A 108,462-nucleotide genomic window follows, 5' to 3' on the forward strand; every position below is an offset into this window, starting at 1 on the left:
TCCCCCACCACGCAGGCGTCGAGCCGCTCGCCGCGCTGCTTCAGCCAGTCCAGCACCTTCTTCGTGCCGTTGATCGCCACCCCTTCCTCGTCGCCGGTGATGAGGAGGCTGATCGAGCCGCCGGGCCGGCCCTTCTCCGCGAGGTGGCGGGCGGTGGCGGCGACGAAGCAGGCGATGGCGCCCTTCATGTCGACCGCGCCCCGGCCGTAGAGCCGGCCGTTCCGGATCTCGCCGGCGAAGGGATCGATCGACCAGCCCTTCAGCTCGCCCGGCGGCACCACGTCGGTGTGGCCGGCGAAGCAGAAGTTCGGCCCCCCGGTCCCCAGCCGGGCATAGAGGTTGTCGACCGGCGCCGTGCCCTCCTGCTCGAAGCGCAGGCGGTGGCAGGTGAAGCCCAGCGGCGCCAGCGCCGCCTCCAGGACGTCGAGCGCGCCGTCGTCGCGCGGCGTCACGCTGGGGCAGCGGATCAGGTCGCGGGCCAGGGTGACGGCGAGGTCGGCGGGCGGGGAGGCGGCGTCGGTCGTCATGGAGGGGCGTCCGGTCAGTCGCGCAGCAGGTCGTTGATCGAGGTCTTGGAGCGGGTCTGCTCGTCCACCCGCTTGACGATGACGCAGCAGTAGAGGCCCGGGCCCGGAGTGCCGTCGGGCAGCGGCTTGCCCGGCAGGGTGCCGGGGACGACCACCGAATAGGCCGGGACGCGGCCGATGAAGACCTCGCCGGTGTTGCGGTCGACGATCTTGGTCGAGGCGCCGATGTAGCAGCCCATGGAGAGCACGGCCCCGCGCTCCACCACCACGCCTTCCACCACCTCGGAGCGGGCGCCGATGAAGCAGTCGTCCTCGATGATGACCGGGCCGGCCTGCAGCGGCTCCAGCACGCCGCCGATGCCGACGCCGCCCGACAGGTGCACGTTCCGGCCGATCTGGGCGCAGGAGCCGACGGTCACCCAGGTGTCGACCATGGTGCCGCCGTCGACGTAGGCGCCGAGGTTGACGAAGCTGGGCATCAGGATGACGCCCGGCGCGATGTAGGCGGAGCGGCGCACGATGGCGCCCGGCACGGCGCGGAAGCCGGCGGCCTGGAACTGCTGCTCGCTCCACCCCTCGAACTTCGGGGCGACCTTGTCGAACCAGGAGGCGCCGCCGGGGGCGCCGGGGATCGCCTCGTTCCCGTTCAGGCGGAAGGACAGCAGCACCGCCTTCTTGAGCCACTGGTTGACGACCCAGGCGTCGCCCTTCTTCTCCGCCACGCGGAGGTCGCCGGCGTCGAGGCCGTCCAGCGCCTCGTTGACGGCGTTGCGGATGGGTCCCTGCGTCGCGGTGGTCACCGTGTCGCGGTTCTCCCAGGCGTCGTTGATGGCGGCTTCGAGGGTGGCGTGGCTCATGGCGCGGTCGTCCGTCTGTGACGCCGGCCGGTGGACCGGCGTCGGTTGGCGGGTGAAAAGGAAAGGGACCGCACCATGGAGCGGCCCAGGACGGCTGTCAACGGGTGCGCCCGCCAACCACTGCACCGGCCGACCGATGCCCCTGCCAACCAAGGCCGCCGCCAGCCGGGCCGGCCGGCCGCGGCCTCAGCCCGCCAGCCCCGCCACGGCGGCGAGCCAGGAGGGCAGGTCGTCGACCGTGTGGTCGATCTGCAGGCCGGCGCCGACGCCGGCGCGCTCGTAATCCTGTTCGCCGCGGACCCAGACGGTGGTCATGCCCAGCGCATGGGCGGGGGCGAGGTTGCGGGCGATGTCCTCCACCATGCAGGCGCGCGCCGGGGCGATGCCGAACCGCTCCACCAGCGTGGCGTAGGGCCGCGGGTCGGGCTTCGGCACATAGTCGGCGGCGGCGATGTCGAAGACCGCCTCGAACCGGTCGGCGATGCCGAGCCGTCCGGCGACGTTGGCGGCATGCTTCACCGACCCGTTGGTGAAGATGATCTTGCGGCCGGGAAGCCGGTCCAGCGCCTCGGTCAGCAGCGGCGACGGCGCGACGCCCGTCACGTCGATGTCGTGGACGAAGTCCATGTAGGCGACGGGATCGACGTCGTGCTCCACCATCAGCCCGCGCAGCGTGGTGCCGTAATCGCGGAAGAACTGCTTCTGGCGGGTGCGCGCCTCGTCGAAGGGGATGCCGAAATGACCGGCGATGAACTCGCTGATGCGGCGGTCCACCTGGGCGAACAGGTTGCAGGAGGCCGGATAGAGCGTGTTGTCGAGGTCGAAGACCCACACCTCCGTCTCGCGCAGGGCGGCGAGGCCGGCGTCCCGGCCATCGGGGCCGCGGGCCGCGGAGAGGGCGGGGGAGAGGGGAGTCGTCCGGGGCGGGTTCGTCTGGCTCATGCGGCGGAGAATGGGGTGCCGCACGGCGTCCGGCAAGCCGCGACATTGCCGGGACACTGGAAGATGGTCGCATGCAGCATCCGACCGCGAGGCCTGCTGGTTGATTGCGGTCGGACCGGCGAACCGGTAGCATGTCGCCTTCCGATCGGACGATCGCATCCGTAAGTTTTGCCCGTGGCCGACATTTCGCCTGACCGTTCCGGGGCCGGCTCGCCCCCGGTTCCCTTCGCCGACGCCGGTCGTGCCGCGTCCCCCTCGGCCGTCGTGGCGGCCTATCCGGGGCCGGCGCTGCGGCTGGCGCCCGACGGCTCGGTGGCCGAGGCGAACGCCGAGGCGGAGCATATGGTGGAGAGCGATCCGCGCTGGCTGGCCGACGTGCGGTCGTGGCTGGCCGGCTCCAGCGTCGCGCCGGGGCTGCGCTCCGTCCCGGTGGAGACGGTCCGCGGCATCATGATCGTGGAATGGGCCGGCGTGCCGCTGCCCGACGGCGGCGCCCTGCTGCTGGGCCGCGACGACACGCTGGAGCGCCAGCTCCGCCACACGCTGACCGAGTCGCGCCGCCGCTACAAGGATCTGGTGGAGGTCTCCTCGGACTTCGCGTGGGAGACCGGGCCGGACGGCCGGTTCGTCTTCGTGACGCCCAAGGGGGCGCTCGGCTACACCGCCGAGTCGCTGATCGGCCGCGACCCGCGCAGCCTGGCGATCGACGAATGGGGCGACCTGCCGCTGCCCTTCGACAGCCACCGCCCGGTGGACCAGAGCGAGCTGTGGCTGAAGACGGCGGAGGGGACGCCGGCCTGCCTCGTCGCCTCCGCCCTGCCGCTCTACGACACGGACGGGACATGGCTCGGCGCGCGCGGGGTCTGCCGCGAGGTGACCGACCAGGTGCTGCGCTCGGCCGAGCTGGCGCGGGTGCGGAACCGCGAGAAGCTGCTGGCCCACATCGTCCACACGCTGCGCGACCGGCTGGACGCCGCGGAGGCGCTGGCGGTCGCCGCGGCGGAGACGGCCCGCGCGCTGGGCGCCGACGGCTGCCGCATCTACCGCGCCACCGACGGCGCGCCGCTGCTGCTGGCGGCGGAGTTCGGCGGCGAGATTCCCGCCGGCGTGGCGGAGGAGGCCCTGCGCCCGCTGCTGGCCGGCGGCCAGCCGGACCCGAGGGCGGAGGAGGGGGCCGAGTCGGTGGTCGCGCGCCGCTTCGACGTGGCGCACACGCTGGCCGCACGTACCGAATACCGCGAGGGCATGACCGGCGCCGTGCTGGTGTGGCGCGGCGAGGATGCCGAGCCGTGGGACGAGGAGGACCGGACCCTGCTGTCCGGCGTGGCCGACCATATCGGCATCGCGCACGCCCACCTCGCCTACCAGGAGCGGCTGCGCCGCCTGTCGGAGCGCGACGGGCTGACCGGCCTGTTCAACCGCCGCACCTTCTTCGAGCGGCTGGAGGAGGCACTGTCCCGGCCGGAGAGCGGCCCGTCGGCCCTGCTCTACGTCGACCTCGACAATTTCAAGGCGGTCAACGACCTGCACGGCCACCAGCAGGGCGACGTGGTGCTGAAGTCGATCGGCACGCTGTTGTCGACCGGCGTGCGGCCGGGCGACCTGCCGGGCCGGCTGGGCGGCGACGAGTTCGTGCTGTGGCTCGGCCGCACCGACGAGGAGCGGGCGAAGATCGTCGCCGACCGGCTGCTGACCGGCATCGCGGCGCTGCGCCACCTGTCGGCCAGCCCGGACAAGCCGCTGGGCCTGTCGATCGGCATCGCCGTGCATGTGCCCGGCCACGGCGAGTCGGTGCAGGAGCTGACCGACCGCGCCGACGCCGCGATGTACGACGCCAAGAAGCACGGCAAGGGCCATTACGCCCTGGCCCCCGCCCATTCCGGGACCCCGCGCCCGCAGGGGGCGGAGACTGTTGCGGAGACGGCACCGTGAGCCAGCGTCCCGATACGCTCGATCCGACCGATTACGAAGCCGCCAAGCAGATGGCGCGCAGCGCCGACCCGGCGGTGCGCCGTCGGGTCGCCGAACACCCGCGGACCCGGCCGGAGCTGCTGTATTTCCTGGCCGCCGACACGGCGGCCGAGGTGCGCAAGGCCATTGCCACCAACCACGGCACGCCGCGGCAGGCCGACCTGCTGCTGGCCAAGGACCGCGAGCTGTCGGTGCGCAGCGCCGTCGCCAAGAAGGTCGCCCGGCTGCTGCCCGACCTGTCGGCCGACCAGGCGGCGCAGATCGAGCGCTTCACCGTGGAATGCCTGGAGACGCTGGCGCGCGATCAGGCGAGCGAGGTGCGCGGCATCCTGTCGGAAGCGCTGAAGGACCTGCCGAACGCGCCGCACGGCGTCATCAACACGCTGGCCCGCGACGTCGAGCTGTCGGTCTGCGCCCCGGTGCTGCAGCATTCGCCGATCCTCACCGAAGAGGATCTGGTCGACATCATCATGAAGGGGCCGGTGGCCGGCGCCATGTCGGCCATCGCCAGCCGGCGCGAGGTCTCGGCCTCGGTCGCCGACGCCATCGCCCGCTCCGACGACGAGGCGGCGGTCACCGCCCTGCTCGCCAACCCCTCGGCCCAGATCCGCGAGGAGACGCTGGACCGCATCCTGGACCAGGCGCCGCAGCACGAACCCTGGCACGCCCCGCTGGTGCGCCGGCCGCGCCTGCCGGCCCGCGCCGTCGCCCGGCTCGCCAGCTTCGTCGCCGACAATCTGCTGAAGGCCCTGCAGGAGCGCAGCGACCTTGCCCCCGACGCCGCCCGCGCCCTGGCCGAGGCGGTGCGGGTGCGGGTGGGCAAGGCGGCCTCCGGCCAGGGGCCGGGCCGCCCGCTCGGACCCGTCGATTTCGGCGAGGAGCTGGCGGCGGAGGAGAAGCCGGCGGAACGGCCGTCCGACCGCGCCGCCCGGCTGAACAAGGAAGGCAAGCTGACCGAGGCGTTGCTGGAAGGATCGCTGACCGAGGGCGACCGCGCCTTCGTGCTGGCCGGGCTGGCCGAGCTGGCGCAGATCGGCCTTCCCATCGTCGACCGCATCATCGGCACCCACGCGCCGCGCGCGGTCACCGCGCTGGTGTGGCGGGCCGGGCTGAGCATGCGATTCGCCCGGCAGGTGCAGCTCCGCATCGCCCAGATCCCGCCGAAGACCGCGCTCAACGCCCGCGACGGCGTCCATTACCCGATGACCGACGAGGAGATGCGCTGGCAGCTCGAATTCTTCGGGATCGAGGCGAAGGGCTGACGGCCGGGGAGCGGCGGACCCGGTGCGGAGGACGGCCCGTCTCCCTGGATATGCCTGGTGCCTGATATGCCCGGTGCTCCTCCCCGGCTGCCGGGGCGGGGAAAATTCCGGATGAAAGCGGTCGTCCCGGCTGTTGATGGCGGGGTGACCGGTATTGAATGGAACGGTTCATGCGCTCGCTGTTCGCCGCCGTCTGTCTCGCCCTGTTGTCCGTCCCGCTGTCCGCGCCCCTGTCCGTGGTCCCCGCCAGCGCCGCGCCACCGCGGGCGACGGCGGAGGAGCGTGAGGTCGCGGCCGTCTTCGAGTCGGCCCGTTCGGCGCTGGCCGCCCATCGCGGCGGCGACGTGGTCCCCTTGCTCTCCCGCGCCTCGGTCCGCTCGCTGGAGTCGGTGCGGACGGCGGCGCGCACGCCCGGCGACGGTGCCGTGGAGAAGCTGGAGCCGGCCGAGCGCTTCGCCGCCATGGGGCTGCGCCGCTACGTCAACCCGGCCGAGCTGCGCCGCATGTCGCTCGGCGATCTGGCCGACCATGGGCTGAAGCAGGGCTGGCTCGGTCCCAACATCATCGCCGGCAGCAGCCTGGGTCCCGTGCGGGTGAAGGGCGACCGCGCCTCCGGCCTGCTGATGGTCGACAACCGGCCGGCGCTGGTTCCCGCCGACTTCGTGCGCGAGGGCGGCCAGTGGCGCATCGACCTGGCCGGCGTCTTCGCCTTCGGCAGCCAGATGCTGAAGGGCTTCGCCGCGATGTCGGGCAAGGACGAGACCGCCTATATCGCCGATCTGCTCGACAAGCTGCCGCCGCCCAAGCCGGCCGTGCTGCGGCGCTGAGGCGCCGGGCGGCGGCCATCCGGGGCAAGTCGGTGGGGCGGTTGCGATTATCCTATCGGTTGGGGTACACTCGCGCCGCACACACAAGCTGTTGGCGCTTCCCATGACCGCTCCGGATGGCTCTCCTCACCAGGGGATGGACGACGGGTTCGACCTGCCCGGCCGGTCGGCGCCGGCTCCGCGCTGCCATCTGCTGCGCTGCTGCCCCCGGCTGAAGGCGGCGGTCCTCAGGCTTGCCGCCGCGCGCGGCTGCGACCCGTCGGACATCGCCGGCGCCGCCCTGTTGCTGGCGCCGGCCGCGCTGCCCGATCCGGGCTTTCCCGAGGCGTTCGAGACGCTGGTCCTGCGCCTGCCCGCCGGGCTGGAGGAGGGGGCGGCCCGCCGGGCGCTGGCCGCCGCGGTGGCGCTGGCCGACCCGTCCTGGCGGCTGGTGCCGCGGGCGGAGCTCGACCGGCTGGAGGGGGCGGCCGAGTCGCTGGCCTACCGCAACAAGGCGCTGACCCAGGCGCTGGAGCGGGTGTCCTTCCGGCCGCTCGACGGGCAGGTGACGCAGGTGCGCGACGCCGCCCAGCTCTTCGGCTTCGTCAACGAATGGTGCTTCGACGAGGACCGGGTGGTGAAGCGGTTCCGCGAGCTGGCGCCGGTCTACCATCCCGACACCGGGGTGGTCGCCTGCCGCGAGCGGATGGCGCAGCTGATCGAGGCGCGCAACCTGCTGATCCGCCATGTGCGGACGGCCTACAGCTCCGGCGCCTGGGTGGGACGCCGCCCCCCGTCGCGCGAGGGATCGCGGGAGGGTTGAGGGGGCCGTCAGGCCACCGCCAGTCCGATGGCGTCGCCCGACTTGGCATCGTCGAGAATGGCACCGTCCATCGACGCCCCGGTCAGGTCGGCGCCGGTCAGGTCCGCCTCGCTGAGGTTGGCGCCGCGCAGGTCGGATCCGGCGAGGTTGGCGCCGGCAAGGTTCGCCTTGCGCAGGTCGGCGTTGCGCAGCTGAGCCATGCCCAGCCGGGCGCGCTGCAGGTTGGCGCGCCAGACGTGGTTGCTCATCGACTGGATGTGCACCGGGCCGAGCTGGGCGCCGGACAGGTTGGCGCCGGTCAGGGTCGCCCGCTCCAGGTTGGCGCCGCGCAGGTCGGCGCCGGTGAAGTCGACGTTGCGCAGATCCGACAGCGACATGTCGGCGATCGCCAGCGTGGCGCCGGGCAGCGAGGCGTTGCGCAGCGTGATGCATTGCAGGATCGCCGCCGACAGGTTGATCCCGTCCAGCACGCGGCCCGACAGGTCGATGGCGGAGAGGTCGGCGCGCTTGCCGTTGCGCCCGCCGCTGTCGATCCAGGTGGCGTGCAGCAGCAGGATCTCCCGCAGATCGTCCTCCGGGTTCTCCAGCACCTTGGCCATCACCGCGGCCTGCAGGTTGGGTGAGCGGAGCTGGGCGGCGTCGAGGATGGCGCCGATCAGGGTGGCGCCGGCGAAGTTGGTGCGGTTGATGGCGCAGCCGGTCATCACCGCGCCGGACAGGCGGGCGCCGGTGAGGTTGGCCTCCGTCAGGTCGGCGTCGCTGAGGTCGCAGCCGGTCATGTTGGCGTTGGTCAGGTTCGCCCGCATGAACTTGGTGCCGCGCATGATGGCGTCGGTCAGGTCGGCCTGCATGACGAAGGCGTTGGCGACCTTGGCGCGCGACAGGTCGGCGTTGCGCATGCTGGCCGCCGTCAGCTCCGACGTCAGGACCGAGTTCTCGAACTCGTGCGGGTTGATCTCGCCGCCGGCGCCGTAATGCAGGAGCGTGCCGTCGCGCAGGTCCACCTCGACCATCGAGGCCTCGCTGAGCACGGCCCCGCGCAGGCAGGCGCCGCGCAGGTCGGCGCGCCGCAGGTCCGCCCGCTCCAGGTTGGCGAGCCTGAGGTCGGCGGCATAGAGGTTGGCGTTGGACAGGTTGGCGCCGCTGAGCCGGGCGCTGAACAGCTTGGCCCCCGACAGGTCGGCATCCGACAGGTCGATGCCCGAGAGGTCGAGGTGGGACAGGTCGCGCAGCTTCAGGTTCGCCCGGACGCCGCCCGGCTGACTCTTCCGGAAGGCCTGATGCCGCATCAGGATGGCGTTGAGCTGGCCTTGCGTCAGCTTCGTGCGCGGCATGTTCGACCCGAAGCCTTGCGCGGACGACATTACCCTCGAACCTTCATAATGGTGGTTGCCCAGTCTATCGCGAATACGCCAAAATTTCGTTAACTCCGGGTAAGAACCTGCTTAGGACGGTCACATTTTGTGACATCTCGACCCTTGGTTCCGGTGCCGGACGCGCGGCGGTCGCCGGCTGTTGACTCCGGCCGCCGGCTTGCCTATCTTCCGCCGACCTGTCTTCCGCCAAGCCGATAGACCGGGTACCCCGGCCCGACGCCGGGTTATCTCCGCCAGTCCGCGAGTGTCGCGCACTGGCGCTTTTGGCTTTGTGCGGACGACGGACCCGTATGTGAGGATCACTGGCCCATGTTCGAAGGTCTGACCGGACGCCTCGGCGACATCTTCGACAAGCTGCGCCGCCGCGGCGCGCTGAGCGAGGAGGACGTCAATGCAGCGCTGCGCGAAGTCCGCGTCGCTCTGCTGGAGGCCGACGTCGCCCTGCCGGTGGTCAAGCAGTTCGTCAGCCAGGTCAAGGAGCGGTCGGTCGGCCAGGAGGTCCTGCGCTCCATCACCCCCGGCCAGCAGGTCATCAAGATCGTCCACGACAACCTCGTGGAGATGCTGGGCGAAGGCTCCGACATCAACCTGAACTCCGCCCCGCCGGTGCCGGTCCTGATGGTCGGCCTGCAGGGCTCGGGCAAGACGACCTCCACCGCCAAGATCGCGCTGCGGCTGAAGACCAAGGACCGCAAGAAGGTCCTGATGGCCTCGCTCGACGTGCGCCGCCCGGCGGCGCAGGAGCAGCTCAAGGTGCTGGGCGAGCAGGTGGGCGTCGCCACCCTGCCGATCGTCCCCGGCCAGGATCCCGTCGCGATCGCCCGGCGCGCGCTGGAGACGGCGCGGCTGGAAGGCTACGACGTGGTCATGCTCGACACCGCCGGCCGCCTCGCCATCGACGAGGAGCTGATGGCCGAGGTCGCGGCGGTGCGCGACGCGACCCGGCCGGCGGAGACGCTGCTGGTCGCCGACGCGATGACCGGCCAGGACGCGGTGACGGTCGCCACCAACTTCAACGACCGGGTCGGCATCACCGGCATCGTGCTGACCCGCGTGGACGGCGACGCCCGCGGCGGTGCGGCGCTGTCGATGCGCCGGATCACCGGCAAGCCGATCAAGCTGCTGGGCGTCGGCGAGAAGGTCGACGCGCTGGAGCCCTTCCACCCCGACCGCATCGCCGGCCGCATCCTCGGCATGGGCGACGTGGTGTCCCTGGTCGAGAAGGCCATGGACACCATCGACAAGGACGAGGCCGAGAAGCTCGCCCGCAAGATGGAGAAGGGCCAGGGCTTCGACCTGGACGACATGGCCTCCCAGCTCAAGCAGCTGCGCAAGATGGGCGGCATGTCCGGGCTGATGGGGATGCTGCCGGGCATCGGCAAGATCAAGAACCAGCTCAAGGACGCCAACATCGACGACAAGATGATCAAGCGCCAGGAGGCGATCATCTCGTCGATGACCAGGAAGGAACGCAAGAACCCCGACATCATCAAGGCCTCGCGCCGCCGGCGCATCGCCGAGGGCTCCGGCACGAGCGTGCAGGAGGTCAACAAGCTGCTCAAGCAGTTCGAGACGATGCGCGGGATGATGAAGCAGGTGCAGAAGCTGGGCCAGAAGGGCCTGATGCGCCACGGGCTGCAGAGCCTTCTGCCCAAGAATTTCCGCGGTCCCTCGTAAGGCCGCGGCGAACCGTTCAACCAACGTCTTTCAACATCAGCGAAGAAAGAGTTCCAACCAATGTCCCTGAAGATCCGTCTGGCTCGCGGCGGCGCCAAGAAGCGCCCGTTCTACTCGATCGTCATCGCCGATGCCCGCAGCCCGCGTGACGGCCGCTTCATCGAGAAGATCGGCACCTACAACCCGATGCTGCCGCGCGAGCACGAGCAGCGCGTGGTTCTGGACGCCGAGCGCGCCAAGCACTGGCTGGGCGTCGGCGCGCAGCCGACCGACCGCGTCGTGCTGTTCCTGGCGAACGCCGGCCTGGTCGAGAAGCCGGCCGTCCGCGAGACCCCGAAGAAGTCGGCTCCGAAGGCCAAGGCGCAGGAGCGCCTGAAGGCCGAGGCCGCCGCCAAGGCCGCCGCGGAGGGTTGAGCCTGATCCCCTCCCCCGCATGGGGAGGGGACCCGGTTCGAAACCATCGCCGTCCGGAAGACCACAGCCATGTCCGCCCCTGTCCCTTCCCGGAAGGTCTGCGTCGGCCAGTTCGCGGGATCGCACGGCGTGCGGGGTCTGGTGAAGCTGCGCAGCTTCACCGGAGACCCGGCGTCGGTGACCGCCTACGGCCCGCTGACCGACGAGGAGGGCCGGCGCAGCTTCCGCATCACCCTGCAGGGCACCGTCAAGGACCAGTTCCTGGCGCGGGTCGACGGGGTGAGCAGCCGGGAGGAGGCGCAGGCCCTGGCGGGGCTGAGGCTCTATGTCGACCGCTCCGCCCTGCCGGAGACGGAGGACGAGGACGAGTTCTACCACGCCGACCTGATCGGCCTGCGTGCCGAGCTCGCCGACGGAACCCGTTTCGGCATCGTGAAGGCGGTCTATGACTTCGGCGCCGGCGACGTTCTGGAGATCCGCACGGAAAGCGGGGCCCTGGAGATGCTTCCCTTCTCCAAGGCCTGCGTTCCGCTGGTGGATGTCCGGGGCGGCCGGCTGGTCGTCGACCTCCCCGCCGTGATCGAAGCCCGCCCGGACGACCGGGACGGCGACGGCGACGGCAGGGAGGAGGGCGGGGCAGGCCCTGAAACCGGTGAAGGCGGGGAGGGGGAGCCGTGAATCACGGCGCCGCCGGCCCGCTTGCCTGGACCGTCAAGGTTCTGACGCTGTTCCCGGAAATGTTTCCGGGGCCGCTCGGCCACAGCCTGGCCGGCAAGGCGTTGGAAAATGGAGTCTGGGCGCTGGAATCAGTGGACATTCGCTCGTTCGCGCGCGATAAACACCGCTCCGTCGACGACACCCCCTTCGGCGGAGGGGCAGGCATGGTCATGCGGCCCGACGTGCTGGACGCGGCTCTCACCGCGACGGCAGGGCCTGCGGGGGCGGCGGGGCGCGGTCGGCTGATCTATCTGTCGCCGCGCGGACGCGTGCTGGACCAGGCCCTGGTCAAGGAGCTGGCGGCGACCCCGACGGTCACGCTGCTCTGCGGCCGGTACGAGGGGGTGGACGAGCGGGTGCTGGATGCGCACGGTCTCGAGGAGGTCAGCCTCGGGGACTTCGTGCTGTCCGGCGGCGAGCCTGCCGCGCTGTGCCTGATCGACGCCGTGGTGCGCTTGCTCCCCGGCGTCATGGGCAATGAGGCGACGGCGGGCGAAGAGAGTTTCGAACGGGGATTGCTCGAATATCCCCACTACACCCGGCCGGCCGTCTGGGCGGACGGGCAGGGTGTGGAACGCGCGGTGCCGGACGTCCTCTTGTCCGGGCACCACGAAAGGGTTCGCGCCTGGCGGCTCGCCGAGGCGGAGCGCATCACGCGGGACCGTCGTCCCGACCTGTGGGCGCGCTACGAGGCGGGCAGGACGGCCGAGGATCGGAAGAAGTCGAACAAGGGTCGCAGGGCGGCGCGCCGCCCCGGCCCGGAACCGGAGTGACGGTCCGCCGCGAGGCGCACCGATTAGAAAGGGCAGTGCTATGAACCTGTTGCAGAAGCTCGAGCAGGAGCAGATCGAGAAGGTCCTCGGCGACAAGACCATTCCGGAGTTCTCGCCGGGCGACACCGTCCGCGTGAACGTGAAGGTGGTCGAAGGTTCGCGCGAGCGCGTCCAGGCCTACGAGGGCGTCGTGATCGCCCGCCGCAACGCCGGGCTGAACTCCTCCTTCACCGTGCGCAAGATCAGCTACGGCGAGGGCGTGGAGCGTGTGTTCCCGCTGTACTCCCCGCGCATCGACTCGGTGGAGCTGGTCCGCAAGGGTGACGTCCGCCGCGCCAAGCTGTACTACCTGCGCGACCGCCGCGGCAAGTCGGCCCGTATCGCCGAGCGCACGACCGGCCGCGGCATGAACGACAAGGCCGCCGCCGAGTAATCTCGGGGCCGTCCCTCCGTTCGCCCAACAGGTTCGTAAGAAGGGCGCCCGCAGCCGTCAGGCCGGCGGGCGCCGGTGTTCAACAGTCCAGTTCAGGAGTCAGGTGCCGTGAAGCGCACGTACCAGCCGTCCAAGATCGTCCGCAAGCGCCGTCACGGGTTCCGCGCCCGCATGGCCACCGTCGGCGGCCGCAAGGTCATCGCCCGCCGCCGCGCCCGCGGCCGCAAGGTCCTCAGCGCCTGATCCCGCGATGGCGGCGCCGGACCGAGCGGTCGGGCGCCTGAAGCGGCGGCCGGAATTTCTGGCCGTGGCCGGGACCAGGCGAAAGCATGTGGCCCCCGGCCTGATCCTGCAGGTGCGCCGACACGACGAACGGCAGCGGCCCGCCCCCGGCGAGCCGCTGATTCGTCTTGGCCTGACCGCGAGCCGCAAGGTCGGCAACGCGGTCGTGCGCAACCGGTCGCGCCGCCGCCTGCGCGAGGCCGCCCGCCTGCTGCTCCCCAGCCACGCCGCCCCCGGTCACGACCTCGTGCTGGTGGCGCGGGCCGGAACGGCGGAGCGGCCCTGGGCCGAGCTGCTGGGCGACCTGCGCGCCGCGCTGAAGCGCCTCGGCCTCTGGCGGGACGCCGGCAGCGGAGGCGGGAGCGGGGAGGGCGCGATGCAGGACCCGCCGCGGCAGGCCCCGGCCGGAGAGACGTCATCATGAGCCCGCTTGCCCACGGCTTGCGGGCTCTTGTCGTTCTCTACCGCTGGACGCTGTCGCCCTTCGTCGGCTGGCATTGCCGCTTCCAGCCCACCTGTTCGTCCTATGCGCTGGAGGCGCTGGAACGGCACGGCGCCATCCGCGGCGGCTGGCTGACCGTCCGCCGCCTTCTGCGCTGCCACCCGTGGGGCGGCTGGGGCTATGATCCGGTGCCGTCCGCGGACGGATCGCCGCAGACCTCGCAGCAGACCTCTGGAAACGGGCAGGGGGGCATCCCCACCTGCTGCGGGCACCACTCCACCCACCAGGACCATGCCGGGGTTGCCGTGCATGGCCAAAACCGATAAGCAAGGCCGCGTTTCGCCGACCTTCGTGTAAGGCCTGACGCCATCCGGGACGCCATGACCGATCAACGCAACCTCATCCTCGCGATCGCCCTGTCGATCGCCATCCTTCTGGGCTTCCAGTTCTTCTACGAGAAGCCGCGGATCGAGCAGCAGAAGCAGCTCGCCGCCCAGCAGGCCGCCCAGACGGAACAGACGGTCCCCGCCCCCGGCACGGCGCCCGGCGCTGCGAACCCGCAGATCCCCGGCCTCGCGACGGCGGAGTCGGCCAAGGACCGCGCCGCCCTGCTGGCCGAGCAGCTCGCCGCCGGCAGCCGCGTCAAGATCGACACCCCGTCGCTGCACGGCTCGGTCAACCTCGTCGGCGGCCGCATCGACGACCTGACGCTGGCCACCTACCACGAGACCCCGGATCCCAAGAGCCCGGAGATCGTGCTGCTGGCCCCGGCCGGCACGCCCGCCGCCTACTATGCCGAGTTCGGCTGGGTGCCGGAGGACCGTTCGGTCGCCGCCCCGGGCGCCGACACCCGCTGGACCGCCAACGGCACCGCGCTGACGCCGGACAAGCCGCTGCTGCTGACCTGGGACAACGGCAGCGGCCTCGTCTTCGAGCGCAAGGTCGAGGTCGACAAGGACTACATGTTCACCGTCACCCAGACGGTGCGCAACGCCGGCTCGCAGCCGGTCCGCCTGCTGCCCTACAGCCTGGTGACCCGCAGCGGCACGCCGCTCACCTCCGGCTACTACATCCTGCACGAGGGTCCGCTCGGCGTCTTCGACGGCAAGCTGTCGGAGAAGTCCTATGACGACCTGAGGAAGGCCGGCAAGCCGCTGACGCAGGAGACCACCGGCGGCTGGATCGGCATCACCGACAAGTACTGGCTCGTCTCCCTGGTCCCCGACCAGAAGGACAAGGTCACCGCCCGCTACGTCTATTCCAGCCCGGGCAACAGCGACCGCTATCAGGTCGACCTGCTGGGCACGGCGATCGAGGTCGCGCCGGGCGCCACCGCGACGCAGACCGGCCGCCTGTTCGCCGGCGCCAAGCAGGTGAAGCTGCTCGACGCCTATGCCGACAAGCTGGGCATCACCAACTTCGACCTGGCGATCGACTTCGGCTGGTTCTACTTCCTGACCAAGCCCTTCTTCTACGCGCTCGACTTCCTGGGCCGCGTGCTGGGCAACTTCGGCCTCGCCATCCTGGTCTTCACCGTCATCGTCAAGGCCGCCTTCTTCCCGCTTGCCAACAAGTCCTATCAGGCGATGAGCAAGATGAAGAAGCTGCAGCCGCAGATGCAGTCGCTGCGCGAGCGCTTCGCCGACGACCCGCAGCGGATGAACCAGGAGCTGATGGGCCTCTACAAGCGCGAGAAGGTCTCGCCGGTGTCGGGCTGCCTGCCGATCCTGATCCAGATCCCGGTGTTCTTCGCGCTCTACAAGGTGCTGTTCGTCACCATCGAGATGCGGCACGCGCCCTTCTTCGGCTGGATCCACGACCTGTCGGCGCCCGATCCCACCACCATCTTCAACCTGTTCGGCCTGATCCCGTGGGACCCGCCGGCCATGCTGCATCTCGGCGCCTGGCCGCTGATCATGGGCGTCACCATGTGGCTGCAGCAGCGCCTGAACCCGGCGCCGCCCGACCCGGTGCAGCAGAAGGTCTTCGCGTTCCTGCCGATCATCTTCACCTTCATGCTCGCCGGCTTCCCGGCCGGTCTGGTGATCTACTGGGCCTGGAACAACCTGCTGTCGGTCGCGCAGCAGTGGACGATCATGCACCGCATGGGCGTCAAGGCCTGACGCGACGGGCCGTCCGCCGCTTCCCGCCGCCCGCTCCCGCCCTTGCGGCAGGGGCGGGCGGCTCCATTTCCGGCACCATGTGCAACAGACGAGACGGAAGACCCTGACCATGAGCACCCCGACCGGGCCCGGCGTGATCTCCGGCTTCGACGAGGCCGCCATCGAGGCCGGCCGGCTGCTGTTCGCCAAGGAATGCGACTTCGTCTGGGGGGCGGCGACGCTCGACCAGCTTCCCGAGGCGACGCTGACCGAGGTGGCCTTCGCCGGCCGCTCCAACGTCGGCAAGTCCAGCCTCGTCAACGCCCTGACCGGCCGCAAGACGCTCGCCCGCACCTCCAACACGCCGGGCCGCACGCAGCAGCTCAACTTCTTCAACCTCGGCAACCGGCTGATGCTGGTCGACATGCCCGGCTACGGCTATGCCAAGGAATCGAAGGAGAAGGTGGAGGCGTGGAACGACATGGTCCGCCGCTACCTGAAGGGCCGCGTCACGCTGCGCCGCGCCCTGGTCCTGGTCGATTCGCGCCACGGGCTGAAGCCCAGCGACCAGGAGATCATGACCATGCTGGATCAGGCGGCGGTGCCCTACGTCGTCGTGCTGACCAAGGCCGACAAGGTGAAGCCCAACGCGCTGGACGCCATCCGCCGCGCCACCGAGGGCGCGCTGAAGAAGCATCCCGCCGCCTTCCCCGGCGTGCATGTGACCAGCTCCGAGAAGGGGGTGGGCATCGCGGAGCTCCGCGCCAGCCTCACCCAGCTCGCGGCGCTCGGCTGACGGGGCGGGGCCGACGGCCGTCATGAGCCTGCCGCCGACCCTGCTGTTCCTGATCCAGGCGATCGTGCTGATCGCCGGCCCGTTCTTCCTGTGGCGGCTGACCGGGGTGAAGCGGCTGGCCCCCATGGTGGTCGTGCAGATCCTCTTCGGGATCGCGCTCGGCCCCTCGCTCTTCGGCAGGCTGGCGCCCGACCTGTGGGCCGCCCTGTTCGCCCCGGCCACGCTGGCCCCGCTGTCGGGCCTCGCCCTGCTGGCGGTGCTGTTCTTCGCCTTCCTGACCGGTCTGCATCTCGACCTGGCGGAGTTCCGCGGGCGGGGGCGCTCCTTCGTCGCCGTCAGCCTGACGAGCATGCTGCTGCCGACCCTGCTGGGCGTCGGGCTGGGGCTGTGGATCGCCGAACGCTTTCCGTCCATGGCCGGGCCGAAGGCCGATCCCTGGCTGTTCGCCGCCGGCTTCGGCGTCTGCGTCGGGGTGACGGCCCTGCCGGTGCTGGGCGCCATCCTGCGCGAGATGGGGTTGCTGGAGCGGCGGGTGGGGCGGCTGGCGCTGGGCTATGCCGCGGTCAACGACGCGCTGCTCTGGGTGCTGATCACCGGCCTGCTCGCCTGGGCTGCCGGAGGTGGGGCTGCCGGAGGTGGGGCTGCCGGAGGTGGGGCTGCCGGAGGTGGGGAGGGCAGTGCGGCCGGACTCGGCGAGGTGGCCAGGGTGGCCCTGCTGGGCTTCGCCTATATCGGCGTGACCGAGCTGGTGGTGCGCCCGCTGCTCGACCGGCTGATGGAGCGGGTGGCGCCGGACGGGCAGGTGGGCGATACGGCGGTGGTGGTGACCTGCACCGCGCTGCTCGGCTCCGCCGCGGTGACGGAGCTGATCGGGCTGCACTACATCCTCGGCGCCTTCGTCGCCGGGACCGCCATGCCGCGCCGCCTCGCCGCCGCGATCCTGGCGCGGCTGGAGCATTTCGCGACCCTTGTGCTGCTGCCCTTCTTCTTCACGCTGACCGGGCTGAAGGTGTCGCTGGATTTCGGTGCCCCGGCGCAATGGGCGGTCTTCCTGCTGGCGACCGGGGCGACGCTGGCCGGCAAGCTGGCGGGCACCACGTTCCCCGCCCGGCTGGCCGGGGAGCGCTGGGGCGACGCGCTGCAGCTCGGCGCGCTGATGCCCTGCAAGGGGCTGATGGAGGTCATCGTGCTGACCATCCTGCTGGAGGCGGGCGTGCTGTCGCCCGGCTGCTTCTCCGCGCTGGTTCTGATGGCGGTGGTGGTGACGGCGCTGACCCAGCCGATGACGCGGCTGGCCGGCCGGCTGGCGGGGTAGGCGCGCTACAGCGGCCTGCGGACGTTCGCCGCGCTGCCGGGATCGGCCGGCGGCTCCCGGGAGTCGTCCGGGATCCGGCGGTTGGCGTCGGTCACGCTCTGCCGGTCGGGGGAGTCGTAGAGGCGGCGGGCCTTTTCGGCGTTCTCCTTGGGGTCGCTCTTCAGCGCCTCGGTGAAGGGGCTCTTCGGAGTCGGCATGCGGCGGTCGTCCATGGGGGCCTCCGTCGGTCGGGGACGGAGGGAAAACCGCCCGGCGGACCAAGGGGTTCCCGGTGCGGGGCAGGGTACGAAAAAGTCCCCTAGGCACCCCCGGAGCTTTCCGTTAAAGACATGACCGACGCACCATCTCCAGCGACGGACACAGCCGTGCAGAACACCACCCGCGACGAGTGGCTCTCCAAAGCCCGCACCCTGTCCGAGGCCCTGCCCTACATGCGCCGCTACGCGGGGCGCACCTTCGTCATCAAGTACGGCGGCCACGCCATGGGCGACGCCAGCCTGGCGGAGAAGTTCGCCCGCGACATCGTGCTGCTGAAGCAGGTCGGCATCAATCCGGTGGTGGTGCATGGCGGCGGGCCGCAGATCGGCCAGATGCTGGAGCGGCTGAAGATCAAGTCCAGCTTCGTCGACGGCCTGCGCGTCACCGACAAGGAGACGGTCGAGGTGGTCGAGATGGTGCTGGCCGGCTCCATCAACAAGCAGATCGTCGCCGCCATCAACGCGGCCGGCGGCCGGGCGGTGGGCCTGTCGGGCAAGGACAGCAACCTGATCACCGCGCGCAAGCTGCGCCGCGTCCAGCGCGATCCCGACAGCAACATCGAGAAGGTTCTGGACCTCGGCTTCGTCGGGGAGCCCTACCAGGTCAACCCGCAGATCCTGCACGCGCTCGCCCAGTCCGACATCATCCCGGTGATCGCGCCGGTCGGCTTCGACCGCCAGGGCGACACCTACAACATCAACGCCGACACGGCGGCGGGCGCGGTGGCGGCGGCGTTGGGCGCCACCCGCTTCTTCCTGCTGACCGACGTCGCGGGCGTGCTGGACAAGAACAAGCAGCTCATCGAGAAGATGACGCTGGACCAGGCGCGCGCGGCGATCGCCGACGGCACGGCGTCGGGCGGCATGATCCCGAAGATCGAGACCTGCGTCGACGCGGTGGAGCAGGGGGTGGACGCCGCCGTCATCCTCGATGGCCGGGTGCCGCACGCCCTGCTTCTGGAGATCTTCACCGAGGGTGGGGCCGGCACCCTGATCGGGCGCGAGTAGAGCGCCCATATCAGAGGGCGGACGTCTCGGCAAAGGAGGACGCCAATGTCCGATCCCCGCGGTTCCGATCCGCGCAAGGACCTGCTCCGCCAGATCAGGGCCATCCGCGAAGAGCTGGACCCCAAGCTGGTCGAGCGGGCGAAGCTCGCGGTGTTCGGCAAGGTGCCGTACGACCGCGACAACGCCCGCGCGGCGGTGGCCCATTTCCTGGCCGGCCGCAAGGACGGCGAGGAGCTGCGCGCCGAGCTGGAGCGGACGCTGGGCGAGGAGCTGCCGGACGTCGGCGCCTCCGGCCCCGAGCCGATCAGGTCCGAGCCGGTCAAGCCCGACTCCGCGGCCAGGCATCCGCTGAAGCCGCGCCGCATCGGGCGCATCGTCTGACCCCGGCCGGCGGCCGGCCCCTGGCCGCCATTCCTCAACCGTCGCCAAACCGGAGAGCCGACGCCCGTGCTGCATGCCTTCGTCCGGGACGAGGGGCTTCTCCGCTGGGCCAGGGAGCTTGACGGAGCGGCCGACCCGCTGCCCGACAGCACCGTCTGGATCGACCTGCTGTCCCCCACGCCGGAGGAGCTGGCGCGGGTGGAGGCGCTGGTCGGCACCCCGCTGCCGACGCGCGAGCAGATGGCGGAGATCGAGGAGTCGAGCCGGCTGCGGCTGGTCGGCGGCGCGGTGCACATGACGGTGATGGTCCTGGTCTGGGCCGACACCGATCGGCCGCGCATCGCCGAGGTCAGCTTCGTGCTGGTCGGCGGCCGGCTGGTGACGATCCACCACATCGACCCGCAGCCCTTCCTGGCCTTCCGGCGCACCCTGTCTCACCGCAGCATCCCCTGCACGGGGGCCGAGGCGGTGCTGGCCTATCTGGTGGACGCGGTGGTGGAGCGGACGGCCGGGGTGCTGCGCCGCGTCGGGCTGGAGCTGGACACCATGAGCAGCCGCGCCTTCCGAGGCCGGACGCTGCGCCCGCGGGGCGAGACGCGCGGCGACAGCCGCTCGCTCCGCCGCATCGGCCACACCGGCCACCTGATCGGCAAGGCCCATGTCAGCCTGGCAAGCCTGCAGCGCATGCTGGACTTCCTGTCGCGCAACGACGGCCGCATGGGCGGCTGGAGCGGCAGCAAGGCGACGCGGCGCTGGGCGCGGGCGACCCTGCAGGACGTCACCGGCCTCGACGAATACGCCACCTTCCTGTCGAGCAAGGTCAGCCTGCTGCTCGACACCACGCTCGGCCGGATCAACGTCGAGCAGAACGAGATCGTGAAGATCGTCTCGGTGATCACCGTCCTGCTGTTCCCGCCGACCCTGGTCGCCACCATCTACGGCATGAACTTCACCGACATGCCGGAGAAGGACTGGATGTACGGCTACCCGATGGCGTTGCTGCTGATGGCGCTGTCGGCGGTGCTGCCGATGATCTTCGTGAAGCTGCGGCGCTGGCTCTGACCGGCCGTCCTACTTCGCCCGCGCGGTCAGCAGGATGCCGGCGCAGATCAGCGCGACGCTGATGGCGACGCCGACCGTCAGCGGCTCGCCCATGAAGGCGGCGCTGAGCAGCAGGGCGACCACCGGCACGAGACAGACGAACTGGCCGGCCTGGCTCGCCGGCATCACCGCCAGCGCCTTGCTCCACCACCAATAGCAGAGGCTGGTGGCGATCAGCACGTTGTAGGCGATGACGAGCAGCAGCGGCTGCGTCAGGTGGATGGGGCGGTGGCCCTCCATCGCCAGGGCGAAGGGGATCATGGCGAGGCTGCTGAGCGCGATCTGCCAGAAGGTCTGCGTCCAGAAGGGGGTGTGCCAGACCCGGCGGCGGTAGAGCGTCGCCCCCAGCGCCCAGGTGGCGGCGCAGGCCAGCAGAAGCCCGTTGCCGAGCAGGGCGCGCCCGTCGCTCCAGTCGACCAGCAGCGGGTTGAAGAACACCACCACTCCGGCGAAGGCCAGCAGCGCCCCGGCCAGCCGCCGGGCGGAGACCCGTTCGCCCAGGATCAGGACCCCCAGCGGCAGGGCCCACATCTGCATGGTATAGACCAGCACCGCCGCGCGGCCCGGCGCCACATACTGCAGCCCGACGTTGCTCAGCGCCATCATCAGCCCGACCTGCATCAGGCCGATGGCGGCCAGCGGCAGCCGGTCGCCGCGGGCCGGCAGCAGGGGAAAGCGCAGCAGCGGCGCCAGCGCCATCACGCCGATGGCGGCCCCGAACAGCCGCACCGCGCAGAAGGTCAGCGGCCCCATGTCCGCAAGCGCGATCTTCATGAAGGGCCAGTTGGAGCTCCAGAACAGCACGATGCCGGCGAGCTGGGCATAGACCGTCAGCCCGGGACCCGGCTGTGCGGCGCTGCTCTGGACGGCGGACGACTGGTTGCTCATGACCCCTCCGGTTTGGTGGGCGCATCTTATGGTGTCCAAACGGAAGACAGTCCTGCTTTCCTTTGACAGCAGCCGCGCGCTCCGCCACCATCGGCGCGTTTCCAGGGGGGTCCCGTAGGGGGCTGAGATACCACCGGCCGTTCGCCCGAAAGGGCGACCGGCAACGTGGTGACCCTTCGAACCTGATCCGGGTCATACCGGCGAAGGGAGGATTTTGCAGACCGGGCCTTGCCGCATCGACCGCGGCCGCCTGCCTGCCCGCCGCATCACGCGGCCTGCAATCCGTCACCTCCGTCCGCAGTCCCGGGTTTGTCCGGCAACCTCGTTCGTGACGGAGAAACCCAGTGCCCAAGGACTTCGACCAAGCCGCCATCCGCATTTCGACCGGCCCGCTGCCCGCCTCGCGCAAGGTGCATGTGCCGGGGACGCGCTTTCCCGACCTGCGCGTCGCCCTGCGCGAGATCGAGCTGAGCGGCGGGGAGCCGCCGCTGCGCGTCTACGACTCCTCCGGCCCCTACACCGACGACGCCGTCGCCATCGACGTCCGCCGGGGGCTGCCGGCGCTGAGGCGCGACTGGATCCTGGCCCGCGGCGACGTGGAGGCGACCGCCGGCGGCGCGCTGCGCGCCAGGGGCGGCGCCGCGGTGACGCAGATGGCCTACGCCCGCGCCGGCATCGTCACGCCGGAGATGGAGTATATCGCCGTGCGCGAGACTCTCGGCCGGGCCGCGGCGCTTGAGGCGGCCGGCGGGGCGGCCAATGGGGCGGCCGATGGAACGGGGCGCGACGGCGAGGATTTCGGCGCCAGCATCCCCGATGTCGTGACGCCGGAGTTCGTGCGGGACGAGGTGGCGCGCGGCCGGGCGATCATCCCGTCCAACATCAACCACCCCGAGTCGGAGCCGATGATCATCGGCCGCAACTTCCTCACCAAGATCAACGCCAACATCGGCAACTCCGCCGTCACCTCCTCGATCGAGGAGGAGGTGGAGAAGATGGTCTGGGCGATCCGCTGGGGCGCCGACACGGTGATGGATCTCTCGACCGGCAAGGACATCCACCAGACCGCGAGTGGATCCTGCGCAACGCGCCGGTGCCCATCGGGACGGTGCCGATCTACCAGGCGCTGGAGAAGGTCGGCGGCAGGGCCGAGGACCTGACCTGGGAGCTGTTCCGCGACACGCTGATCGAGCAGGCCGAGCAGGGCGTCGACTACTTCACCATCCATGCCGGGCTGCGGCTGGCCCACATCCCGCTGACGGCCAGGCGGGTCACCGGCATCGTGTCGCGCGGCGGCTCGATCATCGCCAAATGGTGCCTGGCGCACCACCGCGAGAGCTTCCTCTACGAGCGTTTCCCGGAGATCGTCGAGATCTGCCGGGCCTATGACGTGGCGCTGTCGATGGGCGACGGGCTGCGGCCGGGCAGCCAGGCCGACGCCAACGACGCCGCCCAGTTCGCCGAGCTGGAGACGCTGGGCGAGCTGACGAAGGTCGCCTGGGCGCGCGACGTGCAGGTGATGATCGAAGGGCCGGGCCATGTCCCGATGCACAAGATCAAGCACAACGTCGACAAGCAGCTCGCGCTGTGCGGCGAGGCGCCCTTCTACACGCTGGGGCCGCTCGTCACCGACATCGCGCCGGGCTACGATCACATCACCAGCGCCATCGGCGCGGCGATGATCGGCTGGTTCGGCACCGCCATGCTCTGCTACGTCACGCCGAAGGAGCATCTCGGCCTGCCCGACCGCGACGACGTCAAGGCCGGCGTGATCGCCTACAAGATCGCCGCCCATGCCGCCGACCTCGCCAAGGGGCATCCGGCCGCCCGGCTGCGCGACGACGCCATGTCGCGGGCGCGCTTCTCCTTCCGCTGGCGCGACCAGTTCGCCCTGTCGCTCGACCCCGACACCGCCCAGGCCTTCCATGACGAGACCCTGCCGGCCGAGGGGGCGAAGACGGCGCATTTCTGCTCGATGTGCGGACCGAAATTCTGCTCGATGAAGATCACCCAGGACATCCGCGACGCCGCGCAGTCGGGGAGATCGCGGCCGGACTGGACGAGATGGCGCAGAAGTTCCGCGAGTCGGGCGGGGAGATCTACCAGCCCCTGGCCTGACGCGCCGCGGCCGCTAGGCGGCGCCGCTCTCCAGCGGCGCCAGCCCGGCGGTGAGCATGCGGAAGCGTTCGAGGAAGCGCGCCCGCTCCTCCTCCCGCAGGTCGAAGGTCAGGTGGAGGCGGCCGGCGCGGCCGGCATCGACCGACCGCACCTGCGCCGGCACCGCATCCAGGCCGGGCAGGGCGACCTGCACGGCGGCGCCGGCGGCCAGGGTGGACAGGACCTCCGGCGGGACGGCGCTGACCTGGGCACCGCCTTCCGAGGCGTTGTCCAGCGTCACCGCCAGCTCGCGCCCGCCGACGGCCAGCCGGCCCGGACGGTTCAGCACGTAACGGCTGGCGGAGCGGCGGTTGACCTCCGGCGTCGCGGTGCGGATCGCCTGGATCAGCACATGGCGCAGGTCCGCCACGCTGTGCGCCACCTGGGAGGACAGGCCGTTGACCTGCACCGCCCGCTCGCCGGTCGTCGTCGCCTCGCCGGAGACGCGGGCGATGCGGGTCGCCACCTCCTGCGCGGCGCCCGAGGTCTGGATCACGTTGCGGGCGATCTCGCCGGTCGCCGCCTCCTGCTCCTCGATGGCGGCGGCGATGGTGGCGGAGACCCGCTCGACGCTGCGCACCATGCCGGCGATGCCGCGCACCGCCTCCACCGCCTGTCCGGTGGTGTGCTGGATCTCGGCGATCTGCGCCGCGATCTCCTCCGTCGCGCGGGAGGTCTGGTTGGCGAGGCTCTTCACCTCGCCGGCCACCACGGCGAAGCCCTTGCCGGCCTCTCCGGCGCGGGCGGCCTCGATGGTGGCGTTGAGCGCCAGCAGGTTGGTCTGGCCGGCGACGTCGTTGATCAGGGTGGTGACCTCGCCGATGCGGGTGACGGCATCGGCGAGGCGCTGGATCGTCTCTTCCGCGCGGGTCGAGGCGCCGGCGGCCTCCGCCGTCATGCTGCTGGCGGTGCCGACCTGCCCGGCGATCTCGCGGATCGAGGCGCTGAGCTGTTCGGAGGCGGCGGCGACGGTCTGGGCGTTCGACAGGGCCTGGGTGGCGGCGGCGGCGACGCTCTGGCTGTTGTCGCCCACGGCGCGGGCGGACTCCGCCATCCGCGTGGCGTTGTCGGCCATCGCCTGGGTCTGCCGCGCCACCGCGTCCACCGCCTGGGCGGCCTCGCGCTCCACCGTCTCGGCCATGCGCTGCAGGGCGGCCTGCTTCTCCCGCTCGGCGCGGCGCCGCTCCTCCTCCTGCTGGCGGCGCAGCCGGTCGGCTTCGGCGGCGTTGAGCTTGAACACCTGCAGGGCGGCGGCCATCGCCCCGACCTCGTCCTGGCGCCGCACCGCCGGCACCTCCACCGTCAGGTCGCCCTCGGCCAGCCGCTTCATCGCCGCGGTCAGCGCCACCACCGGCTTCACCACCCAGCGCAGCATGCCGAGCACGCCGGCCACCACGACCGCCAGCACCAGGGCGGAAACGCCCCACACCGCCGCCATGAACAGCGTCTTGCGGTCGGCGGCATAGACCTCGGTCTCGGCATTGTAGCGGTTGGTCGCGGCGACGATGCCGTCGACCACCGCCCGATGGGCGGCATAGGCCTCGGCGATGCGCCTGTAGGCGCTGGCGGCGGCGGCGGAGTCGCCGCGGGCCAGCGCCGGCAGGAAGCTGCCCTCCACCTCCGTCCAGAAGCGCTGGACATGGGCGTGGGAATCGCGGGTCAGCCGGTCGCGGATCGCCGGTTCGAAACTCTCCTTCTTCCAGTAATCGTGGCGCTCGTCATAGTCCTTGCGGAGCTGCGCCAGCCGGTCGCGGCGGGCGGGCAGGGAGGACGGGTCGTTGAGCGCCAGCGTGGTTTCCAGATAGGCCTCGATGACATATTCCGGCGGAGGCAGGATGTCGGCGATCAGGTCCTTGCCCAGGATGATCCGGTCATAGATCGGGCCGCCGACCTTCAGTTCGCGGATCGCGAGGTAGCCGGCCGCCACCGTGACCACGAGCCCCAGCGTGATGACCATCCCGAACAGGTGGGTCAGCGCGGCGATCCTCAAGCGCGACAACATGCTGCAACCTCCCGGGGTTCACGGAAATGTCATACCCCGAAAGATATTGAGTGGAAGAATAAAAGAAAAGTGTCTCTTCCGCTAATGTTATTGAAATGATGTTTCTTTAAGCAGGCTGCTTCAGCTTTGGGCAAGGTTTGGGCGAAGAGTGGTCAACCCTTGCCCGCCCCCCTTACATGAAGAAGCTGCCGCCGATCCAGCCGACCACGGTCAACAGAATCAGCATCACCATCGTCGTCATGATGAGGATGTTGGTCTTGCGAATCGCGCGGCAGTTCGGACAGCCGGGCATGTCCGCCGGGTAGGGGCGGTGGCAGCGCTCGCAGCGGATGGTATCGTCCGCGGGATCCTGGGTCGGCATGGCGGTCGCTCGTTCCTCTGGTGGCTACGACGGGAGCGGCCGGACGCTACCACAGGGCCGCCGGGCGGCCAAACCGGTGCGGCATCGCGTCCGTCCCGCGTCGTCAGTCGGCGGCGCGCAGCTCCGGCGCCTGCAGCCGGCGCGGCGCATGGTCGAGCGGGTCGAGCAGGGGGATGTCGCTGCCGGGCGGGGCGGCCTCCAGGTCGCGGAAGCGGCGGGCGCTGACCAGGACGCGCGACTCCAGCGTGCCGACGGCGGCGTTGTAGCAGCCGACCGCCTTGTCGAGCTGGCCGCCCAGCTTTTCCATATGGCCGCCGAGGTCGCACAGCCGCTTGTAGAGCTCCGCCCCCAGCGCGCTGATGGCGCGGGCGTTGTCGGCCATGCGTTCCTGCCGCCAGCCATAGGCCACGGCGCGCAGCAGGGCGATCAGGGTGGTCGGGGTCGCCAGGATCACCCGGTGGTCGATGCCCGCCTCGATCAGCGCCGGATCCTGCTCCAGCGCCGCGGAGAAGAAGTTCTCGCCGGGCAGGAACAGCACGACGAATTCCGGCGTATCGTCGAACTGGTCCCAATAGGCCTTGGCGCCGAGCTGGCGCATATGCTCGCGGACATGGCGGACATGGCGCGCCAGCCCCTCGGCCCGCTGCCCGTCGCCGTCCGCCTGGATGGCGTCGAGATAGCCTTCCAGCGGGGTCTTGGCGTCCACCACGATGGTCTTGCCGCCGGGCAGCCGGACGATCAGGTCGGGGCGCAGTTTCCCGCCGGGGCCGTCCACGCTCGCCTGTTCATGGAAGTCGCAGTGGTCGAGCATGCCCGCCATCTCGCAGACGCGGCGGAGCTGCATCTCGCCCCAGCGGCCGCGGGCGGCGGGGGTGCGCAGGGCGCGCACGAGGTTGCCCGTCTCCGTCCGCAGCAGGGCCTGCGTCTCCACCAGCGAGAGCACCTGCTGCCGCAGCCCCTCATAGGCGCCGGCGCGCGTCGTCTCCATCTCGCGGATCTGGCGGTCCATCGCCTCCAGCGTCTGGCGCACCGGGGCGACGATCTCGCCGATGGCGGTCTGCCGCTTGTCGAGGTCGCCCTTCGCCTGCTCCTGGAAGCTCGCCAGCGTCTCGCGGGCGAGGTCGAGGAAGCTGCGGTTGTTGGCGCGCAGCGCCTCGGCCGACAGGGCCTTGAAGCTGTCGGACAGGGCCGCCTGCGCCTGTTCGAGGATCGCCAGCTTCTCCGCCGCGGCGGAGCGTTCCTTGGCCAGCGTGGTCGCCAGCTCCGCCTGGCGTTCGCGGGCGGCGGCGACCTCGCCCTGCAGCCGGGCGATCTGGTGGTCGCGCGCCTCGATCCCCTCGCGAAGCTCCTCTTCCATCCGGTCGGCGAAGTCGAGGCGGGTGGCGAGTTCCGCCTGGATGGCGGCGGCCTCCGCCTCGGCCTGGGCGGCGGCGGAGCGCAGGATGACCCAGGCGAGCCCGACCCCGAGCAGCAGCCCGCCGATCAGCCCCAGCACCAGCGACGTCCCGTCCACCGCGACCTGTATCCCGCCCATCACCGCACCGGCATCTTCAAACGCAGGATGCAGCCTAGCGGAACGAATCGCGAATTGGAACAGGCGGAGAACGGAGGAGGGGACCTGTCGGAACAACGCAGCCCGGAGTAACGCCGCCAGTCCTCAGGCCCGTTCTGGCGGGCGACGGGCATGGGAGGCGGGTTTCGTGTAGCTGGTCCAGCGTTTCGCGGAGGTCTTCCAGCAGGACGGATTGGCTGCCGGCAAGCGTGGTCGCGGCCGGCCGCGAAATTCGTCCGCCCTCCAAGCGGTCCCGCTTGCGCCCCGGCGGCAACCGCGCCATATCGGACCCATGCCGAACGACACTCCCCCCAGCAGCGGTTCCCCCAGCAGCGGTCCGAGGGTGATGACGATCCCGCCCGGCGAGGACCGCGAGCGGCTGACCTGTCCCGACTGCGGCTACATCGCCTACAGGAACCCGCTGATCGTGGTGGGGGCGGTGGCGGTCTGGGAGGACGGGCGCATCCTGCTGTGCCGCCGCGCCATCGAGCCGCGCAAGGGCTACTGGACCCTGCCGGCCGGCTTCATGGAGGAGCGGGAGAGCACCATGGAGGGGGCCGCCCGCGAGGCCTGGGAGGAGGCGCGGGCGCGGATCGAGATCGATGCGCTGCTCGCCGTCTACGACATCCCGCGGATCAGCCAGGTGCAGATGATCTTCCGTGCCAGGCTGCTGTCGCCCGACGTCGAGGCCGGGCCGGAAAGCCAGGAGGTCGGGCTGTTCCGCTGGCAGGAGATCCCGTGGGACGAACTGGCCTTCCCGACCGTGACCTGGGCCCTGCGCGAGCACCATGACCGGCTGGGGCGCCACGACTTCGCCCCCGCCCTCAACCCGACGCCGGACACGCTCGCCCGCTGGGACCGGATGCTGTAGGGCGTCCGCCTCACTCCGCCGGGAATTTCGCCAGCAGCTCGACCCGGTCGCCGCCGCGCCGCACGGTGAGGGGGAGCCAGGTGCCCGGCGCCTGGCGCTGCACGGCCGAGGTCAGGTCGGAGACGCTGCGCACCGCCTTGCCCGCCGCCTCGGTGACGAGGTCGCCGGCGGTCAGGCCGGCGGCGGCGGCGACGCTGCGGTCGCTGACCGAGGCGATGCGCACCCCGTCGCCGGCCGGTTCCAGCATCACGCCCAGCCGTGGCTTCGGCGGCTCGGCGGCCTCCTCCGGCGGGGCGAGGCCGAAGACGGCGTCGGCGATGCGGCCGTCGAGATCGGCGCAGTCGCGCTCGCCGTCCCAGGGCAGCAGGACCACCGGATCGGCCATGCCCAGCGCCTGGAGCTGGTGGGGGACGCCGCCGCGCCATTCGACATGGCCCTGGCCGAGGATGGCGACGACCATGCGGCCGGTGTCGCGGCGGGTGTCGGCGATGCGCTCGGCCATGGCGCGGTCCCAGACGGTCTGCGCCTCGACGAAGCGCTGAAGCCCCTGGGCGGCGGGACGCTCGCCCGGGCCGTGGGCGGCCATCGCCTTGTCCAGCCGGTCGCGGTACTCGTCGGTCGCCGGGGCCGGGTCGCCCACCCCCTCGCGCTCGGCCTTGGGGATCGCTGCCCAGCCGTCGCGGGCGGTGCGCGAGATCAGCTTGCGCTCGACGTTCAGCGCCACCACCGGCAGCCGGTTCATCCGGGCGAAATGCAGGATCGGCAGGTAGAGCTGCGGGTCGAAGCCCCACAGCGTGCGCCACTCGCTGGCCTTGAGGAATTCGGCCTCCGTCAGCTCCCCGGCCGACCAGCGGTCGAGCACCGGCTGGACCCGGCGCGGCAGCATCTCCAGCCCGACGGCGATGTCGGGGTTGAGCGCGTGCAGGGCGGCCAGCGTGTGGAGCTGCCAGCGGTGATGCTCCGCCTGGTCGTGCCGCTCGCCGAGCAGCACGGCGGGCGCCTCGGCGATCCGGCGCAGCGTCGGCACCGGCTCGGCCGGCTTGCCGGCCCCGTCGGCCCACACCCCGGGCGGCACGCAGGCGCTGCCCGACCGGGCGGGCGAGCCGGCCGGCGCCGCGGCGGGAGTCGCCGTGGCGGACGGGGCGGGAGACGCCGTGGCGGCGGCAGCCAGGGCGGCGGGACCGGTGACGGCGCAGCCGGCGCAGATCAGCGCGGCGAACAGACGGGACAGCACGGGTACGGGTTCCCCTTCCGGAGGACGGTATCGCTGAAGGTTGGGCGCGGCGGCTGTCCAGTCAACAGGCGGGATCCGCGGACAGGCGATTGCCGTGCCGGTTGCCGACGCGCGCTGGCGCGGGCCGGTGAAGCGCGCTAGCATGGCGCCATGTCGCACCGCAAGACCGTCATCCTGACCGGCGCCAGCCGGGGCATCGGCCACGCCACCGTCCAGCGCTTCAGCGCCGAGGGATGGCGCGTCATCTCCTGTTCGCGCGAGGACGTGCCGGAGCACTGCCGCCGCGACCCGAACTGGACCCACCACATCCCCGCCGACCTGTCGGACCCGGAGAGCCGCGCCCGCTTCGTCGAAGAGGCCAACATGGCGCTGGACGGCGCGCCGCTGCATGCGCTGGTCAACAACGCCGGCATCTCGCCGAAGACCCCGATCAAGGAGCGGCTGGGCTGCCTGAACGGCGCCATCGAAGGATGGCACCGGGTGTTCGAGTTGAACTTCTTCGCCCCGCTGGTGCTGTCGCGCGGCTTCGCCGCCCCGCTGTCGCGCGGCAAGGGGGCGATCGTCAACGTCACCTCCATCGCCGGCCATGCGGTGCATCCCTTCGCCGGATCGGCCTATTCGACCTCCAAGGCGGCGCTGTCCGGCCTGACGCGCGAGATGGCGGTGGAGTTCGCCGAGATCGGCGTGCGCGTCAACGCGGTCGCCCCCGGCGAGATCGAGACGGCGATGACCGGTCCGGAATACGACGTGCTGATCCCGCGCATTCCGCTGAAGCGCATGGGCACGCCGGAAGACGTGGCCGCGGTGATCTTCACGCTCTGCGGTCCCGATTCGGGCTATGTGACGGGGACGGAGGTGTTCGTCACCGGCGGCCAGCACCTGTTCTGACCGCCGGCGGACGGGGCATCCCCGAAGGCGGGCTGCCCAAGATCCTGCTTATCCCAGATTGTGCCTATCCCAGATTATGCTTGGCGACCACGGCGGCGAAGTCGTCGCCGAAATGCTCGCCGACCCGGATGACGGAGACGCCCTGCGGGATCTCCTTGAGCGCCGGGTTGTCGAGGTCGAGCGAGGTGAGCAGCGCCATCGGCACGCCGTGCGTCACGCTCATGGCGCGCAGGCCGCGGATCAGGTCCAGGCCCGACAGCCCGTCCATGACCATCGAGGCGATCAGCATGTCCGGCGGCACGCGCACGGCAAGGCTGATCGACTCGATCGGATCGCTGACCGTCACCGTGCGGAAGCCGCAGGCCGCCAGCTCCGCCCCGACCTTCTTGGCGACGACCTTGGACGGCGTGACCAGCATGATTTCCACATTGTGGACCTCGATGTCGGTCACGTTGAACTCGTAGCGCACCGGCAGGGCGCGGATGATGCGGTTGGTCTCCGCGATGTGCGGCTGTTCGGCCCGGTCGACCAGCTCGGCGATGCGGTCGACGAAGACCTGCGCGTCGGAATATTCGCGCGCCTCCATCCGCTTCAGGCCGCTGAGGTAATCCTCCATGCGGTGGGCGATCAGGCTGACGGTGGGGAAGCCGAAGGTGGTTCCCATGCCGCGGAAGTTGTGCGCCTCCAGCCGCAGGACGCCGATCACCTCGCTGTCCGTGCGCTGGCCCTTCTGGCCGGCGGCCAGGGCCTGGTTCATCACGTCCAGCCGGTCACGGGCGTCGTCGATGAACTCTAGGCGCAGACGGTCTTCGAGGTCGTCGGGCGACAGGTGGGCGGCCATGCAGGAATTCCCGTTGGAGTCGGTTGGTCTGGTGCCATCCCAAGGTACACCATCGGGGTTACCGCGAACAGACATTCGCAGGGCCCGCACACGCCGGCATGACACGCAGACGCGAACGGCGGCACGAAGACGTGCCGCCGCCGGATAATCGGGGGCCGGGTCCGGCCGGGACGGGGGTCAGAGGCGGGCCAGCAGGTCCTGGTACCAAGCGAGGCGCTCTTGCGTCTGGGCGATGTCATGGTCGAGCCAGTCGGCGAAATGGCCGTCGGTGCCGATGCTGGCCTTCTTCAGGTCGCCCAGCCGCGCCAGCTCGGTCTCGCACAGCGAGACGAGGTGGTCGATCTGGTCCTTCTGCGACTCGCCGTCGAGCAGGTGCAGGAAGCGCAGCTTCAGCGCGATGACCAGCTTGTTCAGCCCGTCGGAGGAGGGGGCGCGGACATTGGCGCGGATCAGCGTGTCGAACTCCGCCCGGCCGGCCGCGGTCGGGCCGAGCAGCGCATTGTCCTCCATCCCCGTGCCGTCCAGCGCCTCGATCAGCCCCTCGTAGCGCAGCATCTCCAGCGAGGTGCCCATGAGGTCGAGCGACGGGCCGGCGATGCGGTCGAGGAAATGACGGAGCGACCCGGCCAGATCGGCATAGCGGGTCGGTCCCCCCTGGATCAGCGTGCCCAGGACGGCGAGGCGCACGGCCTCCTTCGGCATCAGCGAGTTGTCACGGTACATGGCAAACCCCCTGGGGCAGGCGACGGTTGGGAAACGGACGGTCGAACGAACGGGTCGGGCGCTGTCGCGACTCTTACCTATCGTTCAAGGTAAGGCCGCACAGCGCCCGAGTCCAGAGGGCAGTTGCGAATCGCCCTCAGGTCGTCCGATCCGTCCGCGTCGCCGAAGGGGGTATCCGTCAGGCGGCGAGCCGCAGGTCGAGCCGGCTCCACACGTCCAGCATGGCGTCGACCAGCGCCGCCATCTGCGCGTCGGTGTGCAGCGGGGTGGGGGTGAAGCGCAGCCGCTCCGTCCCGCGCGGGACGGTCGGGTAGTTGATCGGCTGCACGTAGATGCCGTGCCGGTCCATCAGCTCGTCCGAGGCGCGCTTGCAGCGGTGGGCGTCGCCGACCATCACCGGGACGATGTGGCTGACCGACGGCATCACCGGCAGGCCGGCGTCGGCGAACAGGCGCTTCAGCGTCGCCGCGCGCTCCTGGTGGCGGTCGCGCTCGCCCTGGCTGCGCTTCAGGTAGCGGATGCTGGCCAGCGCGCCGGCCGCCAGCACGGGCGACAGCGAGGTGGAGAAGATGAAGCCGGCGGCGAAGCTGCGGATGCAGTCGACCAGCGCGGTGGAGCCGGTGATGTAGCCGCCCTGCACGCCGAAGGCCTTGCCCAGCGTGCCCTCGATGATGGTCAGGCGCTGGGCGGCGCCGTCGCGCTCCGACACGCCGCCGCCATGGGCGCCGTACATGCCGACCGCATGGACCTCGTCCAGGTAGGTCATGGCGCCGTGCTTGTCGGCGACGTCGCACAGGTCATGGATGGGGGCGATGTCGCCGTCCATCGAATAGACGCTCTCGAACGCCACCACCTTGGGCCGGCCCGGCGCGATGCCGGACAGCAGCTCGTCCAGGTGCTTGGGATCGTTGTGGCGGAAGATGTGCTTCTCCGCACCCGAGTTGCGGATGCCGGTGATCATCGAGTTGTGGTTCAGCGCGTCCGACAGGATCACGCAGTTCGGCAGGATCTTGCCCAGCGTGGTCAGCGTGGCGTCGTTCGACACGTAGCCCGAGGTGAAGAGCAGGGCGGCTTCCTTGCCGTGCAGGTCGGCCAGCTCGCGCTCCAGCAGCACATGGTACTTGTTGGTGCCGGAGATGTTGCGGGTGCCGCCGGCCCCGGCCCCCACCTCGTCGATGGCGGTATGCATGGCCTGCAGGACGTCCGGGTGCTGCCCCATGCCGAGATAGTCGTTGGAGCACCAGACGGTGACCTCGCGCTCCTTTCCGGAGTCGTCCCGGAAGGTGGCCCGCGGGAAGTTGCCGGCGTGGCGCGCCAGATTGGCGAAGACCCGATAGCGGCCGTCCTGCTTCAGGGTCGCGATCTGGTTGCGGAAGAAGTTCTCGTAGTCCATCGCACGGGTTCCGTTTGCGGTCGTCCTGACGTCCTGCCACCTTGGTCCGACCGGCGGGTACAAAGGCATGAACCCGCAACAACCGTCCCAACGCAACATGAGGATGGCATGATTGTTATCCCCGTGCCATCCGGCATTGATCGGCGTCAAGTGGGCGACGTATAACTTTCGATATATTCAACCTCAGGAGGTCTCACCGCGACCGGAGCGGGCGCACCGGCCCCGTCGCGGGGACCTGCGGAGAAACTGGCGGGAATATGGCACCACGAAGGGGCCGGTCCAAGAGCGGTAGCCGCCGCGAATGGCTGGTACACGAATAAGGCGGGCCGGCAGCCGCCCCCCGACCGGGAGAGCGGTAGCCGGCCCGTGATGCCGTGGCGCCGTAAGGGAATGAGCCCCGCCGTCAGCCGCGCAGGACCGGCACCGCCTGGTCGAGCGAGCGGGTCAGGCGGTCGAACAGCAGGTCGATGTCGGACTCCCCGATGACCAGCGGCGGGCAGAGCGCCACCGAGTCGCCCATGGCGCGGATGATGAGGCCGTTGTCCTGGGCGAAGCCGTTGACCACCGCGCCGGCGCGGCCGACCGGGTCGAACGGGGCCTTCGTCGCCTTGTCGGCCACCAGCTCGATGGCGCCGATCAGGCCGGTGCCGCGCGCCTCGCCCACCAGCGGATGGTCGGCCAGCGCCTTCAGGCGGCTCTGGAAGCGCGGAGCGATCGACCGGACATGGCCGAGGATGTCGCGCTCCTCGTAGATCGCCAGCGTCTCCAGCGCCACCGCCGCGGCGACCGGATGGGCCGAGTAGGTGTAGCCGTGGCCGAAGGTGCCGATCTTCTTGCTCTCCTCGACGCAGGCCCGGTAGACCGGCTCGGACACCATGACGGCGGAGATCGGCAGATAGCCGGACGAGAGCTGCTTGGCGCAGGTCAGGATGTCCGGCTGCATGCCCATGGTCTGGCTGCCCCAGAAATTCCCGGTCCGGCCGAAGCCGCAGATGACCTCGTCCGCCACCAGCAGGATGTCGTATTTCCTCAACACCGGCTGGATCTTGGCGAAATAGGTGGCGGGCGGCACGATGACGCCGCCGGCGCCCATCACCGGCTCCGCGAACATGGCGGCGATGGTGTCCGGCCCCTCGGCCAGGATCAGCGCCTCGAGCTGCTCGGCGAGCCGGGTGGCGAAGGCCTCCTCGCTCTCGCCGTCATGGGCGAAGCGGTAATGGTGCGGGCAATCGGCGTGCAGGATGCGGGCGATCGGCAGGTCGAAGTCGCGGTGGTTGTTGGGCAGGCCGGTCAGGCTGGCGGTGGCGACCGTCACCCCGTGATAGGCCTTCACGCGCGAGATGATCTTCTTCTTCTCCGGCCGGCCGAGCGCGTTGTTGTAGTACCACAGCAGCTTGATGACCGTGTCGTTGGCTTCCGAGCCGGAATTGGCGAAGAAGACCTTGGACATCGGCACCGGGGCGAGGCCGATCAGCTTTTCCGCCAGGTCGATGCCCGGCTCGTGCGACTTGTGGCCGAAGACGTGGTAGGTCGGCAGCTTGCGCATCTGGCGGGCGGCGGCCTCGACCAGACGGTTCTCGCCCCAGCCCAGCGACACGCACCACAGGCTGGCCAGCCCCTCGATGTACTCCTTGCCGCTGTCGTCGAAGACGCGCACGCCCTCGCCGCGCTCGACGATCAGCGGACCCTGCGTCTCGTGGGCGTGAAGGTTGGTGTAGGGGTGGAGGAAATACGCCTTGTCGCGGCTCGCTGCGGAGTTGCCGATCCCGGTCATGTTGCCTTTCCTGTGCCGAAGTTCCCCGAAGGGTGTTTGATATGTTAAACGGCTTGACCGATCATATGCACAGTTGGGTCAACCGATAAACCACTCTCTTGGGGTTTTCCGGCGCCGGCGTCTTCTGGCGGTATTCCGGCAGCGCATGGCTCCGGCGGCCGTGTCCGGCCAGGGGAGGGTGGACCGGCGTCCGGTTGCGCGGCTATTCCGCTGGGATCGCGGCGCGTGCCGCCGCACACCGGACAGGAGGACCCCGCCCGTGATCACGCTCTACGGCATGCCCAGCACCGCCGCCATGATCCCGCACATCCTGCTGCGGGAGATCGGCGTGCCGTTCGACCTGACGCTGCTCGACCGCGAGGCGGGGGAGAACCGGCAGCCCGGCTATCTGGCGCTCAACCCGCAGGGCCGCGTGCCGACCCTGGTCGACGGCGATCTGGTGGTCACCGAGACGGCGGCGATCTGCCTGCATCTGGTGGACCGGCATCCCGAAGCCGGCCTCGCCCCCGCCGTGGGCAGCGCGGAGCGGGCGGTCTTCTACAAGTGGATCGCCTACCTGACCAACACGATCCAGGCGGACATGCTGGTCTACTTCTATCCCGGCCGCTACGTGCAGGGGGCCGAGGCGGAGGCGGCGCTGAAGGCCGTGGTGGAGGCCCGTCTGTTCGAGCAGTTCAGCCTGCTGGACAAGGAGATGGAGGGCCGGCGCTGGCTGCTGGGCGACCGCTACGGCGCGCTCGACCCCTACCTGTTCACGCTGGCGCGCTGGAGCCGCTTCATGACGCGCCCGGCGCGCAGCCTGCCGAACCTCGGCCCCTGGCTGGCGCGCGTGCTGGAGCGCCCGGCGGTGCAGGCGGCCTTCGCGGCGGAGGGGCTGTCGGCGCCCTATTTCTGAGCGGCGGTGCGGACGGGGGGCGGGGGCGGCCCCGGACCCCGGACGCGAAAAAGGCCAGTCCGCCATGCTGCGACCGGCCTTTTCACGCTGGTTCCGCTACCAGTGAAACTGGAGCGGGCGAAGGGATTCGAACCCTCGACCCCAACCTTGGCAAGGTTGTGCTCTACCCCTGAGCTACGCCCGCGTTCGTTCGGGAGCGGCTTTTTACGAGAACGGACCCCCCGGCGCAAGCGGAAAATTCGACCGGATGCAAAAAACCTTTCCCGGCCGAGCCGCCGCTTGCCGGCTCCCGTCCGGCGGCGCCTTCACCCCGGCGCCTTCACCACGGCGCCTGCCAGGGCAGCTCGCCGCCCAGCAGCTTCTCGGCGTCGGCCGGCGGCAGCGGGCGGGCGAAGTGGTAGCCCTGGCCATAGTCGCAGGCCAGCGCCCGCAGCAGGTTGGCGTCGGCGCTGGTCTCGATCCCCTCGGCGATCACGTCGAAGCCGAGAAGCCGGGCGAGGTCCATGATGATGCGGACGATGGCCCGGTTCTCCTCCGAATGGTGCATGGCCGAGACGAAGGAGCGGTCGACCTTCAGGCTGTCGATCGGCAGCTTGTGCAGGTAGGACAGCGACGAATAGCCGGTTCCGAAATCGTCGATCGACAGCTTGATGCCCAGCGTGCGCAGGTCCTGCAGCAGGCGGATCGACTGTTCCGCCTTGTCCATCACCGCACTCTCGGTCAGCTCCAGCTTCAGCCAGGCGGGCTCCACCTTCGTCTCGCGCAGCACCTCGCGCACCACCTCGACGAAGCCGGGGTCGGAGAGCTGGCGGGCGGACAGGTTGACGCTCATGAACAGCGGGGCGGAGCCCGGCGCGCGCTTGTCCTGCCAGTCGGCGATCTGGCGGCAGGCCTCGCGCAGCACCCAGCTTCCCAGCGCCACGACCAGACCGGTGCTCTCGGCGATCGGGATGAAGACGCCGGGCGGGATGTTGCCGCGCTCCGGATGGGTCCAGCGCACCAGCGCCTCGAACCCGGCGAGGCCGCCGGTGACCATCTCGACGATCGGCTGGTAGGCGACCCACAGCCCCTCGCCGCGCGACAGGGCGCCGCGCAGGTCGTGCTCCAGCCGGATCTGCTCCACCACATGGGCGTGCATCGCCGGATCGAACCAGGACTGGCGCCCGCCGCCCAGTTCGCGCGACCGGCCGGTGGCGATCTCCGCGTCGCGCAGCACGTCCTCCGGCCGCTCGTGGCTGGGCTCGGCCGTCGCGACGCCGATGCTGGCCGACATGAAGACCGCGGCGCCGGAGCTGGAGCGGGCGGAGCGCACCACCGCCGCCAGCTCCTCCAGCGCGCGCTCCACCGCCGGGCGGTCGCAGGGGCCGGCCACCAGCAGGGCGAAGGCGTGGTCGCTGACGCGGGCGATCAGGTCGAAGGCGCCGCCCTGTTCCCCCAGCCGGGAGGCGAGGTCGCCCAGCAGCTCGTTGGCGAAGGCCTGGCCCAGGCTGGTGCGGATGTCGGCGAAGCGGTCGATGTCGACGATCACCAGCGTGAAGGGTTCCTTCTCCGCGCAATAGTCAGCCATGTGCTTCAGCAGCATCAGCCGGTTCGCCAGCCCCGTCACCGGGTCGTAGTAGGCGAGGCGGAACAGGTCGTCCTGCGATTGCCGGCGGTCCGTCACGTCCTGCAGGATGACGAAATATCCGACGACCGCCCCGTCGGCGCCGCGGTAGGGGGCGTAGACGCGGTGGATGCAGCGCTGCTCGCCGTTCGGCTGCTGGACCCACCCCTCGGACTCGGCGATGTGGCCGGCCAGGGCGCGCTTCACATGGCCCGCCATGTTGCGCATCGCCTTGTCGCCCATCAGGTCGCCCAGCGTCCTGCCGACGAGCTGGTCCAGGCTGCGGTCCACCATCTCCAGATAGGGCCGGTTGCCGTAGATGTGCCTGCGGTCGCGGTCGAGGACGGCGACCCTGACCGGCACCGCATCGAGAATCTGGCGAAGCGTCTCAAGCGCGAGGCCGCCGGCGGCCCCGCTTCCGGATAAGGCTTCGACGAGAGCGGTGGCGTTGGGGTCCGGCTGCATGGCGAGGAGAGGGCGAGGTACCCATCAGGAAATCATCCACCAACACTTACGCGATGGGTCGCCCTTACGTCAAAACCAAAGCAACCCCACATGGCGGCTTTTCTGGTGTTCGGGCGAAAAGGGCAAAGAAAACCAACCCGCATACCCCAGTATTCACGCAAGTTCGGGTTGCGTTGTTGATCGGCCTGCATCCGGAGTTCGTTGCGGGACTGCCGGGGCGGCGCCACGAACCCCGGGGATACCGGGCAAAGGAATACAGTCCAAGGTTGCTTCATGCGTTGTCATTGATCTGGAACAGAGAGAGCGGTGCCGCGCCGGCATGCCTGCTTTGGAAACTGTCCCTGTCGCCACGCCGCGTAGCGGCCGGCTATAGTGTGGTCCATAGGGGGGCGGCCTGTCCGCAGCGACCGCCCCGTCCGTCAGGGAAAAGGCTGGGAGGAAGCCCATGGCACTCAAGGATTTGCTGGTGGTGGTGGACGATTCGGCGGCGTCGGCCGCCCGTCTCGACGTCGCGGCGCAGATCGCGGCGCGCAACGACGCCCACCTCACCGGTCTCTACGTGATCGTCGACCATGTCCTTCCCGGCTATATCGAGGCGGAGCTGCCGGACGAGGTGCGCGCCTCGCGCCGCCGCTTCCTGCAGGAGCAGGCCGACAAGGCCGCCGGGCGTTTCGCCGAGGCGATGCGCCGCCACGGCCTGACCGACCGGTCGGAATGGCGGGCGGTGTCCGGTGACCCGACCACGGTCGCCGCCGTCCACGGCCGCTATGCCGACCTGATCGTCGTCGGGCAGATCGACCCGGCCCGCGACCGCGACCTGCCGGTGCTGCTGCCGCAGGATCTGCTGTTCGAGGCCGGCCGGCCGCTGCTGGTGGTTCCCTATGCCGGCCGCTTCGCCAGCGTGGGCGAGCGCGTGCTGATCGGCTGGAACGGCAGCCGCGAGGCGGCGCGGGCCGTCGGCGACGCCATGCCGATGCTGAACCGGGCCAAGCGGGTGGTCGTGCTGGCCGCCAATCCCAAGCCGGGGATGAGCGGGCTGGGCGACGAGCCCTGCGCCGACATCGCCAAGCATCTGTCGCGCCACGGCTGCCCGGTGGAGGCGACGCATGTGATCACCGACGTGGTGGAGCCGGGCGACACCATGCTGAACACGGCGGCCGACGAGGGCTGCGACCTGCTGGTGATGGGCGCCTACGGCCGGTCCCGCCTGCGGGAGCTGGTGCTGGGCGGCATGACCCGCTACATCCTGCAGCACATGACCCTGCCGGTGCTGATGAGCCACTGAGCGCACCCTGGCGGCCGCGCCGCCGGCCGCCTCACTCCGCCGCGACACGCGCCGGCCCATCGGGCTGGCGCGTCGTCGTTTCGGCCTCGTCCCGCATCAGCATCCAGAGCAGCCAGCGCTCCGTCGCGATCAGGAGGCGGCGGGTCTCCAGGTCATGGCAACTGCGGCTGTGGGTCCGCAGGCGATGCACGGCACGGCCTATGGCCTCCGCGAAGGAGGTGCGACGGATCGGCATGATCGACCTCGAACATCCTGATGGAGCCGCAGTCCCGCAAAGTCGCCTCACCGCGGTATAACGAACAGCATATGCCTTTGGTTCCGGAAAAAAAACCGGAGATTATGACCTTGAGTCAGGCTGCGACCCTGTGTTGCCGGCAGGCCGCCTGCGGGCGCCGGGGATTCGTCTGCCTAAATCGATAGCAGTAGAGGGGGCTGACTGTTTTTGCGTCGCCGTGTGGCCGGGCCCATAAAAAAACCGCCGCTAAGTCGTTGACTTAGCGGCGAGTTGAACAGGGAGGCTTCACGTCTGGGAGACGCTGGGTCCGGAGACCCAACCCCAGGGGAGACCCTGGGACGAAACATCGGTTGCTGCGTCGCAGCATCCAACGACCAAAATTTGACCACTTGGGTGCCGAGTTTCCAGGCATAAAAGAAACAGTCTACCATGCGTCGCTTGCATGGCTTGATAAGTACAGGAAATAAAAAGGAAAACGACCGGCCCCGGGGTCCGGCGCCCTTTTGGCGCCAGTCCCGGCCGGTCGTTCACGTTCGTCTTGGGAACTATCCGTGGAAGAGACGAAAAGGCGGTCAGAACGGCGTCTCTGCGACCTTCTTGACCAGGAAGTCGCGGAAGACGGCGATGCGCTTGGAATGGCGCAGCTCCTCCGCATAGACGAAGTAGGCGTCGACCTTGGGGCCGTCCACGTCCGGCAGGACGCGCACCAGCTCCTTGTTGCCGTCCACCAGGAAGTCCGGCAGGGCGGCGATGCCCAGCCCGCTCTCCACCGCGCGGTAGATGGCGTACATGCTGTTGACCTGCAGGATCGGCCGCCGCACCACCCCTTCGCCCAGCTCCAGGATCCAGTTCACGTTGGGGATCGGCGCGCGGGAATCCGGCGGGTAGATGATGATGTCGTGCTGCTCCAGCTCCGCCACCGTCTTGGGGATGCCCCGCTTCTTCAGGTAGCTGGTGTGGCCGTAGAGGTGGAAGCGGATCGACATCAGGTGCCGCTGGATCAGGTCCGGCTGGCGCGGCGTATTCATGCGGATGGCGATGTCCGCCTCCCGCATGGCGAGGTCGAGCTCGTTGTCGTCGATCAGCAGCGTGAGCTGGATGTCGGGGTAGATCGACAGGAACTCGTTGATGCGCGGCGTCAGCCAGGTCGACCCGAAGGCGACGGTCGTCGTCACGCGCAGCGGTCCCTTGGGATGCTCCCGGCTTTCGGTCAGCATCGCCTCGGTCATCGACAGCTTGGCGAAGACGTCGCGGGCGGTCCGGTGCAGCAGCTCGCCCTGCTCGGTCAGGATCAGGCCGCGCGCATGGCGGTGGAAGAGGGGAACGCCCAGGCTCTCCTCCAGCGCGCTGATCTGGCGGCTGACGGCCGACTGGCTGAGGTTCAAGGTCTCTCCGGCATGCGTGAAGCTGCCGGCTTCGGCCACCGCGTGGAAAACCCGAAGCTTGTCCCAATCCATCATGCTTGTCCCGCTCCGCGCCGGACGGCGGGGAGCCTCCCATTCTTCTTTGAGGCCGGCGCATGGCCGCCATGCATCTTTATACCGGGAACGTGAGCGCAACGCACGCCTTACCCGAGGTGCCCGCACGAAAATTAATCATGTATGGGATGATGCTTCCTCATCCGTGGGACGACCGGTCCGTCTTGCGGGCGGGGCGGGTCGTCCGTTCGTCCTGGTCCCTGCCCCCAATGATGCGACGCTTGGCCCGTTGCATCGGCCGGGCCGAGGCGCAATCTGAAGGACCGGCCGGCCCGGCCGGCCGGGGATGACCGGACAGGGGAGGATCGAATGACAGACCCGCGTCACGCGTCCGATACCGCCAGCGCACCCGTCACCCGCGCTCAAGTCATCGAAATCTGCGGGCGGCTCGACGACATGCGCATCGCCTCGATCATCGCCACCGGCGCCACGCCGGCCGAGCTGATGGAGGCCCGCACCTGGACCGCCGCCGACGATTACATGGGAGAGGCGACCCGCCACCCGCCGGCCGGGCGCGTCGCCCAGCTCGTCGACATCCTGAAGGCCGATGAGCCGGACTGGGAGGACGGCTGAGCGGGGCCGGCCCGCGGCCGCCCGCCCGGTTGCCTCCTCAGTCGGCGGCGTCGCGCGTCTCGGCCGCGACGGCATGGGTCGCCGCGTGGACCTTCTGCAGCGGGATGCGGTGGCCGCTGATCTCCGACCCGGCATCGGGCGGCAACCGCAGGAAGAACAGGCCCGACGCGCAGGCCAGCAGCCCCACCGTCAGGAAGGCCGGGATGAAGGAGTGGGCGGTCAGCGGGCCGCCCGTCCAGCCCTGGGTCAGATGCAGCGCCGTGGCGCCGACCGCCACGCCCATGCTGAGGGAGAGCTGCTGCATCACGCTGGCCAGCGTATTGGCCCGGCTGGTGCGGTCCTTCGGCACCTCGGCATAGGCGAGGCTGTTGAGGCCGGTGAACTGCAGCGAGCGGAAGAAGCCGCCGGCCAGCAGGGCGGCGAGGATCACCAGATGCGGCGTCTCCGGCCGGAACAGGCCGTAGGCGGCGAGGATCGCGCCGCTCAGCAGCGCATTGCCCAGCAGCACCCGGCGGAAGCCCAGCCGGCGCAGGATCGGGCCGGCCAGCGCCTTCATGGTCAGCGCGCCGGCCGCCCCGGCGAAGGTCAGGCTGCCCGACTCGAAGGGCGTCAGGCCGAAGCCGACCTGCAGCATCACCGGCACCAGGAAGGGCACGGCCCCGATGCCGATGCGGAACAGCGTGCCGCCGAGCACCGAGGCGGCATAGGTCGGCAGCCGGAACAGCGAGGGGTCGAGCACCGGCCGCGCCACCCGCCGGGCATGGCGCAGGTAGAGCCACGCCGCCGTCACTCCGGCCGCCAGGATGCCGGCGACCAGGGCCGGCGGCAGCAGATCGCGCCCGACATTCTCCAGCCCGAACATCAGCGCGGCCAGAGCCGCGGCGCTGAGCAGGAAGCCCGGGAGGTCGAAGGGATCGCGGTCCTTCTCCCGCACGTTGGGGATCAGCGTCACGACCAGCGCCATGCCGAGCAGCCCGATCGGCACGTTGATCAGGAAGATCCAGCGCCAGGAGGCGTAGGTCGCGATGGCGCCGCCGACCAGCGGCCCCAGGGCGGGGCCGATCAGGGCCGGCAGGGTCATCTGCGCCATCGCCCGCACCAGCTCGCTCCGCGGAACCGTCTTCAGCAGGACGAGCCGGCCGACCGGCACCATCATGGCGCCGCCGATGCCCTGCACGACCCGCGCGGCCACCAGCTCGGCCAGACCGTTCGACAGGCCGCACAAGACGGAGCCCGCCGTGAAGACCGCGATGGCCGACGCGAAGACCGTGCGCGCCCCGAACCGGTCGGCCGCCCAACCGCTGACCGGCAGGAACACCGCCAGCGCCAGCATGTAGGAGGTCATCGCCATGCTGAGATGCAGGGGATCCTCGTTCAGCGAGCGGGCGATCTCCGGCAGGGCGGTGGAGATCACCGTCGCGTCCAGATTCTCCATGAACAGGGCGCAGGCGACGATCCAGGGGATGGAACGGGACATCGGGGAAACCGGCGGCGGGGGGACTGGTCCAACAGGTCAATCATGTGGACCGCCGCCCAAGCGGCACCATCGCCGATGGCTCGACCCTGTCATGCGTCCGTCCGCCGCGGGAGCCCGCCCGCCTGCCGCCCCCTATCGTCCGCGGAACGCCGGCTTGCGCTTTTCCAGGAAGGCCCGGTAGCCCTCGCGGAAATCCTCGGTGCCGAAGCAGTGGTAGCATTCGGCGATCTCCGCCTCGCTGAGCGGGGCCGGGTCGGCGAGGCGGCGGACGAACTGCTTGTGCAGCCGGGCGGCCAGCGGGGCGCCGGCGGCGATGCGCTCGCAGGTCGCCGTGATCTCCGCCTCGAAGCCCTCCTCGGGCACGACGCGATGGACCAGCCGCTTGTCCTTGGCCTCCGCCGCGCCGAAGACGCGGCCTTCCAGCAGGATTTCCAGCGCCGCCGGGCCGCCGGCGATGTCGTAGACCAGCTTCAGTTCGGGCAGCGCCATCGAGATGCCGAGCCGGCTGACCGGCACGCCGAACCGGCTGCCCTCGGTGCAGACCCGCAGGTCGCAGGCCAGCGCGACGGCCAGCCCGATGCCGCAGCAGGGGCCGGTGATGGCGGCGAGCGTCGGGTGGCGCAGGCCGCGCAGCAGGTTCAGCCCCTCGTCCATCAGGACGCCGTAGGCGGCACCCTGCTCGGGGCTGTTGCGCTCCTGCGCGAACTCCGAGATGTCGGCGCCGGGGCTGAAGGACCGGCCGCCGTCCCCGCGCAGCACCACGGCCCGCACCGACTCGTCGGCCTCCAGCGCCGTCAGGTGGCCGATCAGGTCGTGCCACATCGGCTTGTCGAAGGCGTTCAGCTTGTCGGGGTTGCTCAGCGTCAGGGTCGCGACCACGCCCTCGCGCCCCAGGGTCACGGTGCCGGCCATCGCAGTCTCCTCCATTCCTTGCCGTATGGAGTGTGGACAAGCATGCTCCCGGCCACCGCGTCAAGTGCGGTCGGCCATTCCGCAGGCGGCTGCGGCGTCCTACCGCCTGCGGCTCTCGCCCAGCAGGGCGGCGCCGACATAGCCCAGCACCTTGCCCTTGCGGCCCACCCGGTACCACGAGCCGCCGCCGTCCAGAATGGTGACCGTACCGCCCGCGTCGAGAACATCCAGCACCTTGGCGTCGCAGGCCGGGGCGACGCGCAGGTTGGCGTCGGCCAGCACGCGGGCGACCGTCCCGGCCGGCAGCATCGGCCGGCGCGCCGCGGACGACGGCAGGCTGCCGGGCAGGGCGCAGCCATTGTCCTCGCGCGAGGCCTTGGCATAGCGCTTGGGCGGTTCCGTCTTCGAAACGTCCGTCCTGGCGGGCTCGGCCTTCGCGCTGCGGTCGGTGACGAAGTCGGCGGCGACGAAGCCGAGGGGCCGGCCGTTGCGTCCGACCTTCAGCCAGCCGCCGGAGAGGGTGTCCAGAACCTCCAGCCGCGCGCCGGGGTCCAGCTCGTCCAGCACGCGGGCGCCGCGGTCGGGGGCGGCGCGCAGGCGGACGGTGGCGGCAGTCCAGACAGTCTTCGGCGCCGCGCCCTGTCCCGGGTGCGGGGCGGTGGGGGAGGGCGGTCCCGAGGGCGGCGGGGACGCCGGCGCCGGCGGGGTGGCAGCGGCGGTGGCAGCCGCAGCGGAGGGAGGCGACAGGGGCGGGGCGACGGTCGGCCATGGCTGGAACAGCACCTGCGGGTTGGGGCCGCCGTCCGCCGCCGGCCTCGCCGGGGTCAGCCGGGGCAGCTCCACCCGGGGGGAGGGCAGGGGCGTCACCGTGTCGGGCTTCTGCGCCGCGGCGATCCCCGGCCAGATCAGCGCGGCGAGCAGGAGCGGCCGGAGGAGCGGTGCGGCGGGACGGCGGGGCGGGCGCGGCATCGCCGGCATCAGTCCAGCGTGACCCGTGCGATCAGGGTCGGCAGGGTCTGGCAGCGCAGCAGCCCGTCGAGCGTCGCATGCTCGGTCAGCCGCAGCGCCAGGGTGCAGCCGTAGGAGTTGAGGATCAGCTCCGTCTGGGCGAGCGAGCCGATGGCGCCGGAGGGTCTGGCGATGCTGTAGCCGGGGGCGCCCATGCGGGCGGCGACCGCGCCGGTGATCGGGGTGAAGGACTCGATCTCCACCGTCAGCGGCCCGAGATTCTGCACCACCTGATCGGAGCTGGGGTCCTCCTTCGTCGCGAAGAGCTGGATGGGGATCGAGCGGCGGCGGGCCAGCCAGTCCTTCAGCGCCAGGTTGGCCAGCACCGGGTCGCGGCTGCGCACCGCCGCCTCGAAGGCGATCTGGCGCAGCGTGGCGTCGTTGCCGCCCATCGCCGCCTCATAGGCGGCAATCCGCGCCGGCCGGTCGGCGCCGGTCAGCTTCGCCCGCAGATCGGTGATGCGGGCGGTCCGCGCCTCCACCGCCCGGCGCTCCGCCTCCATGCGCTCCGCCTCGGCGCGGGCGGCGGCGGCGACCTGGGACAGCAGGGCGCCTTCGTGCGTCTGGCGCTCCTGCTCCTCGGCCATGCGGCGGCGCGCGGTCTCCTCCCGCTCGTCCTGCAGGCGGCGGGCCTCGTCGCTGCCGGCGATCACGGTGAGGCCGGGCAGCGCGGAGGCCGGCTGTCCCAGCCCCTGCATCACCTCGGGGTTCTTCAGGTCGATGCGGGTTTCGACGCCGGTCTTGCCGCGCGTCACCGTGGCGACGGCATTCAGCGTCTTTTCCAGCGGCGGCGCCGCCACCGGCCGGATGAAGGTCAGCGGGCCGTCGCGCCCTTCGACCGTGAAGGTCGGCTCGCCCAGGCTCAGCCGGACGACGACCCGGGCGGTCGCGGTGCTGGTGGCGGAAGAGGAGGACGAAGAGGAGGCGGCGGGGCCGCCGCGGCCCGGCTGGGGGGTGACGGTCACCTCCTCGACCCTCCAGGGCGGCGGGACGAGGCGGGTCACCTCCGTCCGGATCCGCGCCTCGGGCAGGGCGGGATCGGCCGCATGGGCCGGCAGCGCCACTCCCGGCCCCGCCGCGCCGAGCGCCGCCGCCAGCAGCATCACGACCTTCCATCCCACAGGACGTGCCCCCGTTGGACGTCCCATCGCCGTCCACTCCCCCGTCAAGTCCGTCGATCTCGTCCGCGGCCGGCCTTCCGCCGGCGCCGGACCGCACTGGTATAGCGCAGGATTCAGGAAAGGAAGCCTGTTTTCCACCCCGCCGGCGTTTCATCGCGCCGAGGGCAAATCCCACCCCATCCCACGCGCTGCGTTGTATTTTGTGGCCGGCCATCGCGACCAGCGGTCGAAAACAGCTTGGACGGCACACGCCGCTTGCAATATCCTCATACAAGTGGATGTATATCTGCCACGTCTGATAGCGGACTCTCAACGGGTGGAGATCAGGGACTCAGATGGCTCGCACAAGCGGAGGAAAGGAAGGGCCGCTCCTGGTCTGCAGGAATGTGAAGGTCAGCGGCCGGCGCACAAGCCTGCGCATGGAACCGTATATTTGGGAATCGCTGAAGGAAATCTGCGAACGGGAGGGGATGACCCTCAACGAGATTTGTACACAAATAGATCAGCGGAAGGGGGAGGCGAATCTGACCGCCTCCATCCGCGTCTTCATCGTCAGCTATTACCGCACGGCCATCGGTGTCCGCGGCTTTTCGGAAAACGGTCCCTCCTCCATCCTGCGCAAGGCGATGGACGATGCCGTTCCGCTCGACGACTGACTCAGGGACGCCCGAACCGGGGACGCCCGAACCGGCGCCCGCCTACCAGCGCAGGCTGGGCAGGCTGTAGGTCGGGATATGGCCGGCGGCCTCCGCCACCTGCGCCAGCCGGACCGGATCGACCGCCTCGCCCCAGGCGGCCCCGCCCAGCTCCTCCTGGTGGATGCCGGCGGTGACCAGCGCCACGTCGAGCCCGGCGGCGTTCGCGCCGGCCACGTCGGTGCGGAAGCTGTCGCCCACCGCCAGGATGCGCCGCGGGTCGGCGATGCCCAGCAGGTCGCGGCAGCGGCCGTAGACCGGGGCGAAGGGCTTGCCGTGCTGGCGCACCTCGCCCCCCATCTCCTCGTAGCGGGCGGCCAGCGTGCCGGCGCAGATCACCATCTGCGGCCCGACCATCACCACCAGGTCGGGGTTGGCGCAGATCATCGGCAGCCCGGCCCGCAGGCAGGCGTCGAGCTGCGGCTGGTAGTCCTCCAGCGTCTCGCCGAACACGACGATGCCGGTGTTGACGACGAAGTCGGCCTCCTCCGGCCGCTCCGCCAGCACGTAGCCGAGCCCGTCATAGACGTCGCGGTCGCGGTCCGGACCGATATGGTAGAGCCGGCGGCCCAGCGCGGCGTGCCAGGGATCGTCGCGCAGCCGCAGCGCGTCGTAGGTCGCCTCGCCCGACGTCATGACATGGTGGTAGCGTTCGCGTCCGATCCCCATGCCCTGCAGCTTGGCGATGACGCCGCCGGTGCGGCGCGGCGCGTTGGACAGCAGGCAGATGGTCTTGCCGGCCGCCCGCAGTCGGTCGAGACAGTCGGGAACGCCGGGGTAGGGCTGCTCCCCGTCGTGGATCACCCCCCACAGGTCGAGGATCACGCCGTCGTAGCGGTCGATGACGGTGGAGATGCCGGGAAGCTGCTGGATGTCGGCCATGGTGTCCGGAGGCTTGGGGTCGCGAAAGGGGTGCGGGAGGGGATGATATGGGCTCAGCGCCGCCGCCCGGCCATCAGTTCGGCATAGACGGCGAGCGTGTCGCCGCACATCCGCTGCCTGGTGTAGCGGTCGGCGACGAAGGCGCGGGCGCGGGCGCCGATGGCGTCGCGCTGCTCCGGGGTCAGGGACAGCGCCTCGTCCAGCGCCTTGGCGAGCGCCTTGGCATCGGCCGGCGGCACCACCCAGGCGGTCTCGCCGGGGATGACGGTCTCCTGGTAGGCGCCGATGGCCGAGACGATCACCGGCTTGCCCATCGCCTGCGCCTCCACGATGACTCGGCCGAAGGCCTCCGGCTCCTGCGAGGCGGAGACGACGACGTCCGACAGCAGGTAGGCGGCGGCCATGTCGCTGCAATGGTCGGTCATGCGCACCACCCCGTCGAGCCCGGCGCGGCGCACCCGCTCCACCAGCTCCTGCCGGTAGCCGCTGCGCCCCTGGTCGGAGCCGACCAGCAGGGCCAGCACGTCCTTGCGCCCCAGCTCGGCCAGCGCGTCGATCAGGACGGTCTGGCCTTTCCAGCGGGTCAGCCGGCCGGGCAGCAGGATCACCGCGCGGTCGTCGGGCAGCCGCCATTCCTTGGCCAGCGTCACCAGCCGGGCCGGGCTGACCTGCTCCGGCGAGAAGACGGCCGGGTCGATGCCGCGGTGGATGGTGCGGATGCGTGCCGGGTCGGTGTCGTAATTCTCCAGGATGTGGCGGCGCACGAAGTCGGAGATGGCGATCACCCGCTCGCCGCGCGCCATCACGGAGTTGTAGCGCCGCTTCAGCGCCCCGGAGATGTTGTAGGGCGCATGGAAGGTGGTCATGTAGGCTGCCCCGGTCTCCCGGCAGGCCAGCCAGGCGCTCCAGGCCGGCGCGCGGGAGCGGGCGTGGACGATGTCCACCCGGCTCTCGACGATGATCCGCGCCAGCTTCTTCGCGTTGCGCCGGATGGTCAGCGGGTTCTTCGAGGCGAGCGGCAGGGTGATGTGGCGGATGCCGGCGCGGTCCAGCTCGCGCACCATCGGCCCGCCCTGGGAGGCGACCAGCGGCAGTCCGCCGGCCTCCTGCAGCGCCAGCGCCATGTCGATGCAGCCGCGCTCCGCCCCGCCGGTCACCAGCTCCGGCACCACCTGCAGCACCGTCGGCGCCCGTCCGCCGGGCCAGCCGCCCCCGTCCTGCGGCAGGGCTGCCGGGTTGCGCGGGGCGTCGTCGGTGTTAAGGTGGCTGGAGAGTTCCATGGGACCGGGTTTCCGTCAGGGCTGGTCCCGATCGTGACAGGGAAGCCAACCGCAATGACCGGATCCGCTGCCGTTTCGGGCGGCGCGCACCATAGCCTACCGCGCGGCGCCGCCACCATAGCCTATCGTCACACCCCAGCCGCCCGCCCGGGGGATGGCCGGCCGGGGGTGATGTTCCTCAGCGGCTTCATGTCCGACATGACCGGCACCAAGGCCGTGGCGCTGGAGGAGTGGGCGGTCGGCCAGGGGCTGGCCTATACCCGCTTCGACTACCAGGGCCACGGCGCGTCCAGCGGACGCTTCGCCGACGGCACCATCGGGCTGTGGGCCGACGACGCGCTGGCGGTGCTGGACGCGGTGACCAGCGGGCCGCAGATCCTCGTGGGTTCCTCGATGGGCGGCTGGATGATGCTGCTGACGGCGCTGCGCCGCCCGGAACGGGTGGCCGGGCTGCTCGGCATCGCCCCGGCGCCGGACTTCACCGACGACCTGATGTGGGACCTCTTCGACGAGGACATCCGCCGCGCCATCCGCGAGGAGGGCGTGTGGCTGCGCCCGTCGGAGTACGGGCCGGAGCCGCAGCCGATCACCCGCGCCCTGATCGAGGACGGCCGCGACCACCTGCTGCTGCGCGGGCCGATCGGCGTGACGGTACCGGTTCGCGTCCTGCACGGCATGTGCGACCCGGACGTGCCGTGGCAGCGCAGCCTGACCCTGGCAGAGAGGCTGGCGACCGACGATGTCCGTCTGACCTTCGTGAAGGACGGCGACCACCGCCTGTCCCGCCCGCAGGACATCGCGCTGCTGTGCCGCACGGTCGCCGATCTGGTGGCCGAACTGGCGGGACGGACGGCTGCGTAAAAATGCTGCGGAGGTGCAATCTGACGCTTGCATGACGAAGCCGACCCCATTATAAACCGGCCTCCACGGAGGGGTGGCCGAGTGGTCGAAGGCGCACGCCTGGAAAGTGTGTATACCCCAAAAGGGTATCGAGGGTTCGAATCCCTCTCCCTCCGCCATTGAGTTTTTCGGGGCTCCAACCCGACGAGAAGGCCCGGCGATTACGCCGGGCCTTTTCGTTTGCCGGCGATACCGGGTGAGCCTGCGCGGCCATCTCCAGCTTTGCCGCCTGACGCGAAAACGTCATGAAACCGTCGGGCCGTTGTAGCAAAGCTCCGTCACACACAGCCCCCTAACGATAAGTTGGGGATGACCTAATGCATAACTCCTTCGGGGGCGGGCGGCTGCGGGCGCTGCTGCTGTCCGCGACCGGCCTGCTCGCGCTGGCGGTTCAGGGGCCGATGGCCCAGGGGGCTGCCGCCCAGGTGGCCGACAGCGTGACGTTGGGCGGGGCGGCCTTCGTCAATCAGGGGCTGGTCGGCGTCGGGCGGATCGATTCCGCGGCGCGCGACAGGTTCGGGGAGACCTTCGGGTCGATGTCGGGGCTGACGTTCGATGCACGGTCCTGGCGCCGCACCGGCGACAGCTATTCCGGCATCATGTTCGCCCTGCCGGACCGCGGCTACAACGCCGCCGGGACGACCGACTACCGCCCGCGCCTCAATACGCTCGCCATCACGCTCACGCCCTATTACGGCTCGGCGGCGCCGCCGGCGGGGCGCGGCCAGCAATCCCAGCTCTCCTTGAGCCTGCTGGACACGACGCTGCTGACCGAGGCCAGCGGGGCGGTCACCACCGGCCTCGATCCGCAGCCGCGCACCGGGGTGCGCGCGGCGTCGGGCGGCTTCCCGGTGCTGCCGCAGGCCTTCAACGGCAAGATCAGCCTGGACACCGAGGCCGTCGTGCGCATGCCGGACGGCAGCTTCTACATCAGCGACGAATACGGCCCCTACATCTACCGCTTCTCGGCGTCCGGCCGGATGATGTCGGCGATCCAGCCGCCGGCGGCGCTGCTGCCCGTCCGCAACGGGACGCTGGACTTCTCGTCGAACAATCCCGGCCCCAACCAGCCGGCCCCGAGCCCGCTCGACCCGACCGCCGGGCGCCAGAACAACCAGGGGCTGGAAGGGCTGGCGCTGACGCCGGACCGCGGCAAGCTGGTCGCCCTGCTGCAGAGCGCCACCCGCCAGGACGGCGGAACCGGCGGCAGCAGCGCCACCCGGCGCAACACCCGGATGCTGGTCTATGACGTCGCCTCCAACCCCGACAACCCGCGGCTGATCGGTCACTATGTCGTGCCGCTGCCGACCTACCAGAGCGGCGGCCGCACCCAGGTCGCGGCGCAGAGCGAGATGCTGGCGCTGAACGACAAGCAGTTCCTGGTGCTGTCGCGCGACAGCAACAACGGCCAGGGCCTGAGCGGGACCAACTCGCTCTACCGCAGCATCGACATCGTCGACATCTCCGGCGCCACCAACCTCGTCGGCACCGCCTACGAGGGGGCGACGCCGGTGGCGCCGGGCGGGTCGCTGGTGGCGTCGGTCACCCCGGTCGCCTACACCAGCTTCCTCAACATCAACAACAACGGGCAGCTCGGCCGGTTCGGGCTGCACAATGGCGGGGCGCAGGACGCCAACCTGCTGTCGGAGAAGTGGGAGGCCATGGGCATCCTGCCGGCGCTCGACCCGGCGCGCCCCGACGACGTGTTCCTGTTCGTCGGGAACGACAACGACTTCCTGACCCGCAACGGCCATCAGGTCGGCGCGGCCTACGACGCCGGCGCCAAAGTCGACACGATGGTGCTGGTCTACCGGCTGACGCTGCCCACCTATGTCGATCCGCTGGCCATCGAGTCGCTGCGGGAAACCGCGCTGCCGCTCGCCCGCGGGCTCGGCAACGCCTCGCTGTCGATGTCCGAGGCGGCGACGCGCGCCGTCCGCAGCCATCTGGGCGCGCTCCAGCTCTTCGCCGGCCGCGACCAGGCGATGGGCGCCGCGTCCTCCGGCCCGGCCCTGACCGGCTGGGTCGCCGGCACCCTCGACTTCAACCGGATGAACGGCTCCGGCGCGTCGGGTGCGGGCGAAGGCGATGCCCGCACCGCGACGGTCGGCGCCGACCTGCGCCTCTCGGAGACCCTGACCGTCGGCCTCGCGGTCGGCGCCGGGCGCAACACCCTCTCCTTCAAGGAGATCGGCGGCGCCAAGCAGCGCTCCTGGTCGGTCAGCCCCTATGTCGCGGCGGCCTGGCAGGGCTTCTTCGGCTCGCTGTCGGGTACCTGGGCCTTCGACCGCTACGACCGGATCAGCCGCGAGACCGGCGCCTACGGCCTGACCGCCCGCGGCGACACCAACGGGCGGAGCTGGTCGGTCGGCGGCGAGGCCGGCTACGACCTGGGCGGCGGCGACTGGTCCTTCGGCCCGGTGGCGGGGGCGCGCTACACCCGCGCCACCGTCGACGGCTACACGGAGTCCGAGGCGATTCACCTGAACGGCGTCCTCCCCGACCAGACGCGGAAGGGCTGGAGCTGGGATCTGGGCGCCCAGGTCGCCCACCGCTTCACGGCCGAGAGCCTGTCGATCATCCCGCAGGCCCGCGTCAGCTATGAATGGAACCGCGTCCGCGGGGCCGAGACGCTGAGCGCCACCCTGGCGAACCGCAGCTTCAGCAGCCTCGGCACGGTCAGCCGCGGCTTCGACCGGCCGGACCGCGACGGCCTGCGGGTGGGGGCGGCGGTGACTCTGGCCTCCGGGCCGGTCTCCTGGCAGGTCGGCTATGACGGGAAGTTCGGACAGGACGTGAGGGACCACAACGTCTTCACGTCCCTGGGCTACCGGTTCTGAGTCCGGCGGAGCGGGGCGGGCGGGCCATATGCCGCCCGTCCCGCGCCCCGCGCCCCTTATCCATCACTTGCCCATTGCGCCCGTGACGGTATGTTCGCGCGGGTGGCCGGCTGGGCCGGTGAAATCGGGATGAAGCGGGACGGACATGCTGAACGACGACGACGTCTTCGATGCGGCGGAGACGCGGCAGCCGACCATCGTTGCGGTCTACAACCAGAAGGGCGGCGTCGGCAAGACGACCACCGCCGTCAATCTGGCGATCAGCCTTGCCGCCCTCGGCAAGTCGGTGGTGCTGATCGACTTCGACCCGCAGAGCAGCGCGTCGGGCAACTTCCTCCTCAAGGAAAAGGCCAAGGTCGGCATCAACGACCTGCTGAACCAGGAGGTCTTCGTCGAGGACGCCCTGACCCCAACCAGCTTTCCCGGCCTGTCGATGATCGTCGGCGCGCGCAAGCTCTATTCGCTGGAGCACGCGCTGGACGGGCGCGGCGGGTCGCAGCGCGGGCTGCGGCGGGCGCTGCGCTTCTCCGACAACGCGCCGGACTATGTGGTGATCGACTGCCCGCCGGCGCTGGGCCATCTCGCGGCCGGCGCGCTGGCCGCGTCGGACCGGCTGGTCGTCCCGGTCTTCCCCGGCCGCTATGCCCTGGACGGGCTGCGGCGCACCCTGTCGGTGGTCGAGCATATCCAGGGCGGCCTGAACCCGGGCCTGTCGGTGGCCGGCGTCCTGATGCTGTCGGTCGCCAACGACGAGGTCGGGCGCGAGACGCTGAAGCAGCTCCGCGCCGACTACGGCGACCTGCTGTTCCGCACCGCCATCCCCTACGACATCGACGTGGTCAAGGCCACCTACCGGCGGATGCCCGCCATCATCTTCAGCCCCGACGGCCGGACCACCGGCCGCTTCCTGGCGCTGGCCTGGGAGATCGTGCACGGCCGCGACCGGTCGCCGACCGATGCCGACCTCGCCCAGGCGCAGGCGCGGGTCCGGGAATGGAACTCGGCCGTCGCCGCCGACTACAGCGGCTCCATGCGTCCGTCGCAGGGCGGGGGCGAGGCCGATGCAACCGAAGAGCGTGGCGGCTCCGCGGCCATGGGCACCCGGCGGGAGCGCCGGTCGGGCGGGGCGCTGGTCGCCGGCCTGATCGGCCTGCTGGCCGGCTTGGTGATCGGCACCTTCGCCGGTCCGGCGCTGCTCGAGTCGGTGCGCGGGCTGCTCGGCGGCTGACGGATCGGTCGGCGGCCCTGCAGCGTTCGGTTGCTGGTCAAGGCAATCGAGACTTGTCCAGTCGTTACATTCGCGTGTAGATCGCAAGGAAGCTCTGGCGCACATCCTACGATCTTATATACTCCCGCCGCCCGTTACAGGACCTTTGGGGAACAGCGGTAAACAGGGGGGATAGCCATCATGGTTGACAGCCGAGCACTGGATCTCATCAAGCGCCTCGCCACCGACGTCGAGTTCCGCACCCAGCTCAACAGCCTGGACGCCGCGGGCAAGCAGGCTCTGCTGCAGGCCAACGGTTTCGCGGGAGTGAGCGCGGAGGATGTCCGCGCCACCGCCGCCGACGCGCTGCGCAGCCTGAGCGGCGTGAAGGGCGCCGAGCAGGGCGTGATCGCCGAGTCGATCGCCAGCGCCGCTGCCGCCAGCACCCCGGCGACCGCCCTGCCGGCCTCGGCCACCCCGGCCACGGCCAACCCCGCCGCGGCGATGCCGGCCACCGCCCTGCCGGCGTCCGCCATGCCCGCCACGGCCAACCCCGCCACGGCGACCCCGGCGACGGCGATGCCCGCCACCGCGACCCCTGCCACCGCGATGCCCGCCGCCGCCACTCCGGCGACGGCGATGCCGGCCTCGGCCACCCCCGCCGCGGCCACTCCTGCAACGGCGATGCCGGCCAGCGCAACTCCCGCCACCGCCATGCCGGCCTCGGCGACCCCCGCGACCGCCATGCCGGCCAGCGCCACCCCGGCGACGGCGATGCCTGCGACGGCCACTCCGGCCACGGCTACTCCGGCGACGGCCTTCCCGGCCACCGGCTTCCCGGCTGCGGCCACCCCGGCCGCTGCGACTCCGGCGACCGCGATGCCGGCCACGGCCACCCCCGCCACGGCGATGCCGGCGGCCGCGACCCCGGCGACGGCCATGCCGGCCACGGCGATGCCGGCGGCAGCGACTCCGGCGACCGCCACCCCGGCTACGGCGATGCCCGCTGCCGCCACCCCGGCCACGGCGATGCCGGCGACCGCCTTCCCGGCGGCCTCGACTCCGGCGACGGCCACTCCGGCGACCGCCTTCCCGGCCACCGGGTTCCCGGCTGCGGCCACCCCGGCCACGGCGATGCCGGCCGCCGCCACTCCGGCAACGGCCATGCCTGCGACGGCCATGCCTGCGACGGCGATGCCGGCTGCGGCCACCCCGGCGACGGCGATGCCCGCCACGGCGATGCCCGCCGCGGCCACGCCGGCCATCGGCACGCCGGCCGCTCCGTCGGTGGACGAGGGCGACGGGACGGAAAATGCCTGATCCCGGGCGGCCGGAAGCGGCTGGTTCCGTCAGCGGCGCCGGGCCGGGCATCCGGCTCGGCGATCGCGTCCACCACGCCCGCAAGCGCTTTTTCCTCGGCACCCACCGGACAGCCACTCCGGAGGAGACGCTGGAGCGCATCCGGCCGCACCTGCTGGCCTGCGGCATCACCCGGCTGGCCGACGTCACCGGGCTGGACCGCATCGGCATCCATACGGTGCTCGGCCACCGGCCCAACAGCCCGACCCTGTCCAACAGCGCCGGGAAGGGCTTCAGCCTCGCCGCGGCCACCGTCTCGGCGGCGATGGAGGGGATCGAGCTGTTCCATGCCGAGACGGTCGGCCTGCCGCCCGTCGAATGCGCCTGGAACGACCTGCCGGCCGACGGCCACATCCCGGTGGAGCGGCTGGCCGGCACCCGCCACGGCGCCTTCCGCACCGACCTGGCCGAGCATTGGGTGTGGGGTTGGGACCTGATCGGCGGCCGTCCGGCCGCCGCCCCCTGGACCGCGGTCGCCATGCTCGGCCCGCCGGGCGGGCGCGGCCTGCGCAACCTGTTCGCCATGGGCACCAACGGGCTGGCCAGCGGCAACCACATCCTGGAGGCGGTGGCCGCCGCGCTGTACGAGGTGATCGAGCGCGACGCCGTCGCCTGCTGGCGCTATGCCGGCAACCGCCACGGCATCCTGACGCCGCGCGTGGCGCTGGAGACGGTGGACAGCCCGGCGGTCCAGGACCTCGTCCGCCGCTTCGCCGCCGCCGGAATCGTGCCGCTGCTCTACGACGTGACGGCGGACACCGGGGTGCCGACCTACATGGCCATCGTCTACGACAAGGACTTCCGCCATGGCGGCATGTATCGCGGCTACGGCACCCATCTGGAGCCGGCGGTCGCCATGTGCCGCGCCTTGACCGAGGCGGTGCAGTCGCGGCTGGTGCTGATCGCCGGCTCGCGCGATGACCATTTCCGCCGCGACGTGCTGCGCAACCAGGGCGCCGACACGCCGGCCCAGGTGGCGGGGCTGGAGGCGGCGCCGGCCACCGTCCACGGCCGGGCTCACCCCGACCGCTCCACCCCCACCTTCGAAGGCGACATCGCGGTGCTGCTGGGCTGCCTGCGCCGGGTGGGGATCGAGCAGGCCATCGCCTTCGACCTGACCAAGCCGGAGATGGGGATCCCCGTCGCGCGCGTGGTGGTGCCGGGGCTGGAGGGCTACAACTTCGACTTCTACACGCCGGGCGCCCGCCCGGTGGCGTTCGCCGAGGCGTTGCGGGCGGGGGCGGCCTGATGAAGATCGTCGTCTTTCTCGGGCCGACCATGCCGGTCGAGGACGCCCGCACCCTGCTGCCCGACGCAGTCTATCTGCCTCCGGCGGGCCAGGCCGACGTGCTCAGCGCCATGACCATCCACCGGCCGGACGTCATCGCCCTGATCGACGGGGTGTTCGGCCAGTCGCTGGCGGTCTGGCACAAGGAACTGCTCTACGCCCTGCACTGCGGCGTCGCCGTCTTCGGCAGCTCCAGCATGGGAGCGCTGCGGGCGGTGGAGTGCGCGCATTTCGGCATGGTCGGCGTCGGCACGGTGGTCGGCTGGTACCAGGACGGCACGGTCACCGGCGACGACGAGGTGGCGCTGGCCCATGCCGGGGCGGAGGACGGCTATTTCCCGCTGTCCGAGCCGCTGGTGAACCTGCGCGCCGGCCTTGCGGCGGCGCAGGAGGCCGGCGTCATCGACGGGGCGCTGCGCGACCGGGTGGTGGATGCCGCCAAGCGGCTGTTCTTCCCCGAGCGCACCCGCGACCGCATCTGGGCCGAGGCGGGGCTGAGCGCGGAGGAGGCCGGGCGGCTCGACGCCTTCCTGGCGACCGGCGCCGTCGACGTGAAGCGGCAGGATGCCGAGGCGCTGCTGCGCCATCTCGCCGGGCTGACGCCGGACCGGCTGCCGCCGCGCGTCCCCTTCGCCTTCAACCGCTCCCACTTCTTCGACGTGCTGTACGACCGCGACCGGCGGGTGGAGAAGGGCGGCCACACCGTGCCGCTGTCGGCCATCGCCAGCCACGCCGCCCTGCACCGGACCGACTTCGCCGAGATCAACGCCGCGGCGCTGGGCCGGCTGCTGGCGGTGCAACTCGCCGACGTGGTCGGGGTGGTGGCGGACGGGCAGGCGGTGGCGGAGGAGGTCCAGCGCTTCTGCGTCCGTCATGGCCTCGCCGATCCCGCGGCGCTGGCCGGCTGGTGCCGCCGCAACGACCTGACCGACGCCGAATTCGCCGAGCTGATGCGGGAGCTCGCGACCGAGCGGGCGATGCGCCGCTGGCTGATCGACCGCCGCTTCCTCGCCCGCACCACCAGGCCGGTGCTGAACGAGCTGCGCCTGCGCGGCCTCTATGAGACGGTCGCCGCCGATGCCGCCCTGGTGGAGCGGGTGTCGGAGCTGCAGTTCGCCGACGTCGCCCAGCAGCCGACGGAAAGCCTGGACCAGCTCGTGCTCGACCATCTCGCCTCCACCGACGCGCGGATGGACAGCCATTACGAGGGCTGGTCCTATGAGGCGGGATTCAAGGACCCGCTGGACCTGCGCATCGATCTGGTGAAGGCCCGGCAGGTGCGCGGGTTCCTGGCCGACCTCGCCCGCGAGGCGGAGGAGGCCGTGCGGCAGGCGGCGTCCGGCGGGGCGGATGCGCGGACCGGTTCCGAGGCCGGGCCGGAGACAGGTAAGGAGGACGTTGCATGAGCGAGGTCACCGTTCGCATCCCGACGCCGCTGCGCGGCTTCATCGGCGGGCGCGACCGCGTGACGGTCGGCGGGACCACGGTGCGCGAGGCACTGGCCGCCCTGACCGATGGGCGGGAGACGTTGCGCGACCGGCTGTTCAACGCCGACGGCGAACTGCACCGCTTCGTGAACGTCTATCTCGGGCAGGAGGACGTGCGCCGGCTGGGCGGGCTGGACGCCGCGGTGCCGGCAGGGGCGACGCTGACCGTCCTGGTCGCGCTGGCCGGTGGCTGATGGCAAGCGGGTGACGAGAGTGCCGGCGCCTCAGGCGGCCTGCGAGCCGGACACGACGGTGTTCACCAGCTTCTTCAGCGCGGCGAAGTCGACCGGCTTGGTGACGAGGTCGGTGGCGCCGCCGGCCATGGCGCGGCGCTGGTTCTCGTCGTCGCCATAGGCGGTGACGATGACGACCGGGATGTTGGGCATCTCCATCCGCAGACGGCCGAGCAGCTCCAGCCCGCTCATCCCCGGCATGTTGATGTCGCTGAGGACGAGGACGGCCTCCGGCTGCAGCCCGGTATGGATGCGCTCCAGCGCCTCCTCGGCCGAACTGGCGAAGTGCAGCGCGACCTGCCCGTTGCGCAGCTCCGTGCGGAAGCGCTGACGGAACAGGTCTTCCATATCGGGTTCATCGTCTACGACCAGGATCCCGACGGTCATGGCTTGCGGCGCTCCCCTAGCGACACCGGCGGAACGACCCGTGGCAGCGTGATCGTGAACTCGGCGTATTCGTTCTCGACGCTGCTGACGTCGAATCGGCCCCTGTGTTGATGTACCACGATGTCGTAGCTGAGAGAAAGACCCAAACCGGTACCTTCACCCGTAGGTTTCGTGGTGAAGAAGGGCGTAAACAATTTATCAATCACCGGTTTGGACATGCCGGCGCCGTTGTCGTGTACCTTGATCTGGACCTTGTCGTTACAGTCGATTGTGGTGATGGTCAGTTGCGGACGGTAGTCATTTTCACCACCGTCCCGCTGACGCCGCCGGACCGAGTAGAAGGCGTTGGTGAACAGGTTGACCAGCACCCGCGACATGTCCTGCGGGACGAGGTCCAGCGTGCCGGCCGCCGGATCGTAATGCCGGTTGAAGGAGACGTTGAATTCGCGGTCCTGGGCGCGGGCGGCGTGATAGGCCAGCGCCAGGCTCTCCTCGATCAGGACGTTCAGCTCGGTGTTGCGCCATTCGCCGCTGCCGCCGCGGGAATGGGCCAGCATGCTCTTCACGATGCCGTCGGCCCGCCGGCCATGCTCGGCGATCTTGCGCAGGTTGCTGTGCAGGCTGCCCACCAGCTCGTCGAAATCGGCCTTCTGGTCGGGATCGAGCTGGGCGGACAGCGGGCTGATCAGCGCGCACAGCTCGTCCAGCAGCTCGCCCGACAGCTCGGCGAAGTTGTTGACGAAGTTCAGCGGGTTCTTCAGCTCGTGCGCGATGCCGGCGGTGAGCTGGCCGAGCGAGGCCATCTTCTCCTGCACGACGAGCTGCTGCTGCGCCTCGCGCAGCTCGCGGGCGGCGGCCTCGGCCCGCTCCTTGGCCTGGCGGAGCTCGTCCTCGATGCGGATGCGGTCGGTGATGTCGAGGTGGGTGACGACGAAGCCGCCGTCGGCGCGCGGCGCGGTGCGGATGTCGATCACCCGGCCGTTCGGAACGCGCCGCTCGGCGTTGATGACCCCGCGCACCTCGAACCGCTTCATCAGCATGGCGATGGTGGCGTCGGGGTCGACGTCGCCGAAGTCGCCGCGCTCGTAGTTGTAGCGCAGCATGACGTCCATCGGCGTGCCCGGCGGGAACAGGCCGGGGGGATAGTCGAACAGCCGCAGGAACTCGCTGTTCATCCCTCCATGCACAGGTCGCCGGCCAGCATCAGCACGCCGTTCGGCATGGCGTCGATGGCCGCCTGCAGCAGCTGCCACTGTTCCGGCATCTCGGTGAAGCCGGCCGGCGGGCGAACCCGGGCCAGCATCTCCAGCACGGCGGGCTCGCCACCCCAGTCGATCGGCTCCAGCAGCTGGTCGAACCATTGCACCGACCGGTCGGCGCGCCGCCGCTTGGTCCGGCGCAGGTCGCTGCGGGTGACGCCGGCCAGACACTCGGCATAGGCGCTGCGCTCGGCCACCAGCGCGTCTTCCGGAACGAGGTCGAGCACGCTCGGCAGCACCAGCACGTCGTCCGGCGCCTGGTAGCCCAGCAGCCGGGCCAGCCCCTCGTTGCAATGAACGATGTGGTCGCCGCGGTGGATGATCAGGCCGGGCAGGTCGGCCAGCACCTTGTCGCGGTAGCGGCGGGCGCTGGCGATGGTGCTTTCCACAGAGTCCGGGGCGCCGCCGGCGGTGACCGTCTCCATCTCGTCTTCCATCGCGCAGGAATCCTGTCGATCAAGGCGCGTCCAGCGGCAGCCGGAGCAGCAGGGTGGTGCCCTTGCCCGGCTCGCTTTCCGCATGGATTTCCCCGCTCAGCCTGCCGGTGACGAGGTTGAAGGTGGCATAGAGCCCCAACCCCATGCTGCCCGACCCGCGGCGGGTGGTGGTGAAGGGTTCGAACAGGCGCGGCAGGATCTCCGCCGGGATGCCGCGGCCGTTGTCGCAGACCCGCAGTTCCACCCGGTCGTCCGGCAGCGGCCGGGCCGACACCAGCACCCTGCCGCCCTGGCCGGGGGCGAAGGCGTGGTGGAAGGCGTTGTTCAGCAGGTTGATCAGGACCTCGGTCAGGGCGCCGGGATAGCTGTCGAGGATCAGCCCCTCGGCGCAGTCCAGCACCAGCTCGTGCCCGGCGGCGACCGGCTGCACCCGCACGGCCAGCACGATGTCCTGCAGATACTCCCTGAGGTCGAAGCGGCTGCGCGGGGTGGAGCTCTGCCCCTCCGTCACCAGCTTCAGGCTCTGGATCAGGGCGGCGGCCCGCTCGATGCTGGTGACCAGCAGGGAGGAGACCTCCTGCGCCGTCCCGATATAGTCCTGGAAGTCGCTCTTGCGCAGCTGCCCGTCCTGGAAGCTGCCGACGACCCGTTCCGACGCGGTGGACAGGTGGGTGGCGGCGGTCAGGGCGATGCCCACGGGCGTGTTGATCTCGTGCGCCACGGCGGCGATGAGCTGGCCGATGACCGCCATCTTCTCCGCCCGCACCAGATCGGACTGCATGCGCTCCAGGTCGGCGAGCGCCTGTTCGGCGGCCTCCTTGGCGCGGCGCAGCGCCTCCGCCTGGACCTTGCGCTCGGTGATGTCGTAGAGCCAGACGATGGTCGCCGTCCGTCCCTCGTACACCGTCTGGTCGAAGGACAGGATGGTCCAGATCGTGCTGCCGTCGGCATGGACGAAGGTGAACTCCTCGTCCCGCACGGTCAGCCCGGCGCGCAGCCGGTCGAGCAGCCGGTCGCCGTCCTCGGCGCACTGGTGCAGGGCGGCGGTGCCGCGCCGCTGCAGCTCCGCCGTCGTCAGGCCCAGCAGGTCGGCGCAGCGCTGGTTGCAATAGAGGATCTCGCCGTCCGGCGCGGCGATGGTGACGCCGACCGGGCTGGCGTCCAGCATGCGGCGCAGCCGGGCGGCCTGGGCGCGCGACGCCGCCTCCGCCGTGCGCGTCTCCTCCAGCGCCTCGCGCAGCCGGCGCTCGGCGGCGCAGACCGACAGCGTCTTGCGGATGGTCGCTTCCAGGTCGGCGAAGTCGATCGGCTTGGTGATGAAGTCGAAGGCGCCGCGGTTCATCGCCGCGCGCACGTTGCCGAGGTCGCCGTAGGCCGACACCATCACGGCGCGGACATCGGCATTCACCTTGGGCAGATGGTCGAGGAGCGTCAGCCCGTCCATGCCGGGCATGTTGATGTCGCTCAGCACCATGTCGATATCGGGGTTGGAGCGCAGGGTCGCCAGCGCCTCCTCCCCGTCATGGGCGAACAGGAATTCCAGCTCTCCGTTGCGGACGGCCCGGCGAAAGCGCTGGGTGATCAGCACTTCGACGTCGCGCTCGTCGTCAACAACCAGGATACGTCCCATCCGCTCTTCCAAAGCCGTTCCGTCGGCCTATCCCGTTCGGCCCACCATAGGGGGTGAAAGACGGTACGGGAAGTAGTCCTTTGGAATTCTTTGCACCGTTGTGCCGGACCGTTGCCGAAAAACCCCCGTCAACCGTGTCCAAGGTCAGGTTGTGGTGCCGCGGGCACGGTGAACCAGAAGACCGCGCCGCACCCCGGCCGGCTGTCCACCCCGATGCGCCCCCCGAGATGCTCGACGATTCGCTTGCATATGGCAAGGCCGAGCCCGGTGCCCTGCGGCTTGTCGGTCATGGTGTCGCCGACCTGGCGGAAGCGCTCGAAGATCGGGCCGTGATGCTCCGGCGCGATGCCGGGGCCGCTGTCGGCGACGGTGACGAGAACCCGCCCGTCACCGGGCTTCGCCGCCAGCGTCACCCGGCCGCCGGGCGGCGTGAACTTGGCGGCGTTGGACAGCAGGTTGACCACGACCTGGATCAGCCGGTCGGGGTCGCCGGTGACCGGGGGAAGCCCGTCCGGCACCTCCACCGCCAGATCGATGCCGCGGTCGCGGAAGAGCTGGCCGGTGGCGGCCACCGCCTGGTCCAGGGCCGGCCCCAGCGCCATCGGGCCGATGTGCCAGTCGATCTCGCCGGCCTCGATCTTCGCCATGTCCAGCACCTGGTTGATCAGGCGGGTCAGCCGCTCGCTCTCGCTGATGATCAGGCCGAGGAATTCCTGCCGCTGCTCCCCCTCGATGTCCGGGTTGTCGTGCAGGATCTCGGCCAGCGCGCGGATGGAGGTCAGCGGGGTGCGCAGCTCGTGCGTCACGGTGGAGAGGAACTCGTCCTTCAGCCGGTCCAGCTCCTTCAGCCGGTCGTTGGCGGCGCGCAGCGCCTCGCTCGCCCGTTCCAGCTCCGCCGTCTTGTGTTCGAGCCGGCGGCTGTACTCGATGACGTGGCTGGTCTCGTCGAGCATGCGCAGCAGTTCCGGCGCGCTGACCGCGCCGCCGGGGACCGAGGAGGCGAGCGCCACCCGCGCCGAGGCCGACCCGATGGCCCCGGCCAGCATCCGCTCGGCCAGGCGGACCAGCTCCGGCCCGGCCGGCGCGTCCGGCGGATGGTCGGCGAAGGAGGCGGCGGCGCGCTGCGCGCCGAGGAAGCGGCCGACCACGCGGGTCAGGTCGGCGACGGTGGCGTCGCCCCGCCATTGCCGGCCGGCCGGCGGCGCCCCCGCCTCGCCATGGCCGCTCCCGTCATGGCCGCCCTCCTCATAGGTGCCGACGAAGGCGGCGGCCTGCACCCGCTCCCCCGGCGACGGGCGGTCGAGCAGCGAGACGCCGACATAGAGGCCGATGTTGGCGAGCGCGCTCCAGAACAGGGAGTGGGTCAGCGGGTCCATCCCCGCCAGCCCGAACAGGGCGTAGGGCCGCAGCGCCGCGATCCCCCACGGCCCCTGGTCGAGGAAGGCGGCGTCCAGCCAGCCGGAGCGCGCGAAGCTCGGCAGCAGCAGCGTCCAGGCCCAGGCGAGGATGCCGCCGCACAGCCCGGCCAGGGCGCCGCGCCGCGTGGCGCCGGTCCAGTAGATGCCGCCGATCAGGGCCGGGGCGAACTGCGCCACCGCCGCGAAGGAGATCAGGCCGATGGCGACCAGCGCATAGGCCGACCCCGCCACCCGGAAATAGACGTAGCCCAGCAGCAGGATCGCGACGATCGCCACCCGGCGGATGGCGAGCAGCAGCGGGGCGAGATCGGCCGCCCGCTCCAGCCGGCGACGCTGGACCCGCAACAGGATGGGCATGACGAGGTCGTTGCAGACCATGGTGGAGAGCGCGATGGCCTCCACCACGATCATGCCGGCCGCCGCCGACAGCCCGCCGAGGAAGGCGAGCAGGGCCAGCCCCTCGCTCCCCCCGGCCAGCGGCAGGGCGACGACGAACAGGTCGGGATCGACCGCCGGTCCGCCCGGCCCCGAAAAGCGCATCAGCCCGGCCACCGCCACCGGCAGCACGAACAGGTTGATCAGCAGCATGTAGAGCGGGAACAGCCAGAGCGCGCGGGTCAGGTGCCGCTCGTCGGTGTTCTCGATCACCATCACCTGGAACTGGCGGGGCAGGCACAGCACCGCCAGCGCCGCCAGCAGCATGGTGGTCGGCCAGGCCCCGTCGCCGAGCGCCGGCTCGCCGGTGAGGAGGCGGGCGATCTCCGGATGGCCGGCTGCCCGCGCGAACAGGTCGCCCATCCCGCCATGCAGGCCCCAGACGACGAAGCCGCCCACCGCCAGGAAGGCGACCAGCTTCACCACCGATTCGAAGGCGACCGCCGCCACCATGCCCGGATGATGCTCCGTCGCGTCGATGTGGCGGGTGCCGAACACGATGGCGAAGGCGGCCATCACCAGCGCCACCGGGAAGGCGTCGTCGAGCCCCAGCGGCAGCCCGTGCCCGGTCGCGGCGTCGGCCCCGGTCAGGGCGTCGAAGCTGACGGCGACGGCCTTGAGCTGCAGCGCGATGTAGGGCGTGATCCCGACGACGGCGATCAGCGCCACCAGCCCGCCCAGCAGCGGACTGCGGCCGTAGCGGCTCGCCAGGAAATCGGCGATGGAGGTGATGCGCTGCACCTTGGCGATGCGCAGGATCTTGGCGAGCAGCAGCGGTCCCAGCAGCATCAGCAGGGTGGGGCCGAGATAGATCGGCAGGAAGCCGATGCCCAGCGACGCCGCCCGCCCGACCGAGCCGTAGAAGGTCCAGGTCGTGCAGTAGACGCCGAGCGACAGGGCGTAGACGGTGGGCGAGGCGATGACGCTGCGCCCGGCGTCGGCCCGCCGGTCGGCCCACCAGGCGATGGCGAACAGCAGCAGCAGATAGCCGAAGGAGGCGAGGAGGACGGTCGCCCAGGCCATGCCCGTCACCGCCGCTCCAGCCACAACGCCGCCAGCGCGATCACCAGCGCCCAGGCGCCGAGGCTGTAGGCATGGAGCAGCGGCACCCCGAGGACCGTGCCGCCCTGGCCGAACAGCCGCAGGAAGGGCGGATTGAACAGCAGCAGGCCCAGCAGGACCAGCGCCACCAGCCGGTCGAGGCGCAGGGGCCGGCTCCGCCGCGGCGGCCCCGGCGGGGCGGGGTCGGCCGGGGGCGGGGCCGGGACCGGGGGAGGCACCGTCAAAAGGCGCGCTCCCGCGCCGCCAGCTCGACCAGAATGTTGGCGGCGCGGATGGCGTCGTCCAGCGTGCGCACGTCGCGTTCGCGCAGCATCTCCACCATGCGCAGGAAGACCGCGGCGGTGACGAGGCTGTCGCCGAGCGCCGTGTGACGGTCGACCACCTCGATCCCCAGCCGCTCGGCGATGCCGTCCAGCGTATGGTCGCCGTCGTTGCCGAGCAGCATGCGCGACAGCAGCATGGTGTCCAGCACCGGCCCGTCGAAGGCGACGCCGCTCGCCCTCTCCTTCATCTTCAGGAACTTCAGGTCGAAGGCGGCGTTGTGCGCCACCATCACGGCGCCGGAGACGAAGGCGCGGAACTGCGGCAGCACCTTGTCGATGGTCGGCTTGTCGGCCACCATCGCGTCGGTGATGCCGTGGAAGGGGACGGATTCCGGCGGGATGGCGCGGCGCGGGTTGACCAGCGTGTTGAAAGTCTCGCCGGTCAGGATGCGCCCGCGCACCAGACGCACGGCGGCGATCTGGATGATCTCGTCGCCGCCGCTGGGCGACAGGCCGGTGGTTTCGGTGTCGAACACCACGTAATGCAGGGTCTCCAGCGGCGTGCGGCCGAGCTCGCTGGTCGCCAGCGGCTGGTGCAGAAGGTCGAAGTCGAAGAACTCCGGCCGCGCCCCGGCCGGGCGGGCGGCGATGTGCGCCGACGGCGGCGACTGGGCCGGGGGAAGCGGGATGCGCAGCCGGGCGCAGCCGTCGCGGTCCTTCAGCGGCTCGCTCCAGGCGGTCGAGCGGTGGTGCTGCAGCACGTCGCCCACCGTCAGCCCGCCCAGCGCGTCGGGCAGCGGCTCGGCCAGCCAGCCGTCCAGCGTGGCGCTCGGCACCGGCGCCCCCTGCCAGACGAGGTCGAGATAGACCCAGCGCTCCGACCCCTCGGCCGACAGGTCGAAGGCGGCCGCCCCGGTCAGGGCGTGGACCGAGCGGATCAGGTGGCCGAACAGCACCACCAGGCTGAAGCTGTCGCCATGCACCCATTGCGGCAGGCCTGTCAGGGTCACGGTCGCCGGCCCGTCCGCCCCGATGCGGTGGCGCACCAGGTTGATCAGATTGTTGGAGTGGATGTCGCTCATCGGCCAGGAGCCGGAGACGAGGTCGCGGTAGGCGCCCGACACCCGCTCCAGCCGGGCCGACAGCGTGTCGCAGGACTCCTGCATCGCCGCGTCGAAGGCGGCGCGCTCCTCCGCCGTCAGGTCCGGGTTGTCGGCCAGCGTCTCGACCGCCGCGCGCAGGTTGGCGATGGGGGCGCGGAACTCCTCCGTCGCCTCGCGCAGCAGGGCGTCGCGCTGGCCGAGCGCCGCCAGCTCGCGCGTCGCGTCGGTCAGGGTGATGACGTAGCCGGTGATGGCCGGCGGCTCCTCCGAGCCCGGTTCGGCGTCCTGCAGGATGGCGCTCATGCGGCCTTCCAGCAGGATGCGGCCGTCGGTGGTGGCGCCGACGAACTGCGCGGTGGTGCCGTGCTCGTGGTTGACGTGGCGGCCCTCGCGCACGCGCAGGGTCAGCCGCTCCAGCGTGTGCAGCACCGGCTCCGCCACCACGAAATGCAGCAGCGAGCGGCCGAGCCCGAGGTCGCCGGTCAGGTGCAGGATATCGAGCGCCGAGCGGTTGTAGAGCAGGATCTGGTGCTTCAGGTTGCAGACCAGCACCCCCTCGTGCAGGTCGCGCAGCACGGCGGCGAGGCGGCCCTTCTGCTCCTCCGCCCTGGCGGTGGAGTCGGCGACCGTGCGGGCGACGTCGCGGCGCATCGCCGCCAGCTTGTCCGACAGGTCGTTGACCGCGCGGGCCATCGGCACGAGGTCGCCGTAGCGGGCGAGCGGCACCCGGCCGCCGACGCCGCCCCGGGCGTTGCCGTGGGCGATCAGCCCGGCCTCGCGGCTCAGCGTCTCGGCGGCGCGCAGCAGGAAGCGGTCGACCGCCAGCCACAGCCCCCACACCGCGGCGGCCGAGGCGCCGGTCATCACCACCGCGTAGGTCAGCAGCGGATTGCCGGCGGAGGATCGCGGCAGGACCACCGCGAGCGCGACCGCCAGCCCGACCAGCAGAAGGCCGACCCCGGCAAAGACCAGCGGGATGCGGCGGCGCGGCGGCGGGCCGGCGGCGGGCTGGTCGGTCCGCGTCCCCTCCGCCCCCGCGCCGTCCGTCAGGGGGCCCTCGGCGACCGGCAGCGTCACGGCGCCGCCCCCGCCACGCTGTCGGCGGCGATCCCCAGATGGCGGCGGACGGTGGCGACCAGATCGCGGGTGGAGAACGGCTTCGTGATGTAGTCGGTGGCGCCCAGCGCCATGCCCTTCTGCCGTTCCACGTCGCGGCTGCGCGCGGTCAGCATGATGATCGGCAGATCCCTGCAGGCCGGGTTGGCGCGCAGCGACTGGCAGACGTCGAAGCCGTCGCGCCTGGGCATCATGGCGTCCAGCAGGATCAGGTCGGGAACCCCCGCCTCGACCGAGGCGATGGCCTCCTCCCCGTTGCGCGCGACGCGCACCTCGAACCCGGCTTTCTGCAGCAGGACCTGGAGCGACAGGACGATGCTCGGCTCGTCGTCGGCGACCAGGATGGTCGGCTTCATCGCGGGGCTTCCTCCGGCTCGCCGGTTTGTTGCCGGCCTCTATTGTTGTGCGTACCCTTTGAAGCCCATGGTAACTGTAAGGAGATTGCGCAATCAAGGCGCTGCCGGTCCTGCCGCCCGAAATCGCGGAGGGCGGGAGCCGCGGAAACCCTTGCGGATACGCCGCCCCGGCGGCAACGACGACACAATGCCGCACACCAGGGGCCGCACACCCGGGACCGCACAGCTTGGGGGCCGCAAGCCGGGAGCCGTATGCCGGCCCCCGCCGACCGGTCAGCGCGTGGTGCTGACGACGATCGAGTCCAGGCCCGTCTTGGCCTTCACCTCGCCGGCGGCCTGCTTGGCGGCGGACTGGTCGCCATAGCCGCCGACGCGCACCGCGCGCCAGGAGCGCTGGGCGCCGTCGGTCCAGCTCACCGCATAGGCCTGGAAGCCCTGCGCCTTCAGCTTGGTGACCAGCGCGTCGGCGTTGGCGGCCTGCTGGAAGGTGCCAAGCTGCACCGTGTAGCGGCCGGCCGGCACCGGGCCGGATGCAGCCGGCGGGGTCGGCGTGGTGGCCCGAGGGGCGGGTTGCGCCGTGCGCGGTTCGGTCGGGGCAGCGGGGCGGGCCGCAGCACGGGCGGCCTCCTTCGGCGGCGCCAGCATCGCCTGCAGTTCCGCCGTGTCCGGCTTCTGCGCCGCGGCGTGCGGGGGTTCGGCGGCTGGCGGCGGGGCCTCCGGCGCCTTGGGGACGGTGTGGGTGCCGGCGGACTGCGGCGCGGCGGCCCTGGGCTGGGCTGCGAGCGGCGGCAGGGACGGCGGTTCCGGAACCTTCAGCGCGGGGGCGGGGGCCGCCGGGGCCGCGCCGGCGGGCGGCGGTGCCGGAGCCTGGGCCGGCGGCTGGGCGCCGGCCGCGGGGGCGCGGGCGATCAGCGGTTCCGGCGAGCCGGGCTGGCGCACCGCGGCGGGCGGCGTTTGGGCCGCCGTTTGGGCCGCCGTTTGGGCCATCGTCTGCGGGGCGGCCGTGGTGGCCGGCATCTGGGTGGGCTGCTGCGCCGGCGGGGCCTGGGTCTGGGCCGCCTGCTGGGCGACCGGGACCGACGCCGTCTGGACGGGCCCCGGATCGTTCGCCGTGTTCAGCATGATGGCGACGGCGCCGACGCCCACCGCGGCGAACAGGGCGGCCGCGATCTTGCCGAGCGGCAGGCCGATGCCCTGTCTGTCGACGGTCTCCGCCTCCAGATCCTCGTCCTCCTCCGCGTGCAGGTCCTCGTTGAGGGCACGCAGGAGCTGGGCGATATCCTCGCTCTCCGGGCCGCTGCCGGGACCACCGGCCCCGGGGCCCGCGCCGTCCGGCTTGGCGCCGGCGGCTCTCATCTCGTCCTTGAAGGTCACGGCGGACAACGCACCCGATCAGACCACGGGGATCCCTGCGCGCCGCCATGGCGGCGGCGCCGGATTACCCCTTCTTTCTATCGTATTTTTCCGGCCGTTCAACCGTCGATCCGTCGCCGCGGGCCGGCAGAGGCCGGGCAGCGGGGCGGGCGGGGCGGCCGGAGGGACGGCTCCGGGCTCAGCCCTGGGCCGTCCGGTTCTGGTCGGCCTGGACCGTCTGCGGCTGCACCGGCTGGGGAGCCGCCGGGGTGGCGGTCGCCGCCGGAGCGGCCGGCGCAGCCGCGGGAGCGGCCGGCGGCACGGCGGCCTGCTGTGCCGTCTGGTTCTGCACGGTCGGCGCCGGAGCGGCGGTGGAGTCGCCTTCGTCCTCGTCCTTCATGCCGGCCTTGAAGGCCTTGATGCCCTTGGCGAGGTCGCCCATCACGTTCGGCAGCTTGCCCGCGCCGAACAGGAGCAGGACGATCACGAGAACGACGAGCCAGTGCCAGATGCTGAAGCTGCCCATGGTCAGCGGTATCCCTGCAATCATGCCGGTGCGCCCGGCGTTCGCTCCTATGTGAGGGCATGGGCCGCCCGGAGCAAGACAAATCCGGAGCAGGCCGAAAGCGCCGGGCAATCGCCGCCGCCGCCGCCCGTCACGGGGTGGAGGAGGTCCCGGCCGACTCCTCCGCGATCTGATGCCGCAGGATCAGCGGCGCCTGCAGCGCGCTGAACAGCAGCGTCAGCGGCATGATGCCGAACACCTTGAAGTTCACCCAGGCGTCGGTGCTCAGGCTGCGCCACACGATCTCGTTCAGCACGGCCAGCACCAGGAAGAACCAGGCCCAGCGGATGCCCAGCGTGCGCCATCCCTCGTCGCTGAGGGTCAGCACGGTGCCGAGCAGCCGCTTCAGCACGTTGCGCCCCGTCAGGTGGGCGACGAACAGCACGGTGGCGAACAGCAGGTTGACCAGCGTCGGCTTCAGCTTGATGAACAGGTCGTCCTGCAGCCACAGCGTCAGGCCGCCGAACAGCAGCACGAAGCCGGCGCCGACCACCGGCATGATCGGGACCTTGCGCTCCATGTGCCAGGAGACCAGCACGGCGATCGCCGTGGCCACCATGAAGACGGCGGTGCCGGTCATGATCCCGGCCCGGGAATTGGCGATGAAGAAGGCCGCGAGCGGGCCGGCCTCGATCAGCAGTCGCGCATACTGGTTCATGGGCTTCACATAGCCCGAACCGCCCGCCGGTTAAAGGGGCAAAGCCCCGGCCGATCGGAGTAGCCGGGGAAAGCCGCCGTCAGAAGCCGTCAGAACTGGACGGACAGGCGCAGCGACCCGTAGTTGGTCAGCGATTTCTGCCCCTCGAACTCCGGGGTCTGGATGGTCTGCGCGTAGGTCAGGCCATAGCGGCCGTAGCGCAGCGCCACACCCGCCTGGACGGCGCCGACGAGGGTCCGCTTCTCCACCGAGCGGCCCGGCTTGTCGCTGTTGCCGTCGAGGAAGATGTTGCGCCCGACCGCGCGGCCCTCGGCGCTGGTGTAGACGTACCAGGAGAAACCGCGGGTACCGCTCTGCCGGCCGTCGCTGTCCTGGTAGGGGATGCTGCTGGTCGGCCGCATCACCAGCGCCCCGACCGGCGCCGGCATGTTGCCGCCCAGCCGCAGCGTCGCCCCCGCCGCCCCCATGGTCAGCACGTTGCCGACGCTGCCCGCCACATGGGGGCTGAGGTCCCATTCGAGCGGCCCCAGCGTGTTCGGCCGCTCGCCGCGCCAGACATGCTCGTAGCCGAGGACGACCCCCGGCTCGTCGCGGAGCTGGTAGCGCCAGCCCTCCGGGTAGGTCGCGCCCCGGACGACCTTGTGGACGGCCTTCTGCGTCTGTTCGGCCAGCGAGGCCGGCCCGACCATGCCGAGGTCGAGGTCGATGCGGTCGACCGCCCGCGGCGCCTCGTTCAGGATCGACAGCCGGCCGTAGAGCCAGCCGGCATAGGGCCGGTCGGTCGGGTCGGGGTTGCGGGCGCGCAGGTTGCTCGGCGTGTAGATGTTCTGCCCGAAGGCGAAGCCGTAGCGCCGCACGCCGTCCGGCTCGATCCACGGCACGAGGTCGGCCAGCCAGTCGATGCTGCCGTAGGTCGGCCGGTCGCCGGAGAAGTAGTAGAACTGGAAGCCGTTGGTGTAATAGCGGTCGGTGTTGCCGCCGAACAGGTCGTTGTCGATCCAGAAGCCGATCGAGGGGCCGGCCCGCTCCGCGCCGTCCGGTGCGGCGGCCGGCCCCGCATCCCGGCCCGCGGGATCCTGCGCTCCGCCAGCACCGGCGCCAAGCCCGGCGGACAGCCCCGCAGCCAGCGCGACCGCGACGCGGCCCCCTGCAATCCCCCTCATCTCGTCCTGCTCCCCAGTCGCATCGCTGCCTGGGGAACACGCGCACCGGGCCGGTGGTTGCCGGCCGGACCGGGGGAATGGAGGGGTAGCGCCTACTGGAACGCCACCTCGGCGAAGCTGCGCAGCTTGCGGGAATGCAGGGTCTCCATCCCGTGCTCGCGCAGCAGCTCCATGGCCAGCACGCCGATCTTCAGGTGCTGGTCCACCCGCTCGCGGTAGAAGCGGTCGGCCATGCCCGGCAGCTTGAGCTGGCCGTGCATCGGCTTGTCGGAGACGCAGAGCAGCGTGCCGTAGGGAACGCGGAAGCGGAAGCCGTTGGCCGCGATGGTGGCGCTTTCCATGTCCAGCGCGATGGCGCGGCTCTGGCTGAAGCGCATCAGCGGCTCGCGGTGGTCGCGCAGCTCCCAGTTGCGGTTGTCGATGGTGGCGACGGTGCCGGTGCGCATGATGCTCTTCAGCGCATAGCCGGACAGGCCGGTCACCCGCTCCACCGCCGTCTCCAGCGCGCGCTGCACCTCGGCCAGCGCCGGGACGGGCACCCAGGTCGGCAGGTCGGCGTCCAGCACATGGTCGTCGCGGACATAGCCGTGGGCCAGCACATAGTCGCCCAGCCGCTGCGTGCTGCGCAGCCCGGCGCAGTGGCCCAGCATCACCCAGGCGTGCGGGCGCAGCACCGCGATGTGGTCGGTGATCGTCTTGGCGTTGGACGGGCCGACGCCGATGTTGACCAGCGTGATGCCGTTGCCGTCCGGCCGGGTCAGGTGATAGGCCGGCATCTGCGGCATGCGGGCCGGCCGCGCCAGATCGTCCGTCACCGTTGCGTCGGGGTCGAGGTTGCGGTTGTGCAGGACGATGCCGCCCGGCTCGACGAAGCGGTCGTACTGGCGGCGCACGGCGGCGAGGTCCGGATCGGCCGCCGGCTCCATGATCTCGCGGGCCAGCCGGATGAACTCGTCCACATAGAACTGGTAGTTGGTGAACAGGACGAAGTTCTGGAAATCCTCCGGCGCCGTCGCGGTGTAGTGGCGCAGCCGGTGCAGCGAGAAATCGACGCGCGGCCCGGTGAAGAGCGCCAGCGGCTTCACGAGGTCGAGCGACTCCTCGTAGGTGCCGTTGACGATGGTGTCGTCCATCCGGGCGAGGTCGGGCAGGTCGAACAGGTCGGGCAGCCGGGCCACCCGCTCCGGCGACAGGTCGCCCTCGACATACATGCCCTCGGGGAAGGCGAAATGGATGGGGATCGCCTCGTCGCTGACGCCGACCTCCAGCGGCACGCCGTGGTTGCGCAGGAGAAGGGTGAGCTGCTCCAGGAAATAGCGCTCGAACAGGTCGGGGCGGGTCACCGTGGTGGCGTAGGTCCCCGGCCCCTCGACGAAGCCGTAGGACAGGCGCGTGTCCACCGTCGCGGCCGAACTGGTGGTCAGCCGGACGTAGGGGTAATGGGCATGGACGCGGCCGTCGAGATCCTCGCCGCGGGTGAAGGCGGAGAAGCGGTGGCGCAGGAAGGCGGTGTTGCGCTCGTAGAGGGCGCGCACGCAGGCCAGGGCCTCGCGCGCATCGGTGAAGGACCCGGCCGGGCCGGGCGGGATCGGGAAGTCCTTGGTCATGCCCCAACAGATGGCACGCAAAGGGCCGGCTGGAAAGAGCCTCTTCCAGACGATGCGGATCCGGAGGGGGAGGAAGGGGGCGCCGTCGCGGGGGACGGTTGCCCGCGCCCTCTCCATGGGCCATCTCTATGGAATGAGCGAACCTCTCCCCTTGCCGGCGGTTCTCGCCGCGGCCCTGTCGGCGTCGCTGCTGGCGGCCTGCGCCGCCGATATCCGCGACGACTGGCCGGGCCGCGCCCAGACGCCGGGGCAGGTCGCGCCCAACCGGACGGCGCCCGGCCCGGTGGCCTCCCGCCCGATCACGACGCAGACCTACGTGCCGGGCACCGTCTCCGGCGGAGGACGGCTGTGGAGCGAGCAGGTCCAGGCGGAGAGCCGCGCCGGAACCGGGGGCGGCATCGGCGTGCAGCCGGCGCCGCGTCCGGAGACGACGCGCCGGCCGGCCGGCGCGCAGGACCGGGCGCAGGATGCTCCGCAGGGACCGCAGCCGCAGGGACCGCCGGCCAGGCGGCGCGGCAGTTCCTCGCCGCCGCCGGAGCGGACGGTGCTGCCGCCGCAGCCCGTGCCGCTGCCGGCCCCGCCCTCCACCCAGGACGCCACCGACGCCTTCAAGCGCGACCTGATCCGGCCGGAGATCGACCGGATGCGCACCGACGACGCCATGGGCAAGCTCGATCCGCTGGGGCAGCGCGACCTGATGCGGCGGGAGAACGACCTGCGCCAGTGGGGCGGCAACCGCTGAGGCCGCCGCAGGGCCGCTGCCCGCCTTCCATGCCGTTGCGCCTGCCGCGTCGCACTTGACCTTGCGGCCCCGCTGCCGCCATACCGGCCGCCGGACGGGCAGGGGAGGCCGGCGGCGATGATGACCTTGACGGGGGCGTTCGGGACCGGACTGACGGAACCGGTGTGGGTGCTGCAGCACCTCGCGGGGTTCCTCGCCATCGGCATGTGGGCGGGCCAGACGGGCGGCACGGCCGTCTGGCAGGTGCCGGTCGCGGCGGTGACCGCGGCGCTCGCCGCCGGGCTGGCGGCGCAGACCGGGATCAAACTGCCCTATGCCGCGCAGGGGCTCGCCGTCTCGCTGCTGGTGATCGGCGGGCTGGTGGCGGTCGGGGTGCGGGCGCCGGTCGTGCTGGCGGTGCTGGCGGCGGCGGTCGCCGCGGTGTTCCACGGCTATCCGCACCAGGGATCGGCCCTGTTCTGGGCCGGCTGCGCCGGTGGCTTCCTGCTGGTCGCCTGCGGCGGGCTGGGGCTGAGCGCGGTGCTGGGACAGGCGGTTTCGGCCCGCGCGGTGCAGTTGTGTGGCGGCGCGGTCGCGGTGGCCGGGCTTCTCGACCTCATGAACGTCATTTAACCGTTCACGCCTTGAAAAGCCGGGGTTGCACGGAGATCTTCAGGAGGCGACACCCCCTTTGACCCTGCGGGAACGGGATAAGCCGGTGCCACGCGCGAACGCCAATGCCCGTCCGACCACCGGCGCCGAGTCCACCGGCTCCCGCCGCGCCTTCCTGCTCGGCGCCGGAGCGGCCGGCCTCGCGGCGATGCTGCCGCATCCCGGCCGGGCGCAGACTCCCCTCCCCGACATCCGTTACTTCCGCATCGGCACCGGCACCACCTCGGGCACCTATTTTCCGATCGGCGGGCTGATCGCCAACGCCATCTCCAACCCGCCCGGCTCGCGCCCCTGCGAGAAGGGGGGAAGCTGCGGCATCCCCGGCCTGATCGTCGTCGCGCAGGCGACCACCGGCTCCGTGGAGAACATCGAGCTTTTGCGCAGCGGTGCCGTGGAGGCCGGGCTGGCCCAGGCCGACGTCGCCTGGTGGGCCTATTCCGGCACAGGCAGCTTCAAGGGCAAGCCGCCCTTCGAGGCGCTGCGCTCGCTCGGCATGCTCTATGCGGAGGCGATCCAGCTCGTCGTCCGGGCGGACAGCGGCATCCATTCCACGAAGGATCTGGCCGGCAAGGCGATCTCGCTGGGCGAGGAGGGATCCGGAACGCTGGTGGAGGCGCGGCTGCTGCTCGACGCCTTCGGGGTGAAGGAGGCGGGGCTGAAGCCGGCCTATCTGAAGCCGGGCACCGCCGCCGACCGCATGGCGAAGGGGGAACTGGACGGCTTCTTCATGGTCGGGGGCTATCCGGTCTCCGCCGTCAGCGACGTCGCCGCCCGCGTGCCGATCCGCCTGATCCCGATCGAGGGGGACATCGCCCGGACGCTGCGCCAGCGCCAGCGCTTCTACATGGAAAGCGTGATCCCGGCCGAAGCCTATCCCGGCACCGCCGCCACCCCGACCCTGGCGCTGGGGGCGGAACTGCTGGTGCGCGCCGACCGCCCGGAGGAGCTGATCTACGGCATCGTCAAGGCGCTGTGGCACGAGAACACCCGCCGCCTCCTGGCGGAAGGGCACCCGCGGGGGAAGAGCTTCGACCCCGCCAAGGCGGTGGCGGGCGTGTCCGTCCCGCTCCACCCCGGCGCCGAGCGCTACTATGGCGAGGCCGGGCTGATCGGCAACGCGGCGAACGAGCCGGCGGGGGCTACGCTTCCCGACAAGCCGGCACCCGCCGCATCCCCGGAACCGCCGTCCGTGCCCCCGCCATCCCCTGTTCCGCCAACCACCACCCCGCCGGCCACCACCCCGCCGGCCACCATCCCGCTGCCGTCCGTCAAGCCGCAGCCCTGAGCGGTGGCGGTCCGTCCGGGTCCGGGGTCAGTTCCGGCCGCTCTCCGGCCGGGTGAGGCCCTTGCCATAGCCGGAGACCCGCGCCTCGGTGCCCTTGGCCTTGTTGTCGGCGGTCCCGGCGTCGGCCTCGCGCTGGTGCGCGGCATGGCTGCCGGTCCCGGCGGGGGACTGGTTGCCGCGGAAGGGGTTCTGCCGGCCGGACTTGTCGGACACGGCATCGTCCCGGCCCTGTTCCGCGCCGCCCTGGCCGGTTCCGATGTCCGGGCTGTCGATGTTGCGCTTGTTGTCGCTCATGGATCGCCTCCTGTCGCGGACCCCGGCCGGCAAGGCGGCCGGGGCGCTGGAGCCATCCTCAACAGGGTCGCGGGCCCGCGGGTTCCTGCCGCGCAGGCCGGGATCAGGGGGCGATCACCCACTCCTCGGCCTTGGCGGCGGCGATCCAGTCGCGCATCGCCGGCAGGGCGAGCACGGTGTCCATATAGGCCCGCACCGTCTCGTCCACCGTCACGTCGTAGGTCGTGAAGCGGGTCACCACCGGGGCGAACATCGCGTCGGCGATGGTGAAGCGGCCGAACAGGAAGGGACCGTTCTGGCCGAAGCGCCGGCGCGTCTCCGTCCACAGGGCGATGACGCGGGCGATGTCGGCCTCGCTTTCCGGGGTGCGGCCCTCGCCGGGATGGTCGGCCTTCAGGTCCATCGGCATGTTGCCGCGCAACCCGGCGAAGCCGGCATGCATCTCCGCCGATACGGAGCGGGCGACGGCACGGGCATGGGCGTCGTCCGGCCACAGCCCGGCGGCGGGGTCGAGTTCCGCCACATATTCGCAGATCGCCAGCGAATCCCAGATGGTCCGGTTGCCGTGCAGCAGGCAGGGAACCTTGCCGGAGGGGGAATGGGCGAGGACGCGCTCCTTCGTGTCCGGCTGGCGCAGCGGGACCAGGATTTCGCGGAAGGGCAGGCCGGCCTGCTTCAGGGCCAGCCAGGGGCGCAGCGACCAGGAGGAATAGGCCTTGTTCCCGATCACCAGGGTCAGGTCCGACATCGCACTCTCCTGTTCATGCCGCCGAGTTCATGTCGTCGAGCGGGCATGCCATCAAAAGGGAGGGGCGAGCATGACCGCCGCAGCCTCCGCGCGCAAGCTGGAAGGGCAGCCATTCGCGCAGGCCCGCCCTGCGGGGCGCCGCTGCCCCCTTCCCACCGCGCGTCCGGCGCGCCATGCTCTTGCTTCATCATCCCTGTGGTTTCGATGAAGGAACATCCGCCTTGCTCGCCACCCTGCTTGATGCCGACCAGCCCGATGCCGGCGCGCCGGAGAGCCTGCCGATCACCCCGCTGACCAAGGGGGAGCTGTCCGGCTGGCTCGACGCCCAGCCCGCCGCCACCGCGGCCTGGGTCAGGGCGCTGAACTTCACGGCCGAGCCCGGCTCGCTGGCCTATCTGCCGGGCGAGGGCGGGGCCATCGCCCGGGTACTCGCCGGCGTGCCGGCGGTGGACGACCTCTGGGCCTTCGCCGGCCTGCCCGCCGCCCTGCCGCCCGGACGCTACCGCATCGACGCCGACCTCGACGAGCGCGCCGCCGGCCGCGCCGCGCTGGCCTGGGCGCTCGGCAGCTACCGCTTCGGCCGCTACAAGTCGTCCGACAAGGGCTTCGCGTCGCTGGTCTGGCCGGCCAGGGCGGACCGGGCGGCGGTGGAGCGCACCGCCATCTCCACCTACATGGTCCGCGACCTCGTCAACACGCCGGCCTCCGATCTCGGCCCGGCGGAGCTGGCCGACGCCGCCCAGGCGCTGGCCGACGAGTTCGGGGCGGACTGCGAGGTGATCGTCGGCGACGAACTGCTCGACCGCAACTATCCGGCCGTCCATGCCGTCGGCCGCGCCAGCCCGCGGGCGCCGCGGCTGATCGACCTGCGCTGGGGCAAGCCGGAGCATCCCAAGCTCACCATCGTCGGCAAGGGCGTCTGCTTCGACACCGGCGGGCTGGACCTCAAGCCGTCCTCGGCGATGCTGATGATGAAGAAGGACATGGGTGGCGCCGCCCACGCCCTGGCGCTCGGCCGCATGGTGATGGCGGCGGGGCTGGCGGTGCGGCTGCGCGTGCTGGTGCCGGCGGTGGAGAATGTCGTGTCGGGCAACGCCTTCAAGCCGCTCGACGTGCTGAAGACCCGCAAGGGGCTGACGGTGGAGGTCGGCAACACCGACGCCGAGGGCCGGCTGATCCTGTGCGACGCGCTGGCCGAGGCGGATTCGGAGAAGCCGGACCTGCTGATCGACTTCGCCACCCTGACCGGCGCCGCCCGCGTGGCGCTGGGGCCGGAGCTGCCGGCGCTGTTCAGCAACGACGACCGGCTGGCCGACGATCTGCTGGCCGCCGGCACGGCGGAGGAGGACCCGCTGTGGCGCCTGCCGCTGTGGGCCTCCTACCGCAAGGGGCTGGACAGCAAGGTGGCCGACCTGAACAACGTCGCCACCCACTCCTTCGCCGGGGCGATCATCGCCGGGCTGTTCCTGCAGGAGTTCGTGTCGAAGGAGACGCCCTGGGCGCATTTCGACACCTTCGCCTGGAACAACGCCGCCCGCCCCGGCCGGCCGGAGGGGGGGGAGGCGCTGGGCCTGCGGGCGGCCTACGGCGCGATCGCCAGGCGTTTCGGCTGATCCTGCGCCTGCGCGGGGCCGGGGGAGGGGCGGGCGGGCCTTGTCACTCCTTTGGCTCCGTCAGGGGGATGGAACGGGGAATCGGAAAGGGTTACAACATCCGGCGGAGTGAATTCCGGCCGGTGGCCGGACGCGTGGTGGTGGAGACGGACAGATGGCGCTGAAGGTTCGCGAGGATTATCGCACCCTCACCGGGCCCGAGAAGGCTGCGATCCTGATGCTGGCGCTGGGCGAGGAGCATTCGGCCAAGCTCTTCTCCATGATGGACGACGAGGAGATCAAGGAGCTGTCGCAGGTGATGGCGAACCTCGGCACGGTCTCCGCCAACATCATAGAGCGCCTGTTCGTCGAGTTCGCCGAGCAGATGTCGGCCACCGGCTCGCTCGTCGGCTCCTTCGACAGCACCGAGCGGCTTCTGCTGAAGACCCTGCCCAAGGACAAGGTCGACCAGATCATGGAGGAAATCCGTGGTCCGGCCGGCCGGACGATGTGGGACAAGCTGGCCAACGTCAACGAATCGGTCCTGTCCAACTATCTGAAGAACGAGTATCCGCAGACCGTCGCGGTGGTGCTCTCCAAGATCCGGCCCGAGCATGCCGGCCGCGTGCTGACCCAGCTGCCGGAGAGCTTCGCCATGGAGGTCATCATGCGCATGCTGCGCATGGAGGCCGTGCAGAAGGAGGTTCTGGACGACGTGGAGCGCACGCTGCGCACCGAGTTCATGACCAACCTCGCCCGCACCAGCCGCCGCGACAGCCACGAGATGCTGGCGGAGATCTTCAACGGCCTGGACCGCACGACCGAGCACCGCTTCATGGCCGCGCTGGAGGAGCGCAACCGCGACAGCGCCGAGCGCATCAAGTCGCTGATGTTCACCTTCGAGGACCTGTCGAAGCTCGACCCTTCGGGCGTCCAGACCCTGCTGCGCAGCGTCGACAAGCAGAAGCTGGCGACCGCGCTGAAGGGCGCGTCGGAGACCCTGAAGGACCTGTTCTTCTCCAACATGTCCGAGCGCGCCGCCAAGATCCTGCGCGAGGACATGGCCGCCATGGGTCCGGTCCGCGTGCGCGAGGTGGACGAATCCCAGATGTACATGGTCCAGCTCGCCAAGGACCTCGCCGCCCGCGGCGAGATCGTCATCGCCGAGGGCGGCGGCGAGAACGAGCTGATCTACTGAGCGGGGGCGGGCGGCGACTGTCATTGCATCGCCCCCGCTCCCGACCGTCCGCCACCCCATAGATCTGCGACATTATCGATCCGGTCGCGAAACGCTTGCCTGTAGCGGTCGGGTTAAGCCACACTCGTGCCGCGTGTCCGGAGGCGGGGTCCGGACGCGGATTGCGGGGGGTAACATGGCGCGGAACCTCAAGGCGCTGGGGCTGTGGCGCACCGCTCTCGTGGCCAGCGTCCGGCGCGATGGGCCGGATCTGTCGGCCCGGCAGATGGCGATCATGCTGCAGGTCTATCTGACCGATCCGCCGCACACCGTGCGCGGGCTGGCGGCTTTGCTGAACATTTCCAAGCCCGCGGTCACCCGCGCACTCGACCGGCTGTCGATGCTGGGCTTCGTGAAGCGCAAGCGCGACAGCGAGGACAAGCGCAACGTGCTGGTCCAGCGCACCGTCAAGGGCAGCGTCTTCCTCTCCGACTTCGCGGAATTGGTCATCGCCGCCGGTGCCGTGGCTCCCGAGGACATGGCGGTCGTCCGGGCGGAAGAGGAACTGGCCGCCGCCGCCAAGGCGCGGTTGCAGACGGAACTGCAGGTCGCCCGGCCCGAGGACCTGCCGGTGCCGGCGGCGGAACCGGCGCTGTGATCCCGCCCGCCAGCCTGACCACCCGCTCCGCTCAATAGCCGCGCGAGCGGTCCACCAGGCTCGGCAGCGGCTGTCCCGTGCGCAAGGCGCGGATGGCCGCCGCCACATGGTCGGCGCAGCGCGACGGGTGGGTGACCGCCGCGACGTGCGGCGTGACGTGGATCCGCGGGTTGCGCCAGAAGGGATGGCCGGCCGGCAGCGGCTCCTCGACGAAGACGTCCAGGCTGGCGCCGCCGAGATGGCCGCTCTCCACCGCCGCCGCCAGATCCTCCTCCACCAGATGGCCGCCGCGTCCGGCGTTGATCACCACCGCTCCCTTGGGCAGGGCGGCGAACAGCCGGCGGTTCAGGATGCCGCGGGTCTCCAGGGTCAGCGGCAGCAGGCAGACCAGCAGGTCGCTCCGTCCCAGCATCGCCGTCAGCCCGTCCGCGCCGGAGAAGCCGTCGACCCCCTCGACGCTCTTGGGGGTGCGGCTCCAGCCCATCACGCGATAGTCCATGCTGCGCAGCGTCCGGGCGCAGGCCTGCCCGAGCTCGCCGAGCCCGAGGATGCCGACTCCGACCTCCGGCGCCGGGCGGTGGCCGAGCGGCCGCCATTGCCCCGCAGCCTGCTGGTCGCGGTAGGCGTCGAGCTGGCGGTGCCAGCGCAGCACCTGAAGCGTGACATAGCCGGCCATGTCGGCGGTCAGCCCGTCCGACACCATGCGGACCAGCGGCAGCTCCGGCAGGGTCGGGTCCTCCAGCAGCGATTCGACGCCCGCACCCAGCGACAGGATCAGCCCGAGGTTCGGCAGGCCGGCGAGCAGCCCGGCCGGCGGCTTCCACACCAGCGCCATGCGGATGTCGGCGGGATCGCCCATCTCGGGCCAGACCCGCACCTCCAGGTCCGGCAGCCGGCGGGCGAGTTCCTCCACCCACTGGGAGGCGTTGTCGGAGGTGGAGCAGAAGAGAAGCGCCATGGGAGGTTCCCTGCTATGGTTCGGCATGGTCGACCACCATAGCGGAGTCCGCGCCCGGACCGGAACCCGCCCAGCCATGGACCCGCCTTGCCGCGCCTGATCCTGCTCAACAAGCCCTACGGCGTGCTGCCGCAATTCACCGACGACCAGGGCCGCCCAACGCTGGCCGACCATGTGCCGGTGAAGGGCGTCTATGCCGCCGGCCGCCTCGACCGTGACAGCGAGGGGCTGCTGGCGCTGAGCGACGACGGCGCGCTGATCGCCCGCATCGCCTCGCCGAGGCACAAGCTGCCGAAGACCTACTGGGTCCAGGTGGAGGGCATCCCGACGGACGAGGCGCTGGCGGCCCTGTGCCGCGGCGTCGTGCTGAAGGACGGCCCGACCCTGCCGGCCGAGGCCCGGCGGATGGAGGAGCCGCCCGGCCTCTGGCCGCGCGACCCGCCGGTGCGCTTCCGCGCCGCCATTCCCACGAGCTGGATCGCGCTGACCCTGCGCGAGGGGCGCAACCGCCAGGTCCGCCGCATGACCGCCGCGGTCGGCTTTCCCACGCTGCGCCTGATCCGCTGGTCGATCGGCGACTGGACGCTCGACGGGCTGGCGCCGGGGCAGTGGCGGGAGGTGACGCCGCCCGATCGGAAAAGGCGTTAACCCCGCCTCACGTCCGCACCGCGCCGCTGCCGACCGCTTCCAGGTTGAGGGCGGCGGCGAGCAGGGCGCGGGTATAGTCCTGCTGCGGCTCCTCGAAGATGCGGCGCGTCGGGCCCTGCTCCACCACCTTGCCGTCCTTCATCACGATGACGTGGCTCGACAGCGCCCGCACCACCCGCAGGTCGTGGCTGATGAACAGGTAGGCGAGGTTGTGGCGCGCCTGGATGTCGCGCAGCAGGTCGACGATCTGCGCCTGCACCGACATGTCGAGCGCCGAGGTCGGCTCGTCCAGCACGACGAACCGGGGCTTCAGAACCAGGGCGCGGGCGATGGCGATGCGCTGGCGCTGGCCGCCGGAGAATTCATGCGGGTAGCGGTGGCGGCTCGACGGCTCCAGCCCGACCTCCTCCAGAGCGCGGGCGACCAGCCCGTCGCGCTCCGCCGCGCTGCCGATGCCGTGGATCTTCAGCCCCTCGCCGATGATCTGGCCGACCGACAGGCGGGGGGACAGGCTGCCGTAGGGGTCCTGGAAGACGATCTGCATCTGCCGGCGCAGCGGCCGCAGCCGCTTGGACTGCCAGCCCTGGATGTCGGTGCCGTCGAAGCGGATCGCCCCGTCGCTGGCATGCAGCCGCAGCAGGGCCAGCCCCAGCGTCGTCTTGCCGGAGCCGGACTCGCCGACCACCCCGACCGTATGGCCCTGCCGTACGGTGACCGACACGCCGTCGACCGCCCGTACATGGTCGACCGTCCGGCGCAGCAGCCCCTTCTTGATCGGGAAATAGACCTTCAGCGTGTCGGCCGCCATCACCTCCGGCGTCGACTCCGGCGGGGTCAGCGGGTTGCCGCGCGGCTCGGCCGCCAGCAGCTTGCGGGTGTAGGGGTGCTGCGGGCGGATGAAGAGGTCGGCGACGCCGGCCTGCTCGACGATCTCGCCCTGGTTCATCACGCAGACGCGGTCGGCCATCTTGCGGACCACCCCCAGGTCGTGGGTGATCAGCAGCAGCGCCATGCCGAAGCGGCTCTGCAGATCCTTCAGCAGCGCCAGGATCTGCGCCTGGATGGTCACGTCCAGCGCGGTGGTCGGCTCGTCGGCGATCAGCAGGTCCGGCTCGTTGGCGAGCGCCATGGCGATCATCACGCGCTGGCGCTGGCCGCCCGACAGCTCGTGCGGGTAGGCGCCGAGCCGCGCCTCCGGGTTGGGCAGGCCGACCAGCCGCAGCAGCTCCAGCGTCCGCTCGCGGGCGGCGCCGCGCGACAGCCGCTTGTGCAGGAACAGCGTCTCGTTGATCTGCCGCTCGATGGTGTGGAGCGGGTTCAGCGAGGTCATCGGCTCCTGGAAGATCATGGCGATGCGGTTGCCGCGCACGTCGCGCAGCGTACCTTCGTCCGCCCCCAGCAGCTCGGTCTCGCGGAAGCGGATGGAGCCGGCGGGGTGGTGCGCCATGGGATAGGGCAGGAGCTGCAGGATCGACAGCGCCGTCACCGACTTGCCCGACCCGGACTCGCCGACCAGCGCCAGCGTCTCGCCCTTGGCGATGTCGAAGGACACGCCCTTGACCGCCTGCATCGTCCCGGCCGGCGACCGGAAATCGACGCGCAGGCCGCGCACCTGCAGCAGGTCGGTATGGGGCGGGGCAGGGGTTGCGGCGGTCATGGTCGCTCCGCTCTTCTCGGTCATCGTTGTCCCCATGCTCTTGCGGCGGGCCGGCTCATTCGGCGGCCGCCTTGCGCGCGGCGGCGGCGGCCGGCTCGCCCGGCATGGCGCTCCCCATGGCGCCGATGGTCTTGCGGGGGTCGAAGGCGTCGCGCACCGCCTCGCCGATGAAGATCAGCAGGCTCAGCATGACCGCCAGCACCAGGAAGGCGGTGATGCCCAGCCACGGCGCCTGCAGGTTCGACTTGCCCTGGGCCAGCAGCTCTCCCAGCGAGGGGGAGCCGGGCGGCAGGCCGAAGCCCAGGAAGTCCAGCGCCGTCAGCGTGGTGATCGAGCCGTTGAGGATGAAGGGCATGAAGGTCAGCGTCGCCACCATCGCGTTGGGCAGCACATGGCGCACCATGATGGTCGCGTCGTTCGCGCCCAGCGCGCGGGCCGCCCGCACATAGTCGAAGTTGCGTGCCCGCAGGAACTCCGCCCGCACCACATGGACCAGCGCGGTCCAGGAGAACAGCAGCAGCAGCCCCAGCAGCCACCAGAAGTTCGGCGTCACCACGCTCGCCAGGATGATCAGCAGGAACAGGGTGGGCAGGCCCTGCCAGATCTCGATGAAGCGCTGGAACAGCAGGTCGGTCAGCCCGCCGAAATAGCCCTGTACCGCCCCGGCCATGACCCCGACGGCCGAGGAGAACAGCGTCAGCGTCAGGCCGAACAGGACCGAGATGCGGAAGCCGTAGATCAGCCGCGCCAGCACGTCGCGCCCCTGGTCGTCGGTGCCGAGCCAGTTGTCGGCCGACGGCGGGGCGGGGGCGGGAACCGGCAGGTTGTAGTTGATGGTGCGGTAGCTGTAGGGGATCGGCGGCCAGACCGCCCAGCCCTTCGCGTCGATCAGTTGCCGCACATAGGGATCGCGGTAGTCGGCCTCGGTCTCGAACTCGCCGCCGAAGGTCGTTTCCGGATAGCTCTGGAAGACCGGCCAGTAATAGCGGTCGTCATAGCGGATCACCAGCGGACGGTCGTTGGCGATGAACTCGGCGAACAGGGTGACGCCGAAGATCAGCAGGAAGATCCAGAAGGACCAGAAGCCCCGCCGGTTCGCCCGGAAACTCGCCAGACGCCGCCGCGTGATGGGGGACAGGGCCATCAGACCCTCCGCGCTTCGAAATCGATGCGCGGGTCGACCAGCACATAGGTGACGTCGCCCACCAGGTTCATGATCAGGCCCAGCAGCGTGAAGAAGTAGAGCGTGCCGAACATCACCGGATAGTCGCGGTTGATCGCCGCCTCGAAGCCCAGCAGCCCCAGCCCGTCCAGCGAGAAGATCACCTCGATCAGCAGGGCGCCGGTGAACAGGATGCCGATGAAGGCGCCGGGGAAGCCGGCCACCACGATCAGCATGGCGTTGCGGAAGACGTGGCCGTAGAGCACGCGCCGCTCGCCCAGGCCCTTGGCGCGGGCCGTGATGACGTACTGCTTGTTGATCTCCTCCAGGAAGGAGTTCTTGGTCAGCATCGTCAGCCCGGCGAAGCCGCCGATCACCATGGAGATCACCGGCAGCGCCATGTGCCACAGATAGTCCAGCGCCTGCTTCCACCAGGGAAGCTGCCCCCAGTTGTCGGAGACGAGGCCGCGCAGCGGGAACCAGTCGAGATAGCGCCCGCCGGCGAACAGCACGATCAGCAGCACCGCGAACAGGAAGCTGGGGATGGCGTAGCCGACGATGACGATCCCGGAGGTCCAGACGTCGAAGGGCTGGCCGTCGCGCACCGCCTTGGCGATGCCCAGCGGGATCGACACCAGATAGACGATCAGCGTCGTCCACAGGCCGAGCGAGATCGAGACCGGCATCTTCTCCAGCACGAGATCCACCACCCGGCGGTCGCGGAAGTAGCTCGTCCCGAAATCGAAGACGATGTAGTTGCCCATCATGTGCAGGAAGCGCTCGTGCAGCGGCTTGTCGAAGCCGAACTCGCGCTCGAGCTGCCTGATGAAGGCGGGGTCGAGGCCCTGGGCACCGCGATAGCGGCTGGTCTCGCCCCCCTGGCTCTGCGCCTGCTGCTGGGCAGCGCCGGCGTCGCCGCCGGCGGTGCCGCCGATGCGGGCGGTCGCCTCGACCGCGGTGCCCTGGACCCGGGCGATCATCTGCTCGATCGGACCGCCGGGGGCGATCTGCACGATCAGGAAATTGATGACCATGATCCCGAACAGCGTCGGGATGATCAGCAGCAGGCGGCGGATGATGTAGGCCAGCATCGCGGGCGCTCGGACCTCCCGGTTTCAGTCGATTGGAACGGCGACGCGGTCAGGGTGCCGTGCGGCGGGGCGTCGATGCAAGCCGCGCGTCCTTGGCCGGATCGATCCACCAGCTCTCGGGGAAGCCCAGGCCGTATTTCGGCGCAACCGCCGGATGGCCGAATCGGTTCCAGTAGGCGACGCGGTAGACGCTGTCGTGCCAGTGCGGGATGACGTACCAGTTCCACAGCAGCACGCGGTCCAGCGCGCGGGTGGTGGCGATCAGCGTCTCGCGGTCATGGGCCTGGATCAGCTTCTCGACCAGCTCGTCCACCACCGGGTCCTTGATGCCGATGGCGTTCTGGCTGCCCGGCAGGTCGGCCCGCTTGGAGTTCCAGAAGTCGCGCTGCTCGTTGCCGGGCGACAACGACTGCGGGAACCGGCTGATGATCATGTCGTAATCGAACTGATCCGTGCGGTTCTGGTACTGCGCGCTGTCCACCACGCGGATCGACGCCTCGATGCCGGCGCGCTCCAGGTTGCGGACGAAGGGCTGGACGATCCGCTCCATGTCCGCCTGGACCAGCAGGATCTCGAATCGCATGGGCTGGCTGGTCCGGGCGTCCACCAGCTTGTTGTTCTTCAGCTCCCAGCCGGCCTCCTTGAACAGGCCGAGCGCCGTGCGCAGGTTCTGCCGGATGTTGCCCGACCCGTCGGTGCTCGGCGGCTCATAGGGCTTGGTGAAGACCTCCTCGGGGATGCGTCCGCGGTAGGGCTCCAGGATCTTCAGTTCGGCCGGGCCGGGCAGGCCGGTGGAGGCCAGCTCGGTGTTGGCGAAATAGCTCTTGGTCCGCTTGTAGAGGCCGTAGGACAGGTTGGTCCGCGTCCATTCGTAGTCGAACAGATAGTTGATCGCCTCGCGCACCTTGCGGTCCTGGAAGATCGGGCGGCGGATGTTGAAGACGAAGGCCTGCATGCCCTGCGGGTCCTGGTGGGGCAGCTCCTCCTTCACGATGTGCCCCTCGCGCACCGCCGGGACGTCGTAGCCGGTCACCCAGTTCTTCGAGGAATTCTCCAGCCGGAAGTCATAGGCGCCGGCCTTGAAGGCCTCGAACGCCACCTCCAGGTCACGGTAATAGTCGAAGCGCAGCCGGTCGAAGTTGTAGCGGCCGCGGTTGATCGGCAGATCCTTGGCCCACCAGTCCTTGACCCGCTCATAGGTGATGGAGCGGCCGGGCTGTACGTTCACCACCTTGTAGGGGCCGCTGCCGACCAGCGGCTGCAGCGTGGTCGAGCCGAAGTCGCGCGCCTCGAACACATGCCTGGGCAGTACCGGAAGCTGGCCCATGATCACCGGCAGCTCGGCGTTGTCGGTGCTGCGGAAGCTGAAGCGGACGGTGCGGTCGCCCGTCTTCTCCGCCTTCGTTACGTCAGCGTAATAGGTCCGGTAGATCGGGTGGCCCTTCTCGCGCAGCGTCTCGAAGCTCCAGATCACGTCTTCGGGGGTGATCGGCTTGCCGTCGTTGAAGCGCGCCTGCGGGCGCAGCGTGAAGGCGACCCAGCTCCGGTCGTCGGCGACGGTGATGCTCTCGGCCACCAGGCCGTACTCGGTGACCGGCTCGTCGCCGGTGGCGCTCGTCAGCGTCTGGAAGACGAGGCCGGAGCCTGCTGCCGCCTGGCCGCGCAGGATGAAGGGGTTCAGGTTGTCGAAGGAGCCGAACGCCATCATCCGCACCTCGCCGCCCTTCGGCGCGTCGGGGTTGGCGTAGTCCAGATGCGTGAAGTCGGGGCCGTATTTCGGCGTTCCGTTCAGCGACAGCGCGTGCGAGGTCGTCTCCGCCGCGGCCGACCCGGCCTGCAGGGCCATGCCGGACAGGCCGAACCCGATCAGGGCCGCGAAAATCATCTTGCCTGCGCGTGTCACGGTGGCCGCTCCCCTTCCGGTCTTGGTTCTGTCCGAAGTAGCCGCGCTTTCGGGCGACATCAAGGCCACTCCGCGCGAAACCTCACCTGCTCACTTCCCCCTGGCGACCCACCAGTTGACGGGGAAGCCCGTGTTGCGGAAGTCCAGGTCGTATTTCGGCGCCTTCTCCGGGAAGGCCAGGGTCGTTTTGTAGGCGATCCAGTTGTCCGGATTGTACCATTGCGGGATCATGTAGAAGCCCCACAGCAGCACGCGGTCGAGCGCGCGGGTCGCCGCCTGCACCGAGTCCAGATCGCGGGCGGCCAGCGCCGTCTCGATCAGCGCATCCGCCGCCGGCTCCCTGATGCCGGCATAGTTGGCGGACCCCTTGGTGTCGGCGGCGGCGGAGCCGAAATAGCTGCGCAGCTCCGTCCCCGGCGGGGTGAAGAAGTTGAAGTTGGCGATCACCACGTCGAAGTCGAACTCGTCGGTGCGCGCCTGATACTGGGCGGTGTCGACGATGCGGAAGCTGGCGTCGATCCCGACCCTGCGCAACGCCTCGACATAGGGCTGTACGACGCGGCCCAGCGCCCCGCTGCCGTCGAGGAATTCGATACTCATCACCTCGCCGGTCCGGCTGTTGGTCAGCTTGCCGTTGCGCGTCTCCCAGCCCGCCTCCTTGAACAGGCGCATGGCCTCGCGCAGCTGGGTCCGGTTGTTGCCGCTGCCGTCGGTCTTCGGCGGCTCGAACGCCTCGGTGAAGACGCGCTCCGGGAGCCTGCCGCGATAGGGATCCAGCAGGGCCAGCTCGGCCGGCGTCGGCAGCCCCCTGGCCCCGAAGTCGGAGTTGGGGAAGTTCGACTTGGTCCGCTCGTACTGGCCGTACAGGATGGTCTTCTGGATCCATTCGAAGTCGAACAGCAGGCCCAGCGCTTCGCGGACCCTGGCGTCGGAGAACTTGGCGCGCCGCGTGTTCAGGCGGAATCCCTGGGCGCCCAGCGGCAGCTCGCTGCGCACCTCCAGCTTGGCGACGCGTCCCTCCTTCACTGCGGGGAAGTCGTAGGCGGTGGTCCAGCGCTGGGCGCGGTTTTCCGTGCGGAAGTCATAGGCGCCGGCCTTGAACGCCTCGAACATCACGTCGTCGTCACGGTAATAGTCGACCTTTACGACGTCGAAATTATAGAGCCCCCGGTTGGTCGGCAGGCCGCGGCCCCAATAGTCGGGCACCCGCTCGTAGGTGATGGAGCGGCCGGCATCGACCGCCCTGACCCGGTAGGGACCGCTGCCGAGCGGCGGCTCCAGCGTCGTCTTGGAGATGTCGCGGCCGTTGGCCGTCCACCAGTGCCTGGGCTGCGGCGAGATGGAGGTCGCGAAGTCGATGATCGGCTTGATCTCGTCGCGGCTCTTCAGCGTGATCCTCACCCGGCGGTCGTCCAGCGCCTCCACCCTGGTGACGCGGTCGAGGAAGGATTTCAGGAAGGGGGCGCCGTACGCCTGGATCGAGTCCCACGCGTACACCACGTCGCCCGCCGTCACCGGGACGCCGTCGTGCCAGCGCGCCTCCTTGCGCAGGGTGAAGACGGCCCAGCTCTTGTCACCGGCCAGCTCCACGCTCTCCACCAGCACGCCATAGGCGGCGTCCAGTTCCCAGCCGGAGCCGGTCATCAGCGGATCGGCGATCAGCCCCAGCGTACGCGGGCGTACGCCGCGCAGGATCAGGCCGTTCAGGCTGTCGAAGCTGCCGGCCGCGGCCAGCGTCAGCGTTCCGCCCTTCGGGGCGTCCGGATTCGCGTGCGGCAGGTGGGTGAAGCCGGGCTTGAACAGTGGCTCGCCGAACTGTTTCAGGGCCGGAACGGTCATGCCGTCGGCAAGGGCCGGCGTGGCGAGGGCGAGGAGCGTGGCGGCGAGGGCAAGGGCACGGCGCATCGTCTGTCCGATCGGGCAGGGGCGGGTCTCCGATAGATTGCCACGATGCGGCCCAGGTCAAGGATTTAGCGCCGCTCCCGTCTTGCCGAGGCCGGTCCGCCGGACCATCTGCCGAAAAGAGTGGTCCGAAAGAGCGGGACAACCGGCTGGGCAGGAGATAGAGTTTCCCTATACGGTATGTACCTGACGCGAAAAATGCATCGGGACCAGCCGGCCGGTCCGGGTCCAACCGGACCAGACCCAACCGGATCCGGCAAGGACATCCGGCAAGGACCTGGGGAAACGACCTTGAGGGGAGGAAACACGTATGGCTGAAGCGGCCCGCCTGCAGCAGGACTATCCCTGGCTCAGTTCTTATCCGTCCAAGGTCGCCTGGGACATGACGATCCCGGCGGCATCGATGACCAGCCTGCTCGACCAGGCCGTCGCCACCTATCCCGACCGCACTTGCGTCAGCTTCCTCGGCAAGCGCAGCAGCTACCGCGAGATCGGGCAGCTCGTCGACCGTGCGGCCAAGGGCTTCCAGGCGCTGGGGGTCGGCAAGGGGGTGCGGGTCGGGCTGTTCCTGCCCAACACGCCCTATTACGTCATCTGCTTCTTCGCCATCCTGAAGGCCGGCGGCACGGTGGTGAACTTCAACCCGCTCTATGCCGAGCGGGAGCTCGCCCACCAGATCGAGGACAGCGGCGTCTCCATGATGGTGACGCTGGACCTCAAGCTGCTGCACGACAAGATGTTGCGCATGCTGGACGAGACGCGGCTGCAACGGCTGGTCATCGCCCGCATGGCCGACATCCTGCCCTTCCCGAAGAACTGGCTGTTCCCGATCGCCAAACGGGGCGAGGTGGCGCGCATCCCGGCCGACGACCGCCATGTGCCCTTCTCCCGGCTGATCGCCAACGACGGCCGGCCGGCCGCCGTCCCGGTCAACCCGCGCGAGGACATCGCGGTGCTGCAATACACCGGCGGCACCACCGGCGTGCCCAAGGGCGCGATGCTGACCCACGCCAACCTCTACGCCAACACCGAGCAGTGCGCCGCCTGGTATGGCGCCCGCGAGGCGAAGCCGGGCGAGCAGGGGCCCGAGAAGGTGCTGGGCGTGCTGCCGCTGTTCCACGTCTTCGCCATGACGACGGTGATGAACTTCGGCCTCCGCATGGGGGCGGAGCTGGTGCTGCTGCCGCGCTTCGAGCTGGATCAGGTGATGGAGACGCTGGCGAAGGAACGCATCACCCTGTTCCCCGCCGTGCCGACCATCTACACCGCCATCAACCACCACAAGCGGCTCGACCAGTACGACCTGTCCTCCATCCGCTTCTGCATGTCGGGCGGCGCCCCGCTGCCGGTCGAGGTGAAGGAGGCGTTCGAACGGACCACCGGCTGCACGCTGGTCGAAGGCTATGGTTTGTCGGAAAGCTCGCCGGTCGCCACCTGCAATCCGCCGGGCGCGATGAACCGCAAGGGCTCCATCGGCCTGCCGCTGCCCGGCACGGTGATCGAGATCGTCAGCCTGGAGGAGCCGCGCCGCGTCCTGCCCATCGGCGAGAAGGGCGAGGTCTGCATCCGCGGGCCGCAGGTGATGAAGGGCTACTGGAACCGTCCGGACGAGACGGCGCAGACCCTGGTGGACGGCCGCCTGCACACCGGCGACGTCGGCATCATGGATGAGGACGGCTACACCACCATCGTCGACCGCATCAAGGACATGATCCTGTGCAGCGGCTTCAACGTCTATCCGCGCAACGTCGAGGAGGCGATCTACCTGCACCCCGCCGTCGCCGAATGCGTGGTGGCCGGCATCCCCGACGAGTATCGCGGCCAGACGGTCAAGGCCTATGTCCGGCTCGACGACGGGAAGAGCCTGACCGCCGAGGAACTGATCGATTTCCTCAAGGACAAGCTGTCCCCCATCGAGATGCCCAAGATCGTGGAGTTCCGTGGCGAACTGCCCAAGACGATGATCGGCAAGCTGTCCCGCAAGGCCCTGCTGGACGAGGAGGCCGCCAGGCGCCAGGCCGGAGGGGCGGCGTGAGCCAAGAGCCGCGCAGGACGTCCGAAATGGACGCCCCCGAAACCGCGGTCCCCGAAACCACAGCGGATCGGTCCGGCCGCCGGCGGCTGAGGGGTTTCCTCAACCATCTGATCGCCTATTTTGCCGTCATGGTGGTGATCGTGCCGGTCAACGCCATGACGACGCCGAACGATCCCTGGTTCCTCTATCCGCTGATCGGCTGGGGGGCGCCGCTCGCCATCCATGCGGCCTTCGCCATGGGCCTGTTCGGCGGCAAGGGGGCCGGCCGGATAGGGTGAGGGCGGGATGGAGACGGACGGGCGCAAGGCGGTGCGGGCGATGATCCTCGGCCGCGTGCAGGGGGTGTGGTACCGCGGCTGGACGGTGCAGACGGCGACCGCCTTCGGGCTGAGCGGCTGGGTGCGCAACCGGGCCGACGGCACGGTGGAGGCGCTGTTCGCCGGTCCGGCCGGAACGGTGGACCGCATGCTGGCCGCCTGCCGCCGCGGCCCGCCCGCCGCGGTCGTCACCGACATCGTGGTGGAGCCGGCCCCCGACCCTGGCGATCGCCCCTTCGAACAGCGCGCGACCGTGTGAGCAGGCGGCGTGACGGCCGCTCCGGCGGGCGGAATTAGGACTCCGTTAGCCATGCCGGCCTAGGCTGGCTCTCTCTGGCGGAGTCCGGCGTGGGGAGGGGGCGGTGATCGGCAATGATCTCGCATCGATGAAGAACATGCTGGCCGGCGTCTTCACCAAGGCCGCCGAGGCGAAGGAGAAGGCCGCCGGCAAAACCGACAAGGCGGATGCGGCCAGGCCCGGGTCCGATGCGAGGCGCGCCGCCAATGCAACGCCAATGGACCCCGCCGATCCCGCCGTCCTGCTGAGTTCCAACCTCCAGGACCTCAGCGGCCGGCTGCGCGGCATGGCCGAGGGGGCGAGCGGCCGGGCGCAGGACGGGATCGCCCGGGCCGGCGATGCGCTCGACCAGATGCAGGGCATGCTGGAATACAACGACGCCTTCGCCGACCAGCTCGACCAGGTGATGGAGGCGATGGGCCGCGACCTCGGCCGCATGCTCTCGGCCCTCGGCCTCGGCGAGGAGGAGGCAGGGGAGGCGGTCAAGGGCTTCGCCGGCCGCTTCGGCGAGGACGAGCGCCGCACGGCCACCCACCTCGCAAACGCCTCCGCCGGCGGGACGAGTGCGCTGGCCGCGGGAAGCGAGCTGCATCACGAGCGCACGGCGGTCGCCGTCGAGCTGCGCAACGTCGAGCTGACGCTGGAGCAGGGCGGCAAGACGCTGACGGTCAGCCTCGACCGTTCCAGCCTGTCGATGGAGCGGACCGCCGAGACCGCCTTCACCTCCACGGACGGCCGCTCCACCGTCGCGGGGGCGGAGCGCAGCGCCACGTCGCTGCGGGCGGAAAGCCAGGGGCTGACCATCCGGGCCGACGGCTTCAGCGCCGACGAGCTGGACGCCATCACCAGGACCCTGCAGACCGCCATGTCGGCGCCGCCGCAGGGGCTGGAGGGCGGAGCCGTGCTGACCCCGAAGAACGCCCCGCGGGAGGGAGAGCCGCTGCATCTCTCCCTCGACCTCAAGGCCCTGCTGACCACCGCCTTCGGCGACAAGGGCGCCAAGGCCGCGGAGTCGATGGGCAAGGACATCCGCAAGCAGGGCTTCGACGTCAGGATCTGAGGGATCGGGGACGCCGGCGGCGGCCCCCGCCGTCACGGCCGGACATCCTCCGGCCGCGACGGCGGGGGTGCCGGGCCTCACATCGTGGTCGCGCTGCAATAGGCCCAATCGTCGCCCTGCAGGCCGAAGAAGGCGACGGTCGGCTTGCCGCTGCTGCGGTCGATCACCGCGCGGAAGCGGCTGCCGGTGCAGGAGCCCTGGGCCTGCTTCTGGAACGGCACCTTGACGTGCTTCGACTTCAGGCAGCTCTCCGACAGCTTCGGCGGGGTGGCCGGGCCATCCACCTTCTTGCCGTTGAGGACCAGGTAATAGTTGGTCGCCTGGCCGCCGCGCACGTCGGCCTTCACCTCGATCTTGCCGAAGCGGGACTTGTAGAGGCCGGCATCCTGCTCGCCGTCCGGGGCGCCGGGTGGGATGGTGCGGAAGGAGACCGCGGCGCAGGCCGGCGGCTCCTTCTTCTGGGCATGGGCCGGAGCGGCGAAGGCGACGCCGAAAGCGGCCGCGGCCAGCAGGGCTGCGGCGGTGGTGCGGTTGCGCGTCATCGAACGAGAACTCCCCACGGAAGTGATGGACGTCCCGCGGCCCTTCAGGCCTTGGGCATCTGACAGAACACGGTCTGCTGCATCAGGGCGCAGAGCTTCTCCTCGCCCTTCTCCAGCATCGACACCTCGACCGTGGTGATGACCAGGGTGCGGCCGGGCTTCACGACGCGGGCACGGGCGATCATCACCTCGCCCTTGGCGGGGGACAGCAGGTTGACCTTGAACTCCACCGCCAGCACCTCGCTGCCGGCCGGCATCAGGCTGTAGGCGGCATAGCCGCCGGCATTGTCGGCCAGGGTGGAGACCATGCCGGCGTGGAAATAGCCGTGCTGCTGCGTCAGCTCCTCGCGGAAGGGCAGGCGCATCTCGCAGAAACCGGGCTCCACCGCGGCCAGTTCGATGCCAAGCGTGCGGACGATCGGCTGGCGCTCGAAACTGGCGAGGCAGCGGGCCTTCCAGTCGGGGTCGCGGGGGTCGAAGGTCGCCAAGGCTGCTCGCTCCTGCCTGTCGGTCGGGGAGGGCCAGAGTGCGTCAGCCTCAGCTTCCGATCAAGCCGAGTTGCGGACTGGACGGCTCGGCGAAACCGCGCACCGGGATGCGCCCGGCCAGCCGGGCGGCGCGGCCGGCGGCCACCGCGTCGCGCATCGCCGCCGCCATCCGCACGGGGTCGAGCGCCTTGGACACCGCGCTGTTCAGCAGGACGGCGGCGCAGCCCAGCTCCATCGCCAGCGCCGCGTCGGACGCGGTGCCGATGCCGGCGTCCAGCACCACCGGGACGGGGCTGCGGGCGCAGATCGTCTCGATGGCGTGCGGATTGCGGATGCCGAGGCCGGAGCCGATGTAGGAGCCGAGCGGCATCACCGCCGCCGCCCCCAGGTCGGCCAGCTTGCGGCAGGTCACCGGGTCGTCGTTGCAGTAGGGCAGCACGGTGAAGCCGTCGGCCACCAGCTCCGCCGTCGCGCGCAGCAGCTCCTCCACGTCGGGATAGAGCAGCTCGCGGTCGCCGATCACCTCCAGCTTGATCCAGCCGGTGCCCAGCGCCTCGCGGGCGAGCTGGGCGGTCAGCACGGCCTCCCGGGCGGTCAGGCAGCCGGCCGTGTTGGGCAGCAGCCCCAGCCGGTCGCCGAAGCGCTGCGCCAGCACGTCCACCAGGCTCTCCGAATAGCCGTCGAGGCTGATGCGGCGGATCGCCAGCGTGGCGAGTTCGGTCCCGCCGGCGGCCAGCGAGTCCAGCATCACCTGCTGGTTGGGATAGCCGGCGGTGCCGAGGAAGAGGCGCGAGCCGAAGCGGCGGCCCGCGATGGTCAGGACGTCGTCCTGCGCGTCGATGGTCATGGGAGGAATCCTTCAGCCGCCCTGCAGGGGGCGGACGATCTCGATGCGGTCGCCGGGGGCGAGCGGGGTTTCGGCCCAGCGGCGGGCGGGGACGACGGCGCCGTTCAGGGCGACCGCGACCCCGCGCGTCCCGGCGGCGATGCCGCGGGCGGCCAGCAGGGCGGCGACGGTGGGGGTGTCGGGCGGCAGGGCCTCGTCCCGGCCGTTGATGTGCAGCGTGGCGGTCATGCCGGCAGCTCCGTTCCCTGGGCGTGCTCCCCGGTGGAACGCTCCGCCGTGAAGCGGTCGATGGCGAAGGGGCGGATCAGCGGGTCGGTCTCGCCGGTCAGCACCAGCCGGGCGACGGCGTCGGCGGTCACCGGGGTCAGCAGGATGCCGTTGCGGTGGTGGCCGGTCGCCAGCACGAGCCCGTCCACCGCGCAGGCGCCGAGGATCGGCGCGTCGTCCCGGCTGCCGGGGCGGAAACCGGCCCAGCTCTCCTCGATCGGCAGTTCGGCGATGCCGGGCAGGGCGCGGTAGGCGCCTTCCAGCAGCGCATATTGGCCGCCGGCCGTCAGCCGGTCGTCGAAGCCGCGCTCCTCCGTCGTGGCGCCGATCAGCAGCCGGCCGTCCAGCCGCGGGATCAGGTAGGTGCCGGGCGTCCAGACGACATGGCTCAGCAGCGCAAAGCGCGGGTCCATCCGCAGGCAGAGCATCTGCCCCTTCACCGGCCGCACCGGCGGGCGGGCGGCGGGGGGCAGCCCCTCGATGCGGCCGGACCAGGCGCCGGCCGCCAGCACCACCCGGTCGGCCGCGACCAGCCGGTCGCCGATCCGCAGGCCCACCGCGCGCCCCTTCTCCACGGCGACGGCGGAGACCTCGACGGACTCGTGCACGATGGCGCCGGCCGCCAGCACGGCGCGCTGCAGCGCCGCGGCGAGCTTGCGGTTGTCCACCTGATGGTCCTCGCGGCAGTAGAGCGCGCCGGAGACGCCGGGCTGCAGATAGGGCTCGCGCCGCCGCACCTCGGCCCCCTCCAGCCACTCCACCGGCAGGCCGAGCCCGCTCTGGAAGCGGTGGAGCACCCGCAGCTTCGCCAGATCGTCGATGGTCGTCGCGATGACCATCGTGCCCTCGCCGCGCAGGTCGACGGACAGGCCGGACGCCTCCTCCAGCTCCGCCGCGAAGGAGGGCCACAGCGCCTGGCTGGCGCGGGTGAGGGGAAGGAGCGGCTGTTCGCCCGGCTCGGTCTCCACGCAGGCGGCGAGCATGCCGCCGGCCGCGTGGGTGGCGCCGCGGCCGGCGGGGCCGCGGTCGAAGACCTCGACCCGGCAGCCGGCGGCGGCCAGCCTCCAGGCGATGGATAGGCCGATGGTGCCGGCGCCGATGACGGCGACGGAGGGACGGGAAACGGATTGAGGACGTAAAGACGGCGCGTCGATCATGCGTCGGCTCCCTTCGCTGGCATTATCCAGACAGGTTCGATGGGTATGATCTCAGCCGCACGGGACTCAATCCCCGCGCAGCACCCCAAGCCAATGCACGCACTGTCGCGGGACGGCGCCCGCGATGCAAGCGGAAAGTGCGCCTGCACTCCCTAAAGTAGAATGCTCCCCCTACAGCAGGAAGGCGGAGGCCAGCCCCAGGAAGGCGAAGAACCCGATGACGTCGGTGACGGTGGTGAGGAACACCGCGCTCGCCACCGCCGGATCGACGTTCAGCGCCTTCAGCCCCAGCGGGATCAGGGCGCCGGACAGCCCGGCGATCACCAGGTTGATGACCATCGCCCCGGCGATCACCAGCCCGATGGTCGGGCCGTACCAGAACCAGGCGATCAGCCCGACCATCACGGCGAAGACCAGCCCGTTGATCAGCCCGACCAGCGCCTCCTTCCCCACCACGCGCGGCGCATTGGCCGAGGACAGCTCGTGCGTCGCCAGGGCGCGCACCACGACGGTCAGGGTCTGGGTCCCGGCGTTGCCGCCCATCGAGGCGACGATCGGCATCAGCACCGCCAGCGCCACGATCTGGGCGATGGTGCCCTCGAACAGCGAGATGACGCCCGAGGCGACGAAGGCGGTGGCGAGGTTGACGGTCAGCCAGCCGACGCGCGACCGGGCGATGGCGCCGATGCCGCTGAACACGCCGGTGTCGCCCGCCCCGCCCAGCTTGCGGATGTCGTCCTCCGCCTCCTCGTCGATGATGTGGACGACGTCGTCGACGGTGATGACGCCGATCAGCCGCCCGCCGGCATTCACCACCGGGGCGGAGACCAGGGCGTATTGGCGGAAGAGGTTCGCCACCTCCTCCTGGTCCGTGGTGGCGGGGATGACGTGCAGGTCCTGCGTCGCCAGCGCATCGATGCGGGTGGAGCGGTGCTGGCGCAGCAGCCGCGACAGCGGCACCGCCCCGACCACCCGGTAGAGCGGATCGACCACGAAGATGTCGTAGAAATCCTCCGGCAGCTCGTCCGCCGCGGCGCGCAGATAGGCCACCGTCTTGCCGACCGTCCAGAACTCCGGCACCGCGACCAGCGCGCGCTGCATCAGGCGGCCGGCGGTGTACTCCTCGTAGGCCAGATTCTCCTGCACCAGCGCGCGGTCGGCGGCCGGCAGGTTGTCCAGGATGCTCTGGCGGGTCTCCTCGTCGAGATCCTCGATCAGGTCGACGGCGTCGTCGGTGTCGAGTTCCGCGACCGCGGCGGCGAGCTCCTTGGGCTCGAACCGCTCGACCACCGATTCGCGCAGATCGGGGTTCAGGTAGGACAGCACCTCGCCGTCGAAGCCCGGGCGCAGGATCTCGATCAGCGCCTCGCGCTCGTCGGGGCCGATCTGCTCGATCAGGTCGGCGACGTCGGCGGCGTGCAGCCCGTCCAGCGCGATGCGCACCGCGTCGGCCCCGCCGGCGCGCAGATGCTCGACGACCTCCTGCACGAAGTCGGGCTCGACGCCGTAGGGCCGCTCCTCCTCGCCGTCCTCGCGGGGCGGCGGGGCACGCTCCGCCCGCCGGCGCGCGTCATCGTCCGGATCGATCTCCGGCGGGAGCACCGGCGCCCCGTCGGGTCGGGCACCGCTGATCTGGGGTCGGTGTGCATGGGACACCCTCCCTTCACGATGAGCAACGGGGGACGCATGGCAACGGTCCAACAACAGGACGGTCGGCCAGGACGAACCGGCGTTTGCAGGTTGGGGAACGATACCCCGGCCGAAAGGGACGGGGCTCGCCCCCCGAGATATAGGCGGATCGCCGCCAAGTCCAGCGCTGCGGGCGGCGGAGGCGGCCTCCCCGTGCCGGGCCCCGCATTTGTCCCCGACCGGCGGCCGGGGGCGGGCCTTGCGCCGGGCGCGCGCTTCATGGTCCATGGTCGGCAGACGCCAAAGCGCCCGGACGGATCGGTCGATGGAGTATGCGCTCGCCAAGGTCCAGGGGGAGGACGGGATCATCCTGTCCGGCCGCTTCACCTATGACGACGGCGGGCGCTTCCATGCCCTGCTGGCGGATTGGGACTTCGCGGCGCGGCCGGTCCTGCCGCTCGACCTGCGCTACCTGACCTTCATCGATTCGGCGGCCATCGGGATGCTGTTCATCCTGGCCGGGCGCTGCCGCGAGGCCGGCGGCCATGTCGCCGTCGCCAACGCCCAGCCGCAGGTCCTGCGGACCCTGCGCCATGCGGCGCTGGACACCTGGTTCGAATTCCGCTGAGGACGGCCGTGCTGACGGCGGCCGTCGCGGCTGCCCGAGCCCGGAAAAGCGAAACGGGCCTTGCGGCCCGTCTTTCATCGCCTGACTTGTTGCCTGTCACTCCGCCCCGGGAGGGAGAGTGGTGCGGTCGAGAAGACTCGAACTTCCACGGGTTGCCCCACAGCGACCTCAACGCTGCGCGTCTACCAATTCCGCCACGACCGCACGAGGCTGGTAGACCCGATGTCGCTCACCGCGTTCATCGGGTGGAGCGGGGAAATAGCAGATCCCCAGGGGGCGATCAAGCGATACAATCGCCTCTGCGAAAAAAAACGACACGAGCCCCCAGAACCCCCGATGAGCTTCCTTCCCGACACCGCCGCCATCCCCACCGCCGTTCCGGCCGCCATCTCCACCGCCGCCCCCGGCGACGTCCAGTGGCTGATTTCCGACGAGCCCGTCGCGTACCCCGACGCGATGGCCTTCATGGAGGCGCGGGTGGAGGAGATCCGCGCCGGCACGGCGCCCGAACTGGTCTGGCTGCTGGAGCATCCGCCGCTCTACACCGCCGGCACCAGCGCCCGCGACGAGGATCTGCTGCAGCCCGACCGCTTCCCCGTCTACCGGACCGGCCGTGGCGGCCAGTTCACCTATCACGGGCCGGGCCAGCGCGTGGCCTACGTCATGCTGGACCTGAAGAAGCGCGGCGCCGACCTTCGCGCCTATGTCCGCGACCTGGAGGAGTGGATCATCCGCACGCTCGCCAGCTTCAACATCAAGGGCGAGCGGCGCGAGGGCCGCGTCGGCATCTGGGTGGACAAGGGACCCTATGGCGGGCTGAAGGGGCAGGAGGACAAGATCGCCGCCATCGGCGTCCGGGTCCGCCGCTGGGTCAGCTTCCACGGCATCGCGCTGAACGTCGAGCCCGACCTGTCGCATTTCGGCGGCATCGTGCCCTGCGGCATCTCCGAGCATGGCGTGACCTCCATCGTGGCGCTCGGCCACCCGGTGATGATGGAGGACGTCGATTCGGCGCTGATCGCCGCCTGGGGCGAGGTGTTCGGCGATCCGGCCGCGAAGGCGGGGGAGGGCTAATACCGGCCCGGCGGCGTCCCGCCGGGCTTCGCGCCGGCGCCCGCGGCCGTCTCCGGCTGGGCGTCGTTCAGCACCCGGGCATCCTCGTTGGTGATGGACAGCACGGTGCAGCTCGTCGCGTCGCCGTCGCGGAACAGGTAGATCAGCTTGCGGTCGGCCTTCTTCTGCGGATCGTGCAGGTTCAGCCCGTGGCCGAAGGCGACCCCCAGCACCTCGCCCTTGAAATAGGCGCGGAAGCGCAGCGGCATCAGCTCGCGGAACCGCCGGGCGGCGCAGTCGCGGCTGAGATCCTTCTCGAACCTGCCGGCCCGGCGCCAGTCCTGGGTGGAGCGGATCGTCACCCATTGCGGCGGCAGCGCGAAGGAGGTGATGGGCGGCGCCAGCGGCAGGTCCCGGCCCGGCGGCACCGGCGCCATGTGGTCCGGCGCCGTCCGTTCCAGCGGGCCCTTCGCCGCGGCCGGCGCGCCGGCCAGGAGGGCGAGCAGCGCCGCCGCGAGGGCGGCCGGAAGGCCGGAGCGCCGCATCGTCATCACCAGCCCGCCTCCGCTGCGACCATTGTCCCGCCCCGCTTCCCGCCGCCCTCCGATCCCTACGCGCGACAGCTTGAGAAAAGGTTGAAGCCGCGGCCTCAGAGCCGCAGGCCGCGCACCTGGTCGGTCAGGGTCCTGCGCGCCGCCTCGACCTCGCCGCGGGCGGCGGTCAGGCTGCGGGAGAGGCCGTCCAGCCGGGTCTCGATCTCGCCCATCTTGGCCAGCGTGCGCTTCTGCAGGTCGCTGCCGTTGGGCAGGGCGCCGAGATTCTCGCGCAGCCGCTCCTGCTCCTTCACCTGTTCGGCCTGCTCGCGCTCCAGACCGGCGACGCGCCGCTCCTTCTCCGCCAGGGTGGCGCGCAGGGCGCCGACCCTGCCCAGCGCCTCGCGCACCGGGGCGGGGAGCTGCGGCGCGGCGGCCAGCGCCACGATGCGGTCGGGGTCGAGATCGGTCAGCACCATCCGCTCCTGCCGCGGGCGCTCGGTCACCACGGCCAGCGCGACGGTCTTGCCCGCCGGGACGGCGACCGGCAGGCGCCAGGCGCCGGGCGTGGCCTCCACCGTACCCCCGGCCGCCGGCCTGGGCTCCACCAGATCCCAGCCGCCGCGCCGCGGATGCTCGATCACCACGCTGCGGTCCTCGCGGGCGCCGGCCAGCGTGTAGGTGGTGGTCTGCCGCTCGGTCACGGTGAGCTGCAGAACCCCGTCGGCCAGCGTGGCGCGCGACAGCGTCTCGTCCGGCCGCTCCGCCCGGTCGATGGTCAGGTCCTGGTCCACCGCGAAGGACAGCATCCGCTTCTCGCCGGCCGGCAGGGTCGCCATGCGGGCGTCGCCGACGAAGGCGGCGCCGGCCGCGGTCTGGTCGAACAGCGTCAGCACCCCGGGGGGAAGCGCGCCGCCGGTATCGTTGTCGAGCCGGACGGCGGCCAGCGGATGGCGCGGCTGGACCGACGGCTGGTAGAGCGCGATCCGCTCGGCCGGCAACGCCTTGGCGGCGATCGGCATCATCAGCGTGCCGCCGTTCGCCACGCTGACCGGCTGGGGATAGCGGAACAGCACCTGTGCCGTCGCCGCCGTGCTCTCGGCGGCCAGCGGGACGGCCGGCGGCGGGGCGGCGTAGCCCTGGGCGGGGGCGCCCATCGCCTTGGGCGCCGGAGCCATCGTCGGGGCGGGCATGCCGGGGGCGGGCGGGGCGGCCTCCGCCATGCGGGCGCGCGACTGGTCGGCGGTGCCGACCTCCACGCCGCCCTCGTCCGGGCGCGGCAGCACGCGGCCCAGCACCTCGACCGGCACCTCCGGCCGGTTGACGAAATAGGCGGTGTAGAGCGCCTGGCGCAGCGTCACCGGATTGCCCGACACCACCGTCAGGTCCACGTCGCGCCAGTCCTCGCCGCTCAGATTCTCCAGCACCGCCCAGCCCTGCAGGGCGCCCTGGCCGGTGCCGGCCTTCGGCAGGGTCAGGCGGTAGGTCGCCTTCCACAGCGGGGCCGCGACGACATAGCCGACGCGCACCGTGCGCTCGCCGCTGCCGGTGACGCGGACGGTCAGCCGCCGCCGCTCCTTGCGGGTGCCCTCGGCCATCGCCGCCAGCGCACGGTCGAGCTGGGCCTGCAACGCCGGGTCGGTGAAGCGCAGCCCGTCGGCATCCTCCAGCACGAGCTGGCGCAGCCCGTCGCCGGTCATCAGGCTGACCCGGTGGCGCGGCACCGTGCCGCCGCCGTCGGGGAGCTGCACCGTCTCCTCGGTCACTGACAGCAGCCGGCCCGACAGCGCCCGCGCGCCGCCCACCGTCACCTCCGCCCCGCGCAGGGCGTTGAGCAGCGCCGTGGGCGAGCCGAGATCGTCCGGCGACACCGGCAGCTCGCGGAAGGCGGTCTCCAGCGGCTCCGGCCCCGGCAGCCCGATGGTTCCGACCCCGCCGGTCTCGTCATAGACGACGATGCTCTTCAGCACGTCGTCCACCTGGTCGCGCCGCACCTCCAGCGCGAGGTCCGAGTCGCCGCTGACCCGCGCCTCCAGCTCGAAATAGCCGACGCCGCCGGTCGACAGCAGCACCCGCTTCAGCGCGAGCCGGCCGGCGGCGGTGCCTTCGGCGGTGCCTTCGGCGGCTCCGGCGGCGGCTCCGGCGGCGGCATGCGCGGTCAGCGCCAGCAGACTGGCGGCGGTGACGAGCAAGGCGGTGCGGATCATCGGCAATCTTTCCCCCTGGGGTTGCTGCGAACCATGAGCATGGCCGCAGTCCTACCCTCTGAATAGGGAAAGATGATGGCACCGCCGTGCAACCTTTGCGACATGGCGGTCTTGCGGTGCTGCGGCCCGACGATGCGGCGGCGTCGCGGCGGATGGGCGGGCGGGCGTCAGTCGGCCGCCGGATGCTCTCCCAGCCAGCGGCCCATCATCTCCTGCCACAGGCCGGTCCGCCGGGCGGGCAGCGGGATCACCGTCGCCGGTTCCGGCCGGCCGGCCGGCCGGTGGGCGGCGCAGCGCGCGGCCAGCGGAACCGTCGGCCGCTCCGTTCCCTGCCGGCGCACCGCCTCGCCCGGCCGGGGGGACCGGTCGGCCGTGACGCTGCGGCAGGCGGGGCAGATGGGCGGCACGGCGGCGTCTCGTCCGTCAGTGCCCGCCGATGGAGCGGGCGGAGTCGAGATGGCGGCGGGCCTCGCCCAGCAGCATGCGGTGCTGGGCGAACTGCTCGCGCAGCGGAACCTGGTGGTGGTACAGCCGGACCTCGCTCAGCAGACGATCGGCCCGGTCGAGAAGCGCGAGGCGCTCAAGGCACTGGTCAATCTTCGACATGATCTTCGGTCTCCCCCAATTCCGACGCTCGAAGTAAAGACGGGGGATGTGTCGCCAGCATGTCAGTTTCCGGGTTTTTTGGTTTCGGTGCGGGTACCGCACATTTCAGCCGGATCAAGCGATAGACCCTAAACCGGTGGCAGGTTACCGCCCTGTAACCGATCAGGGCTCCGAATCCAGGTTAACGGATTTTGGCGGCAAGGATGGCGTCGAGGTAATCGGTGTCCCATCCCGCCAGCTTTCGTCGGAGCTTGATGCTTGTCGCTTTGGGTTTGGCCGGTTTTTTGGTGGCGCGCCGCAGTCCCGAGCGCGGCCGGGCGGGTTCCTCGGCCTTGCGGACGAGATTGATGGCGAAATGGCGGACGACGGCCATGTTCTGAGCGCCATGTCCCTTGCGCAAGCGGGACTGGTCGTCGGTGAAGACGACGTCGAGAACCCAATGCAGCCGGTTCTCGATGCCCCAATGCCCCCGAATGGCCTCAGCCGCTGCCTGGGCGCTCAGCGTGGCGGAAGAAACGTAGTAGCGGGTGTCGAAGCGGCAGCGGTCCTTCAACTCGGCTTTGCTGCCAACCCGAATGATCGAGGCGACGGCGGGCAGACGCACCTCGCCGGGGAAGCGGCGCTCGCCGGTCAGCCAATCGACCTCGCGGGCGACCGTGACCGTGCGCTGCTCGATCCGGCCATGGCCCTTGTCGATGTCGGTGGCGTGCTCGAGGGCCACGTCCGGGGCCTCGGCGAAGTAAGTTTCGATCTCATCGCGCAGGGTCGGCTGGTTGGCCTTGACCGCCAGCAGGTAGTCGGCCCCGGCGTCGCGGATGGCTTGGGCGATGGTGGCGTTGCAGGCGATGGCGTCGATGGTCACGATCGCTCCCGTGAGGCCGCCGTCGGCCGCTAGGCGCTCCAGAAGAACGGGAATGGCCGCGAGTTCGCCAGCCTTGTCTTCGACGGCTTCCTGCCCGAGCACCAGACGGCTGGTGGTGGCGAAGGCCGACACCAAGTGGAGAGGGGCTTGAGCGCGGCTGCGGTCATGGCTGCGCCGCGAGGTCTTGCCGTCGATGGCGACAAGCTCGGGGCGGTCGGGCCAAGCCTCGCGCACCCAGGCTGTGAAGCAGTCCTGGAACAGGCACGGGTTGATCCGGTTCATGAACACGGTCAGCCAGCGTCCGCTCGGCACCCCGTGATGGTAGGGCTGAAACCGCCGCAGAAAATCGAGCCGGGCTTCGCCCCACGCTGCGATCGCCTCATAATCCTCACAATCGGCGATCGTCCCACAGACCGCCAGAAGCAGAATCTCCGGCAAGGGATAGGCCACCCGCCACGGATCGCGCGGATCGTCGATCAGCGAAAAATGATCCAGCAGCGCCTTCAGACGCGATTTCTGACCAAATTCGGCTGCGATGGAACTCATGGCACGGCACCCCCGATCCGGTTCGGCCCCACCGAATCAGAAACCGTGCCGTTCGTAAACCAGCGTTAACCCGACTTCGGAGCCCTGTGTAACCGATTGCACATAGCGTAAGCGTGGGTTAAGAAGGATGGGGGGAGGTAACGGGCATGCATATTCTTGCGATCGACGACGATGAGCCGGTGCGCGATCTGCTGGAATCCTACCTGACGGCGGAGGGGTATCGTGTCACGACCGCTCCCGATACCGCGTCGGCGAAGGAGGCCCTGACGGGCGATCCGGTCGATCTCGTCGTGTGCGATCTGCGGCTGCCTGACGGCGACGGTCTGGGACTGGTCCGTCATATCCGCTCCGAAACACAGATCCCGGTGATCATCCTGTCCTCGAAGGACCAGGACGTCGACCGTATCGTCGGGCTGGAGCTGGGTGCCGACGACTACCTCACCAAGCCCTTCAACCCGCGCGAGCTGCTGGCCCGCATCAAGGCCGTGCTGCGCCGCGTGTCGGGCGACGGCCGCCCGCCGCGCAGCGCCGACGACCTGCGCGCCGTCGTGCAGTTCGCCAATTGGGAACTCGACCTCACCGCCCAGCGGCTGCGCGCCCAGGACGGCCGCGAGGTGGAGCTGACCAAGGCGGAGTTCGGGCTGCTCGCCGCCTTCGTGAAGCGGCCGCAGCGCGTGCTGACGCGCGACCAGCTTCTCGACCTGACGCGTGCCGACGGGTCGGAGGTGTTCGACCGCTCCATCGACGTGCTGATCCTGCGCCTGCGCCGCAAGATCGAGTCGAACCCCAAGGAACCGCGCCTGATCAAGACCGAACGCGGCGCCGGCTACGTCTTCGACACCAAGGTGCGCGCCATCTGAACCCGGTCTGCAACCAGGATGCCCGCCGGGCATTCGCGCCGGGGCTGCGGAACTGGACGCCGGCCCCGGGGGCAGGCTAGCCTTTCCGGAACCAGAACACCGGGAGGACAGCGCCGATGGCCGAACCGATCGATTTCTATTTCGACTTCGCCTCGCCCTACGGCTATTTCGCCAGCCTGCGGATCGACGATCTGGCTGCGTCGCATGGCCGCACCGTGCGCTGGCACCCGATCCTGCTGGGGGCGATCTTCAAGGTGACCGGCATGAAGCCGAACCTGCAGCAGCCCCTGCGCGGCGAATACCTGACCCACGACGTCGGCCGCATCGCCCGGCTGACCGGCGCGCCCTTCACCTTTCCCGACTCCGCACCGGTCAACGGCGTCGCCGCCTCGCGCGCCGTCTACTGGCTGACCGACGCCCATCCGGAGCAGGCGAAGCTCCTCGCCCGCCGGCTCTACCACGCCCATTTCGCCGAGGGGCGCGACATCGGCCCGGCGGAGACGGTGGCGGAGATCGCCGCCACGCTGGGGCACGACCGCGCCGCGGTGCTGGCCGCCCTCCAGGATCCGGAGGTCAAGGACCGGCTGCGGGCGGAAACCGACGGGGCGGTCGGGAAGGGCGTCTTCGGCTCCCCCTTCTTCATCGTGGATGAAGAGCCCTTCTGGGGCTGGGACCGGATGGAGATGCTGGACCGCTGGCTGGCCACCGGCGGCTGGTGAGCGGGGAGAGGTGAGGAGCCCCTAAAATCCCTGCCTGTCCGCATCGCGGGCCGGTATAAGGGGCTATATCTTTCGCGCAAGCCGGACCCATGGACCAGACCGTTCCCGATCGCCGCCCGAAGGTCGCCGCGCCGGGCCACAGCCCGCGCAACCTGTCGAACCGTTCCTGGCTCAGCGGCATGGTGCTCACCGCCCTGCTGCAGGGACTGATCGCGCTGTCGATCCGCTCGGTCTCCAGCGACCTGACCTTCGTGCTGCTCGGGTCGGTCGGCCTGGTGGTCGGGGCCTTCCACTACCTGTTCCCCGGCAGCCAGTTCTTCACGCTGGCGCTGGCGAACTCGATCGGCGTCTACGCCTGCGTCTTCGTCTTCTTCCTGGAAAGCAACTTCCACAGCATTCCGTCGGCGCTGCAGGGCATCGCCTTCGTCCTGCCGCTCGCCGGCTTCCTCGGCGGGGCATGGTGGCGGGCCGCGGCGATCCGCAGCATCGTCATGTCGCGGCGGCTGCGCGACGGCGGGCATTTCGACCGGGTCATGCTGTGGATGGCACCGGTCTGGGGAATCGGCGCCCTGACCTTCCTGGTTCCCGGCCACGACTTCACGACCGAGGGGCTGAGCGCCCTGTTCCTGCTGTCGATGACGGCCATCGCACTGATCGTCACCTTCGTCGCCCGCGACATCGCCATCTTCCTGCTCGACGCCGGCATCCTGTTCGAGGGCTTCTTCCAGCAGGCGGCGCGGCTGGTGCTGCCGGCCTTCGCCTTCCTGACCTTCTATTCGCTCTGCATCATCCTGTTCGGCGCGCTCTACACCATCATGGACCGCTTCATGGTGGAGCCGAACTTCGTCATCGACGGCGTCCGGCGCGACCTGACCTTCCCGGAGGGCCTTTACTTCTCCCTCGTCACCTTCGCCACGGTGGGGTACGGCGACATCCATCCGGTGACCGGCCCGGTGCGGCTGATCTGCGGCATCGAGATCATCATGGGCGTGCTGCTGCTGCTCTTCGGCTTCAGCGCCATCATCGGCCACGCCAAGCCGGGCGACCGCCGCGACCACAACGACCCGCTGTAGCGGTCCCGCCCGGCGCCCCTCGCGGTCCCTACGCGGCGAGCGCCGGCATCGCCTGGGCCTCCTCCAGCAGCCAGGCGCGGAAGGCGGCGATCGACGGCCGGTCCTTCGCCGCCTCCGGACAGACGAACCAATAGCTGCCGGAGGATGCCTCGATCTCCGGGAAGGGGACGGCCAGCCGGCCGGCCGCGATGTCCCCGGTCGCCAGCACCCGGTCCGCCACCGTGGCCCCCAGGCCGGAGGCGGCGGCCTGCAGCGCCGGGTCCATCGCATCGAACACCGCGCCGCGGTCCAGCGCCTCGAACTCCGGCAGGCGGGCCTCCGTCAGCCAGCGCCGCCAGTCCTGCCCGCCGGAACAGCCGTGCAGCAGCGGGATGTGGGCGAGATCGGCGGGCTCGCGCAGCCGCTCGGCCAGTGCCGGCGGGCAGACCACCGTCAGCCGCTCCGGCTGGATCTCCACGGCATAGCCGCGCGGCGGCTCCGGGCAGAAGGCGATGGCGGCGTCGAACTCCTGCGGGTCCAGCTCATGCCCGCCGCGCCAGGCGACGGTGACCCGCACCTGGACGTCGGGATGCTGCGCCTGGAACCGGCTCAGCCGCGGCATCAGCCAGCGGATGCCGTAGGAATAGGCGACGCGGATGCGCAGGTCGCGGCCGCGGGTCTTCAGCCGGGCGGTGGTCTCGGCCATGCGGTCGAAGGATTCGGTCAGGACCGGCAGCAGCGCCCGCCCTTCCTCGGTCAGTTCCACCCGCCGCGTCAGCCGGCGGAACAGCGGCATGCCCAGCCAGTCCTCCAGCCCCTGGACATGGCGGCTGATCGCGCCCTGGGTGACGCACAGCTCGTCCGCCGCTTTCGAGAAACTCATGCATCGGGCCGCCGCCTCGAAGGCACGCAGGGCATGCAGGGGCGGAAGGCTGCGACGCATGGGGAAACTCCTGTAGCATGACTGAGAGTCATCGACTTTATGAGAAGCATTGGTTTGTCGGCAAGCCCGGACCTTGCCACCCTGCGGCTTGGCGAAGACACGCAGGGCAGGAGGCGGCCATGGACGGCATGAGCGGGATGCAGCGACGGACTCACCTGCGGGATGGCCGCTTGCCGCTGCTGGTCCGTCTGATGCGGATGCCGCGCCTGTGGGCGGAGCGGCGCGCCTACCGCAACCGCCTCGCCACCATGGACCCGCATCTGTGGGCCGACATCGGCCTGGACGAGCGGACCGTGCGGGAGGAGCTGGGCAAGCCCTTCTGGCGGCCCTGACCTCCCGCCCGCTCTTGCTGCGAGGAGGCCCG

At 70.8% G+C, this 108,462-nt stretch carries 104 protein-coding genes, 3 tRNA genes, 1 pseudogene and 2 riboswitches (1 of these 110 running past the window's edge); of the genes and pseudogenes, 50 read left to right on the plus strand and 58 right to left on the minus strand.

Translation table 11 applies throughout. The annotated features are described in order from the left end of the window. The 3 genes from dapE to DEW08_RS08870 form a co-directional block, all read right to left on the minus strand. Window positions 1-527, minus strand: partial view of a succinyl-diaminopimelate desuccinylase gene (gene dapE, locus DEW08_RS08860; protein ID WP_109326320.1) — the 5' end (the start) only. Its footprint begins 652 nt before the window's first position; the window shows 527 of its 1,179 coding nt (coding positions 1-527); the start codon lies at window positions 525-527; the stop codon falls past the left edge of the window. Between the two features lie 14 nt (window positions 528-541). Further along, on the minus strand, window positions 542-1,384 hold the full coding sequence (gene dapD / locus DEW08_RS08865) for a 2,3,4,5-tetrahydropyridine-2,6-dicarboxylate N-succinyltransferase (protein ID WP_109326321.1): 843 nt from the start codon (window positions 1,382-1,384) through the stop codon (window positions 542-544). Window positions 1,385-1,570: 186 nt separating this feature from the next. Further along, window positions 1,571-2,326, minus strand: coding sequence for a pyrimidine 5'-nucleotidase (locus tag DEW08_RS08870; RefSeq protein WP_109326328.1), 756 nt, complete (start codon window positions 2,324-2,326; stop codon window positions 1,571-1,573). 174 nt (window positions 2,327-2,500) lie between these two features. On the opposite strand from DEW08_RS08870, the gene DEW08_RS08875 reads away from it, so the two are divergent. The 4 genes from DEW08_RS08875 (at window position 2,501) to DEW08_RS08890 (ending at window position 7,188) form a co-directional block, all read left to right on the plus strand. Beyond that, a complete protein-coding gene (locus tag DEW08_RS08875; protein ID WP_245986522.1) occupies window positions 2,501-4,258 on the plus strand; it encodes a sensor domain-containing diguanylate cyclase in 1,758 nt (585 codons plus the stop codon). After that, complete coding sequence (locus DEW08_RS08880; protein ID WP_245986524.1) at window positions 4,255-5,559, plus strand: DUF2336 domain-containing protein; 1,305 nt, start codon at window positions 4,255-4,257, stop codon at window positions 5,557-5,559. The genes DEW08_RS08875 and DEW08_RS08880 overlap by 4 nt, the downstream gene beginning before the upstream one ends. 170 nt (window positions 5,560-5,729) lie before the next feature. After that, window positions 5,730-6,386, plus strand: a complete 657-nt coding sequence (locus DEW08_RS08885) for a hypothetical protein (protein ID WP_109326329.1) — start codon at window positions 5,730-5,732, stop codon at window positions 6,384-6,386. Window positions 6,387-6,489: 103 nt separating this feature from the next. Beyond that, window positions 6,490-7,188 carry a hypothetical protein gene (locus tag DEW08_RS08890; RefSeq protein ID WP_146214668.1) on the plus strand — a complete coding sequence of 233 codons (699 nt, stop codon included), beginning with the start codon at window positions 6,490-6,492 and terminating at the stop codon, window positions 7,186-7,188. A gap of 8 nt (window positions 7,189-7,196) precedes the next feature. On the opposite strand, the gene DEW08_RS08895 is transcribed toward DEW08_RS08890, so the two are convergent. After that, on the minus strand, window positions 7,197-8,522 hold the full coding sequence (locus DEW08_RS08895) for a pentapeptide repeat-containing protein (RefSeq protein WP_245986525.1): 1,326 nt from the start codon (window positions 8,520-8,522) through the stop codon (window positions 7,197-7,199). 351 nt (window positions 8,523-8,873) lie between these two features. On the opposite strand from DEW08_RS08895, the gene ffh reads away from it, so the two are divergent. The 11 genes from ffh to DEW08_RS08950 all read left to right on the plus strand — a co-directional run bounded on the left by ffh (window position 8,874) and on the right by DEW08_RS08950 (window position 17,515). Further along, window positions 8,874-10,241 (plus strand): signal recognition particle protein, encoded by a 1,368-nt coding sequence (gene ffh, locus DEW08_RS08900; RefSeq protein WP_109326332.1) that lies wholly within the window; start codon window positions 8,874-8,876, stop codon window positions 10,239-10,241. Between the two features lie 60 nt (window positions 10,242-10,301). Beyond that, complete coding sequence (gene rpsP / locus DEW08_RS08905) at window positions 10,302-10,655, plus strand: 30S ribosomal protein S16 (protein ID WP_109326340.1); 354 nt, start codon at window positions 10,302-10,304, stop codon at window positions 10,653-10,655. A 69-nt stretch (window positions 10,656-10,724) separates the two neighbouring features. Further along, on the plus strand, window positions 10,725-11,333 hold the full coding sequence (gene rimM / locus DEW08_RS08910; RefSeq protein WP_109326341.1) for a ribosome maturation factor RimM: 609 nt from the start codon (window positions 10,725-10,727) through the stop codon (window positions 11,331-11,333). Window positions 11,334-11,392: 59 nt separating this feature from the next. Then, on the plus strand, window positions 11,393-12,145 hold the full coding sequence (trmD, locus tag DEW08_RS08915) for a tRNA (guanosine(37)-N1)-methyltransferase TrmD (protein WP_245986617.1): 753 nt from the start codon (window positions 11,393-11,395) through the stop codon (window positions 12,143-12,145). 40 nt (window positions 12,146-12,185) lie between these two features. Beyond that, a complete protein-coding gene (rplS, locus tag DEW08_RS08920) occupies window positions 12,186-12,578 on the plus strand; it encodes a 50S ribosomal protein L19 (protein ID WP_109326343.1) in 393 nt (130 codons plus the stop codon). A 108-nt stretch (window positions 12,579-12,686) separates the two neighbouring features. After that, window positions 12,687-12,821 carry a 50S ribosomal protein L34 gene (gene rpmH, locus DEW08_RS08925; protein ID WP_109326345.1) on the plus strand — a complete coding sequence of 45 codons (135 nt, stop codon included), beginning with the start codon at window positions 12,687-12,689 and terminating at the stop codon, window positions 12,819-12,821. 7 nt (window positions 12,822-12,828) lie between these two features. Next, on the plus strand, window positions 12,829-13,284 hold the full coding sequence (rnpA, locus tag DEW08_RS08930) for a ribonuclease P protein component (protein ID WP_109326346.1): 456 nt from the start codon (window positions 12,829-12,831) through the stop codon (window positions 13,282-13,284). Then, on the plus strand, window positions 13,281-13,628 hold the full coding sequence (yidD, locus tag DEW08_RS08935) for a membrane protein insertion efficiency factor YidD (RefSeq protein WP_109326347.1): 348 nt from the start codon (window positions 13,281-13,283) through the stop codon (window positions 13,626-13,628). The genes rnpA and yidD overlap by 4 nt, the downstream gene beginning before the upstream one ends. Window positions 13,629-13,682: 54 nt before the next feature. Further along, window positions 13,683-15,425: a membrane protein insertase YidC gene (gene yidC / locus DEW08_RS08940; RefSeq protein ID WP_109326353.1), complete on the plus strand. Its 1,743-nt coding sequence runs from the start codon at window positions 13,683-13,685 to the stop codon at window positions 15,423-15,425. Between the two features lie 109 nt (window positions 15,426-15,534). Then, a complete protein-coding gene (gene yihA / locus DEW08_RS08945; protein WP_109326354.1) occupies window positions 15,535-16,200 on the plus strand; it encodes a ribosome biogenesis GTP-binding protein YihA/YsxC in 666 nt (221 codons plus the stop codon). Between the two features lie 22 nt (window positions 16,201-16,222). Next, entirely contained in the window at window positions 16,223-17,515 is a 1,293-nt protein-coding gene (locus tag DEW08_RS08950; RefSeq protein WP_109326355.1) for a cation:proton antiporter domain-containing protein, read from the plus strand. Window positions 17,516-17,520: 5 nt separating this feature from the next. On the opposite strand, the gene DEW08_RS08955 is transcribed toward DEW08_RS08950, so the two are convergent. Continuing rightward, the gene (locus DEW08_RS08955; RefSeq protein WP_109326356.1) at window positions 17,521-17,727 is read right to left on the minus strand and encodes a hypothetical protein; all 207 of its coding nucleotides are present in this window, start codon (window positions 17,725-17,727) and stop codon (window positions 17,521-17,523) included. A gap of 153 nt (window positions 17,728-17,880) precedes the next feature. Between DEW08_RS08955 and argB the strand changes: the two genes are divergently transcribed. The 3 genes from argB (at window position 17,881) to DEW08_RS08970 (ending at window position 20,223) form a co-directional block, all read left to right on the plus strand. Further along, entirely contained in the window at window positions 17,881-18,780 is a 900-nt protein-coding gene (gene argB / locus DEW08_RS08960) for an acetylglutamate kinase (protein ID WP_109326360.1), read from the plus strand. Between the two features lie 45 nt (window positions 18,781-18,825). Further along, window positions 18,826-19,161, plus strand: a complete 336-nt coding sequence (locus tag DEW08_RS08965; RefSeq protein WP_109326374.1) for a hypothetical protein — start codon at window positions 18,826-18,828, stop codon at window positions 19,159-19,161. A gap of 66 nt (window positions 19,162-19,227) precedes the next feature. Beyond that, entirely contained in the window at window positions 19,228-20,223 is a 996-nt protein-coding gene (locus DEW08_RS08970) for a magnesium transporter CorA family protein (protein ID WP_109326375.1), read from the plus strand. Window positions 20,224-20,232: 9 nt separating this feature from the next. Here DEW08_RS08970 and DEW08_RS08975 read toward each other — a convergent pair whose 3' ends face one another. Continuing rightward, the gene (locus tag DEW08_RS08975; RefSeq protein WP_109326376.1) at window positions 20,233-21,150 is read right to left on the minus strand and encodes a DMT family transporter; all 918 of its coding nucleotides are present in this window, start codon (window positions 21,148-21,150) and stop codon (window positions 20,233-20,235) included. A 93-nt stretch (window positions 21,151-21,243) separates the two neighbouring features. Continuing rightward, a riboswitch (TPP riboswitch) is annotated at window positions 21,244-21,376 on the plus strand. A gap of 118 nt (window positions 21,377-21,494) precedes the next feature. On the opposite strand from DEW08_RS08975, the pseudogene thiC reads away from it, so the two are divergent. After that, window positions 21,495-23,268: pseudogene (gene thiC / locus DEW08_RS08980) on the plus strand (phosphomethylpyrimidine synthase ThiC). A gap of 13 nt (window positions 23,269-23,281) precedes the next feature. Here the strand turns inward: thiC and DEW08_RS08985 are convergent. The 3 genes from DEW08_RS08985 to DEW08_RS08995 all read right to left on the minus strand — a co-directional run bounded on the left by DEW08_RS08985 (window position 23,282) and on the right by DEW08_RS08995 (window position 27,204). Further along, the gene (locus DEW08_RS08985; RefSeq protein ID WP_109326377.1) at window positions 23,282-25,309 is read right to left on the minus strand and encodes a methyl-accepting chemotaxis protein; all 2,028 of its coding nucleotides are present in this window, start codon (window positions 25,307-25,309) and stop codon (window positions 23,282-23,284) included. A gap of 172 nt (window positions 25,310-25,481) precedes the next feature. Then, the gene (locus tag DEW08_RS08990) at window positions 25,482-25,670 is read right to left on the minus strand and encodes a hypothetical protein (protein WP_109326379.1); all 189 of its coding nucleotides are present in this window, start codon (window positions 25,668-25,670) and stop codon (window positions 25,482-25,484) included. A gap of 103 nt (window positions 25,671-25,773) precedes the next feature. After that, window positions 25,774-27,204: a DNA recombination protein RmuC gene (locus DEW08_RS08995; protein ID WP_109326380.1), complete on the minus strand. Its 1,431-nt coding sequence runs from the start codon at window positions 27,202-27,204 to the stop codon at window positions 25,774-25,776. Between the two features lie 310 nt (window positions 27,205-27,514). On the opposite strand from DEW08_RS08995, the gene DEW08_RS09000 reads away from it, so the two are divergent. Beyond that, window positions 27,515-28,093: an NUDIX hydrolase gene (locus DEW08_RS09000; protein ID WP_109326381.1), complete on the plus strand. Its 579-nt coding sequence runs from the start codon at window positions 27,515-27,517 to the stop codon at window positions 28,091-28,093. Between the two features lie 10 nt (window positions 28,094-28,103). Here DEW08_RS09000 and DEW08_RS09005 read toward each other — a convergent pair whose 3' ends face one another. Continuing rightward, window positions 28,104-29,327 (minus strand): ChaN family lipoprotein, encoded by a 1,224-nt coding sequence (locus DEW08_RS09005; RefSeq protein ID WP_245986526.1) that lies wholly within the window; start codon window positions 29,325-29,327, stop codon window positions 28,104-28,106. Between the two features lie 150 nt (window positions 29,328-29,477). Between DEW08_RS09005 and DEW08_RS09010 the strand changes: the two genes are divergently transcribed. Next, window positions 29,478-30,215, plus strand: a complete 738-nt coding sequence (locus DEW08_RS09010) for an SDR family NAD(P)-dependent oxidoreductase (RefSeq protein WP_109326384.1) — start codon at window positions 29,478-29,480, stop codon at window positions 30,213-30,215. Between the two features lie 64 nt (window positions 30,216-30,279). Here the strand turns inward: DEW08_RS09010 and DEW08_RS09015 are convergent, their stop codons facing one another. The 4 genes from DEW08_RS09015 to DEW08_RS09030 all read right to left on the minus strand — a co-directional run bounded on the left by DEW08_RS09015 (window position 30,280) and on the right by DEW08_RS09030 (window position 34,946). Then, the gene (locus DEW08_RS09015) at window positions 30,280-31,056 is read right to left on the minus strand and encodes a hybrid sensor histidine kinase/response regulator (RefSeq protein WP_109326388.1); all 777 of its coding nucleotides are present in this window, start codon (window positions 31,054-31,056) and stop codon (window positions 30,280-30,282) included. Window positions 31,057-31,233: 177 nt separating this feature from the next. After that, the gene (locus DEW08_RS09020) at window positions 31,234-31,779 is read right to left on the minus strand and encodes a hypothetical protein (RefSeq protein ID WP_109326389.1); all 546 of its coding nucleotides are present in this window, start codon (window positions 31,777-31,779) and stop codon (window positions 31,234-31,236) included. A gap of 178 nt (window positions 31,780-31,957) precedes the next feature. After that, on the minus strand, window positions 31,958-33,172 hold the full coding sequence (hemA, locus tag DEW08_RS09025) for a 5-aminolevulinate synthase (protein ID WP_109326394.1): 1,215 nt from the start codon (window positions 33,170-33,172) through the stop codon (window positions 31,958-31,960). Between the two features lie 403 nt (window positions 33,173-33,575). Then, the gene (locus DEW08_RS09030) at window positions 33,576-34,946 is read right to left on the minus strand and encodes an aspartate aminotransferase family protein (RefSeq protein ID WP_109326407.1); all 1,371 of its coding nucleotides are present in this window, start codon (window positions 34,944-34,946) and stop codon (window positions 33,576-33,578) included. 259 nt (window positions 34,947-35,205) lie between these two features. On the opposite strand from DEW08_RS09030, the gene DEW08_RS09035 reads away from it, so the two are divergent. After that, window positions 35,206-35,841 (plus strand): glutathione S-transferase family protein, encoded by a 636-nt coding sequence (locus tag DEW08_RS09035; RefSeq protein ID WP_109326409.1) that lies wholly within the window; start codon window positions 35,206-35,208, stop codon window positions 35,839-35,841. 109 nt (window positions 35,842-35,950) lie between these two features. On the opposite strand, the gene DEW08_RS09040 is transcribed toward DEW08_RS09035, so the two are convergent. Beyond that, window positions 35,951-36,025: transfer RNA gene (locus DEW08_RS09040), tRNA-Gly, on the minus strand. Between the two features lie 135 nt (window positions 36,026-36,160). Next, on the minus strand, window positions 36,161-37,807 hold the full coding sequence (locus tag DEW08_RS09045) for a putative bifunctional diguanylate cyclase/phosphodiesterase (protein WP_245986527.1): 1,647 nt from the start codon (window positions 37,805-37,807) through the stop codon (window positions 36,161-36,163). A gap of 547 nt (window positions 37,808-38,354) precedes the next feature. Here DEW08_RS09045 and DEW08_RS09050 point away from each other — a divergent pair. Further along, window positions 38,355-39,194, plus strand: a complete 840-nt coding sequence (locus DEW08_RS09050) for a universal stress protein (protein ID WP_109326411.1) — start codon at window positions 38,355-38,357, stop codon at window positions 39,192-39,194. A 31-nt stretch (window positions 39,195-39,225) separates the two neighbouring features. Here the strand turns inward: DEW08_RS09050 and DEW08_RS09055 are convergent, their stop codons facing one another. Beyond that, window positions 39,226-39,429 (minus strand): hypothetical protein, encoded by a 204-nt coding sequence (locus DEW08_RS09055; protein WP_109326412.1) that lies wholly within the window; start codon window positions 39,427-39,429, stop codon window positions 39,226-39,228. Between the two features lie 572 nt (window positions 39,430-40,001). Next, window positions 40,002-40,886 (minus strand): LysR family transcriptional regulator, encoded by an 885-nt coding sequence (locus DEW08_RS09060; protein ID WP_168220396.1) that lies wholly within the window; start codon window positions 40,884-40,886, stop codon window positions 40,002-40,004. Window positions 40,887-41,216: 330 nt separating this feature from the next. Here DEW08_RS09060 and DEW08_RS09065 point away from each other — a divergent pair, with 330 nt between their 5' ends. Beyond that, the gene (locus tag DEW08_RS09065) at window positions 41,217-41,480 is read left to right on the plus strand and encodes a hypothetical protein (RefSeq protein ID WP_109326414.1); all 264 of its coding nucleotides are present in this window, start codon (window positions 41,217-41,219) and stop codon (window positions 41,478-41,480) included. Between the two features lie 37 nt (window positions 41,481-41,517). Here the strand turns inward: DEW08_RS09065 and DEW08_RS09070 are convergent, their stop codons facing one another. From DEW08_RS09070 to DEW08_RS09085, 4 genes are all read right to left on the minus strand, one after another. Further along, on the minus strand, window positions 41,518-42,957 hold the full coding sequence (locus tag DEW08_RS09070; protein WP_109326415.1) for a DHA2 family efflux MFS transporter permease subunit: 1,440 nt from the start codon (window positions 42,955-42,957) through the stop codon (window positions 41,518-41,520). A gap of 132 nt (window positions 42,958-43,089) precedes the next feature. Beyond that, window positions 43,090-43,869, minus strand: coding sequence for an enoyl-CoA hydratase-related protein (locus DEW08_RS09075; RefSeq protein WP_109326416.1), 780 nt, complete (start codon window positions 43,867-43,869; stop codon window positions 43,090-43,092). Between the two features lie 99 nt (window positions 43,870-43,968). Then, window positions 43,969-44,838, minus strand: coding sequence for an SH3 domain-containing protein (locus DEW08_RS09080; protein ID WP_245986529.1), 870 nt, complete (start codon window positions 44,836-44,838; stop codon window positions 43,969-43,971). A gap of 8 nt (window positions 44,839-44,846) precedes the next feature. Then, complete coding sequence (locus DEW08_RS09085; protein WP_245986530.1) at window positions 44,847-45,998, minus strand: hypothetical protein; 1,152 nt, start codon at window positions 45,996-45,998, stop codon at window positions 44,847-44,849. Window positions 45,999-46,417: 419 nt separating this feature from the next. On the opposite strand from DEW08_RS09085, the gene DEW08_RS09090 reads away from it, so the two are divergent. Beyond that, on the plus strand, window positions 46,418-46,654 hold the full coding sequence (locus tag DEW08_RS09090; protein ID WP_245986532.1) for a ribbon-helix-helix domain-containing protein: 237 nt from the start codon (window positions 46,418-46,420) through the stop codon (window positions 46,652-46,654). 42 nt (window positions 46,655-46,696) lie between these two features. Here DEW08_RS09090 and DEW08_RS09095 read toward each other — a convergent pair whose 3' ends face one another. Both DEW08_RS09095 and DEW08_RS09100 read right to left on the minus strand, forming a co-directional pair. Further along, on the minus strand, window positions 46,697-47,575 hold the full coding sequence (locus DEW08_RS09095; protein ID WP_109326427.1) for a TIGR01459 family HAD-type hydrolase: 879 nt from the start codon (window positions 47,573-47,575) through the stop codon (window positions 46,697-46,699). Window positions 47,576-47,628: 53 nt separating this feature from the next. Continuing rightward, entirely contained in the window at window positions 47,629-48,855 is a 1,227-nt protein-coding gene (locus DEW08_RS09100; protein ID WP_109326428.1) for a glycosyltransferase family 4 protein, read from the minus strand. Window positions 48,856-49,026: 171 nt separating this feature from the next. Between DEW08_RS09100 and DEW08_RS09105 the strand changes: the two genes are divergently transcribed. The 8 genes from DEW08_RS09105 (at window position 49,027) to DEW08_RS09140 (ending at window position 58,130) form a co-directional block, all read left to right on the plus strand. After that, a complete protein-coding gene (locus DEW08_RS09105) occupies window positions 49,027-49,716 on the plus strand; it encodes an alpha/beta hydrolase (RefSeq protein WP_245986618.1) in 690 nt (229 codons plus the stop codon). 67 nt (window positions 49,717-49,783) lie between these two features. Next, window positions 49,784-49,874: transfer RNA gene (locus tag DEW08_RS09110), tRNA-Ser, on the plus strand. 198 nt (window positions 49,875-50,072) lie between these two features. Continuing rightward, window positions 50,073-52,595 (plus strand): esterase-like activity of phytase family protein, encoded by a 2,523-nt coding sequence (locus DEW08_RS09115; protein WP_181449441.1) that lies wholly within the window; start codon window positions 50,073-50,075, stop codon window positions 52,593-52,595. Window positions 52,596-52,740: 145 nt separating this feature from the next. Beyond that, a complete protein-coding gene (locus DEW08_RS09120) occupies window positions 52,741-53,823 on the plus strand; it encodes a ParA family protein (protein WP_109326431.1) in 1,083 nt (360 codons plus the stop codon). 180 nt (window positions 53,824-54,003) lie between these two features. Further along, window positions 54,004-55,122, plus strand: coding sequence for a transcriptional regulator (locus DEW08_RS30705; protein WP_146214669.1), 1,119 nt, complete (start codon window positions 54,004-54,006; stop codon window positions 55,120-55,122). Beyond that, window positions 55,115-56,410 carry a YcaO-like family protein gene (locus tag DEW08_RS09130; protein WP_109326433.1) on the plus strand — a complete coding sequence of 432 codons (1,296 nt, stop codon included), beginning with the start codon at window positions 55,115-55,117 and terminating at the stop codon, window positions 56,408-56,410. Before DEW08_RS30705 ends, DEW08_RS09130 begins: the two co-directional genes overlap by 8 nt. Next, window positions 56,410-57,855, plus strand: a complete 1,446-nt coding sequence (locus DEW08_RS09135; RefSeq protein ID WP_109326434.1) for a TfuA-like protein — start codon at window positions 56,410-56,412, stop codon at window positions 57,853-57,855. The genes DEW08_RS09130 and DEW08_RS09135 overlap by 1 nt, the downstream gene beginning before the upstream one ends. After that, the gene (locus tag DEW08_RS09140) at window positions 57,852-58,130 is read left to right on the plus strand and encodes a MoaD/ThiS family protein (RefSeq protein WP_109326435.1); all 279 of its coding nucleotides are present in this window, start codon (window positions 57,852-57,854) and stop codon (window positions 58,128-58,130) included. Before DEW08_RS09135 ends, DEW08_RS09140 begins: the two co-directional genes overlap by 4 nt. A 30-nt stretch (window positions 58,131-58,160) precedes the next feature. On the opposite strand, the gene DEW08_RS09145 is transcribed toward DEW08_RS09140, so the two are convergent. The 13 genes from DEW08_RS09145 to DEW08_RS09200 all read right to left on the minus strand — a co-directional run bounded on the left by DEW08_RS09145 (window position 58,161) and on the right by DEW08_RS09200 (window position 72,981). Beyond that, window positions 58,161-58,556, minus strand: a complete 396-nt coding sequence (locus DEW08_RS09145; RefSeq protein ID WP_109326436.1) for a response regulator — start codon at window positions 58,554-58,556, stop codon at window positions 58,161-58,163. Beyond that, the gene (locus tag DEW08_RS09150) at window positions 58,553-59,731 is read right to left on the minus strand and encodes a PAS-domain containing protein (RefSeq protein WP_245986534.1); all 1,179 of its coding nucleotides are present in this window, start codon (window positions 59,729-59,731) and stop codon (window positions 58,553-58,555) included. Before DEW08_RS09150 ends, DEW08_RS09145 begins: the two co-directional genes overlap by 4 nt. Further along, a complete protein-coding gene (locus tag DEW08_RS32200) occupies window positions 59,728-60,252 on the minus strand; it encodes a PAS domain-containing protein (RefSeq protein WP_245986536.1) in 525 nt (174 codons plus the stop codon). The genes DEW08_RS09150 and DEW08_RS32200 overlap by 4 nt, the downstream gene beginning before the upstream one ends. 19 nt (window positions 60,253-60,271) lie before the next feature. Next, on the minus strand, window positions 60,272-61,882 hold the full coding sequence (locus DEW08_RS09155) for a hybrid sensor histidine kinase/response regulator (protein WP_109326437.1): 1,611 nt from the start codon (window positions 61,880-61,882) through the stop codon (window positions 60,272-60,274). A gap of 128 nt (window positions 61,883-62,010) precedes the next feature. After that, window positions 62,011-64,758 carry a sensor histidine kinase gene (locus tag DEW08_RS09160; RefSeq protein WP_109326438.1) on the minus strand — a complete coding sequence of 916 codons (2,748 nt, stop codon included), beginning with the start codon at window positions 64,756-64,758 and terminating at the stop codon, window positions 62,011-62,013. A 5-nt stretch (window positions 64,759-64,763) separates the two neighbouring features. Then, the gene (locus tag DEW08_RS09165; protein WP_109326440.1) at window positions 64,764-65,021 is read right to left on the minus strand and encodes a hypothetical protein; all 258 of its coding nucleotides are present in this window, start codon (window positions 65,019-65,021) and stop codon (window positions 64,764-64,766) included. After that, window positions 65,018-67,240, minus strand: coding sequence for a 3'-5' exonuclease (locus DEW08_RS09170; protein WP_245986537.1), 2,223 nt, complete (start codon window positions 67,238-67,240; stop codon window positions 65,018-65,020). Before DEW08_RS09170 ends, DEW08_RS09165 begins: the two co-directional genes overlap by 4 nt. After that, window positions 67,237-67,635 (minus strand): response regulator transcription factor, encoded by a 399-nt coding sequence (locus DEW08_RS09175; protein ID WP_109326441.1) that lies wholly within the window; start codon window positions 67,633-67,635, stop codon window positions 67,237-67,239. Before DEW08_RS09175 ends, DEW08_RS09170 begins: the two co-directional genes overlap by 4 nt. 273 nt (window positions 67,636-67,908) lie before the next feature. Next, window positions 67,909-69,009: an SPOR domain-containing protein gene (locus DEW08_RS09180; RefSeq protein ID WP_245986620.1), complete on the minus strand. Its 1,101-nt coding sequence runs from the start codon at window positions 69,007-69,009 to the stop codon at window positions 67,909-67,911. Window positions 69,010-69,187: 178 nt separating this feature from the next. After that, window positions 69,188-69,514 carry a twin-arginine translocase TatA/TatE family subunit gene (locus tag DEW08_RS09185; RefSeq protein ID WP_109326443.1) on the minus strand — a complete coding sequence of 109 codons (327 nt, stop codon included), beginning with the start codon at window positions 69,512-69,514 and terminating at the stop codon, window positions 69,188-69,190. Window positions 69,515-69,644: 130 nt separating this feature from the next. Continuing rightward, window positions 69,645-70,211 carry a septation protein A gene (locus DEW08_RS09190; protein WP_109326444.1) on the minus strand — a complete coding sequence of 189 codons (567 nt, stop codon included), beginning with the start codon at window positions 70,209-70,211 and terminating at the stop codon, window positions 69,645-69,647. A gap of 89 nt (window positions 70,212-70,300) precedes the next feature. After that, a complete protein-coding gene (locus DEW08_RS09195) occupies window positions 70,301-71,374 on the minus strand; it encodes a lipid A deacylase LpxR family protein (protein WP_109326445.1) in 1,074 nt (357 codons plus the stop codon). Between the two features lie 92 nt (window positions 71,375-71,466). Next, a complete protein-coding gene (locus DEW08_RS09200; RefSeq protein ID WP_109326446.1) occupies window positions 71,467-72,981 on the minus strand; it encodes an AMP nucleosidase in 1,515 nt (504 codons plus the stop codon). A gap of 133 nt (window positions 72,982-73,114) precedes the next feature. Between DEW08_RS09200 and DEW08_RS09205 the strand changes: the two genes are divergently transcribed. From DEW08_RS09205 to DEW08_RS09215, 3 genes are all read left to right on the plus strand, one after another. Beyond that, window positions 73,115-73,723, plus strand: a complete 609-nt coding sequence (locus DEW08_RS09205) for a hypothetical protein (protein ID WP_109329686.1) — start codon at window positions 73,115-73,117, stop codon at window positions 73,721-73,723. Window positions 73,724-73,840: 117 nt separating this feature from the next. After that, window positions 73,841-74,335 carry a HupE/UreJ family protein gene (locus DEW08_RS09210; RefSeq protein ID WP_109326449.1) on the plus strand — a complete coding sequence of 165 codons (495 nt, stop codon included), beginning with the start codon at window positions 73,841-73,843 and terminating at the stop codon, window positions 74,333-74,335. Window positions 74,336-74,420: 85 nt separating this feature from the next. Then, window positions 74,421-75,659 carry a TAXI family TRAP transporter solute-binding subunit gene (locus tag DEW08_RS09215; protein ID WP_245986539.1) on the plus strand — a complete coding sequence of 413 codons (1,239 nt, stop codon included), beginning with the start codon at window positions 74,421-74,423 and terminating at the stop codon, window positions 75,657-75,659. Between the two features lie 27 nt (window positions 75,660-75,686). On the opposite strand, the gene DEW08_RS09220 is transcribed toward DEW08_RS09215, so the two are convergent. Next, on the minus strand, window positions 75,687-75,953 hold the full coding sequence (locus DEW08_RS09220; RefSeq protein ID WP_109326450.1) for a hypothetical protein: 267 nt from the start codon (window positions 75,951-75,953) through the stop codon (window positions 75,687-75,689). A 103-nt stretch (window positions 75,954-76,056) separates the two neighbouring features. Further along, the gene (locus DEW08_RS09225; RefSeq protein WP_109326451.1) at window positions 76,057-76,701 is read right to left on the minus strand and encodes a glutathione S-transferase family protein; all 645 of its coding nucleotides are present in this window, start codon (window positions 76,699-76,701) and stop codon (window positions 76,057-76,059) included. A 221-nt stretch (window positions 76,702-76,922) separates the two neighbouring features. Here DEW08_RS09225 and DEW08_RS09230 point away from each other — a divergent pair, with 221 nt between their 5' ends. From DEW08_RS09230 to DEW08_RS09240, 3 genes are all read left to right on the plus strand, one after another. Further along, entirely contained in the window at window positions 76,923-78,314 is a 1,392-nt protein-coding gene (locus tag DEW08_RS09230; RefSeq protein ID WP_245986540.1) for a leucyl aminopeptidase family protein, read from the plus strand. A gap of 154 nt (window positions 78,315-78,468) precedes the next feature. Further along, window positions 78,469-79,491: a flagellar motor switch protein FliG gene (fliG, locus tag DEW08_RS09235; RefSeq protein ID WP_109326461.1), complete on the plus strand. Its 1,023-nt coding sequence runs from the start codon at window positions 78,469-78,471 to the stop codon at window positions 79,489-79,491. A gap of 175 nt (window positions 79,492-79,666) precedes the next feature. Continuing rightward, a complete protein-coding gene (locus DEW08_RS09240; protein ID WP_109326467.1) occupies window positions 79,667-80,128 on the plus strand; it encodes a MarR family transcriptional regulator in 462 nt (153 codons plus the stop codon). Window positions 80,129-80,159: 31 nt separating this feature from the next. On the opposite strand, the gene DEW08_RS09245 is transcribed toward DEW08_RS09240, so the two are convergent. Then, window positions 80,160-81,086, minus strand: a complete 927-nt coding sequence (locus DEW08_RS09245; protein ID WP_109326471.1) for a 2-hydroxyacid dehydrogenase — start codon at window positions 81,084-81,086, stop codon at window positions 80,160-80,162. Window positions 81,087-81,173: 87 nt separating this feature from the next. On the opposite strand from DEW08_RS09245, the gene DEW08_RS09250 reads away from it, so the two are divergent. Further along, window positions 81,174-81,734, plus strand: a complete 561-nt coding sequence (locus DEW08_RS09250; protein WP_109326472.1) for a pseudouridine synthase — start codon at window positions 81,174-81,176, stop codon at window positions 81,732-81,734. A gap of 7 nt (window positions 81,735-81,741) precedes the next feature. On the opposite strand, the gene DEW08_RS33140 is transcribed toward DEW08_RS09250, so the two are convergent. From DEW08_RS33140 to DEW08_RS09275, 5 genes are all read right to left on the minus strand, one after another. Beyond that, window positions 81,742-83,415 (minus strand): ABC transporter ATP-binding protein, encoded by a 1,674-nt coding sequence (locus tag DEW08_RS33140; RefSeq protein WP_281262053.1) that lies wholly within the window; start codon window positions 83,413-83,415, stop codon window positions 81,742-81,744. Window positions 83,416-83,446: 31 nt separating this feature from the next. After that, complete coding sequence (locus DEW08_RS09260; RefSeq protein ID WP_109326474.1) at window positions 83,447-84,535, minus strand: ABC transporter permease; 1,089 nt, start codon at window positions 84,533-84,535, stop codon at window positions 83,447-83,449. Then, complete coding sequence (locus tag DEW08_RS09265) at window positions 84,535-85,644, minus strand: microcin C ABC transporter permease YejB (protein ID WP_109326475.1); 1,110 nt, start codon at window positions 85,642-85,644, stop codon at window positions 84,535-84,537. Before DEW08_RS09265 ends, DEW08_RS09260 begins: the two co-directional genes overlap by 1 nt. Before the next feature lie 49 nt (window positions 85,645-85,693). Beyond that, on the minus strand, window positions 85,694-87,490 hold the full coding sequence (locus DEW08_RS09270) for an extracellular solute-binding protein (RefSeq protein ID WP_245986624.1): 1,797 nt from the start codon (window positions 87,488-87,490) through the stop codon (window positions 85,694-85,696). A 147-nt stretch (window positions 87,491-87,637) separates the two neighbouring features. Further along, complete coding sequence (locus DEW08_RS09275; protein ID WP_109326482.1) at window positions 87,638-89,452, minus strand: extracellular solute-binding protein; 1,815 nt, start codon at window positions 89,450-89,452, stop codon at window positions 87,638-87,640. 307 nt (window positions 89,453-89,759) lie between these two features. On the opposite strand from DEW08_RS09275, the gene DEW08_RS09280 reads away from it, so the two are divergent. From DEW08_RS09280 to DEW08_RS09295, 4 genes are all read left to right on the plus strand, one after another. Next, window positions 89,760-91,484 (plus strand): long-chain-fatty-acid--CoA ligase, encoded by a 1,725-nt coding sequence (locus DEW08_RS09280; protein WP_109326483.1) that lies wholly within the window; start codon window positions 89,760-89,762, stop codon window positions 91,482-91,484. A gap of 26 nt (window positions 91,485-91,510) precedes the next feature. After that, entirely contained in the window at window positions 91,511-91,762 is a 252-nt protein-coding gene (locus tag DEW08_RS09285; RefSeq protein ID WP_109326491.1) for a 2TM domain-containing protein, read from the plus strand. A 7-nt stretch (window positions 91,763-91,769) separates the two neighbouring features. Further along, complete coding sequence (locus DEW08_RS09290; RefSeq protein WP_109326493.1) at window positions 91,770-92,060, plus strand: acylphosphatase; 291 nt, start codon at window positions 91,770-91,772, stop codon at window positions 92,058-92,060. 103 nt (window positions 92,061-92,163) lie between these two features. Next, window positions 92,164-93,159, plus strand: coding sequence for a hypothetical protein (locus DEW08_RS09295; protein ID WP_109326494.1), 996 nt, complete (start codon window positions 92,164-92,166; stop codon window positions 93,157-93,159). Window positions 93,160-93,236: 77 nt separating this feature from the next. Here DEW08_RS09295 and DEW08_RS09300 read toward each other — a convergent pair whose 3' ends face one another. From DEW08_RS09300 to mgtE, 6 genes are all read right to left on the minus strand, one after another. Then, window positions 93,237-93,701, minus strand: coding sequence for a hypothetical protein (locus DEW08_RS09300; RefSeq protein ID WP_109326495.1), 465 nt, complete (start codon window positions 93,699-93,701; stop codon window positions 93,237-93,239). Between the two features lie 44 nt (window positions 93,702-93,745). Then, entirely contained in the window at window positions 93,746-94,189 is a 444-nt protein-coding gene (locus DEW08_RS09305; protein WP_109326496.1) for a PaaI family thioesterase, read from the minus strand. A 49-nt stretch (window positions 94,190-94,238) separates the two neighbouring features. Beyond that, window positions 94,239-95,036, minus strand: coding sequence for a thiazole synthase (gene thiG / locus DEW08_RS09310; protein ID WP_109326498.1), 798 nt, complete (start codon window positions 95,034-95,036; stop codon window positions 94,239-94,241). A 12-nt stretch (window positions 95,037-95,048) separates the two neighbouring features. Next, a complete protein-coding gene (thiS, locus tag DEW08_RS32220) occupies window positions 95,049-95,264 on the minus strand; it encodes a sulfur carrier protein ThiS (protein WP_109326499.1) in 216 nt (71 codons plus the stop codon). Further along, window positions 95,261-96,460, minus strand: a complete 1,200-nt coding sequence (gene thiO / locus DEW08_RS09320; RefSeq protein WP_109326502.1) for a glycine oxidase ThiO — start codon at window positions 96,458-96,460, stop codon at window positions 95,261-95,263. Before thiO ends, thiS begins: the two co-directional genes overlap by 4 nt. Continuing rightward, window positions 96,453-96,558, minus strand: a riboswitch (TPP riboswitch). Its footprint overlaps the gene before it by 8 nt. A 73-nt stretch (window positions 96,559-96,631) precedes the next feature. After that, complete coding sequence (mgtE, locus tag DEW08_RS09325; RefSeq protein ID WP_245986542.1) at window positions 96,632-98,062, minus strand: magnesium transporter; 1,431 nt, start codon at window positions 98,060-98,062, stop codon at window positions 96,632-96,634. Between the two features lie 352 nt (window positions 98,063-98,414). Here mgtE and DEW08_RS09330 point away from each other — a divergent pair, with 352 nt between their 5' ends. Next, window positions 98,415-98,717: an STAS domain-containing protein gene (locus DEW08_RS09330; RefSeq protein ID WP_109326507.1), complete on the plus strand. Its 303-nt coding sequence runs from the start codon at window positions 98,415-98,417 to the stop codon at window positions 98,715-98,717. Window positions 98,718-98,836: 119 nt separating this feature from the next. On the opposite strand, the gene DEW08_RS09335 is transcribed toward DEW08_RS09330, so the two are convergent. Beyond that, window positions 98,837-98,921: transfer RNA gene (locus DEW08_RS09335), tRNA-Leu, on the minus strand. A 252-nt stretch (window positions 98,922-99,173) separates the two neighbouring features. On the opposite strand from DEW08_RS09335, the gene lipB reads away from it, so the two are divergent. Beyond that, window positions 99,174-99,791: a lipoyl(octanoyl) transferase LipB gene (lipB, locus tag DEW08_RS09340; protein WP_245986625.1), complete on the plus strand. Its 618-nt coding sequence runs from the start codon at window positions 99,174-99,176 to the stop codon at window positions 99,789-99,791. On the opposite strand, the gene DEW08_RS09345 is transcribed toward lipB, so the two are convergent. From DEW08_RS09345 to DEW08_RS09365, 5 genes are all read right to left on the minus strand, one after another. Then, the gene (locus DEW08_RS09345; protein ID WP_245986544.1) at window positions 99,788-100,321 is read right to left on the minus strand and encodes a hypothetical protein; all 534 of its coding nucleotides are present in this window, start codon (window positions 100,319-100,321) and stop codon (window positions 99,788-99,790) included. The two genes, lipB and DEW08_RS09345, sit on opposite strands and share 4 nt — an antisense overlap. 98 nt (window positions 100,322-100,419) lie before the next feature. Further along, entirely contained in the window at window positions 100,420-102,510 is a 2,091-nt protein-coding gene (locus DEW08_RS09350; RefSeq protein ID WP_109326510.1) for a DUF4139 domain-containing protein, read from the minus strand. A 167-nt stretch (window positions 102,511-102,677) separates the two neighbouring features. Then, window positions 102,678-102,917, minus strand: a complete 240-nt coding sequence (locus DEW08_RS09355) for a hypothetical protein (protein WP_109326511.1) — start codon at window positions 102,915-102,917, stop codon at window positions 102,678-102,680. 16 nt (window positions 102,918-102,933) lie between these two features. Next, window positions 102,934-103,116 carry a hypothetical protein gene (locus DEW08_RS09360; protein ID WP_109326512.1) on the minus strand — a complete coding sequence of 61 codons (183 nt, stop codon included), beginning with the start codon at window positions 103,114-103,116 and terminating at the stop codon, window positions 102,934-102,936. 181 nt (window positions 103,117-103,297) lie between these two features. Then, window positions 103,298-104,524 carry an ISAs1 family transposase gene (locus DEW08_RS09365; RefSeq protein WP_109326513.1) on the minus strand — a complete coding sequence of 409 codons (1,227 nt, stop codon included), beginning with the start codon at window positions 104,522-104,524 and terminating at the stop codon, window positions 103,298-103,300. 146 nt (window positions 104,525-104,670) lie between these two features. Here DEW08_RS09365 and DEW08_RS09370 point away from each other — a divergent pair, with 146 nt between their 5' ends. From DEW08_RS09370 to DEW08_RS09380, 3 genes are all read left to right on the plus strand, one after another. Continuing rightward, the gene (locus tag DEW08_RS09370) at window positions 104,671-105,384 is read left to right on the plus strand and encodes a response regulator (RefSeq protein ID WP_109326528.1); all 714 of its coding nucleotides are present in this window, start codon (window positions 104,671-104,673) and stop codon (window positions 105,382-105,384) included. 116 nt (window positions 105,385-105,500) lie between these two features. Further along, on the plus strand, window positions 105,501-106,103 hold the full coding sequence (locus tag DEW08_RS09375; RefSeq protein ID WP_109326529.1) for a 2-hydroxychromene-2-carboxylate isomerase: 603 nt from the start codon (window positions 105,501-105,503) through the stop codon (window positions 106,101-106,103). A gap of 89 nt (window positions 106,104-106,192) precedes the next feature. Continuing rightward, window positions 106,193-107,176 carry a potassium channel family protein gene (locus DEW08_RS09380; protein ID WP_109326530.1) on the plus strand — a complete coding sequence of 328 codons (984 nt, stop codon included), beginning with the start codon at window positions 106,193-106,195 and terminating at the stop codon, window positions 107,174-107,176. Between the two features lie 28 nt (window positions 107,177-107,204). Here DEW08_RS09380 and DEW08_RS09385 read toward each other — a convergent pair whose 3' ends face one another. After that, window positions 107,205-108,098: a LysR substrate-binding domain-containing protein gene (locus DEW08_RS09385; RefSeq protein ID WP_109326531.1), complete on the minus strand. Its 894-nt coding sequence runs from the start codon at window positions 108,096-108,098 to the stop codon at window positions 107,205-107,207. 170 nt (window positions 108,099-108,268) lie between these two features. Between DEW08_RS09385 and DEW08_RS09390 the strand changes: the two genes are divergently transcribed. Beyond that, entirely contained in the window at window positions 108,269-108,430 is a 162-nt protein-coding gene (locus DEW08_RS09390) for a DUF1127 domain-containing protein (RefSeq protein WP_245986546.1), read from the plus strand. Window positions 108,431-108,462 lie beyond the last annotated feature (32 nt).

The organism is Azospirillum thermophilum, from assembly GCF_003130795.1.
Taxonomy (GTDB): domain Bacteria; phylum Pseudomonadota; class Alphaproteobacteria; order Azospirillales; family Azospirillaceae; genus Azospirillum; species Azospirillum thermophilum.

Excerpts from the sequence above, each read along its gene's own strand:
- DEW08_RS09350 (WP_109326510.1), bottom strand. The coding sequence starts at position 102,510 with ATGATCCGCACCGCCTTGCTCGTCACCGCCGCCAGTCTGCTGGCGCTG.
- fliG (WP_109326461.1), top strand. The coding sequence starts at position 78,469 with ATGGCGCTGAAGGTTCGCGAGGATTATCGCACCCTCACCGGGCCCGAG.
- DEW08_RS09175 (WP_109326441.1), bottom strand. The coding sequence starts at position 67,635 with ATGAAGCCGACCATCCTGGTCGCCGACGACGAGCCGAGCATCGTCCTG.
- DEW08_RS09050 (WP_109326411.1), top strand. The coding sequence starts at position 38,355 with ATGGCACTCAAGGATTTGCTGGTGGTGGTGGACGATTCGGCGGCGTCG.
- DEW08_RS09185 (WP_109326443.1), bottom strand. The coding sequence starts at position 69,514 with ATGGGCAGCTTCAGCATCTGGCACTGGCTCGTCGTTCTCGTGATCGTC.
- DEW08_RS09195 (WP_109326445.1), bottom strand. The coding sequence starts at position 71,374 with ATGAGGGGGATTGCAGGGGGCCGCGTCGCGGTCGCGCTGGCTGCGGGG.
- DEW08_RS09145 (WP_109326436.1), bottom strand. The coding sequence starts at position 58,556 with ATGACCGTCGGGATCCTGGTCGTAGACGATGAACCCGATATGGAAGAC.
- DEW08_RS09210 (WP_109326449.1), top strand. The coding sequence starts at position 73,841 with ATGATGACCTTGACGGGGGCGTTCGGGACCGGACTGACGGAACCGGTG.
- DEW08_RS09275 (WP_109326482.1), bottom strand. The coding sequence starts at position 89,452 with ATGCGCCGTGCCCTTGCCCTCGCCGCCACGCTCCTCGCCCTCGCCACG.
- DEW08_RS08950 (WP_109326355.1), top strand. The coding sequence starts at position 16,223 with ATGAGCCTGCCGCCGACCCTGCTGTTCCTGATCCAGGCGATCGTGCTG.
- rimM (WP_109326341.1), top strand. The coding sequence starts at position 10,725 with ATGTCCGCCCCTGTCCCTTCCCGGAAGGTCTGCGTCGGCCAGTTCGCG.
- DEW08_RS09225 (WP_109326451.1), bottom strand. The coding sequence starts at position 76,701 with ATGTCGGACCTGACCCTGGTGATCGGGAACAAGGCCTATTCCTCCTGG.
- DEW08_RS09120 (WP_109326431.1), top strand. The coding sequence starts at position 52,741 with ATGCTGAACGACGACGACGTCTTCGATGCGGCGGAGACGCGGCAGCCG.
- DEW08_RS08890 (WP_146214668.1), top strand. The coding sequence starts at position 6,490 with ATGACCGCTCCGGATGGCTCTCCTCACCAGGGGATGGACGACGGGTTC.
- DEW08_RS09080 (WP_245986529.1), bottom strand. The coding sequence starts at position 44,838 with ATGCCGCGCCCGCCCCGCCGTCCCGCCGCACCGCTCCTCCGGCCGCTC.
- DEW08_RS09140 (WP_109326435.1), top strand. The coding sequence starts at position 57,852 with ATGAGCGAGGTCACCGTTCGCATCCCGACGCCGCTGCGCGGCTTCATC.
- DEW08_RS09000 (WP_109326381.1), top strand. The coding sequence starts at position 27,515 with ATGCCGAACGACACTCCCCCCAGCAGCGGTTCCCCCAGCAGCGGTCCG.
- DEW08_RS08895 (WP_245986525.1), bottom strand. The coding sequence starts at position 8,522 with ATGCCGCGCACGAAGCTGACGCAAGGCCAGCTCAACGCCATCCTGATG.
- rplS (WP_109326343.1), top strand. The coding sequence starts at position 12,186 with ATGAACCTGTTGCAGAAGCTCGAGCAGGAGCAGATCGAGAAGGTCCTC.
- hemA (WP_109326394.1), bottom strand. The coding sequence starts at position 33,172 with ATGGACTACGAGAACTTCTTCCGCAACCAGATCGCGACCCTGAAGCAG.
- DEW08_RS09370 (WP_109326528.1), top strand. The coding sequence starts at position 104,671 with ATGCATATTCTTGCGATCGACGACGATGAGCCGGTGCGCGATCTGCTG.
- DEW08_RS09095 (WP_109326427.1), bottom strand. The coding sequence starts at position 47,575 with ATGGCCGACATCCAGCAGCTTCCCGGCATCTCCACCGTCATCGACCGC.
- yidC (WP_109326353.1), top strand. The coding sequence starts at position 13,683 with ATGACCGATCAACGCAACCTCATCCTCGCGATCGCCCTGTCGATCGCC.
- lipB (WP_245986625.1), top strand. The coding sequence starts at position 99,174 with ATGGCCTTCATGGAGGCGCGGGTGGAGGAGATCCGCGCCGGCACGGCG.
- DEW08_RS09280 (WP_109326483.1), top strand. The coding sequence starts at position 89,760 with ATGGCTGAAGCGGCCCGCCTGCAGCAGGACTATCCCTGGCTCAGTTCT.
- DEW08_RS08965 (WP_109326374.1), top strand. The coding sequence starts at position 18,826 with ATGTCCGATCCCCGCGGTTCCGATCCGCGCAAGGACCTGCTCCGCCAG.
- DEW08_RS09100 (WP_109326428.1), bottom strand. The coding sequence starts at position 48,855 with ATGGAACTCTCCAGCCACCTTAACACCGACGACGCCCCGCGCAACCCG.
- DEW08_RS09115 (WP_181449441.1), top strand. The coding sequence starts at position 50,073 with ATGCATAACTCCTTCGGGGGCGGGCGGCTGCGGGCGCTGCTGCTGTCC.
- DEW08_RS09150 (WP_245986534.1), bottom strand. The coding sequence starts at position 59,731 with ATGAACAGCGAGTTCCTGCGGCTGTTCGACTATCCCCCCGGCCTGTTC.
- DEW08_RS09070 (WP_109326415.1), bottom strand. The coding sequence starts at position 42,957 with ATGTCCCGTTCCATCCCCTGGATCGTCGCCTGCGCCCTGTTCATGGAG.
- DEW08_RS08985 (WP_109326377.1), bottom strand. The coding sequence starts at position 25,309 with ATGTTGTCGCGCTTGAGGATCGCCGCGCTGACCCACCTGTTCGGGATG.
- DEW08_RS09385 (WP_109326531.1), bottom strand. The coding sequence starts at position 108,098 with ATGCGTCGCAGCCTTCCGCCCCTGCATGCCCTGCGTGCCTTCGAGGCG.
- DEW08_RS09130 (WP_109326433.1), top strand. The coding sequence starts at position 55,115 with ATGCCTGATCCCGGGCGGCCGGAAGCGGCTGGTTCCGTCAGCGGCGCC.
- DEW08_RS08975 (WP_109326376.1), bottom strand. The coding sequence starts at position 21,150 with ATGAGCAACCAGTCGTCCGCCGTCCAGAGCAGCGCCGCACAGCCGGGT.
- yihA (WP_109326354.1), top strand. The coding sequence starts at position 15,535 with ATGAGCACCCCGACCGGGCCCGGCGTGATCTCCGGCTTCGACGAGGCC.
- DEW08_RS09265 (WP_109326475.1), bottom strand. The coding sequence starts at position 85,644 with ATGCTGGCCTACATCATCCGCCGCCTGCTGCTGATCATCCCGACGCTG.
- DEW08_RS08955 (WP_109326356.1), bottom strand. The coding sequence starts at position 17,727 with ATGGACGACCGCCGCATGCCGACTCCGAAGAGCCCCTTCACCGAGGCG.
- thiG (WP_109326498.1), bottom strand. The coding sequence starts at position 95,036 with ATGACCATCGACGCGCAGGACGACGTCCTGACCATCGCGGGCCGCCGC.
- yidD (WP_109326347.1), top strand. The coding sequence starts at position 13,281 with ATGAGCCCGCTTGCCCACGGCTTGCGGGCTCTTGTCGTTCTCTACCGC.
- DEW08_RS09105 (WP_245986618.1), top strand. The coding sequence starts at position 49,027 with ATGTTCCTCAGCGGCTTCATGTCCGACATGACCGGCACCAAGGCCGTG.
- DEW08_RS09330 (WP_109326507.1), top strand. The coding sequence starts at position 98,415 with ATGGAGTATGCGCTCGCCAAGGTCCAGGGGGAGGACGGGATCATCCTG.
- DEW08_RS08870 (WP_109326328.1), bottom strand. The coding sequence starts at position 2,326 with ATGAGCCAGACGAACCCGCCCCGGACGACTCCCCTCTCCCCCGCCCTC.
- DEW08_RS08995 (WP_109326380.1), bottom strand. The coding sequence starts at position 27,204 with ATGGGCGGGATACAGGTCGCGGTGGACGGGACGTCGCTGGTGCTGGGG.
- DEW08_RS09205 (WP_109329686.1), top strand. The coding sequence starts at position 73,115 with ATGAGCGAACCTCTCCCCTTGCCGGCGGTTCTCGCCGCGGCCCTGTCG.
- DEW08_RS33140 (WP_281262053.1), bottom strand. The coding sequence starts at position 83,415 with ATGACCGAGAAGAGCGGAGCGACCATGACCGCCGCAACCCCTGCCCCG.
- DEW08_RS09010 (WP_109326384.1), top strand. The coding sequence starts at position 29,478 with ATGTCGCACCGCAAGACCGTCATCCTGACCGGCGCCAGCCGGGGCATC.
- DEW08_RS09090 (WP_245986532.1), top strand. The coding sequence starts at position 46,418 with ATGGAACCGTATATTTGGGAATCGCTGAAGGAAATCTGCGAACGGGAG.
- ffh (WP_109326332.1), top strand. The coding sequence starts at position 8,874 with ATGTTCGAAGGTCTGACCGGACGCCTCGGCGACATCTTCGACAAGCTG.
- DEW08_RS09020 (WP_109326389.1), bottom strand. The coding sequence starts at position 31,779 with ATGTACCGTGACAACTCGCTGATGCCGAAGGAGGCCGTGCGCCTCGCC.
- DEW08_RS09345 (WP_245986544.1), bottom strand. The coding sequence starts at position 100,321 with ATGACGATGCGGCGCTCCGGCCTTCCGGCCGCCCTCGCGGCGGCGCTG.
- DEW08_RS09060 (WP_168220396.1), bottom strand. The coding sequence starts at position 40,886 with ATGGATTGGGACAAGCTTCGGGTTTTCCACGCGGTGGCCGAAGCCGGC.
- DEW08_RS09240 (WP_109326467.1), top strand. The coding sequence starts at position 79,667 with ATGGCGCGGAACCTCAAGGCGCTGGGGCTGTGGCGCACCGCTCTCGTG.
- DEW08_RS09200 (WP_109326446.1), bottom strand. The coding sequence starts at position 72,981 with ATGACCAAGGACTTCCCGATCCCGCCCGGCCCGGCCGGGTCCTTCACC.
- DEW08_RS09260 (WP_109326474.1), bottom strand. The coding sequence starts at position 84,535 with ATGGCCCTGTCCCCCATCACGCGGCGGCGTCTGGCGAGTTTCCGGGCG.
- DEW08_RS09055 (WP_109326412.1), bottom strand. The coding sequence starts at position 39,429 with ATGCCGATCCGTCGCACCTCCTTCGCGGAGGCCATAGGCCGTGCCGTG.
- DEW08_RS09365 (WP_109326513.1), bottom strand. The coding sequence starts at position 104,524 with ATGAGTTCCATCGCAGCCGAATTTGGTCAGAAATCGCGTCTGAAGGCG.
- thiS (WP_109326499.1), bottom strand. The coding sequence starts at position 95,264 with ATGACCGCCACGCTGCACATCAACGGCCGGGACGAGGCCCTGCCGCCC.
- DEW08_RS09030 (WP_109326407.1), bottom strand. The coding sequence starts at position 34,946 with ATGACCGGGATCGGCAACTCCGCAGCGAGCCGCGACAAGGCGTATTTC.
- DEW08_RS09285 (WP_109326491.1), top strand. The coding sequence starts at position 91,511 with ATGGACGCCCCCGAAACCGCGGTCCCCGAAACCACAGCGGATCGGTCC.
- dapD (WP_109326321.1), bottom strand. The coding sequence starts at position 1,384 with ATGAGCCACGCCACCCTCGAAGCCGCCATCAACGACGCCTGGGAGAAC.
- rnpA (WP_109326346.1), top strand. The coding sequence starts at position 12,829 with ATGGCGGCGCCGGACCGAGCGGTCGGGCGCCTGAAGCGGCGGCCGGAA.
- DEW08_RS09380 (WP_109326530.1), top strand. The coding sequence starts at position 106,193 with ATGGACCAGACCGTTCCCGATCGCCGCCCGAAGGTCGCCGCGCCGGGC.
- DEW08_RS32200 (WP_245986536.1), bottom strand. The coding sequence starts at position 60,252 with ATGGAAGACGAGATGGAGACGGTCACCGCCGGCGGCGCCCCGGACTCT.
- DEW08_RS09360 (WP_109326512.1), bottom strand. The coding sequence starts at position 103,116 with ATGTCGAAGATTGACCAGTGCCTTGAGCGCCTCGCGCTTCTCGACCGG.
- rpsP (WP_109326340.1), top strand. The coding sequence starts at position 10,302 with ATGTCCCTGAAGATCCGTCTGGCTCGCGGCGGCGCCAAGAAGCGCCCG.
- DEW08_RS09015 (WP_109326388.1), bottom strand. The coding sequence starts at position 31,056 with ATGGCCGCCCACCTGTCGCCCGACGACCTCGAAGACCGTCTGCGCCTA.
- thiO (WP_109326502.1), bottom strand. The coding sequence starts at position 96,460 with ATGATCGACGCGCCGTCTTTACGTCCTCAATCCGTTTCCCGTCCCTCC.
- trmD (WP_245986617.1), top strand. The coding sequence starts at position 11,393 with ATGTTTCCGGGGCCGCTCGGCCACAGCCTGGCCGGCAAGGCGTTGGAA.
- DEW08_RS09290 (WP_109326493.1), top strand. The coding sequence starts at position 91,770 with ATGGAGACGGACGGGCGCAAGGCGGTGCGGGCGATGATCCTCGGCCGC.
- DEW08_RS09075 (WP_109326416.1), bottom strand. The coding sequence starts at position 43,869 with ATGGCCGGCACCGTGACCCTGGGGCGCGAGGGCGTGGTCGCGACCCTG.
- DEW08_RS09300 (WP_109326495.1), bottom strand. The coding sequence starts at position 93,701 with ATGACGCGCAACCGCACCACCGCCGCAGCCCTGCTGGCCGCGGCCGCT.
- DEW08_RS09270 (WP_245986624.1), bottom strand. The coding sequence starts at position 87,490 with ATGGCCCTGCAGGCCGGGTCGGCCGCGGCGGAGACGACCTCGCACGCG.
- DEW08_RS08990 (WP_109326379.1), bottom strand. The coding sequence starts at position 25,670 with ATGCCGACCCAGGATCCCGCGGACGATACCATCCGCTGCGAGCGCTGC.
- DEW08_RS09160 (WP_109326438.1), bottom strand. The coding sequence starts at position 64,758 with ATGGCCTGGGCGACCGTCCTCCTCGCCTCCTTCGGCTATCTGCTGCTG.
- DEW08_RS09065 (WP_109326414.1), top strand. The coding sequence starts at position 41,217 with ATGACAGACCCGCGTCACGCGTCCGATACCGCCAGCGCACCCGTCACC.
- DEW08_RS09155 (WP_109326437.1), bottom strand. The coding sequence starts at position 61,882 with ATGGGACGTATCCTGGTTGTTGACGACGAGCGCGACGTCGAAGTGCTG.
- DEW08_RS09135 (WP_109326434.1), top strand. The coding sequence starts at position 56,410 with ATGAAGATCGTCGTCTTTCTCGGGCCGACCATGCCGGTCGAGGACGCC.
- DEW08_RS08885 (WP_109326329.1), top strand. The coding sequence starts at position 5,730 with ATGCGCTCGCTGTTCGCCGCCGTCTGTCTCGCCCTGTTGTCCGTCCCG.
- DEW08_RS09190 (WP_109326444.1), bottom strand. The coding sequence starts at position 70,211 with ATGAACCAGTATGCGCGACTGCTGATCGAGGCCGGCCCGCTCGCGGCC.
- DEW08_RS09245 (WP_109326471.1), bottom strand. The coding sequence starts at position 81,086 with ATGGCGCTTCTCTTCTGCTCCACCTCCGACAACGCCTCCCAGTGGGTG.
- DEW08_RS09375 (WP_109326529.1), top strand. The coding sequence starts at position 105,501 with ATGGCCGAACCGATCGATTTCTATTTCGACTTCGCCTCGCCCTACGGC.
- DEW08_RS30705 (WP_146214669.1), top strand. The coding sequence starts at position 54,004 with ATGGTTGACAGCCGAGCACTGGATCTCATCAAGCGCCTCGCCACCGAC.
- DEW08_RS09220 (WP_109326450.1), bottom strand. The coding sequence starts at position 75,953 with ATGAGCGACAACAAGCGCAACATCGACAGCCCGGACATCGGAACCGGC.